The 115,343-nt window shown below is 60.4% G+C and carries 71 protein-coding genes and 1 pseudogene (2 of these 72 only partly in view); 45 read left to right on the forward strand and 27 right to left on the reverse strand.

Translation table 11 applies throughout. The annotated features are described in order from the left end of the window. A protein-coding gene (locus FYK55_RS07525; RefSeq protein ID WP_161604365.1) for an AraC family transcriptional regulator crosses the window boundary here: on the reverse strand, positions 1–390 show its 5' portion. It extends 543 nt beyond the left edge of the window; 390 of the gene's 933 nt are visible here — the first part of the coding sequence; it begins with the start codon at positions 388–390; its stop codon lies beyond the left edge, outside the window. A 231-nt stretch (positions 391–621) separates the two neighbouring features. Between FYK55_RS07525 and FYK55_RS29430 the strand changes: the two are divergent. Next, positions 622–2,100: pseudogene (locus tag FYK55_RS29430) on the forward strand (arylsulfatase). 148 nt (positions 2,101–2,248) lie between these two features. Then, positions 2,249–4,204 (forward strand): amidohydrolase, encoded by a 1,956-nt coding sequence (locus FYK55_RS07535; protein ID WP_150075756.1) that lies wholly within the window; start codon positions 2,249–2,251, stop codon positions 4,202–4,204. Positions 4,205–4,683: 479 nt separating this feature from the next. Here the strand turns inward: FYK55_RS07535 and FYK55_RS07540 are convergent, their stop codons facing one another. From FYK55_RS07540 to FYK55_RS07560, 5 genes are all read right to left on the reverse strand, one after another. Then, positions 4,684–6,282, reverse strand: a complete 1,599-nt coding sequence (locus FYK55_RS07540; protein WP_150075757.1) for a hypothetical protein — start codon at positions 6,280–6,282, stop codon at positions 4,684–4,686. A gap of 358 nt (positions 6,283–6,640) precedes the next feature. Then, positions 6,641–7,927: a PQQ-binding-like beta-propeller repeat protein gene (locus FYK55_RS07545; RefSeq protein ID WP_150075758.1), complete on the reverse strand. Its 1,287-nt coding sequence runs from the start codon at positions 7,925–7,927 to the stop codon at positions 6,641–6,643. Positions 7,928–8,091: 164 nt separating this feature from the next. Continuing rightward, on the reverse strand, positions 8,092–9,603 hold the full coding sequence (locus tag FYK55_RS07550; RefSeq protein ID WP_201743648.1) for an MFS transporter: 1,512 nt from the start codon (positions 9,601–9,603) through the stop codon (positions 8,092–8,094). A gap of 138 nt (positions 9,604–9,741) precedes the next feature. Further along, positions 9,742–10,503, reverse strand: a complete 762-nt coding sequence (locus FYK55_RS07555; protein ID WP_150075759.1) for a glucose 1-dehydrogenase — start codon at positions 10,501–10,503, stop codon at positions 9,742–9,744. 447 nt (positions 10,504–10,950) lie between these two features. Then, positions 10,951–11,346, reverse strand: a complete 396-nt coding sequence (locus FYK55_RS07560; RefSeq protein WP_150075760.1) for a (R)-mandelonitrile lyase — start codon at positions 11,344–11,346, stop codon at positions 10,951–10,953. 462 nt (positions 11,347–11,808) lie between these two features. Here FYK55_RS07560 and FYK55_RS07565 point away from each other — a divergent pair, with 462 nt between their 5' ends. Further along, positions 11,809–12,702, forward strand: a complete 894-nt coding sequence (locus FYK55_RS07565; protein ID WP_150075761.1) for an AraC family transcriptional regulator — start codon at positions 11,809–11,811, stop codon at positions 12,700–12,702. A 276-nt stretch (positions 12,703–12,978) separates the two neighbouring features. Further along, entirely contained in the window at positions 12,979–13,680 is a 702-nt protein-coding gene (locus tag FYK55_RS07570) for a hypothetical protein (RefSeq protein WP_235908495.1), read from the forward strand. 194 nt (positions 13,681–13,874) lie between these two features. On the opposite strand, the gene FYK55_RS07575 is transcribed toward FYK55_RS07570, so the two are convergent. Continuing rightward, the gene (locus tag FYK55_RS07575) at positions 13,875–20,594 is read right to left on the reverse strand and encodes a choice-of-anchor Q domain-containing protein (protein WP_161604366.1); all 6,720 of its coding nucleotides are present in this window, start codon (positions 20,592–20,594) and stop codon (positions 13,875–13,877) included. Positions 20,595–21,257: 663 nt separating this feature from the next. On the opposite strand from FYK55_RS07575, the gene FYK55_RS07580 reads away from it, so the two are divergent. Further along, complete coding sequence (locus tag FYK55_RS07580; protein WP_150075764.1) at positions 21,258–24,167, forward strand: protein kinase domain-containing protein; 2,910 nt, start codon at positions 21,258–21,260, stop codon at positions 24,165–24,167. A gap of 30 nt (positions 24,168–24,197) precedes the next feature. Here FYK55_RS07580 and FYK55_RS07585 read toward each other — a convergent pair whose 3' ends face one another. Then, positions 24,198–24,929 (reverse strand): RNA polymerase sigma factor, encoded by a 732-nt coding sequence (locus FYK55_RS07585; RefSeq protein ID WP_150075765.1) that lies wholly within the window; start codon positions 24,927–24,929, stop codon positions 24,198–24,200. A gap of 525 nt (positions 24,930–25,454) precedes the next feature. Here FYK55_RS07585 and FYK55_RS07590 point away from each other — a divergent pair. The 10 genes from FYK55_RS07590 (at position 25,455) to FYK55_RS07630 (ending at position 36,437) form a co-directional block, all read left to right on the forward strand. Then, positions 25,455–26,066: a hypothetical protein gene (locus FYK55_RS07590; protein WP_150075766.1), complete on the forward strand. Its 612-nt coding sequence runs from the start codon at positions 25,455–25,457 to the stop codon at positions 26,064–26,066. Further along, the gene (locus FYK55_RS07595; protein ID WP_150075767.1) at positions 26,056–26,481 is read left to right on the forward strand and encodes a winged helix-turn-helix domain-containing protein; all 426 of its coding nucleotides are present in this window, start codon (positions 26,056–26,058) and stop codon (positions 26,479–26,481) included. Before FYK55_RS07590 ends, FYK55_RS07595 begins: the two co-directional genes overlap by 11 nt. 71 nt (positions 26,482–26,552) lie before the next feature. Continuing rightward, positions 26,553–27,419, forward strand: coding sequence for a 4-hydroxy-3-methylbut-2-enyl diphosphate reductase (gene ispH / locus FYK55_RS07600; protein ID WP_150075768.1), 867 nt, complete (start codon positions 26,553–26,555; stop codon positions 27,417–27,419). Positions 27,420–27,833: 414 nt separating this feature from the next. Further along, positions 27,834–29,345: a B12-binding domain-containing radical SAM protein gene (locus tag FYK55_RS07605; protein WP_150075769.1), complete on the forward strand. Its 1,512-nt coding sequence runs from the start codon at positions 27,834–27,836 to the stop codon at positions 29,343–29,345. A gap of 14 nt (positions 29,346–29,359) precedes the next feature. Further along, positions 29,360–29,521: a hypothetical protein gene (locus FYK55_RS29615; RefSeq protein ID WP_235908496.1), complete on the forward strand. Its 162-nt coding sequence runs from the start codon at positions 29,360–29,362 to the stop codon at positions 29,519–29,521. 57 nt (positions 29,522–29,578) lie between these two features. Further along, complete coding sequence (locus FYK55_RS07610; RefSeq protein ID WP_150075770.1) at positions 29,579–31,111, forward strand: arylsulfatase; 1,533 nt, start codon at positions 29,579–29,581, stop codon at positions 31,109–31,111. Between the two features lie 245 nt (positions 31,112–31,356). Next, on the forward strand, positions 31,357–31,929 hold the full coding sequence (locus FYK55_RS07615) for a hypothetical protein (RefSeq protein ID WP_235908497.1): 573 nt from the start codon (positions 31,357–31,359) through the stop codon (positions 31,927–31,929). Between the two features lie 356 nt (positions 31,930–32,285). Then, positions 32,286–32,927 (forward strand): ECF-type sigma factor, encoded by a 642-nt coding sequence (locus tag FYK55_RS07620; RefSeq protein WP_150075876.1) that lies wholly within the window; start codon positions 32,286–32,288, stop codon positions 32,925–32,927. Continuing rightward, complete coding sequence (locus FYK55_RS07625; protein ID WP_235908498.1) at positions 32,878–34,683, forward strand: serine/threonine-protein kinase; 1,806 nt, start codon at positions 32,878–32,880, stop codon at positions 34,681–34,683. Before FYK55_RS07620 ends, FYK55_RS07625 begins: the two co-directional genes overlap by 50 nt. Before the next feature lie 83 nt (positions 34,684–34,766). Continuing rightward, positions 34,767–36,437 carry an acyltransferase family protein gene (locus FYK55_RS07630; RefSeq protein WP_150075771.1) on the forward strand — a complete coding sequence of 557 codons (1,671 nt, stop codon included), beginning with the start codon at positions 34,767–34,769 and terminating at the stop codon, positions 36,435–36,437. Between the two features lie 113 nt (positions 36,438–36,550). Here FYK55_RS07630 and FYK55_RS07635 read toward each other — a convergent pair whose 3' ends face one another. Then, positions 36,551–37,981, reverse strand: coding sequence for a sulfatase family protein (locus FYK55_RS07635; RefSeq protein ID WP_150075772.1), 1,431 nt, complete (start codon positions 37,979–37,981; stop codon positions 36,551–36,553). A gap of 388 nt (positions 37,982–38,369) precedes the next feature. On the opposite strand from FYK55_RS07635, the gene FYK55_RS07640 reads away from it, so the two are divergent. Then, positions 38,370–41,549: a cadherin domain-containing protein gene (locus tag FYK55_RS07640; protein WP_150075773.1), complete on the forward strand. Its 3,180-nt coding sequence runs from the start codon at positions 38,370–38,372 to the stop codon at positions 41,547–41,549. 144 nt (positions 41,550–41,693) lie between these two features. Here FYK55_RS07640 and FYK55_RS07645 read toward each other — a convergent pair whose 3' ends face one another. From FYK55_RS07645 to FYK55_RS07655, 3 genes are all read right to left on the reverse strand, one after another. Further along, positions 41,694–42,572 carry a thiazole synthase gene (locus FYK55_RS07645; RefSeq protein WP_315854041.1) on the reverse strand — a complete coding sequence of 293 codons (879 nt, stop codon included), beginning with the start codon at positions 42,570–42,572 and terminating at the stop codon, positions 41,694–41,696. 270 nt (positions 42,573–42,842) lie between these two features. Further along, positions 42,843–43,046 carry a sulfur carrier protein ThiS gene (thiS, locus tag FYK55_RS07650; RefSeq protein ID WP_150075774.1) on the reverse strand — a complete coding sequence of 68 codons (204 nt, stop codon included), beginning with the start codon at positions 43,044–43,046 and terminating at the stop codon, positions 42,843–42,845. A gap of 47 nt (positions 43,047–43,093) precedes the next feature. Continuing rightward, complete coding sequence (locus FYK55_RS07655; protein WP_150075775.1) at positions 43,094–44,098, reverse strand: sugar phosphate isomerase/epimerase family protein; 1,005 nt, start codon at positions 44,096–44,098, stop codon at positions 43,094–43,096. 407 nt (positions 44,099–44,505) lie between these two features. Here FYK55_RS07655 and FYK55_RS07660 point away from each other — a divergent pair, with 407 nt between their 5' ends. From FYK55_RS07660 to FYK55_RS07690, 8 genes are all read left to right on the forward strand, one after another. Beyond that, positions 44,506–45,714, forward strand: coding sequence for a type IV pilus twitching motility protein PilT (locus tag FYK55_RS07660; RefSeq protein WP_150075776.1), 1,209 nt, complete (start codon positions 44,506–44,508; stop codon positions 45,712–45,714). A gap of 317 nt (positions 45,715–46,031) precedes the next feature. Beyond that, positions 46,032–47,384: an ATPase, T2SS/T4P/T4SS family gene (locus tag FYK55_RS07665; protein WP_150075777.1), complete on the forward strand. Its 1,353-nt coding sequence runs from the start codon at positions 46,032–46,034 to the stop codon at positions 47,382–47,384. 91 nt (positions 47,385–47,475) lie between these two features. Then, positions 47,476–50,547 (forward strand): CRTAC1 family protein, encoded by a 3,072-nt coding sequence (locus FYK55_RS07670; RefSeq protein ID WP_161604367.1) that lies wholly within the window; start codon positions 47,476–47,478, stop codon positions 50,545–50,547. A 268-nt stretch (positions 50,548–50,815) separates the two neighbouring features. Continuing rightward, positions 50,816–50,986 carry a hypothetical protein gene (locus FYK55_RS29435; protein ID WP_201743649.1) on the forward strand — a complete coding sequence of 57 codons (171 nt, stop codon included), beginning with the start codon at positions 50,816–50,818 and terminating at the stop codon, positions 50,984–50,986. 48 nt (positions 50,987–51,034) lie between these two features. Continuing rightward, complete coding sequence (locus tag FYK55_RS07675) at positions 51,035–52,201, forward strand: DUF1559 domain-containing protein (RefSeq protein ID WP_150075779.1); 1,167 nt, start codon at positions 51,035–51,037, stop codon at positions 52,199–52,201. A 211-nt stretch (positions 52,202–52,412) separates the two neighbouring features. Next, positions 52,413–53,213, forward strand: coding sequence for an MYXO-CTERM sorting domain-containing protein (locus FYK55_RS07680; protein WP_150075780.1), 801 nt, complete (start codon positions 52,413–52,415; stop codon positions 53,211–53,213). A gap of 281 nt (positions 53,214–53,494) precedes the next feature. Further along, positions 53,495–56,431 (forward strand): DUF1553 domain-containing protein, encoded by a 2,937-nt coding sequence (locus tag FYK55_RS07685; protein WP_161604368.1) that lies wholly within the window; start codon positions 53,495–53,497, stop codon positions 56,429–56,431. A 5-nt stretch (positions 56,432–56,436) separates the two neighbouring features. Beyond that, entirely contained in the window at positions 56,437–57,906 is a 1,470-nt protein-coding gene (locus FYK55_RS07690) for a DUF1501 domain-containing protein (protein WP_150075782.1), read from the forward strand. A gap of 82 nt (positions 57,907–57,988) precedes the next feature. Here the strand turns inward: FYK55_RS07690 and FYK55_RS07695 are convergent, their stop codons facing one another. Both FYK55_RS07695 and FYK55_RS07700 read right to left on the reverse strand, forming a co-directional pair. After that, a complete protein-coding gene (locus tag FYK55_RS07695; protein WP_150075783.1) occupies positions 57,989–58,711 on the reverse strand; it encodes a YggS family pyridoxal phosphate-dependent enzyme in 723 nt (240 codons plus the stop codon). Then, the gene (locus FYK55_RS07700) at positions 58,692–60,545 is read right to left on the reverse strand and encodes a hypothetical protein (RefSeq protein WP_150075784.1); all 1,854 of its coding nucleotides are present in this window, start codon (positions 60,543–60,545) and stop codon (positions 58,692–58,694) included. The genes FYK55_RS07695 and FYK55_RS07700 overlap by 20 nt, the downstream gene beginning before the upstream one ends. 315 nt (positions 60,546–60,860) lie before the next feature. On the opposite strand from FYK55_RS07700, the gene FYK55_RS07705 reads away from it, so the two are divergent. Beyond that, complete coding sequence (locus FYK55_RS07705) at positions 60,861–62,033, forward strand: YdjY domain-containing protein (RefSeq protein WP_150075785.1); 1,173 nt, start codon at positions 60,861–60,863, stop codon at positions 62,031–62,033. Between the two features lie 519 nt (positions 62,034–62,552). Further along, the gene (locus FYK55_RS07710; protein WP_150075786.1) at positions 62,553–64,112 is read left to right on the forward strand and encodes an HD-GYP domain-containing protein; all 1,560 of its coding nucleotides are present in this window, start codon (positions 62,553–62,555) and stop codon (positions 64,110–64,112) included. A 36-nt stretch (positions 64,113–64,148) separates the two neighbouring features. On the opposite strand, the gene FYK55_RS07715 is transcribed toward FYK55_RS07710, so the two are convergent. Then, positions 64,149–64,952: a hypothetical protein gene (locus tag FYK55_RS07715; protein ID WP_150075787.1), complete on the reverse strand. Its 804-nt coding sequence runs from the start codon at positions 64,950–64,952 to the stop codon at positions 64,149–64,151. A gap of 156 nt (positions 64,953–65,108) precedes the next feature. Beyond that, a complete protein-coding gene (locus tag FYK55_RS07720) occupies positions 65,109–65,810 on the reverse strand; it encodes a PTS sugar transporter subunit IIA (RefSeq protein ID WP_150075788.1) in 702 nt (233 codons plus the stop codon). 561 nt (positions 65,811–66,371) lie between these two features. Here FYK55_RS07720 and FYK55_RS07725 point away from each other — a divergent pair. Next, positions 66,372–67,802 (forward strand): hypothetical protein, encoded by a 1,431-nt coding sequence (locus FYK55_RS07725; protein ID WP_235908499.1) that lies wholly within the window; start codon positions 66,372–66,374, stop codon positions 67,800–67,802. A 53-nt stretch (positions 67,803–67,855) separates the two neighbouring features. Here FYK55_RS07725 and FYK55_RS07730 read toward each other — a convergent pair whose 3' ends face one another. Both FYK55_RS07730 and FYK55_RS07735 read right to left on the reverse strand, forming a co-directional pair. After that, on the reverse strand, positions 67,856–69,436 hold the full coding sequence (locus tag FYK55_RS07730; protein WP_150075789.1) for an aldehyde dehydrogenase (NADP(+)): 1,581 nt from the start codon (positions 69,434–69,436) through the stop codon (positions 67,856–67,858). A gap of 94 nt (positions 69,437–69,530) precedes the next feature. Beyond that, positions 69,531–70,391, reverse strand: coding sequence for a fumarylacetoacetate hydrolase family protein (locus FYK55_RS07735; protein WP_150075790.1), 861 nt, complete (start codon positions 70,389–70,391; stop codon positions 69,531–69,533). 47 nt (positions 70,392–70,438) lie between these two features. On the opposite strand from FYK55_RS07735, the gene FYK55_RS07740 reads away from it, so the two are divergent. After that, positions 70,439–74,296, forward strand: a complete 3,858-nt coding sequence (locus tag FYK55_RS07740) for a CRTAC1 family protein (RefSeq protein WP_150075791.1) — start codon at positions 70,439–70,441, stop codon at positions 74,294–74,296. Between the two features lie 190 nt (positions 74,297–74,486). Then, positions 74,487–74,735 (forward strand): hypothetical protein, encoded by a 249-nt coding sequence (locus tag FYK55_RS07745; protein WP_150075792.1) that lies wholly within the window; start codon positions 74,487–74,489, stop codon positions 74,733–74,735. Between the two features lie 72 nt (positions 74,736–74,807). Here FYK55_RS07745 and FYK55_RS07750 read toward each other — a convergent pair whose 3' ends face one another. Continuing rightward, positions 74,808–76,259 (reverse strand): undecaprenyl-phosphate glucose phosphotransferase, encoded by a 1,452-nt coding sequence (locus FYK55_RS07750; RefSeq protein ID WP_150075793.1) that lies wholly within the window; start codon positions 76,257–76,259, stop codon positions 74,808–74,810. A gap of 56 nt (positions 76,260–76,315) precedes the next feature. Beyond that, on the reverse strand, positions 76,316–77,245 hold the full coding sequence (gene nadC / locus FYK55_RS07755; RefSeq protein WP_150075794.1) for a carboxylating nicotinate-nucleotide diphosphorylase: 930 nt from the start codon (positions 77,243–77,245) through the stop codon (positions 76,316–76,318). 340 nt (positions 77,246–77,585) lie between these two features. Between nadC and FYK55_RS07760 the strand changes: the two genes are divergently transcribed. Together FYK55_RS07760 and FYK55_RS07765 are read left to right on the forward strand one after the other, a co-directional pair. Next, positions 77,586–78,005, forward strand: a complete 420-nt coding sequence (locus FYK55_RS07760; RefSeq protein WP_150075795.1) for a ComEA family DNA-binding protein — start codon at positions 77,586–77,588, stop codon at positions 78,003–78,005. Between the two features lie 370 nt (positions 78,006–78,375). Continuing rightward, positions 78,376–78,942 (forward strand): hypothetical protein, encoded by a 567-nt coding sequence (locus FYK55_RS07765; protein WP_150075796.1) that lies wholly within the window; start codon positions 78,376–78,378, stop codon positions 78,940–78,942. A gap of 16 nt (positions 78,943–78,958) precedes the next feature. On the opposite strand, the gene FYK55_RS07770 is transcribed toward FYK55_RS07765, so the two are convergent. Further along, on the reverse strand, positions 78,959–79,651 hold the full coding sequence (locus FYK55_RS07770; protein WP_150075797.1) for an NAD-dependent deacylase: 693 nt from the start codon (positions 79,649–79,651) through the stop codon (positions 78,959–78,961). Positions 79,652–79,753: 102 nt separating this feature from the next. Continuing rightward, the gene (locus FYK55_RS07775; RefSeq protein WP_235908500.1) at positions 79,754–80,986 is read right to left on the reverse strand and encodes a XylR family transcriptional regulator; all 1,233 of its coding nucleotides are present in this window, start codon (positions 80,984–80,986) and stop codon (positions 79,754–79,756) included. A gap of 509 nt (positions 80,987–81,495) precedes the next feature. Here FYK55_RS07775 and FYK55_RS07780 point away from each other — a divergent pair. Genes FYK55_RS07780 through FYK55_RS07790 form a run of 3 tightly spaced genes read left to right on the forward strand, consistent with a single transcriptional unit; the run spans position 81,496 to position 87,099 of the window. Next, complete coding sequence (locus FYK55_RS07780; protein ID WP_150075799.1) at positions 81,496–82,344, forward strand: TetR/AcrR family transcriptional regulator; 849 nt, start codon at positions 81,496–81,498, stop codon at positions 82,342–82,344. Continuing rightward, positions 82,337–83,869: an efflux RND transporter periplasmic adaptor subunit gene (locus tag FYK55_RS07785; RefSeq protein WP_150075800.1), complete on the forward strand. Its 1,533-nt coding sequence runs from the start codon at positions 82,337–82,339 to the stop codon at positions 83,867–83,869. Before FYK55_RS07780 ends, FYK55_RS07785 begins: the two co-directional genes overlap by 8 nt. Then, positions 83,866–87,099 (forward strand): efflux RND transporter permease subunit, encoded by a 3,234-nt coding sequence (locus FYK55_RS07790; RefSeq protein WP_235908502.1) that lies wholly within the window; start codon positions 83,866–83,868, stop codon positions 87,097–87,099. Before FYK55_RS07785 ends, FYK55_RS07790 begins: the two co-directional genes overlap by 4 nt. A 54-nt stretch (positions 87,100–87,153) precedes the next feature. Here FYK55_RS07790 and FYK55_RS07795 read toward each other — a convergent pair whose 3' ends face one another. Both FYK55_RS07795 and FYK55_RS07800 read right to left on the reverse strand, forming a co-directional pair. Beyond that, the gene (locus FYK55_RS07795; protein ID WP_150075801.1) at positions 87,154–88,290 is read right to left on the reverse strand and encodes an anti-sigma factor family protein; all 1,137 of its coding nucleotides are present in this window, start codon (positions 88,288–88,290) and stop codon (positions 87,154–87,156) included. Positions 88,291–88,497: 207 nt separating this feature from the next. Then, positions 88,498–89,163, reverse strand: a complete 666-nt coding sequence (locus FYK55_RS07800; protein ID WP_150075802.1) for an RNA polymerase sigma factor — start codon at positions 89,161–89,163, stop codon at positions 88,498–88,500. 271 nt (positions 89,164–89,434) lie between these two features. Between FYK55_RS07800 and FYK55_RS07805 the strand changes: the two genes are divergently transcribed. Both FYK55_RS07805 and FYK55_RS07810 read left to right on the forward strand, forming a co-directional pair. After that, positions 89,435–91,111, forward strand: coding sequence for a permease (locus FYK55_RS07805; RefSeq protein ID WP_150075803.1), 1,677 nt, complete (start codon positions 89,435–89,437; stop codon positions 91,109–91,111). Between the two features lie 5 nt (positions 91,112–91,116). Next, on the forward strand, positions 91,117–91,509 hold the full coding sequence (locus FYK55_RS07810) for a hypothetical protein (RefSeq protein ID WP_235908503.1): 393 nt from the start codon (positions 91,117–91,119) through the stop codon (positions 91,507–91,509). Between the two features lie 111 nt (positions 91,510–91,620). Here FYK55_RS07810 and FYK55_RS07815 read toward each other — a convergent pair whose 3' ends face one another. Beyond that, the gene (locus tag FYK55_RS07815) at positions 91,621–93,198 is read right to left on the reverse strand and encodes an RNA polymerase sigma factor RpoD/SigA (protein ID WP_235908515.1); all 1,578 of its coding nucleotides are present in this window, start codon (positions 93,196–93,198) and stop codon (positions 91,621–91,623) included. Between the two features lie 589 nt (positions 93,199–93,787). Between FYK55_RS07815 and FYK55_RS07820 the strand changes: the two genes are divergently transcribed. Beyond that, positions 93,788–96,925 (forward strand): [protein-PII] uridylyltransferase family protein, encoded by a 3,138-nt coding sequence (locus tag FYK55_RS07820; RefSeq protein WP_150075805.1) that lies wholly within the window; start codon positions 93,788–93,790, stop codon positions 96,923–96,925. A 157-nt stretch (positions 96,926–97,082) separates the two neighbouring features. After that, a complete protein-coding gene (gene araD, locus FYK55_RS07825) occupies positions 97,083–98,816 on the forward strand; it encodes an L-arabinonate dehydratase (RefSeq protein WP_150075806.1) in 1,734 nt (577 codons plus the stop codon). Positions 98,817–98,843: 27 nt separating this feature from the next. On the opposite strand, the gene FYK55_RS07830 is transcribed toward araD, so the two are convergent. Continuing rightward, positions 98,844–99,410, reverse strand: a complete 567-nt coding sequence (locus FYK55_RS07830; RefSeq protein ID WP_150075807.1) for a rhomboid family intramembrane serine protease — start codon at positions 99,408–99,410, stop codon at positions 98,844–98,846. Positions 99,411–99,632: 222 nt separating this feature from the next. Between FYK55_RS07830 and FYK55_RS07835 the strand changes: the two genes are divergently transcribed. From FYK55_RS07835 to FYK55_RS07855, 5 genes are all read left to right on the forward strand, one after another. Continuing rightward, a complete protein-coding gene (locus tag FYK55_RS07835; protein WP_150075808.1) occupies positions 99,633–100,607 on the forward strand; it encodes an MDR/zinc-dependent alcohol dehydrogenase-like family protein in 975 nt (324 codons plus the stop codon). Between the two features lie 137 nt (positions 100,608–100,744). After that, positions 100,745–102,463 carry an arylsulfatase gene (locus tag FYK55_RS07840; protein WP_235908504.1) on the forward strand — a complete coding sequence of 573 codons (1,719 nt, stop codon included), beginning with the start codon at positions 100,745–100,747 and terminating at the stop codon, positions 102,461–102,463. 246 nt (positions 102,464–102,709) lie between these two features. Next, positions 102,710–106,186 (forward strand): amidohydrolase family protein, encoded by a 3,477-nt coding sequence (locus tag FYK55_RS07845; protein WP_150075810.1) that lies wholly within the window; start codon positions 102,710–102,712, stop codon positions 106,184–106,186. A 362-nt stretch (positions 106,187–106,548) separates the two neighbouring features. After that, on the forward strand, positions 106,549–110,364 hold the full coding sequence (gene amt, locus FYK55_RS07850) for an ammonium transporter (RefSeq protein ID WP_161604369.1): 3,816 nt from the start codon (positions 106,549–106,551) through the stop codon (positions 110,362–110,364). A gap of 54 nt (positions 110,365–110,418) precedes the next feature. Continuing rightward, complete coding sequence (locus FYK55_RS07855; protein WP_150075812.1) at positions 110,419–111,675, forward strand: HD domain-containing phosphohydrolase; 1,257 nt, start codon at positions 110,419–110,421, stop codon at positions 111,673–111,675. Between the two features lie 150 nt (positions 111,676–111,825). On the opposite strand, the gene FYK55_RS07860 is transcribed toward FYK55_RS07855, so the two are convergent. Next, positions 111,826–114,057: an FdhF/YdeP family oxidoreductase gene (locus tag FYK55_RS07860; RefSeq protein ID WP_150075813.1), complete on the reverse strand. Its 2,232-nt coding sequence runs from the start codon at positions 114,055–114,057 to the stop codon at positions 111,826–111,828. 275 nt (positions 114,058–114,332) lie between these two features. Here FYK55_RS07860 and FYK55_RS07865 point away from each other — a divergent pair, with 275 nt between their 5' ends. Together FYK55_RS07865 and glmS are read left to right on the forward strand one after the other, a co-directional pair. Continuing rightward, positions 114,333–114,989, forward strand: a complete 657-nt coding sequence (locus tag FYK55_RS07865) for a hypothetical protein (RefSeq protein ID WP_150075814.1) — start codon at positions 114,333–114,335, stop codon at positions 114,987–114,989. A gap of 335 nt (positions 114,990–115,324) precedes the next feature. After that, a protein-coding gene (glmS, locus tag FYK55_RS07875; RefSeq protein ID WP_150075816.1) for a glutamine--fructose-6-phosphate transaminase (isomerizing) crosses the window boundary here: on the forward strand, positions 115,325–115,343 show its beginning. It continues 1,838 nt past the right edge of the window; only the first 19 of its 1,857 coding nucleotides appear in the window; its start codon is at positions 115,325–115,327; its stop codon lies off the right edge, out of view.

The raw sequence follows: 115,343 nt of genomic DNA on the forward strand, positions 1-115,343 counted from the left end.
CGTGATTCCCTCGCCGATGCTGAGGGTGTCCTTACCAAGATTCCCTGTAGGAACGAATAGCGTTAGCCAATCGTTCCAACCATCGGCGGAGATGCAGAATTCCGCCCCTGCCGACGCCACCATCATGGATCCTTCGTTTAGTCGCGAGCCGTTCACTCCGTTGGTCGACCAGTGATTTAGCGGAACGAATAAGGCATAGCCGCCGGGCAGTATTTCACCCTCCGTCACCATGCCGCCACCAGACGTCCCCCACTGCAAATGCATCCGGCCAAGGCTCATTTGACCAACTGCCCATCTTGGCCGGTCTCGGCGGTGGAGCGTCATGCGTACAGCGGCGTGTTGAATCGCGTCTTCGTACGCATCGAAGTCGGCAAAAACCTGGTACTTCATACCCGACATCTCGCACTTTTGGCAGAAAGTGGATAGCAGTCTACAGAATACTCCACTGTAATTGTGACATCAAATTCCTCCCTCTCAACGCAAGACAGCAAGGTGCCGAGGTAAGCCACAATGAAGATCAGCACAATGAAAACCGCCGGTCTTTTGATAGCCGTCGTTTTCTCCACCACAAGCTACGCCCAACAGAGCGTCTTCGACGATACCGTCGTCGAGAAGGAGAACATGGAACCGGCGATTCCGCGGCCCGAGCAGGAAAAGATCGCAGCCGCCAAGTTGAAGCAATTAGAAGCGGAACAGGGCAAAAAGCCCAACATCCTCATTTTCTTGGTCGATGACATGGGTTGGGGTGATCCAGGCGTCTACGGAGGCGGCACCGCCATCGGTGCCCCCACCCCGAACATCAACAAGCTAGCCTACGAAGGGCTGCGGCTAACCTCGATGTACTCACAGCCGACCTGCACTTCCTCACGTGCTGCTCTATGCACCGGCAGGCTCCCCGTTCGCAGCGGATTGGTGCGTCCCATTCTGACCGGAGACAAGGTGACCCAGAATCCTTGGGAGATTGAGGTGTCCCAAGGCAAGCTGCTATCGCAAGCTGGCTACAAGACCGCCCTGATTGGCAAATGGCACGTCGGCGAGGCCGAAGGCATGCTGCCGCATGAGGTCGGCTTCGATTACTTCTACGGCCTGCCCTCGGTGCAGTCGGACTACACGCAGTTCCTGGTCGAGCGGCAGTAGGCGGACATGCTCACGAATCCCGATCTGCGCAACAAAGCGATGACACTGCGTCCCGAAGGACTGATCAAGGGGACCAAGGGTGGCAAGCGTGAGGTCGCCTACCCCATCGAATCCATCGAGGAACTGTCCATGATCGACCAGGTCCTGCGGGACGAGTCGGTGAAGTTCCTCAGCGAGACCATTGATTCGGGAGAACCCTTCTACCTGATCCACTCCTTCTCCAAGATCCACAACGACAATTACCCGGCTCCCAAATACAAGGGGAAAAGCCCAGCCGCGATGCCGGTCCGCGATGCGATGATCGAGGTCGATGACATCACCGGGGAACTGATGGCACTGCTGAAAGAGAAAGGTGTGCTGGAAAACACCCTGGTCATCTTCACCTCCGACAACGGCGCCAATGAGGACACTTGGCCGGACAGCGGCTACCACCCCTGGCGCGGTGGCAAGGGAACGACGTGGGAAGGCGGCGTCCGAGTCCCGGGCGTCGTCTACTGGAAGGGCATGATCGAACCCGGCCAGATCAACAACGGCCTGATGGATCTCACGGACATTTACATGACCTCGCTGCGACTGGGCGGCGTCATGGACAAGTTGCCGGACAACCTCTACTTCGACGGCATCGACCAAACCGCTTTCTTACTCGCGGAGAATGGCAAGTCGCGTCGCCAGGTGGTTTACATGTGGAACCGCACCGACTTCTGCGCTCTGCGCTGGCTTGATTACAAGATTCACTTCAAGGTTTTCAATACCGTCATTCCTCGCCGCAACATCGACGCCTCGGTGCTTCAGGATATCGGAACTGCCCCCTGGGTTTTCAACCTCAACATGGACCCCAAGGAGATGGCCAGCACCGGCCATCAGTACTTCGAATGGGGTGTGCCTCAAGCAACCAAGTTCATGAAAGCCCACATCGGCACCATGAAGAAGTATCCTAATACCGACATCGGTCTGGGAATCTGAAATCTCGGGTCTTCACCCTCCCAAGAACAAGAATGAACTCACGCCGGCGTTGCATTCAAGGGCATGCGAGCACGTCGGCTGAGTTTGAGTTACCACCTGGCCTGCGGTCTTGGCAGACAATTGAAATCTAATTCCGAGAGATAAAAAAATGGCACTCAGCGTGAATCCCAATCCCTTCTCCGGCAGGTTCGCACTGTCTGTAGTCCTTGCGCTGGTGTCCTGCAGTTCCACTTTGACTTCCGATGCGACGGCTCAGACCGCCGACGCGATCTATCACAACGGTTCCATCATCACAATCGACGACTCCGCGCCGGAAGCGGACGCGGTTGCGATCCTGGATGGGAAGATCATCGCCGTGGGCGCGAAGAACGACGTGCTCAAAACGAAAGGGGATGCGACAAAACTTGTCGACTTGAAAGGCCGCACGATGCTTCCCGGTTTCGTCGATGCCCATGGTCACGTGATGGGCGGCGGGCTGCAGGCGCTTTCCGCCAACTTACTCGCGCCGCCAGACGGTGAGGTTAAAAACATCGCGTCTTTGCAACAGACGCTCAAGGACTGGATGGCAGAGAACAAGGAAGCCGTTGAAAAGATTCAGCTCGTGGTTGGGTTTGGGTACGACAATGCTCAACTCGCCGAACTACGCCATCCCGTTCGCGACGATCTGGATGCCGTCTCCACCGAAGTGCCCATTTGCTTGGTTCATCAATCGGGACACATCATTTCGGTCAACTCCAAAGCCTTGGAAGTCGGCAGCATTTCTGCTGAAACTCCTAATCCCGCTGGCGGGGTTATCCAACGTGGTGAGGATGGCAAAGAGCCGAACGGAGTGCTTGAAGAAACAGCCGCTTTCCCCTTGCTGGTCAAACTGCTCGGACGCGCTGGACGGGAAGGGTCCGCACAATTTGCCAAGGCGGGTGCCGAATTGTGGGCACGTTTTGGCTACACGACGGCTCAAGATGGCCGAACCATGCCGGGAGCTCTAGCGACGATGAAATCTGTCGCCGAAGCAGGCGAGTTCAAGATTGACGTGGTCAGTTACCCTGACGTCCTGGTCGATCGTGAGTTGATCAAGCGGGAAGTCAGCCCAGAATACAAGAGCCGCTTTCGGGTCGCCGGTGCCAAATTGACGATCGACGGTTCGCCACAAGGTTTTACCGCTTGGCGTGATCGACCCTACTACAAGCCGGTTGGCAACTATCCGCCAGGCTACTCGGGCTACGCCGCCGCGACGCCCCAGCAAGTTGGAGACGCCATTGCTTGGGCCTATGCGAACAATATCCAGATTCTGACTCATGCCAACGGCGAAGCGGCTTCGGATGAATTGCTCGCATACATCGAAGCGGCGCAGAAGGAGTATGGCGGTGACGACCGACGTTCTGTCCTCATTCATGGACAGTTCCTTCGTGAGGATCAAGTCGACTCACTGAACCGGCTTGACATCATGCCCTCGCTGTTCCCCATGCACACCTTTTACTGGGGCGATTGGCATCGCGAACATACCGTTGGCCCGCAGCTGGCCGACAACATTTCTCCCACCGGCTGGTGCGTCCGCCGGGGGATGAAATTCTCCTCGCATCACGATGCGCCCGTGGCCTTTCCCGATTCGATGCGAGTGCTCGACGCAACGGTGACGCGGCGGTCACGCTCCGGCGACATCCTCGGGCCGGAACAACGGGTTGACGTGATGACGGCGCTCAAGGCGATGACCATTTGGCCTGCGTGGCAGCATTTTGAAGAGGAGACCAAAGGCTCGATCGAAGTCGGAAAGCTGGCAGACTTCGTGATTCTCGACAAGAACCCACTGGAAGTGGATCCAGAAACGCTGGATCAAATCAAGGTCACTGAGACGATCAAAGAGGGCGTGACTGTCTTCGCGTTGGAAGCACAGCAATATGCGAAGGCTGCGGGAGCACGCGAAGGAACCAGCGTCGCGCTGACGAACCTGTTGCTGGGTATCAGCAAGTCGAATTCAGAGCCTGCTGGCAACCGAATCGCCGGCCTGCAGGGCAGTGGAGCGGTCGCCTTCCCTCCGTGCTCGACCTGCGTGTGCGGAGCATTGAGTCAACTCGCCGATTTCGCGGCGGCGAGCCGTGGACGATGATCGAATCAGGAGCTCCCGCGATGTTTGTGCATCGCGGTTGAATGGGTTGCGGCGTTCTGCGGCGACTCCTTCTCCGCTTCTTGCTTTGCCTTTTCTGGACGTCGATCAGGACTGCGGCTCAAGCGTCGGCAACGCCGTCGGGCAATTCAACGTCATTGTCTTCGTCCAAATCCTGTCGATCCAAGCCGAGCCTCCTTGCCCTAAAAAGCAACCCTCGAAAACGCGGGTCAAACGTATCCAATCCAGCATTGGAATAAAGGCTATCCCAATGCTCTCCGTCTGCTCGGCCCGCAACAGGTTTCACTTTCCAGCGGCTTTCCGCCGTCTGGCGACGGCGGCTACGAGGTCTGTGAGTGGCTTCCCGCCGTCTGGCGACGGCGGCTACTTGGGGATGCAGCTACGCTCGCCAGAGCGTGGCTCTCCGCTGTCGGGTGACGGTAACGTCACGGTTTGTCATTTCGGTTCTTGGGTGTGACCCGTCAGGGATGCGCGTGGAACAGGTACATTGCCCCGTAAGTCCAGTTGCGGTCGGGCATGTCTGCATAGTTTTGACGATCCATCATCAGGGCGATGTAGGGTGCCGGATAGCCGCTGGGAAGTGGGATGATGTTGGGCCAGATCCGTGTCCCCGTGTTTTCATTCCACGGCGGCAAACGCATCTTCAATTCGCCAACGGGCTCCAGGTCAGGATAGGTGCGGATGTAGACCTTGCGATCGGCGCTGCCGAAAAAGACATAACGCGACGCGCCGATCGTTTGAATCAAGGTCCCCGTGCTGTCCATCTCCACCGGACCCGCCAACCGTTCGTAGCCATCATCCCAACGGTCCGATTCCCACATGCCGGCTCGATACTTTCCCGCCCGTTCGGACAACAGCAGTCGCCATTTCTTTGCATCCGCATCGTAGACTCCGTGGGGGTCTTCGTGCTGTCCCGCCAGACCGATCGGTCGAGCCTGCATGACGGAAAACCCGCGGCGTGGATCTCGATCACTCCAAACGGCGAGAATCGCTTTTTCCTCTTTCTGCGAAGTCGCCCCAAAGGCACTGAATCCGGTCGTCCAGCCACGCCATTGCCCCGAGGGCTCGTCGAAAAACAGGTGGGAGGCGAGTTCGTTTCGCCACAAACCGTCGCCCATGTCAAACACGATGATGCCTTCGAATCGCAGATCAAAGACGGAAGGGTTCATCGAGAACACGCCCTGCAACGGGTGTGGCAAGGCTCGTCCCCTGACAGTCATCGTCAACCAAACCCGCCCCTGATCTAGCAAGGGAGCCCCGTCGCGCGTCGTGATCGCACGAATGTCGGCCTGCCCGCAGCCCGGCGTTAAGGCCGACGTCACCTCGTCGATCTCGGCAGCGGCGTTCGCCTGCAGATCACTGAACAATCCGAACTCAAAGCGACGCACAAGCTCCTTGCGGCGCAATTCGAGGTGCTCGTTGAAATCGGGGTAACCCACCAGATGGGACGTTCCTTGCGATTCGATGTAAAGGTTCGCGCCAACGGCCAACATCTGCACGCGCAGCCGTACCGCTCCACTGGTTTCCGCATCGCTGGGCCATGCGAATTCCTGGCGGCTTACTTCCTTGCCGTCTTTCACGACCACCCAGCGGACCGCCTGGTACTTCCCATGGTCGACAATGATGCAGGCCGAGAGGTGATTGTCCTGCCGCGTGTCATCAAATCGCAATCCGATCTGACCGCTCCCTTCGAATCGGCGCAGGCTGACTTCGTAAGTCGCAAAGGGATTGAAACCGCCGACCCAGCGCGTCGAGGTGGCGCCTTCCGAAGTGGCAAGTTTCAGTCTGCCGTCGCCGAGCACAAACGACGTTTCGCCTTGCTGCTCGGCGATCGCGGGATGCATCAGATCAAAACCGACGATCTTGTCTGGATCCAATAAAGCGAGCGGAATCTGCTCCGAACGATCAAAGATCATTCGGCGTGTCGCTTGGCGACGGAATTCCAGCGACTGTGGATCGACCTCAGGCGTCTGAGCCAGTCCGTCTGCAATTAGAAGGCACAGAAGAACGAAGTACACCAACGAAGGCCGGGACGAACCGACCATTTTGAGAACGGACATTTGAAGCAACGAACGGAACAAGGGTGGAGGCACAACCGGAACAGCACTCGCGTCGATCCCACAGAACGATTGCAAGTGTGATTCCGGTCGCGAGGTCGTGCAGATTCTACTGCACTCTGTTAGCAACGAGGCAATCAGCCCCTCGCTGGCGTGCGACCTTCCTTGACTACAGTCGGGAAGCGACGTCAGCCCCCTGCCGTCGGCGCAAGCCGACGGAAACGGCTGCCCAAAACAACACAAGCCGCGAAGCGGCGACAGCAACACCGCCTTGGCGAAAAGAGCGGCAATCCTCCCTCGCTGCGTTTGCCCCGGAAAACCACGCGCCCCCCCACGGTTCACCAGCGCTGCGACCAGAAGATCAATCTTTCTTGACGTCGTAGCAGAACAACGTCTCCTGATCGCGGATGTAAAGCTTTCCGTTGGCGATGACCGGGTGCGTCCAGGCGGGTTTCTGACTGCGATCTGGCTGTTCGAAACGGCCGCGTTCAAGGTACCGATCCCCGTTCGGCTCGATCAGGATCATCGTTCCGTCTTCGACGCGGAGGTAGAGTCGTCCGTCCGCCATCATCAGGGATCCTTTGGGAGCGTCGCGTTCGGCCCACTGCCTTTCGCCCGATGCGAAATCCAGGCAGACCAAAAAGCCGCCGAAATTGCCGCCGGCGGCCCCGTACAGATAACCGTCCGTCAGGATCATGCCACCATGGTGGTTCTTCATGATCGGGTTGAAGTAGATCTCTTCGGCGGTCACCCCTCCGGATGCATCGGCGCTCAGCCGAACGGCGCCGCCGCCGGCATCATACGCCGACGCGGCGAAGACCACGCCATCGTGATAGATCGGCGTCGAACAGGGAATTCGGTGCGTGTTGGCGGGCTTGTCATACCGCCAAAGCAGTTTCCCATCCTTGGCAGCCACACCGACAAGCGTTGTCGAGGTGAACTGCACGTACTGACGGATCCCTTCAAATTCGACCACGATGGCCGAGGAGTAGCCGGCTGCCGAATCGTTGCCGTAGCGTGGATTGAACTCCGCGGCCGGAACGTGGCACTTCCAGATCGGTTTTGCGGTGTCCTTGTTGAGCGCGACGATCGTGTCCTCGGGGCCTCCCGGAACGCAGAGGATCTGGTCTCCGTCAACAAGCGGCGATTCGCTGTAACCCCACTTCGGCATGATCCCGCCCAGGTCGTCGACATAGTTCGTCCGCCACACCTCCTCGCCCGAGGTGGTGAAGCAACAGAAGTCCCCGTATTGACCGAGGATGTAGATTCGATCGCCGTGGACCGCCGGAGTGGCACGGGGACCAGCGGGTTGGAAGATGAACCCTGGACTCCCGCCTGCACCGATCTTTGCCTTCCAGATTTGCTCGCCGCTTTCTTCGTTCAGCGCAAACAACCACGCGGATCCGTCAACGTCACCGGTGGTGTAGATCCGACCCTCGCTGACGGCGATACCGCCCATCCCCGCCCCGATTTCATTGACCCGCCAAGCGAGCGACGGTCCTCCCTCCGGCCACTGCTGAAGCAGACCCGTTTCGTCGGAGATCGCATTTCGATTGGGACCTCCCCAACGTGGCCAATCTTCGGCGCCGGCCGGGGTGGCTGATTGAATCACGATGAACGCGCATGCTGCGACGAGAATCGAGCGCATGGGACTCTCCTGAAAGACGAATCGAGAAGCAAGGATTTGAAAGGCGGTGGAAAAGACAGAACATCGAATCGAGCCCCGCGCGGCGGGCATGTCGCGCACGATCCGGCGGGCACCGAGAATCTTTGCAGACAAGCAGCAAACCAATTTAAGTGAAACCATTGAATCTATCGCAAACGCATGCTGGCAAACATTGTCAGCGTGAGCAATCCTCCCGCGATTGCAAAACTTGCCCGGACGCCATCCTGATATCCCATCGCTGCCACCAGGGCTCCGAACGCTGCCACGGCAATCGCGCCACCGACCTGACGACTCGTGTTCAAAACACCGCTCGCGGTGCCCGAGCGATCGCTTGGGACCGAGTTCAGGAGCGTGGAGGTGGCCGACGGCATTGCCATACCGGCGCCAAAGCCGACCGGGACCATCATCGCAATCAACATCGCAACGGAAGCTGTATCGGCGAACATGCCCAGAGCGAACAGACCGCTGGCCATCGCCGCCTGGCCTGCGACGATTGGCACACGATTCCCAAACCGTTCCGCAACCCGGGCGGCCACAATCGGCATCACAATGGAAAAGGCCGTCACCGGCACAAAAGTGATCCCGGTTTCGAACGGCGTCAGGCCTCGCTGCTGCTGCAAGAACAAGCTGACCAAAAAGACCATGCCGTAGAACCCCGCCATGAAAGTGAATCCGATCACAACCGGAATCGCCGCGGCGGATGACCGAAACATGCCCAAGGGAATCATCGGATTGATCGCGTAGGCCTGGATCAAAAGGAATGCGACCGTCGAAGCGCAAGCGACGGCCAGACACACGATCACTTGAGGACTAGCAACCCCCAGTTCGCCCGCCTCAATCAACCCGAACGTCAAGGACGTCAGCGCGAGGAGCGCAGCGATCTGCCCGGACCAGTCGAACGAATTCGCCATGCGTTGCGACTTCGGCACGGCGCTTAGCAGCCACAGCGCAAACACGCCGACGGGAAGGTTGATCCAGAAGATGAATCGCCAGCTGATCGTCGTGAGCGCTCCGCCGACCAGCGGTCCCGCCGCCGATGCGACGGCCCCACCGACCGCCCAAAGCCCGATCGCGCGAGATTTCTTGACCGGGTCGGGATAAGCTTCGCCGATCAGCGCCAGGGACGCCGGGGTCATCAGAGCGGCACCGGCACCTTGGACGAAACGAGCGGACACCAGCATCCCTAGCGTTCCGGCCCAGCCACAGGCGGCTGAGCTGATCGTGAAAACGACCAGACCAATCCCGAACGCGGTCCGAGCACCGATCCGATCCGAAAGTGTTCCCCCCAATAACAACAACGCAGCGAACGGAAGCGTGTAACCGTCCATGATCCACTGCAGTCCAACCAAGTCTCCGTCCAACGTGTCGCCGATCGCGGGCAACGCGACGCTCACGACAAGTGCGTCAAGCGTGATGATGAAGAACCCGACCAACGCGGCCAGAAGTGAGCGTGAGGGAGACACCGAAGGGCCGCGAAGAACGTCGTCGTCCTCTGTCGGATTGCGCATGAAGAGGACTGGCGCATCGAACGACTCGTTCGGTTCCGACTCGCACGCGTCACTTTCCGTGAACTCATTGACGACGGCAGCCGGCCGGACGGTCGATCCCCGTTGTGAGTGTGCCGTTGGCTCGCGTTGGACCGGAAAGAGATGACTCATCGACAAGGAAGTTTGGATGGGTGGAGTAGCAGCCGTGAGGCGACGACGCTGCCGGAATGCGGAAAACTCAGCTCAACCAACGCTTGACTGGGTGATTGAAAGTTGACGAGATTCTCGCCCAGAAACGTTGTCTCCCAGCTAGCCGACGGTCATCCCGCCGTCGATGGTCAGTGCGTGTCCCACCACGTAACTCGCTCCCGGGCTGCACAGCCAGAGGACCGCGGAGGCAATTTCCTCGGGCTTCCCGGCGCGTCCGATGGGCACGCTTTCGGCGAAGTTGGCATAGGCGTCTTCATCGCCACTGACCACATCCCGTGCGATTTGCGTGTCGATCAAGCCTGGGTTGATCGCGTTCACGCGGATCCCTTTCCGGATGGATTCCAGCGCGGCCGTGCGAGTTAGACCGACCACACCATGTTTCGATGCGATGTACGGCGCGATGCCGGGGTTCCCTGTCAAAGCACCGACAGACGCATTGTTGACAATGGCACCTTCCCCCTGCTTCTCCATCTGCCGGAGTTGGAATTTCATGCAACTCCACACGCCCCGCAAGTTAATTCCAATCACGCGATCCCATTCATCGCGGGACGACTCCGTGATCGGAACGACCTTTGCCATCACGCCGGCATTGTTGAAGGCCGCATCCAGCCGGCCAAATTCGGAAACCGTGCGATCAACCATGGCTGCAATCTGATCGTCGTCGCTCACGTCGCACGCCACGGCCAACGCTTGCTTGCCGCTGGATCTCAGCTTTTCAGCCTCGGCGTTGACGGCATCTTCGCGGAAATCTGCCAAAACGACGGCGGCGCCCGCGTCGGCGAACGCGCGAACGGTTGCCAGCCCCATTCCCGAAGCGGCGCCGGTAACCAGTGCGACCTTGTTCTCAAATGCGGGGTTCATGCAAATCTCTCACTCTTTCGGGTGTGCCGGAAACTGAAATGGGCTCCTGTCTCTGGACCGTTTCGATCTCAGTGTTCCTGCGATAGACGTTTGAAGGTAGGGCATGCTGTGCATGCCGGCGCAGGTTCCCCGTCGGGCAAGGGTAGCAACACCATTGGACTCATAAGAAAACAACCTGCACCCGACCGCTTGGAGGTCGTGCAGCTTTTAATCACCCTCCCTCCGGGAGGGTCGCGGAGGAGCTCGCGACGACGCGGGGAGGGTTGTCCGGCCCGATTGATTTCAGTGGGTTCAAGAACACACCCTCCCCAAAGGCTCGTGCCTCGCCTTTGACCCTCCCGGAGGGAGGGTGAATTTCAGAAAAGCACGCTTTTCCCTGGCTCGGAAAGCTGCACGACCTTGCGGTAGGGTGAAGCGAATAACGCATGACGTCGATCGGCAGAACCGCTACGCTCCGTACTGCTCGTCGGTGACGTGTTCCATCCACTCGACGACCTTTCCGTCTTGAGCTTCCTGGATGGCGATGTGGGTCATTGCGGTCGTCGGCGACGCACCATGCCAATGCTTTTCGCCTGGTGGAAACCAGACGACGTCGCCCGGACGGATCTCCTGGATTTCCCCACCCCAAACCTGAACGCGACCGACTCCCGATGTGACGATCAGTGTTTGACCCAGCGGGTGCGTGTGCCATGCCGTCCGCGCCCCAGGCTCGAACGTCACGCTGGCTCCCGCGGCGCGGGCCGGGTCATGCGGATCGAACAACGGATCGATGCGCGTCTGGCCGGTGAACCAGTCCGCTGGGCCTGAAACCGAAGCTTGGGATCCGTTCTTTCTGATTTCCATGGTTCTCTCCGTTACTTTCGTGTGGGGTTCGTGAGCGTCCACGTGGCAATTCAATGTCAGCGTGAACGCAACAGCAGCGCCCGTCGCCTGCATGAACGGTCTGCGGCCGACGCGAACCTCTTCCAGCCGCGGAAGAATCGCTCGCGGTGGTCCGGGGAACGGTGCGAGTGGGTGCGGCGTTCTCTCCGGGTTCATCGGTGCTGCCTGTGAAGCGAGTTCTTGTTTTGGATGTCTCCCATCGTACGAGACAAGGACAACCACCCGGTAGAACGATCCTCCCGGCTCATTGCCTGATCCTCCACCGCCTTGAATTCCGCAACTTCCTGCCGATCCGGAAGATTGCCCGATCCTACGCAACGTCACAGGGCCAGGGTCGCCCGACACCTGGCCGCTCGATACACTGAAACGACGCCGACGCGGATCAACCTCCGCGGAACTGGCGATTTTTTTGGAGGAAGACGCGTGAATAAGCAAGCACTGCAACAACTTGTCAGCGGCATCCGGCGGCACGCCACCCTGGATGCTTCGGTTGGCACTCCGATTCACGAACTCCACCTGTCGTGCTTCGCAGCGCCCACGGAACTGACTTCCCTGGTGTACGAACCCTGCCTGTGCATCATCGCCCAAGGTTCCAAGGAAGTGCTGCTCGCCGAACAGTCGTTTCGACTTGATCCCGCGCAATTCCTGCTCGTCTCCGTTGACCTGCCGGTTGACGCCCGCGTGCAATCCGCGACGCCCAGCAAACCGTACCTGGGACTAAGAATCTCCCTGGATCCAAAGGTTGTCGGTGAACTGCTAGCCGACGGTGCAAATGTTTCATCAACGGCGGGCTCGGAGCGAGGACTTGCCGTCACCCCCACCGACCCGCAATTGCTCGATGCGGTGCTGCGGCTTGTTAACCTGTTGGACGCCCCGGCCGACATCAAACCGCTGGCTCCGTTGGTCCTTCGCGAAATCACGCACCGAGTGCTGACCGGTCCGCAAGGCTTGCGGCTTCGTCAAATCGCATTGGCTGGTGCACCGGCGTATCGCATCGCCAGTGCGATCCGCTGGTTGAAGGACCACTTCGCCGATCCTTTGAAGATCGAATCCCTCGCGGCGCAAGTGGGGCTGAGCACGTCTTCGTTCCACCAGCACTTCAAGAACGTGACCGCCATGACGCCGCTGCAGTACCAGAAGCGGATGCGGCTGCAGGAGGCCCGCAGTTTGATGATCGGAGAGAAACTGGACGCGGCCGAAGCGGGGTTTCGGGTCGGCTACGAAAGCCCCTCGCAATTCAGCCGAGAATACCGCCGCATGTTCGGCGCGCCGCCTCGGCAGGACGTCGAAGCGGTGTTGTCGTCAGCGACGTCCTAAAGCATCGGATCCGGCCCCCGAGTCCAGCGTCTGGCAGCGGTGGCTACGACGTGTTTTCGCTCTCCGTCGCCACGCTCGCCAGAGCGTGGAGAATGACGAATGCTCGCCACGACCCAATCGAAGCTAACGTGCTCCCCAGATTCACAGTCCACCGTCTGGCGACGGCGGCTACCTTGACCAAGATCGTGCGACCGCCCCGATTCGTTTCCGAGACGCGCGGCCCAGAGAATGTCCCCAACGCCGAAGACTGACGAACGATTGGGCATCGCCCATTTGATGCTACTGACCGCAGGCATTGGTGTCTCATTCGTTGTTGCTAGGGCCATCGAGCACCTGAGATTCAAGGCCGATGCCTACTATTACGACCTTGATGCGGTGCCCGCCGCGGATGGTTTTGGAATGCTGGTCGCGGCGATCTACGGACTTTGCCTCACGCTGCTGGTACTGGCCATCCACTCCGGAGATCTGTGGTCCAGCCCGGGAAAAACTCTGGCGTTGCTGTTTGCCACGATGTGCCTATTCAACTGGGGTCTGGAATTGATCGCGGCATTGGTGGTGAACGGTCGACTGCAGACGCCCATTGATCCGGGAGCCGTTGACCGACGCGGTTACATCCTGGGCATCTGGTATCGCAATTTCGCGGCGGAGGTCGGATACGTCGCCAGCATCCCGGTCCTGCTGTGGGTGATTCGCAAGTCGAAAAGACAAGGATTCACATGGCGTTTGGCCTGGTTGGGCTTCCTGTTGTTTGCTTTTCTGATCGTCGGTTACGTCCACTTCGGAGTTCGCGACTACGTCCATCCGCCGCTAAGCCATTGGTACTTCGAGCTCGCCATCGGAATCCCGATTGTGCTGCTGATCGTTGCCACGGCCAATGCGTTCATTCGACGACGTCCGGTTGATTGGTGGACGGCCCTGACCGTGACGCCGATCGCTTTTGTCTGGTGCCTGGGAATGGCAATGAAGCTTCTGGCATGACCACGCTTTGATGAATGGTCTTTTGTTCACGCCATGACATCTTGTGCACGCCGATCGACTGGTTCGAAGAACGGCATGATCGTCAATGTGTCTCTGTTGCAGGGATCGGGGCACTGATGGAAACACACACGGCCCGCCGTTGGCTTCGACAGGCACGCGTGCTCTTCACAGTGCGGAAGACGATCGAACGCGGATTATTCAAACATCGAAAGCAGCTCGTCGGCATCCGCATCGTTGGCTATCAGCGATCCTTCCAATGCCACATCGACGGCGCGCTCTCGACGATCACGGTCGACATCCGATGCGGAGCCGACAAGTTCCGCAATCGAGTCCTCCGCTCTCGAATCTCCGAATGATTCCAGAGCCATTGCGCGATCGAACGCTTCCAAATGCCCCGGTTCAGATTGCCCGGTCGGTCGGGTTGCCGCTGCGGGTCCCTCCGCTCGTGGAAGAATCGTCGTTGCGTTGCGATCCTGTTCTCCTTCGGCCGCCATTTCGACGGACTGCCTGCCGAGTTGATTGACGACAAACAGCGCGTCGGACGCCGAAATGATCCCGTCGCGATTTACATCTAAGAAGCTCTCCCGACTGGCGGATTCACCTTCACCTCTTCGTGACAGGGCGTTGATGACTTTCAATGCATCGGACGGCGTGGTGACTCCGTTGCCGTCCGTGTCTGTTGCCGACAGAATGTTGGTCGGCGTCGCGGAGGTGATCGATTTCGAACCGCGGTTGGATCGGATCACGAACAACCGATCCATGGTTTGGGGTTCGAAAATAATCGCGTACATCCCACCGGCTTCCACGTCCGCCGAGGTTGTACCGACATCCATGTTGTTGATCTGCTGAAGATCCCCGTTCAAAATGCGAATGGTTTCGCGAAGATCAACGGAGCCGACCGTCTGGACGGTGATCGTCGCATCAACTGCCGCTTGGAAAAGAATCGCGGTCGGTAAGTTGTTACCGGGAATCAGTTGGGGACCAATCAGACGGCTGGGAATCAGAATCTGTGTGTCATCGTCATTTGTCAAATCGTCATCGTTGATCATGCCGGTCAACATGCCGCTGACGATGGTCGCATTGCCCGACGGATTGGACAACGTGATTTCGAATGACTCATCCGCTTCGGTGGAGGTATCGCCACTCACCTGGATCGTCACCTCTTTTGACGATTCCTGATCTGCGAAAGTGATTGTTCCGCTCGGCAAGACGCCGCCGAAATCTTGCGTATCAACTGGGTCGTCGCCGATCCCCTGCACGGTGTAGTCCACCGTTAGCACACCGTCGACATTGCCGGTTCGTGTGACCAGGAAGGTGAACGGCGTGGTCCCGGAATCGCCTTCGCTGACCGAAGTCATCTCCGCCGATATCGACAGCATCGCGGCAGCCTGATTGTCCCCCAACAGGTCGGATTCGAAGGCTCCGATATCCGGGCCGTTACCTTGCGGTCGGACGACGCCGCGCTGGTCGGTTGTCAAGCCGGCCAACACGCCGCTGGACAGGGCAGGACTCCCGTCCAGCAGGGCGATCGTCGGCGTCGGACCTCCATTGTCACTCAGCTCGGCAATTTGAGCTTGCACGTCGACAAGGTCAGAACCCAGGGCTGTGAAACTGGAACCAGCGGAGTCACCGACCAGGTTGGCGCCCTGGCTGATGATGCTGCCCGCAAGGTCCGGCGAATCATCCGCTGTATTCTCCGCGACCAATGTGTTGATGGCGGTCACACTAGCGTCCAATGCGACGGAGATTCCGCCACCGGACGCCGCTTCATTTCTCGCGATCGTCACGCTTTTCAGCGACAGCACCCCGCCTTCAGCACCAATCCCACCGCCATTGCCGGAAGCGGAATTGTCGGCAAGCGTCGAATTTGTCACCAGCGTCGTGCCAGCCCCTTCGTCATTGAACAAGCCCGCTCCGGAGGGAGCTTGATTGGCGCTGATCGTCGAAGAACGAACCTCCAAGAGCCCCGAACCACTGTTCCATAGTCCGCCGCCTTCATTGGCAGCGACGTTGGAGTCCACGACGGTTCGGTCCAGCGTCACGGATCCGTTTCCGGAAATATGAAACGCCCCGCCGTTGCCTGGTGCCGCGGTTTGGGATGGCCCGGCGATGTTGGAGGACAGGTTCGAAAGCAGCACCGTGGTCGTCGACTCTGCGGTCGCCTCGATTCCCCCACCAGCACGATTGGCGACGTTTGCTTCCAATGTCGTCCCGACGATCGAGACGGTGCCGCCAAGGTTCAGAAGTCCGCCCCCAGATCCGCTGGATCCGGTCGCCCTGTTCTCGCGAATCGTCGCGTTGACGACAGAAAGCGTTCCTCCGTTATTGAACAGCGCTCCTCCACCGTCATCGGCCTGCGGACCCGCAGCCGTGTTTCCAGTCAATCTGGTTCCGTTGATCGACATCACTCCGGCGCCATTCCACAGTCCGCCTCCTTCACGTGCGGCTTGATTGTCGACGACGCTTCCATTGATCAGTGAAACATTGCCGGCGCCGCTGACATGAAGTGCGCCTCCGTTTCCGGGAGCCGCGGTTCCCTCAGGACCGGCGACGTTTGCCACCAGATCGACGTTGTTCAGGGAGCTCGTTGATCCGTCCAACGCCTCGATACCTCCTCCGGCACGGTTTGCGACGTTTCCAGACAACGTTGATGACGTCAGAGACAAATCACCCGCATTGGCGATGCCACCGCCACTTCCGGAGGCCCCGGTTGCCAAATTATTGGTGATGCTGGTGGCCACAACGGACATCACACCCAGATTGTGAATGCCGCCCCCGCCATCGGTTGCCTCGTTCCCGGTCGCTTCGTTTCCATCGATCAGTGCGTCGGTGATGGTGACCACACCGGTCGTCGAAGCCTCATTGAAAACACCGGCACCGCGGACAGCGGAATTGTCGGTAATTTCGGTGGCCAGCACCGTCAGTGTACCGGCCGGCGAATTCCAAAGCCCACCGCCCTCGATTGCCGCATTGCCGGAAATGCTCCCTCGAATCACGGACACCAATCCATTTCCACTGATATGCAATCCTCCGCCATTTCCTGGGTTCGCGTTCGTTTCCACCGAATTCCCACCGCTGCCGTTTCCGTCAACTCCCAACGTCACGTCCGTCAGAACTGTTGAACTCTCCGCGGTGACTTCGATTCCGCCGCCCGCCCGGTTCGCTGTGTTGCCGCCAATGACCGTCGAGGTCACGGTCATGTTGCCGCCAAAGTTGAACAGACCGCCACCGGAACCGCTCGTTCCATTGGCAACATTTCCAACGACGGCGGAATCGTGAATCGTGAGCACGCCTTCATTGTTGAACACGCCGCCTCCACCGCTGTCAGCCGCATCTCCCGTGGCGACGTTGTCGGAAATCGTTGTGCCGATCACCGACATGGTTCCGGTTGCAGAATTCCACAGTCCGCCGCCTTCGACCGCAGAGTTGTTTTGCACCACTCCTCCCGAGATGGCCACATCGGAGTCAAAAGTGACGTGCAAGCCGCCTCCGTTGCCCGGGTTGGCACCACTGCCGGCGACGGAATTCCCATCCGCTACCGTCTCTCCGCCAAGAGTCACGTTGTCAAGCGTGAGACTCACCGCCCCGACTTCGATCCCGCCACCGGCTCGATTGGCTTGGTTGCCGCTGATCACGGAATCCTCAATCGTCACGTTGCCTGTGCGGGCCAGGATTGCGCCGCCGCTTCCGGAGAGCCCTAAGGCGGAGTTTCCGATAAAGTTGCTTGCGCTGATGTGAAGGTCTCCATCGGTGCTAAGAATGGCGGCACCACCGTCGCCCATCATTGCGCCCGATGCCTGATTGCCGACGAAGGAACTGCCGGCGATCGTCACCGTCCCCGCTGCCACATTCATCACACCTGCACCGCCACCACGGGGACCATCAGCGACGTTGTTTTCGAACGTCGCGTCCTGAACGATCAACACGCCACCGTTGTTAAACAGTGCTCCGCCGCCGTTATCTTCAGCGGTTCCACTGGCGGTGTTCGTTGAAAAAGAAACGCCGGTCACTTCCATGGTGCCGCCGCCGTTCCACAAGCCGCCGCCCTCTGAAGCAGCCAAGTTCCCGCTGACCGAACCACCGGTCACCGTCGCGTTCCCGGCACCACTGATATGCAGACCGCCTCCATTTCCCGGCGCGGCGGATCCGGATGGCCCGGCGACGTTGTCCTGAACCATGACCTCGTTGAGGATTGTTTCGCTGCCGTCGGTGGCTTCGACACCGCCACCAGCTCGATTGGCAACGTTCCCCCGGACCGTCGTCGATGTGATCGCGAGCGATCCGCCCAAGTTCAGGACTCCGCCACCAGACCCGCTGGCTCCGTCGGCGACATTCTCTAGAATCGAACTGTTGCCGACGACGAGTTCACCACCGTCATTGAAGATTCCGCCGCCACCCTGATCGGCATCGCTGCCAGAGGCAACGTTACCCGAGATGACCGAATCCACGACGACCATCTTTCCGGCACCACTGTTCCACAGGCCACCGCCTTCGGCGTTTGCCGCATTGGATGCGACGGTGGCATCAATGAAGGTCGCACTCCACGGCCCGGAAGTATGAAAAGCACCTCCGTTGATTCCGGTGCTGTTGTCCTCCAGTGCCGTCGATAGGAAAGTTGCCGTCCCCGCGTTCTCCACGCCACCGCCGGCTCGAGCAGCCGAGTTCGCGGAGATCGATCCGCCACTGACGGCCAGAACGCCGCCGTCGTTATTCAAAATCCCTCCGCCGTTGCCCAGTCCAACCGTGGCGGTATTTTCAGTGATTTCGGTGTTCGAGAGGGTCAGCGTCCCGCCAAAGTTTGCGATGCCGCCGCCCCCTTCCCCCGGCTCATCTCCACCGCTGGCATTCGCGGTGATCGTGCTGTCGGCGATTGAAAGTGTTCCGGTTTCGTTGACGACGCCGCCGCCATTTCCTTCGGCGCTGTTGTTTGAAATGGTGGCCCCCGTAACGGTGACACGTCCCCCGGCTGGCGACAGCAAACCCGCCGCCGCCGGTCCCGTGACTCGGTAGCCATCGGGCGTCCCGTCAGCGTCGACATCGATATCAGTGTTGACCCCGTGCAAGACGACTTCGCGCAGGGCGAGTGGAAGCAGGTTGTTGTATTGACGCGCCTGGTCGGGATCGCTCAGGTCGAATGAATACGTCATGTCAAAATCGATCACGCCGCCCGGTGCCGTGGGGAAGCTGTCGATATCGAACTCCGCGAGCGGAGACTGACCTTCCGGTGGAGCGGAAGTCTGCGGATCCGAGAGGTTCAGCAGCACGTTGCCGTACGCAGCCAAGCCTTCGCCCACCGTGATAAAGCCATCCCCATTGACGTCCTCGCTGGCCGTCGGGACTTTCGATGCAACCGCTTCACCGCCCGAGCCGAAGAACGGTCCGGCAATCTTGCCGCTGTCATCAAAATCCGATGCAAAACGCCCATGGATGTGTTGGATGTGTGGTTGGTCCGGGACCAAGCCGGTCGCATCAATGCTGACGGAGATCGTCGGATTCATCGGCGAGGACTGATCCAAGATCACCGAGGCGGTCCCCGACACGCCAGAACCGTTCAGCGGCACCAACGTTGTCGTGAAGACCCTGGACGTCACGTCAGTTCCGCCGTTATTGAAAATGCCTCCGCCGGTTGGCGCTGAATTGCTGTCGATCAAGGTGCCATCAATCTCAAGCGTCCCGGTACTGGAATTCCAAAGTCCGCCGCCTTCGGATCCGGCGCGGTTGCCGGCGACCGAGCCACCGTTGAACGCGACGACGCCGTCGCCACCGATGTGCAGACCGCCGCCGTTTCCGGGGTTGGGATTCTCGGCAACCGAGTTGCCCTCTGTGTCGTCGTTTTCCCCATCGCGGTCGCTACCTAACGTGACGTTTGTCAGCGTCGTGTTGCTTCCGGCGGTGACCTCAATACCACCGCCGGCTCGATTGGCGGTATTGCCGCTTATGGTCGTCGAGCTGATCGCAAGCGAGCCACCCAGATTCAGGATACCTCCGCCCGATCCGCTCAATCCGTCAGCGACATTCCCGATCACCAAACTGTTCTCGATCTCGATCGTGCCGCCATTGTTAAACACACCACCGCCACCATCGTCGGCGGCAGCGCCGCTGGCGGTGTTGTGACTGATCGTCGTTCCGTCGATGACCATCGTCCCGCCACCGTTCCACAGCCCACCACCTTCGCGCGCCGCCGAGTTGCCGCTGACGGTACCGCCGAAAATATTGACCGTGGCATTTCCGGTCACGTGCAAGCCGCCGCCATTACCCGGCGAAGCGGTTGCGGCCGGCGCGACACCCGCGTTGTTGCCATCCAACGCGACGTTTGTCAAAGTGACCAGCTGGTCCGATGCATCCTCAATTCCACCGCCGGCACGGTTCGCGCGATTATTCGTAATCGATGAATCTGACGCCGCGAAGACACCAGCATTCAGCACTGCCCCGCCGCTTCCAGCCACCCCGGCGGCCGCGTTTCCGTCCAGCGTGACCCGATCCAGCGTCAAATCTCCGGAATTGTAGACCGCACCACCATCGCCGACGGAGCTCGGCGATGCACCGCCGGTGTCCGATGCGATGCCACCGGTAATTGTGATCCCGGACAGTTCGACGTCCGCACCCGACATGATGTCGAAAGCTCGGTCACCCAGAGCCGAGGCGTCAATGACCGACGTGCCGTCGCCCGCGATCGAGACGATGTTGCCTTCGGCAATGTCAAGGTCGCCGGTGGCCGCTGCGTTTTCGTCCGAGCCGGACAGCGTCAGCGTGAGCGTCCCCGCAGGCAGTGTGATCGAATCGGCTTCTCCATTAGCATTGGATTCAATGATTGCTTCACGCAGACTGGTGACGCCATCGGAAGCATCGATCGTATCGAGCAGTGTATTGACGGTAATTGCTGCTAACAGGTTCCGCCTCTCAAGCCCCTCCACCGATGGTCGACGCAGCGCAGAACGTCGCGTTCGACTTCTCTTAATTTCTCGCCTCTTGGCACGGGTAGTCGCCGGAATCATCTTAAAGGGCATGTCACATTCTGGTTTGTGGGAAGGACAACCGATGCCACCGCCGTTTCGACCCGATGGATCGAATGGAGACTGAGCGAAAATGAACGCATCGGCGGTGTTGCGATTGGGGATCCTTTCACCTACGGGTGACAAGAATCGCTGTGACAGGGTTGTTTCCAAAATCCCGCAAAAAGGCTCCAGCACGCAGCTCAGGCTTCGCAACGCCCGACCGCGGGGCCGTCTGCGTGTTCATTAGCTGGCTCAATCCCACCGACGACGCTGGCCCCAATTCACGCCATCAAAAGCGTCGCAATCGCCCTGAAGGAACGGCGCAAGATTTGCCCCACCACCCCTGCTTTTGAAATCGCGTTTGAAATCAGCTTGGTCGTCTGGATCCGGTCAAAGTGACTCGCCGTGACGGTTTTGCGCAGCTGACCTAGGGTTCAACTAGAATCGGGACGCCTCGCTGAATCCAACACGCGAGCTCTTACGATTGCCGATCGCTTACGATTGCAGAGTGCGGTTTTCAATCGCTGTTGCAGCACGTCTACCGCCCCTGTCGTTGGCCAGCGCGTTGGAGAGCCGTCGAAATTGAATTCAGAACACTCGGTTGACGACCGCGACGCGGACGGCCAGCCGCCCGATGATTCCTGCGACTTGATCGCAGCTCCAAGTTGGTACGGCGAAGAGATACACCCATCATCGATTGGTCGATTTCGAGACTGCCTGGATGATGGCTGGTCAGAACATCTGATTGGCAACCGGCTGGGTCAATTTGAATTGGCTGAAAAGATCGGCGAAGGGGCAATGGGCGTCGTCTTTCGAGGAACGGGTCCGTCGCGTACCGAAGTCGCGGTCAAGGTGCTCCGCCCTGAATTGGCGAGTCGACCGAATGTTGTTGAACGATTCCGAAAGGAAGCAAAGCTACTCGCGAAACTCGATAGCCCGGCGATCACGCGAATCGTGGAAATCGGCGAGGATCGGGGGCTTCGGTACATCGTGATGGAGCTCGTCCGGGGAATTTCCCTGCGAGAGCACATTCGGCGACACGGACCATTGGACGAGCGGATTGCCCTACAAATCGTTCGGGAAATCGCAGCCAACCTTGATGTGTTGCATCAAAGCGAGATCATCCATCGTGATATCAAGCCATCAAACATTCTGATTGATGCGGATTCGATTCAAAACCTCGATGCGACGGCTGATGCAAGATGGACCGGGCAGTTTCCTGAGGGTGCGATCAAGATCTCCGATTTCGGATTGGCTCGGTTTGTGACTCAGTCCGAATCGATGGACGTGACCCGAGCGGACGCAGTGATCGGAACCCTGCAGTACATGGCCCCCGAGCAACTGTTGCGAGATTCTGAGATTTCAACCGCCGCAGACGTCTACTCGGTCGGAGCGACGCTTTTCGAAATGCTTTCCGGCCGGCCCCCGATGGAAAACGGCAGCCTGTTCAACCTCGCCGACCAGCATCTGAATTCAAGGCCGCCGCGGTTGACAGCGATGTCGGTTCCCGTCAGTGAACCTGTGTCCGATCTTGTTGCCAGAGCCTTGGAGAAAAGCCCGGCACATCGATTCCCCGATGCCGCAGCTTTTCTGGCTGAAGTCGATGCCATCATCAATGGCCAACCCACGCGGCTCGATTCGTACCAGGGACCTCAGAAGACACAGCGCGGCAAGACCATTGTTTATGAAATAGCATGCGAACTGGAAGCATCGCCACAGGCGCTTTGGCCGCATGTCTCCAATACGGAGCGGATCAATCGCGCCATCGACCTTCCGCCGGTCGAATACACCATCGAAGATCAGCGAAACTCGGCGATCCGTAAGATTGGAACGGTTCGGATCTTGAACGTTGGTTTCCAATGGTTGGAGTACCCTTTCGAATGGGTCGAAACGAAGCGATTTTCGATCCTTCGGCAGTTCATCCGGGGACCGCTCAAGTGGATGACCAGCACCGTTGAACTTCATCCGAACGGCGGTGGAACGAGGCTTGTCCACCGAATCGAAGTGCTGCCCTCAGGCGTGTTCGGTCGTTTGCTGGCGAACTATCAAATTGGCCTGCAGTCAGCGAGAAAGTTCAAAAAAGTTTACCATCGCATCGATGCTATCCTGAGCAAAGGTCGCGCGTCGACTTCGCCGAACCGGACGGAAGGGCAAGGTGCCGGCCAGGACCCGTTTGAGTCGAGTCGCACGCTCTCGAGCAAGAAGACAGGGCAAGTCGATTCGATCATCGGTCGCCTCGCCGATCGCAATCTGGATCGGTCGGTGTTGATGGAACTGTCCAGACTGATTCGACATGCACCGCCGCAGGTAGTCGGACGAATCCGGCCGATCGAACTTGCTCGCCGGCTGGGGTTTCCGCGACATGCGGTGATCGAAGCCTGTTTGCACGCAACGGATGCGGGCTTGCTGCAGCACCAATGGGACATCTATTGCCCCTCCTGCAAAGTCCCAACGACGCACGTGCGCGAATTGAGCGAAGTTGCAGATCACGGGCGATGTCAAGTCTGTGACCTTGAATTTCGAAACGATCTCGCTCACCAAGTCGAGATCGTCTTTACCGCTCACCCTAAGATCCGGTCCTCAGACACTCGCGTGTACTGCATCGGCGGACCTTGGCATTTGCCCAATGTGGTCGCGCAGTGTTTGCTCGATCCGAAGTCGACGCGACAGTTGTTGCTGCCACTCGCAGAAGGCAAATACCGGATCCGCAGCCCCCAGCTATCCATTTCTGTTTCCTTGGTCGTCGACCGGCAAGCACGTCAAGAGATGACGGAAATCGAATTCAGTGAATCATCCCAGATCGCCGAACTCCCGCCGTTGCGTGATCAATTCCAGTCAATGACGATCAAGAATGACTTTCACCGAGATGTCCTCGTCCGAATTGAACGCGCCGATTACCAAACCGACATTCTTTCGGCAACCGATGTCGCATCGTTTTCAACCTTCCGGCGGCTGTTCCCCAATGAATTGCCGCCGGTGGACCATCCGATATCGATTCCCGAGGTGACATTCCTGGTCAGTTCCCACACCGATCATGAGCAGGGCGACACCACGCAGGAGCAGCAGTACACGAAGTTGCGAGAACGATTGCAAGTTGTCCAAAGTTTGGTGGCGTCATTCAACGGATGTTGTGTCAAGTCCGTCGCGGAAACGACGATTTCGGCATTCCATGATCCTGGCGATGCATTGAATGCTGCGAAGCAATTAGCACGCAGATCCGAAACGTGCTTTCGGTCCCGGTGCGCACTGCATTCCGGCCCAGCCGTGATGATGACCGTGACCGATCGCATTGAGTATTTCGGCAAGACATTTGTCGATTCGATCGAGCTTGCTCAGCTTGCCAACGAAGGTGAAATCTTGATGTCGCAAGAGACTTATGATCGTTGGATCGCAAAGCAGCACCCCGACGTCCCTCTGCCGGCCACAGACCGACGTGTGGTTCCGCTAAATCGCAGCGGTCGGCAACAGAAGATCGTTGTGTTGCGCGGTTGAGCTTGCAGATCTTTCGGCCGACGCCCCTCGTCAAGAGCTTAGGTATTTTTTTAAGCCGAGCTCACGGAGTTCCCGATCAACCTCCTCGGCGGAATCCGACAGCAGCGACTTTTCGACCTCCGTTCGCATCAACTCGCCGAAACGATCTCTCGCCCGTTTCAGCGTTTGCCGCAGCCAGGCCGCGGTAACTTCTCGATTCAGTCGTTCTCCCGTCAATGTTGCGAGTTGACTGGAATCGAGACGGGGGTGCTGCGCGCGAAGCTTGAGAACGAGTGAATAACAGCTTCCGTTGTTTGCATCCGCCGCATCCATCGCCAACCAGGTGCGGCTCAACACCTCACGGCGCCACTCTTGATCGAACGTGTCATCGATTGGGGGTGAATACGATGGCTCCCGCCCCTGAAGCAACTCGACCGCACACGTTCGGGGCCGCGTTTGTTGCCGACGAAAGTGGTCGTTGACAAGATTCGTTAGCGACCGTTTGAGGTAGTCACGGAATCGCCCGCGGTCGGGGCTGGCCCTTCGAAAATCCCCTCGAACGAATTTGAAAGCGAACTCTTGGGCAAGGTCGTCGGCGATATCAGGGTCGCGACAGACCGCCAACAGATAGCGATAGGCAGGCCCCGCGTAGCGCAGCAGCAAATCTCGATGACCCTTGGATGGTCCCCCGACATCGTCGGAGACGGATTCAAAGATCGCTGACCAATGCGTTTGAATCTGGCTCAGCCGGCTCGCTTCGACTTCGGGAGGATCGGGCTTCATCGTTCCGGAATGACACGTTGTGAATGCGGACTTGCCGAGAGGTCACCGCCCAGGCTATCTGAGCGACATCGTAATTCGTCACCAGCGCCGCTACTTCATTTCGACGGTCGACCATCCATTTGAATCGAAAGGTCGTCGGCCTGCGGGTCCTGTTCTGATTCCCGCCCACCGTCGTCTCTCCGGTTCTCCCCGACGCCGTACAGCAGGTAGCCTCCGTTGTGGGGACGATAGATCGGCGGTTGCCCGGAGTAGACACCTTGCGGAAGCTGCGCGGAGTACTTGGGGACGAGTTCGCCGAGTCGTTTCGGGTAAACACCATGTTCCGCATGGAAGGCGGCGAGCGTTCACGCGGCCTCCACGTTCAAGAATCGCTGCCTGGCACGAGGGGGCCTCTCGGATGTTGGGCGGGGCGTGTTGTCCGGAGCCCGTCGAATCCGCCGGCAAAAAACCTTGACATTCGAACGGCACCTTCGTACTTTGTATCGCAAAGTCAGTCGCCCGAGTTTTCACTCATCCGGGACACCCGTGGAACTTCGCGAAGCACTTCAGCAGATCTCCGACATTCGGCAGCAGATGGCACGCAGCGAAGTGTTCCGCGGCTATCGCTCGCTGACGGTCGGATTCTCCGGAGTGCTGGGGTTGCTGGCTGCCGGTCTGCAGCCCCTGTGGGTGCCGTCGCCGGCGAGCGACTTGGAGCGTTATCTGGCTCTTTGGTCAATCGTTGCTTGCCTCAGCGTTTTGATTGCGGGGACGGAGTTGTATCTGAGAGCAAAAGACAACGAATCGGCGCTTGCACGCGGGATGACACGGCTGGCGGTGGAGCAGTTCTTGCCCTGCCTGGTCGTTGGAGCCTTGCTGACGGTTTGCATCTATCGCAATGCACCCAGCGTCGCGTGGATGTTACCCGGGCTCTGGTCTCTGGTTTTCGGATTGGGAATCTTCGCCTCTTGGCGATTGTTACCACCGCCGGTCGTTTGGGCGGGTCTGTACTACGTCGCCTGCGGCTGCGGTTGCTTGAGATGGGGGCAGGGGGAGTACGCCTTTTCACCTTGGCAGATGGCCTTGGCTTTCGGCGGAGGACAATTGCTGTGCGCGGCAATCCTGTACTGGACGTTGGAGCGAAAACATGCCTCGTAGAACGAAGCGAAACGAACCCTCCGGCGATTCACCGTCATCGGGGCGTGCTGGTCGATTTTCCTATCAGGGGCTGGAGCGGGTGATGCATGAAAAAGCACGCCTGGGGATCCTGGCTTCTTTGGCGGCCAATGTCGACGGCGTGTTGTTCAACGACTTGAAGCAACTGTGCTCGCTGACCGATGGCAACCTCAGCAGGCACCTGGGCGTGCTGAGCGAAGCGGGCCTGGTTGAGATCTGGAAGGGCAGTAGCGGGTCGCGGCCGCAGACGATGTATCGCTTGACCGATACCGGCCGCGAACGATTTGCCGAATACATCGACGTCTTGGAAAAGGTCGTCGCTGATGCGCGGCTGCAATCGCAAACCGACGCCGAATTGGATCGTTCGGGGCTGCCGGGCCGATGGTCACCTGGCTGACCCCTTCCCTTTTTTTGCACCTTCACTTTGCGTTACAAAGCTTATCGGCCTAATAAGACAGGATCCTCTGCATGAAAATTATTCGAGCCTCCGACCTGGGGATGTGCTTCGGTGTTCGCGACGCGTTGCAGATGACCCGGCAGATCCCCGATCCGACGCAGGTGACGATTCATGGCGAACTGGTCCACAACCCACGCGTGATCCATCAACTGAGCCGGGCCGGTTTCCAACAAGCAGCCGAGAATGATCGAAGCGCGATGGCTTCGACGCCCCAGGTGCTGATCACGGCGCATGGCATCAGTGATGCGGAAAGGAAGCGGCTGCGAGCCGCCGGAAAGCAATTGATCGACACGACGTGTCCGCTGGTTCGGCGAGTCCACGAGGCGGCGGTGCAACTGGCCGCTGAAGGACGGCATGTGTTGCTGATTGGAAAACCCGGGCACATCGAAGTGCTGGGCATCATCGAAGATTTAGAATCCTACGACGTCATTGCCAGTCCGCAGGATGTCCGAGCCTACGAAAGTGAAACGCTGGGGGTGATCTGTCAAACGACCATGCCGATGCAAGCCGTCGATGAAATCAGGGCGTGCATTTCGCGGCGAAACCCCCACGCGGACATTCGTTTCATCGACACGGTCTGCCATCCCACCAAGCGTCGACAGCAAGCGATGTCGGAACTGATCCGTCAAGTCGATGCGGTAGTGGTCGTGGGTGGCCGCAATTCCAACAACACTCGACGTCTGGCAGAACTCTGCCAACAACACGGCGTCCCCGCCGTGCACGTCACGTGCGCCGATGAAATCGACCCAACTTGGTTCGGCGACGCTGAAACGGTTGGCCTGACCGCCGGCACGTCGACGTTGGACGAGACGATCAACGAGGTCCACGAGCGACTGGAAGCGATCGCAGCCAGCAAAGTACCGACAGATGCTGGCTGAGCACGCTCATCAGCCTGTAGCTGCAGTATCAATCGATCCATGTCTTGCGTCACAGATTCACCCTCCCGCTTGGAGATCGTACAGCTTTCCGAGTGCGGAAAAGACGTGCTTATCTTAAATTCACCCTCCCTCCGGGAGGGTCAAAGGTGAGGCACGAGCCTTTGGGGAGGGTGTCCTAGAGAACGAGTTGAAAATCAAGGACGCCGGACGTGCCCTCCCCGCGTCGTCGCAGGCTCCTCCGCGACCCTCCCGCAAGCGGGAGGGTGAAGTGACTTGTGCTGCCGTCGCCCAACGACGGCAAGGTGTCACCTCCCACGCTCTGGCGAGCGTGGTTACCTCAAAATGTCGCTGTCCAGCGAGTCAACCGTCATCACGGATACGAACAACCCTCCAAATCAGATCAGCAGGTGAAGCATGGGCAAGTACTGGATCCCGCGGGAGATGCGAATCGCGCCCGACCTGGACTCGGCGAGAACCGTCGGTCCGGTCCGAAAACAACACGCTCTGCTGATCAATCCGTTCTATCCCAAAGATCCGCATGCGAGTTTCGGCAAGCATGTGTTGACGCCGTCCCTGGCCCTGACCAGCATCGCGGGCAGCACGCCGGACCACTGGGACGTGGAGTACTGGGACGAGAACCTGCTGCAGGGCCCGCCGCCGTGTGATCCGGTTCCCGCCGTGGTTGGGATCTCCGTCCACCTGACGTTTGCGAATCGAGCTTACGAGCTTGCACGTTGGTACCGTGATCGCGGATCGATCGTCGTCTTGGGCGGCTTGCATGCGATTTCGTGCCCCGACGAGGTCGCGGCGCATGCCGACGTGCTGGCAATCGGAGACGGAGTTCAGTTGTGGGGACAGATTCTGCGTGACATCGATGCGGACAATCTAAAGGACGTGTACCGGGCCGGCTTCAAGCGACCCTACCGCGAAGACCCTCCGCCGCGACGTGACCTCCTGAAACGGAACGGATTCCTAACCACGACCAGCTTGATCGCCACCCGCGGTTGCCACAATCGATGTGGATTCTGCTATCTGTCCACGAAAGGGCTGCACATGCCGTACTCAATGCGGGACGTCCAGCAGATCGCCGACGAGTTCCGACGCGACGGCCAACCGTATGCGGTGTTCACCGACAATAATCTGGGGTCCAACCCCGAGTACCTGCGTCGACTGTGTCGCGCCCTCCGACCGCTCGAGAAAATCTGGAGCGCCGCGGTCAGCATCGACGTGACCGATGATCCGTCGCTGGTTCGCGAGATGGCTTTGGCCGGGTGCACCGGAGTGTTCATCGGTTTCGAGTCGTTACAGAATGAAAACATCACGGATGCGAAGAAAAAGAGTCCTCGAACCGAGGACTACGCACGCCGCGTCGAACTGCTTCATCGCAACGGGATCCAAGTCAACGGAAGTTTCGTGTTGGGATTCGACCACGACCGGGAAGACGTGTTCGAAACCACCGTTCGATGGGTGGAGGAGAACCGCCTGGAGTGCGCGACGTTTCACATCATGACGCCGTATCCTGGGACTCCGCTGTTTCGGCAGATGGATTCCGAAGCGCGGTTGTTGCACACCGATTGGAGCAAATACGACACCGCGAACGTCGTTTTTCGCCCCAAACACTTGACACCGGAACAGCTGTCCGAAGGTTACGAGTGGTGTTACCGGCGTCTCTTCTCCGCGGCGTCGATCTGGCGTCGACGGCCGCGAGACTGGCGGGCTGTTCCGGCCTACCTGGCGATGTCGTACTTGTACAAGCGTTCCAATCGTTTCTGGCATCTGCTGATCAAGTACCAGCTGACCGCCCGAGCCTGGCGACCGCTAGTCGAATTGACAAGAAGAAGACACCTTCGATTCCGCCGCCGCCTGGCCAAGCAGAATGTGGAGGATGTGGGACGCAGCAGCAGCGTCGTCTCCGCCGGCGTGTAGATTCCCTCGATCCATTGACCCGCCAAGAAAATGAAGCGACGGTGCGGCTGCCGGTCGGCACCGGACCGGGACGGTTGCCGATGGAGGAGATGGAAATTTCATGGAATTTCAACCGTCGGAATGCGACCTGGCCGTCAACGCAACTTTATATTGCAGGCTGCCGCGCGACCGGGTGAAGTCGCCAACTGTTTCTGAGAGACGATCAGCTTCTCAACAATCCTCGGAGTCGATTCATGTTTAGCATCCACCGATTTGTCATCGTCACCCTGGCCCTCTTGGGGTCCGCGAGCGTTTACGCTCAGGAAAAACCGAACATCCTCTTCATCATGGGAGACGACGTCGGGTACTGGAACATCAGCGCGTACAACCAAGGCTTGATGGGTTACAGCACCCCAAACATCGACCGTCTCGCCAAAGAGGGCGGCCAATTCACGTCCTACTATGCGCAACAGAGTTGCACCGCCGGTCGCTCGGCGTTCATCACCGGGCAGATGCCATTTCGAACGGGCCTGTCCAAAGTCGGGCTGCCCGGCGCGGACTTGGGATTGCAGGAGGAAGATCCCACCATCGCCGAGCTGCTCAAGCCGCACGGTTACATGACCGGCCAGTTCGGCAAAAACCACCTTGGTGACAAGGACGAATTCCTGCCGACCAATCACGGCTTCGACGAGTTCTACGGCAACCTGTACCACCTCAATGCAGAGGAGGAACCCGAGAACCCCGACTATCCGAAAGACCCTGAATTCAGAAAAAAGTACGGCCCCCGCGGCGTGATCCACAGCTTCGCCGACGGCAAGATCGAAGACACCGGACCGTTGACCAAGAAGCGGATGGAAACCATCGATGAAGAAGTCCTGGGTGTCGCGAAAGACTTCCTGGATCGGGCGACCAAGGCGGACAAGCCGTTCTTCTGCTGGTTCAATACCACGCGAATGCACAACTTCACTCACGTGAAAGAAGAGAACTCGGGAAAGACCGGGTTGGGATTCTACGCCGACGGAATGGTCGAGCACGACGCGGTGATCGGCAAGCTGCTGGACCACGTCGATGAACTCGGCATCGCCGAGAACACCATCGTGGTTTACACGACCGACAACGGACCGATGGTTTGTCTGTTCCCCGATGCGGGCTCCACTCCGTTTCGTGGCGAGAAGAACACCAACTGGGACGGCGGCTGGCGCGTTCCCGCTCTGATCCGCTGGCCCGGCACCGTCAAACCCGGCAGCAAGTTCGACGATCTGGTCTCCGGCGAGGACTGGATGCCGACGCTGCTTGCCGCCGCCGGCGAGTCGGACATCAAGGAAAAACTTCTCGACGGGCACAAAGCCGGTGACAAGACCTACAAGGTTCACCTGGACGGCTTCGACCAGACCGACTATCTGTCCGGCAAGAGCGAGAAGAGCAACCGCCCGGGATTCTTTTACTTCAGCGATGACGGCGATCTGCTGGCTGTCCGGGGCAAGCGGATCAAGGCGCACTTCATGATCCAGGAAGCGACCGGCATCGACGTTTGGCGTCATCCCTTCACGACGCTCCGGGCGCCGATCTTCTTCGATCTCAAAATCGATCCAGGTGAACGGGGCGACGAAGGCATGAATTACAACGACTGGTGGTACCGCCGCGCTTACGTGTTGGTTCCGATCCAGGAACAAGTGGCAAAAGTGATCGAAACCTTCAAGGAATTTCCGCCGCGTCAAAAGCCGGCCAGCTTTACCGTCGGTGAGGCGCTCGAAGCCCTGAGCTCGCCGATGGCTCCCGGGAAGTAATTCCGCGCAGCGGAGTTGGCGGGTTGGACTTTGCTCCGGCCCGCCGTGGCACTCCGTTTCACCACCACCGTCTGGCGACGGTGGCTACAAGCTAATCCAGCCCTACGTGGCCACGCTCGCCAGAGCGTGGTCGATCTGAGCGCTCCACCGTCGGGCGACGGTGGCTACAACCTAATCCAGCCCTCCGTAGCCCACGCTCGCCAGAGCGTGGGAAGCGCGGGACAACCCGTTCATGGCGTTCACCGATGAAACGGACGCATCTTCCGCGGCTGTGCCCTGAATCGTATCGCGGTCAGGTGTACATTCACTGGACGATGTCCATCGACGATCGACGCACCGGATGGCTTGTTCCGGCGTTCAAGGACAGATTCCGCGAACTGTTGACGCACGCCGCATTTCGGTACGCTTTCGTGTGTCCGGTTTACTGCCTGATGCCGGACCACATGCACCTGGTCTGGGCGGGAGTGAGTGCTCGAAGCGACCAATTGAAAGCATGCCGATACTTCCGCAAGCACGTCAATACGGTGCTCCGACGCCATGGCTACCGTTTCCAGCATCAAGCGCACGATCGGGTTCTCCGAGAGGACGAACGCGAAGAATCGGCATTCATCACCCTTGTCGAATACGTCGCCCGCAATCCCGAAAGGAAGGGCTTGGTGCCGCCTGATTGTTTTTCCGAGTACCGATACACCGGCTGCCTCATCCCCGGCCATCCCGAACTGGAGTTTGGTCAACCCGACTATTGGCTTCGATTTTGGCGTGCCTATTCGTTTCTGCAAAACAACGGACTGTTCGATCCGTTTGAGGAGTCGGTGTAACAACCCGCCACCGTCTGGCGACGGTGGCGACGACTGTGCATTGGCGATCATAGCCACTTTCGTCAGAGCGTGATCAATCGGACCGCTCCACCGTCTGGCGACGGTGGCTACAACCTAACGCTGCCCTCCGCCACTCCAGCGTCTGGCGACGTTGGCTATAACCAAACACGGCACTCCGTCGCCACGCTCGCCAGAGCGTGGTCGATCTGAGCGCTCCACCGTCTGGCGACGGTGGCTACAACCTAATGCTGCCCTCCGCCGCTCCACCGTCTGGCGACGGTGGCTACAATGTGGCGTCCTACGCATTCCGCTCGCACATTGGGCTGCGCCAGAAAGTCGAGACCAAACTTCCCCCGATGTCGGAAACCAACAACGTCAGCCACTGGCTTGATCGGGTCAAGCAAGGCGATTCGGTCGCTGCAAATCACATCTGGCAGCACTATTTCGACCGCTTGGTGCGGTCGGTTCGGCGGCGGCTGCAGGGTCAAAACCACGCGGTGTCGGACGAAGAAGACATCGTCCTGAGCGTTTTCGACAGTTTCTACGCTGCGGCGGAAAAAGGCCGATTCCCGGATCTATCGGATCGGGATGACCTGTGGCGACTGTTGCTGCGGATGTCCGCCAGAAAGGTGATCGACAAACACCGGCGTGATCGGCGGCAGCGCCGCGGTGGTGAGGTAAAAATCCATTCGCTCGGCGGTGACCACGAAACGATTATCGAAGCCATCGGGGACGAACCGTCGCCTGAGATGGTGCTGATGATGCAGGAATCGGTCGAAAATATTTTTTCTCATTTGGGTGTCGGGCAGCTACAGGATTTGGCGGTTGCCAAGTTGGAGGGGCACACCAACGCGGAACTTGCCCTGCGTTTTAGTTGCTCGGAGCGGACGATCGAGCGTCGTCTGCACCTGATTCGAGAAAAATGTCAGCAAGAATTATTCGCAGATAATGAATGTTCGCCAGAAAAGACTTCCGATCGCGGCTCTGGAACGGATTGATGATCGGTGCGCCGAATTCGAACGACAATGGCAGACCGGCACGCCGCCGAGCATCGAATCCGTCGTGTCGGCGGAAAAGCTCTCCGGGGACACCGCCGAGGTTGAACGCGAAGTCCTGCTGGCCGAACTCGTGGTGCTGGAGATCGACTATCGACGACGGCGCGGCGAGCTCCCAACGAAACAGGAATACCTCGATCGATTCCCCGGCCATGCCGAGGCGCTCAACGATGCGCTCAACGAAGGCGAGAAGCCGGCAGGAGCGTTTGTGCCGCCGACCGTCGGTCGATTGTCCGAATTGTTTCCGTCTCTGGAGATCATCGGACTATTGGGTGCCGGCGGGATGGGGGCTGTCTACAAGGCGCGGCAGAAAGGCCTGGACCGCTTTGTCGCCCTGAAGGTTCTGCCGGAAGAATTCGATCACGATGTGAAGTTTGCCCTGAGGTTCACTCGCGAAGCTCGCACGTTGGCGAAGCTCAGTCACCCCAACATCGTTTCGGTTTTCGAATTTGGGAAGGTCCAGGACACGTTTTACTTCCTGATGGAGTTCGTCGACGGCCCCACGCTTCGCGACGTTGTCCACGGCGGGGAACTGTCACCCGAACAAGCCCTTGCAATCGTTCCGCATCTCTGCGACGCGTTGCAATTCGCCCACGACAAGGGCGTCATCCACCGCGACATCAAGCCGGAGAACATTCTGATCTCCAAAGACGGCACCGTGAAGATTGCCGACTTCGGCCTGGCGCGGATTCTTGGGAACGAATTGCAGCAAACCGCGCTCACCGGAACGCACCAGGTCATGGGGACGCCTCGCTACATGGCGCCCGAACAGTTCGAGGGAACTCGCAGCGTTGACCATCGCGCCGACATCTACTCCCTGGGCGTCGTGTTCTATGAAATGTTGACCGGCGAGCTTCCGATCGGACGATTCGCCGCACCGTCACGAAAGGTCGCAATCGATGTGCGCCTTGACGAGGTGGTCCTCCGCACGCTCGAGAAAGAACCCGAGCGTCGCTACCAGCAGGCAAGCCAAGTCAAATCGGACGTGCAGTCCATCGCATCGACGGAGCCCCCGGCGCTCGCCCCCACCCTGGCTCTCGGCGAGGTCGACCGGAATGCCGCCGACACCGCGGCGGAGTCATCGTCGCCATCCTCCGACGCCAGTCTGCAGCACCAGGAGTTGGCCGCAAGGTTGTTGCTGACGCGGCGCGAATTGATGGAACGCGTCCGGAGGTCCCTGCGGCCATTGCTGCGGGGACAACTGGTTCAGATCCTCATTGGTTGCCTGATCGTCATCCTGGGGGCTCAATGTTGGGCCCGAAACACCCAAGTCCCGCACCGGCTGGTCTGCGGAATCATCCTGCACGTGTACGGCATCCTGGTGATCGCGGCTGGCGCAGCCGTTTGCACGCGGATCAATCGAATCGATTACACCGCACCGGTCGATCAGATCCGCAGCCGGCTGGACGCCGTTCGTAACGTCTACCTTCAAGTTGGCGCGGCGATCGGATTCCCGTGGTGGCTGATGTGGATCCCGGTTGCCGTGGCGATCGGCTTTGACGTCGTCCTGCTGCCGAATTCCCTGATTCCTTCGGTCGTTGTCGGGGTGATCGGAATGACGGCGTCGTACTGGCTGTACCGTCGCGTCCAGCAACCCGGAACACCGTCGGCGGAAAGCTGGCGAAAGCGGTTTGCCGGAGAGAGCCTCGCAAACGCGTACCAGATCCTGGCGGAGATCGAGCGAGCTCAAATTCGGTGAGGGATAAGCCGCCCGGCTCTTTGGACACAAGTGGGAGTTCAACCATTAGCACTTCAATCGAAACGCTCATCGACGCGGAACCGTTGGGCGACGCACGAGAGCCTGCCCTCGCGGGCAACGGCGACGCGACCTTGCCGGCCATCGACCGGCGACATGACCTGGACGCTTTGCGTGCGATCGCGATGTTGCTGGGGATCGTGCTTCACGCCGCATTATCCTTTGCACCGATACCGTGGACCGTGAAGGACAACCAACAGAGTGGCTTTTACTACGTGCTCTTCGCGAGCATCCACGGGTTTCGCATGCCGCTGTTCTTCATGCTGAGCGGTTTTTTTACGGCGATGTTGTGGCGAAAACGCGGGCTCGGCGGCCTCGTCAAGCAGCGACTCAAGAGGATCGCCCTGCCGCTGTTTCTTGGTTGCTTGACCATCGTACCGGCGATGTGGGCGGTGATTTTTTTTTTCAGCCGACCTTCTCCCGCGCAATCAGCGAACCCGAACGTCTGGGCGGCGGTCGTTGACGGCCAAACGGATCAAGTTCGCGCCGCGATCGAATCGTCGGAAATTGGCGTCAACGCCGTCAACCAGGACGGGGCGTCGCTGTTGACGGTGGCGGTCTTTCTGGGGCAGACAGACATGGTCGAAATGCTGTTGGACATGGGAGCCGATGTTCATCAGCGAAACCGAGATGGGGGAACTGCCTTGCACAGCGCCGCGTTTGTCGGACGCGGCGAAGAGGCCGCCATGCTGTTGCGTGCCGGAGCGGTGACCGATGCGGTGGATGCCAACGGCCAAACCGCCAGGGATCTGTTGAACATCGATTTTGGTACCACAAACGCCATCGCGACATCGTTTGGGCTTTCGCTTGACGAACGGGCTGTGAAAGTCGGACGAGCCGACATCGCGAAGCAAATGGGCGTGACGGCCCCATCAGCACAGGATCACAACGCTTCAAAGAATCCAACCTGGGAAGCGATCAAGCCGCTGTTGTTCCAGTTCCCCGTCTTCATGCATCTGTGGTTTCTGTGTTGGCTGATCGCGGCGTTTGCGATCTACGCGGTCTTTGCCAAATGGCTGAGGATCGACAAGCTACCGAAGTGGCTCGTCTGCTCGCCGGCCAACCTGCTGTGGCTGATTCCACTGACGATGCTACCCCAATCGTTGATGACCCCAAGCACCTTCGGCCCGGATTCGTCCATCGGACTGCTGCCCATCCCGAACGTGCTTGCGTACTACGCCGTGTTCTTTTTCTTCGGCGTGTTGTACTGGGACATGGACGACACCCATGGCCGACTCGGACGCGGGTGGATGATCCATTTGTCAATCGCGATCATCGTCGTCTTCCCGATCGGTTTGGACCTGGTGTCCGGGGCGTTGGGAGTCGTGCCGAAGCTGCGTGACCCCACGCTGAACCGCCTGGCGGCAGGCTTCCTCCAAGCCCTGTACGCATGGCTGATGACCTTCGGATTGATCGGCGCGTGTCGCCGATTGATGCCTGAGGAGAACCGCACCCTGCGCTATATCTCCGACTCGTCGTATTGGCTGTATTTGGCTCACCTCCCGCTGGTCCTGCTGGCTCAATGGTTCGTGCGTGATTCCACGGCCCCGGCCTTTGTGAAGTTCGTGGGAATCACGGTGGTGGTTTCTGCGCTCCTCCTGCTGACTTACGAATATGGCGTTCGCTACACCATCATCGGCCGCATCCTCAATGGTTCTCGACAGAGGAGTCCGTCACGAATCGCAACGAACGCTTGAAATGAGACACGCGAGTTGTCGATGGTTACCTCCCGCATGTTGTGGTCCGTTCGCAGGTCCGAAACGGCACGTCCGACCAACGGTCACGGTAGGCTCGAGGCAGATCGCTGATCTCAATCCCTTGCCGGCGACGACAGTGCGTAGCCGTTCTTGCGGGCCCAGGGACGTTTGGCGGGCTGTCTAGTCTCGGCCGACATTTCGGTGGCCCGCCCCCGATCGCCTTGTTGCTTCATCCAAGCCTCCAGGGCGACGGTCAATCGCTGTTGCGTGTCCGCCGTCCGAGTCTGATCCGCCAGGTTGTTCAAGCACCACGGATCCTCCGACACCTGAAACAACTCCGTGGCCGGTCGCTGTTGGTATCCAGAAACTCGCTGCCTGGCAAAAGGCGTCTCCGTCCGTTTCCACGATGCGAAAACGTCGCTGCGGAATGTCACCATGTTTTCAAACCGATTCTCTGGATGAAGGTTGCGAATCAGCAACCAATCCCCATCGGTCACGCTGCGAATACCGTACGCTTCGCTGCCATGGTAGATACCACGCGTCGTGTTGACGCTGAACACATACTCGTGGAGCGAGTCCGCCTCTCCGCGGAGGACCGGAGCGAACGATGTTCCGTCCAGGTCAAGCGAACTGGGGTCGCCGCCAGCGAGCTGCACGAAGGTCGGGACCACATCGACGTAACTGATCAATGCATCGGAGACGCGCCCCGGGGCAATGGTGCCGGGCCAGCGGGCGATCGCGGCGGCATGAATTCCCATTTCGTAACAGGTCCATTTGCCATAGGGCAGTTGAGAACCCTGTTCACTGAGCCAGAGAGTCAACGTGTTGTCCGCTTGGCCCAGATCATTGAGTATCTTCACCACCTCGCCGACCTGCCGGTCCATGTACGTGATTTCGGCGTAGTACTTTGAAAGTGCCTGACGTGATTCTGGCGTGTCGACCAGGTACGGCGGGACGGTCAGCTGATCGGGAGGATAGGCCGAGGCGTCCCCGCGGTTCCAGGGTGCATGCGGCTGATTGGATGCCACGACCAGGCACCACGGATGATCGCCCCGATCACCGAGGAACTGCCGGGCAAGATCCAACGGCAAGTCCGCCCCGTCGGGCGACCGGCCGCCATCGTGATGCTGGCCGCCCAGCATTTCAAATGGAAACGCCGACGCGGGTGCTTCGTGACGCTTCCCCACGATCGCGGTCTGATATCCAAGCGATCGCAAGTAGTGCGGCAACGATCGGACGTGGTCATACACCCGACTGTGATTGGGGTGCGCCCCATTTCGAACCGGGTACAACCCCGTGTACAGGCTTTGACGCAGCGGGCTGCAGGTAGGTGCAGAGTTGTAGCACCGCGTGAATCGACAGCCGTCGGCGGCCAACGCATCCAGGTGGGGCGTCTTCACGTCCGGATGACCGAAGCAACCCAGATCGGTGTACGTCATGTCGTCGGCCACGAACAGCAGCAGGTTCGGCGGTGCTGCACCGCCGGTGACACTCAGGACCAGGGCCGCGAACAAGCCACAACTGGCTGCAATTGTTTTCTTCATGGAATCACGACCGCCGGTCGGGTTGGCGGACAGGAGGATCGAAACCGGGCAATTCACCCTCCGGCAAGGAGGCCATGCCGCGAACGTACCGGAGCGTGCCCCACTCGGCGACCCACGATGCGACCCGATCAGCGACCCAAATTTCTGCTTCGGAGTCGTTTTTACAAGGGAAACGGGGTCCATGGCACTTCTGTTTCCTGGGCACGCTACTCCGTTTTCTGGGCACGCCGACCCCCGTTTTTGGGCGAGAGGGTCCGTTTCCTGGGCACGCCCCGAGAGCCCAAAGCGTGTGTACACTAGTAAAACTTATTCGGCCGCGACTCCTCCCTTCGCGCGCCTGGGCACTTCTCTGAATTCTATTTGGCGAACGATCGCCTGAGGTCCGAGAATGAAACGATCTCATTCCCCACTGCGACGTCTGACTTTTGATGCCTTGGAGAGCCGCCGGTTGTTGGCCGCTCAGATCAGTGAATTACTGGTCGACCCGCTGTTTGGCGACAAAGACGAAGTTCAAATGGTCGAGCTTCGCGGGGCTCCCCAGCAAACCCTCTCTCAAGGTACCTACCTGGTCATCGCCAGCGAGCGGACCACGGACTTTGGCAAAATCCACGGAATCTTTGATCTGAGCGGGTTGTCGTTCGGATCCAACGGATACCTGGTTCTTTTGGAGCAGAACAGCCCGCACCAGGTAGACGGTGCTGCCAACGTCTTGGTTTCCACCGAACCGGGATTCGGCGGTTTGCCCGGAGACATCTATTCCGATTCGCACAGTTTAAGTGACCGCATCGACTTCATCATCGGAGCCAACGGCTACTTCCTGGTCGAGTCGTCGACGCCGCCGGTGTTGGGGGAAAGCATTGATGCAACCGCCGATGGGGTGATCGATCCGGTTCAATCGGGCGTCTGGAACGTGCTGGATTCGATTTCCCTGCACCCCTTCGTCGGACGTGGCGAGCGGGCGCTAGGCGATGTGGTGTTTGCCGAAATCGGTTCCACCGATCCGAACATCCAGACGCGGGACGGCGTCTCCCTGGTAGCGACCGAAGGCTTTGGTTACGCCGCGCGGGTCGGCGAGTCCACTGGCAGCACGCCGGCCGACTGGATTGCCAGCACGGTGGTCGACGAAAGTGAACCCACCGACACCGAACCCCGTTGGGCGGTCGCCGACAACTTGTTTGGCGTTCCCAGTCAATACGCGTTCTCCGGACGTGACCTGGATCACGTCGGAGGCCCCAACTTCGTTGGCGGTGTCCGCGGAATTGTCACCAACCGCGACAGTGGACAACCGATCGAAGGGGCAACGCTGTTCGCCGATACCAACCAGAACGGGTTGCGTGACAACCTGACCTTTGTCGTTGAACCCGATGCGGCCGTCCCGGAAGTGATTCCGGTCGACAACTTCGGAAACGAGACCGAAGACTACCCGCTGATCAACGCCTACCCCGGTGTGACGATCACCAACTACTCGCTGGACTCCTTTCCCTCGTCGGCGGTCACTTCCGAACGGGAAGCAGATTTCCCCAACAAGCTGGTGAACCGGATCTTTGCGACCGGGGGCATCGCCTGGTTCAGCAATAGTGGCGTGCTGCGATTCGATTTCTACGATCCCGTCAACGCGGTCACCATCGAAGCGATCGGAAGTGACAACAGCCTCTCGCCGGTGTACGGCCGCATCGAAGCCTACAACGCGGCCGGCGAACTGTTGGCCACGGACCTGAGTTCGCGATTGATCGACAGCCAGCGAGAAATGATCGGCGTGTCGACCGGACAAGACAACATCGCGTACGTGTATGCCTATTCCGACGAGGACGAAGGCGATGGAGGACCCTTTGGGCGGTTCGATCACCTAACGTATTCACAATACGAACTGGCGGCTCAAACCGACTCCGACGGCTATTACGAACTGACCAACCTGTTCCCGGGCACGTACGAAATCCAACCGCTGGGAACGTCGCTGCGTGGTCCAGCATTCACCCACCAGGTGACCCGCTACGAGCACGCGGTGGCCGATTTTGAACTCGGCCCCAACCGGGCTCCCGAGATCCAGGCGGCCACCTTCGCGTTGCCGGAAAACTCCACCGCCCAAACCGTGGTCGGCCAAATCACCGCCACCGACCCGGACGGTGATCCGATCTCATTCTCGTTCCAGGAACCCAATTCGGACTTCTTGATCGACGCCTCGACCGGTGAGATCACGGTCGCGGAGAACGCGTCACTGAACTTCGAATCCTCGGCAACGCGAACACCGACCGTGGTGGTTGCCGACGGCGACGGATTGAGCGTTTCTCGGCAAATCACGATCACGCTGTCCGACGTCAATGACGCCCCCGTTTTGGACTCGGCGACGATCAACGTGGCGGAGAACTCAAACGGACAACTGCACCAGTTGCAGGTTTCCGATGACGACGCTTCCCAGGGTCACACGTTTCTGCTGGTCGGTGGAACCGCCGAAAGCCTGGTGGAGATTACCGACAGTGGACAGGTCATGCTGCGTGACGGCGCCGAACTGGATTTTGAATCCGGATCGGAGTACACCCTGGTCGTCCGCGTGACCGACGACGGACAGCCCGCGTTGTTCGACGAACAAACGATCACATTGGCGATCAGCGACGTCAACGAACCTCCCGTTCTGGTGTCCAACGCCTTCACGATTGATGAGAACGCGGTCGGATCGTTGGGACAGATTGCGGTCGAAGATCCGGATGCGAACCAATTCCTTTCGTTCACACCGATCGGTGGAACCGGCGTGGACCTGATCGACGTGACCGCCACGGGCGAGCTGATGCTGAAGGACGGCCAGATTCTGGACTTCGAATCGACGCCCGAACTAACGCTGCTGGTGCGGATCGCCGACAACGGCCTGCCCAGCGAAAGCGTCGAAGAAACCATCACGGTGACGCTTGTCGACGTCAACGAACCCCCGGCCGTGCTGGCGGAGATCGATCCGCAATCGGCGACGACCGGGTCGATGTTCCAGTTTGGCCTGCCGCCTTCCTTTGCGGAGGATCCCGAAGGATCGGCTTGGACGGTGCAAGCCACCATTGCCGGTGAAACGCTTCCCAATTGGCTGCAGTTCGACCCGTCGTCAATGACCATGGAAGGCATCCCGACCTCCTTTGACTTCGGAACCATCGAAGTCACGCTGCGGGTCTATGAGACCGGCGCTCCGGAAATCGCCTCGGAAGTGACGTTCCCGCTGACGGTCGACTTGAGCAACACGCCGCTCTACAACGCGACCACGCCGCAAGATGTCAACGGCGACCGGCTGATTTCACCGATCGACGCCTTGCGAGTGATCAACTACATCGCCCGCACCGCCAACGCCTCGGTGGACAGTTCGGTCCGTCTGGAAGCGTTCTATGACGTGACGGGCGATAATCTGGTCAGCCCGATCGATGCGTTGCGCGTGATCAACGAATTGGCGCGGCGTGCGGCCGAACAGGGCGGGTCGGAAGGTGAGTCGACGGCCGCGAACGTGACGTCCGATTTCCTGAGCGGGCCAGGATCCGCTTTCGAATCCGACGATCACGATGACGCGTTGTTGCGATTCCTGGACGAAGCGGTCTGATTCAGGGCTCCGTCACGCACAGCGTGACCTACAGGTGCTGATCCAGGGCTCCGTCACGCACAGCGTGACCTACAGGTGCTACGTCACGCACCGCGTGACGGGCCGAGCTTGCGTTGCGGCTTTGAGGAGTCTGCAGCGGGACGGTCAAGATGAGGCTTGACTGCCGTAGGGACGCGTGCTGATGACCCCTTCGCTGGGGCTGGAGGCGGTTCCGTACAGACGCTTGGGGATCCGTCCGGCCAGGAACGCGTTCCGGCCCGCGATGGCCGCGTGCCGCATCGCCGTCGCCATTCGTACCGGATCACGGGCGTGGGCGATGGCCGTGTTGAGCAAGACGGCGTCGCCACCGAGCTCGAACGCCTGACTGACGTCGCTCGCTGTCCCCACGCCGGCGTCAATGATCACGGGGTAGTCCGGATCGTCTTCCTTCAAATACTCCAAAATGATCCGCAGATTGTTCGGGTTCAGCAGCCCTTGGCCGCTGCCGATCGGGCTTCCGGCCGGCATCACGCTGGCGGCCCCCGCCTGTTTCAAACGCTGGGCGGTCACCGGACAGTCGCTGGTGTAGCAGAGCACCTGAAAGCCTTCGGCGGTCAACTCGCGACAAGCGGTCACGGTTTCGGCGGGGTCGGGTAACAGGGTCTTGCTGTCGCCAAGCACCTCCAACTTGACCCAGTCGGATCCCGGATTGCCCAGGGTGCGAAGGATTTCGCGGCCCAGCTTGGCCGCCCGGATCGCGTCGGCGGCGGTGTAGCAACCGGCTGTATTGGGCAGCAACGTGTAACGGTCCAGGTCGATGAAGTCCAAAATGTTCTGGCCGCCGCGCTCATACAACTTTTCCCGGCGGACGGCAACGGTCACGCAGTCCGCACCGGAGGCTTGCAGCGAATCCCGCATCTGCTCCATCGTGTCGTAACGCCCGGTGCCGACGATCAGTCGGCTGCCCAGGGTGTGGTGTCCGACACGCAGAGCCGGTTGGTCGACGTCGGTGGCGGTGGGATCTTGATCCGATGCGATGGACACGATGATTCCGGGGTTGATGAAAAAGGACGTCGAGACGGAAGACGTGGCAACGGCGTCGCGGAGTGCGCGACAAGTGGTTCTCGCCGTACCTTGAGTTCTCGCCGCAACTTCAAACGGCGGACGACCGACCAGCGGACAACCAACCGCCTGGCGTCGAACACGGCGGACAGTGTTCGTCGGAAAGTGCGCGTCGGACGCAGCCGAAGGGGCCATCGCCGATCACCGGCTGACCGGTATGGACCGCAAGCCCCGCTTGCCGACGACGGACGCTCAACCGCCCCCGACCAGCGTCACGACTTCCACTTCATCACCGGCGTGGACCGTCACGGCGGAATAGTCTTCGCGGGGCACCACATCCGAATTCAGCTCCACGGCCAAATAATTCGGCGGCACCTCCACGGTGTCAAGCAACCGCTCGACGGACATTTCGCCTTCGATCTCGACGGCCTTGCCGTTGACGGTGATGGTAATCATCGATTCTGCAGTGCCTTTCAGTCCAGTGCCTCTCAGTCCAGTGCCACTCAGTCGTTGGCGTCATCGAACGCGGCGTCGAAGGCACGGGTGCTGGGGGAGAAATCCAGCTTCTTGGTGAACGCACACGCTTCGGCGGCACCGAATTCCCGATCCATCCCGCTGTCTTCCCATTCGATCGACAGCGGCCCGTTGTAACCGAGATCGTTCAGGGCGCGAATGATTTCTTCAAAATTCACACCCCCGCGACCCGGACTGCGGAAATCCCAGCCTCGACGCGGGTCCCCGAAATTCAGGTGGCTGCAATTGATCCCACTCATTCCGTCCAAAGTGACCAAGGCGTCTTTGATGTGGACGTGATAAATGCGGTCATGGAATCGTCGCAGAAATTTGACCGGATCGACGCCCTGCCAGATCAGGTGACTGGGATCAAAGTTGAAACCGAACTCGGGGCGATGGTCCAAGGCTTCCAGCGCCCGTTCGGCGGTGTAGATGTCGAAGGCGATTTCGGTCGGGTGCACTTCCAGGGCGAATCGAACGCCGCACTCTCCAAACACATCCAGGATCGGGTTGAACCGCTCGGCCAACAGGTCGAACCCGGCATCGATCATGCTGGGCGGCACGGGGGGGAAAGAGTACAGCAGGTGCCAAATGCTGCTGCCGGTGAAGCCGTTGACGACTTCGACGCCGAATTTCTGGGCCGCTTTGGCCGTGTTCTTCAGCTCCTCGGCGGCCCGCTGGTTGACGCCGTCCGGGTCGCCATCGCCCCAGACGTAGTCAGGCAGAATCGCCTGGTGACGCTCGTCGATGTGATCCAGCACGGCCTGACCGGCCAGGTGAGCGCTGATGGCATGGCACTGCAGCCCGGCCTGATCGAGGGCTTCCCGCTTGTTGTCGCAGTAGTCGTCCTCGGCCAACGCCTTGTCGACCTCAAAGTGGTCCCCCCAGCATGCCAGTTCGATGCCGTCGTATCCAAAACCCTTCGTTTTTTGCACCATTTCGGTAAACGGCAGGTCGGCCCACTGGCCGGTGAACAAGGTGACGGGGCGCGCCATGGAGAGCTCCAGGAAAAAAGAGTTCGGGGGGAAGGGGAATCAGTCGGGGATCCCGGCGGCACCTATTTTGCGCAGCGGCCGGTCAACGCTGCAACAACCCCCAATCGACCGGAAATCCAAAGAGCGGCGTGATCATCGCGATTCAGCGCGTGCGCCGGCGATCGCGTGGACACCGCGTGGCGACACCGCCGGCACCGCCGCTCATTCGGCCCCGGCATCGATCCGTGTCCGGCCGCCGGTGAGGACCGCGGGGGACAATTCAATGCAAATGCCGGAAAAACTCTGTTCGGCACGGGCGTTTGCGACGACCGAGTCCATTGAGAGATGCCGCCTTTGACATAGAATGAACGGACGCCACGCGGTATTCTGCAGTCGCTTCCTCTTCCCCTTTTTGCTCTGGCTTTCCCATGGCCCACAACAACGGCAAATCGGCTCCGGCCGCCCCTCGCGTCCCCGCTTCCACCACCGCGGACGCGGTCAAGACGCGGCTGCGTGAAAGTTTGCTGAAACAGAAGGAGGAGCTGGAGGTCGACAAGATCTTTCGCGCCCTGGTCAAACTGGAGGGCAGCGACTTGCACTTGAAGGTCGGTCAGCCGCCGATGGTCCGGATCGGTGGAGAACTGAAACCGCTCAATCGCGGCCCCATCGACTCCGAAGAAATGGTCGACCTGCTGCTGCCGATGATGGACGAGCGGAACCTGCTGATCTTCGAAGAGGAGGGCGGTGCCGACTTCGCCTACCTGTGCGAGGTCGACGGGGTGCGTTGGCGATTCCGAGTCAACATGCTCAAGTCGCTCGGCAACATCGGTCTGGTTGCCCGGCGGATCAACAACTTCATCCCTGATTTCCGAGGGTTGTTCCTGCCGGATTCGATCGAGCAGTTGTGCCACTTCGACCAGGGCATGATCCTGCTGGCGGGGGTGACCGGTAGTGGGAAGAGTACGACGATCGGATCGATGCTGAACTACGTCAACACGATCTACCGCAAGCACATTCTGACCCTGGAGGATCCGATCGAGTTCATCTTCACGGAGGACAAGTGTCTGATCAACCAGCGTGAAGTCGGCCAGGACGTCAAGAATTTCGGCATCGGCATGAAGCACGCCGTGCGGGAAGACCCGGACATCATCCTGGTGGGCGAGCTCCGGGACGAAGAGACCTTCATGACCGCGATCCACGCGGCGGAAACCGGTCACTTGGTGTTCGGGACAATTCACGCGGCCAGTGCCTCGACGACCATCGGCCGGATTTTGGACCTGTTCCCCGAAGAGATGCACAATGCGATTCGCAGTGCCATCGCCTTCAACATGAAGGGCATCATCGCCCAAAAGCTGCTCAAGAGCATCAAGCCGGGCGTCAGCCGTGTCCCCACCTGCGAAGTGATGACATTCACGCCCATGGTGCGAAAGCTGGTCCTGGAAGGTCACGACAACAAGCTTCCGGACGCCATCCGGATTGGAGCCGAGGACGGGATGCAGGACTTCACGATGAGCCTGAAACAATTGATCGATGACGAATTGATCGACCGTCCCACCGCCTTCGCCGTGGCTCCGAACAAGGACGCCCTGAAGATGGCACTCAAGGGAATCGACGTCAAAGCACCCGGAATCCTATGACGAAGGCCGCGCCGCTTGCCCCGCTCGGCAACGCCTGGTGCCGCGCCGAGACCTTGCTCCGGCGATCGCTTCCCGCGTCCCTTGCGGCAAGGGCTTGGGCCGCGGACCGCTGCCTTGGCCCGGGGAATCTGGGCCCGGGAGAACTGGAACTGTGCCGGCGAACGGGCTCCGCCGCCCGGCGTGCCCTGCCTGCCGCTCGGCCCCGATCGGATTGCCAGCAGGATTGCCACCAGGATTGACAGAACGCCCGGATTTGCACCACGCTTCGATTTCTCCGATTCATCCACCAGTCCACCTCACCGCTTTCGCCCCACGCAATGGCCGAACAAACTCCTCCTCAGCTCTGGCAAACCGCCACCCCGGTTGATTTCGCCCCCAAGGTTGCCGACCGAACGCAAGCTCAGGCGTTGTTGATCAGCACCCGGCAAGGAGCCGGGTACGAAGTGGCCGGTGGCCAATTGGCTCACGCCCTGCAATCGCGAGCCACCCACGTGCTGATGGATTTCACCGCGTCCGGCTGCGCGATGCGTTATCAGGTCGACGGCCAGTGGGAACAGCTCCCGCCGCTGGACCGCGAAACGGGCGACGCGATGTTGGTGGCGCTGAAACAACTGTGCCTGCTGAATCCCGCCGACCGCCGGAGTTCGCAAGCCGGCTCGGTGATGATCAAGCAGGGCAAAGAGAAGGTCGAGGTTCACCTGCAGTCGCAAGGCGTCCCGACCGGTGAGCGGGTGCTGCTGCGATTGGAATCGGAGAAGATCCCGTTCGACACCCTCGGCGACCTGGGCATGCGCGACAAGATGGTGCAAACGTACAAGCACCACCTGAACAACGAAGGCGATTTGGTGTTGCTGACCGCACCCAAGGGCGAAGGGCTGACAACCACCTGGAACATCTCCATCAATGCGGCCGACCGATTGGTAAAGGACTTTCAATCGTTTGAGAACGAGGCCCAGCCGGAACCGGAAATCATCAACATCAATCCAAACTTTTTCGGCGGCAGCACTGGGTTGACTCAATCCGAAGCGGTCCGCAAATCGATCCTTCGCGAACCCGATGTGTTCCTGTTCCCCGAACTGCCCGAGCCCGAGCCGTTCAAGATGACGCTGGACCAGGTCGACAAGCTGGACAAAAAAGTGATCACGCGACTGGTTGCCGGGGGCGCCGTCGAAGGCATCGCGCGACTGATCGCCAAGTATCCCGATCTGCGGAGCTCGATTGCCGAAAAAGTTTCCTGTGTCATCGGCCAACGGCTGGTCCGTCGGCTGTGTGACAACTGCAAAATCGGATTCGAGCCGCCGCCCCAACTGCTCAAACAACTGGGGATCCCCGCGGGTCGCGTGCCGATGTTGTATCAGCCGTTCATTCCCCCGCCGCCCGAGCAACAGGTGGATGAGAACGGACGGCCGGCTCCGATCACGCCCTGCCACAGCTGCCAGGGCCGCGGCTACCTGGGTCGCATCGCCATCTTCGAACTGCTTACCCCGGGCGACAAGTTGCGTGACGCGCTGACCAAGACGCAAGACCTGGGCAAGCTGCAGGCGATTGCCAAGTCCGAAGGCTTCCACAGCGTTCAGACGGAAGCCGTGTTGACGGTCGCGCGCGGGCTGACCAGCCTGGATGAACTCAAACGGGCCTTCGCGAAACGTCAACCCCAGCCACAACGCTGAACCGGCGTCAACGCTAACGGCATCCCGGCCATCCGCCAGGTGCTTCCGCGGCCGGTGGCTCGAGGTCCGATCCGGTCAGGGTTCAATGAGCGTGATTCCATCAACTGCCTACCGATCACCCGAGCGATCCGCGGACCAGGATTGGCGACGCTTTCTGTTGGCGTCCGTTCTCGGGCTCCTCTGCCTGAGCGGCTGCGGAGATTCAAACGACGATCCCGCCGCCGCACCGAACGCGAGTCCTCAAGCGTTGCCCGACAATCGGTCTCCCGACGAAGTGGCGCCGGTGGACCTGACAACGGTCGAGGCCTTGGCTCGATCGGGCAATTTCGTTCAAGCCGACCAGGCGGTCCGGTCGCTGATGATCCGACAACCGGATGACCCGGCCGTGTGGGAATTGGCCGGTGACATCGCGGTGGCCAAGCAGGACACCAACGCCGCCATCGACCGCTACCAGACGGCGGCGGATCAATCGCGGTCACCGGCGCTGAAACTACTGGACAAGCTCGGCCGCCAGTGGATGAATGCGGGCCGTCCGTTCGAATCGGTCCGGCTGCTGGAACGGATCGTCACAACCTATCCGGATGACTTGGCCACGCGGCGCGACCTGGCCGGTTTGCTTTCCGCTCTGGCACTCCAGCGGCGGGCCGCCGAGCAGCTTCGCTACCTGGTCCAACATGGCCAGGCCGGCGTTGATGAACTGGTGGTCTTGACCGATCTGTCGCGGCCCCAAACGGATCCGGAGATCTGCAATTACGCCCTCAAACATGCGCCGCAGGATCCCCGGCCGTTGTACTCTCTGGCCCGCAAAGCGGCGTACGAAGACAAGTGGACGGACGCCCTGGACGGCTTGCGAAAGGTGTGGGAGTTCGATCCGAAGTTCGTGGAAGCGTCCGCGTTCTATGGCCGTGCCTTGGTTCAATTGCACGGCCCGAACCAAGAGCACGACGAAGCATTGCAAACGTGGTTGCAATCACTGCCGCCCACGATCGAACAACATCCGCAGTACTGGGTCGCGGCCGGACTGTGGGCGGAAAAACAGACGCAGCCGTCCATGGCCGCCAGCGCCTTCGCCCGAGCCGTGGCATTGGATGAAAACGACGGGGAAGCCCTCAATCACCTGGCCATCAATCTGGCGCAGATCGGCTTCGGAGAAGCCTCGCAGTCGGTCGCCAAGCGGGCCGCCCTGGTGGCCCAGTTGCGAGCCGCCGTGGACTCCTTTTTCTTCTGGCGCAACCGGTCACAGCGGGCCGCCGTCGAAGTCGCCAAGGCGATGAGCGCGCTGGGACGGCCGTGGGAAGCCGCTTCCTGGGCGCGGTTGGCCGTCGCGATGCCCGAGGATCCCGACCTGTCGGCACGAGACGTGTTCGACCAGATTCGGTCACGGATGGACGGTCGCACGCCCTGGCAGGAACCCGCCGAACTGGTCAGCGACAAAGTCCCGTTGAGCGACTTGCCCGACCTGGTGTGGAACACGGATGGTGAAGCAGCCACGTCGGAAGCTGTGGGACAAGAGTCGCAGATTCGATTCATGGACCAGGCAGCCGAACGCGGCCTGCGTCACGTGTGCGCGATCGCGCCGCCGGCCGACGGCGAAGCGGGGCTGTGGATATATCAATCCGGTGCGGGTGGTGCCGGCGTGATTGACATGGACCTGGATGGTTGGCCGGACTTCTATCTCTCCGCATGCGACGGCACTCCCCAACAGACGAACTCTTCCACCAACCGACTGTTCCGCAACCTTGACGGCCGATTCCGGGATTGCACCGACGATTCGGGGACCAGCGACCTCGGATTCACGCAGGGGATCGCCGTCGGCGACATCAACAGTGACGGGTTTCCGGATTTGTACGTGGCGAACTTCGGACGCAACCAGCTGCTGCAAAACAACGGCGACGGAACCTTCACCGACGTCACCAATCCCCAGGACCCAGACGCGGGCCGCTGGACCACGTCGGTGGCCATCGCGGACATCGACGGTGACGCCCTGGCGGACCTGTTCGACGCCAACTATGTCGGTGGCGACGACGTGTTGACGCGTCAATGCTTCGGCGACGAACTCGACGTCCACCGATCTTGCGGACCGCTGGTATTCCCCGCGGAACCAGATCAAGTCCATCAGGGACAACCCGATGGCGGGTTTGTCGATCGAACGGATCGCTGGTTGGGCGCCGACGGCAGTTCCGCGGGACGTGGACTGGGATTGGTGGTTGGCGACCTGGCACCCCAACCGGGCATGGAAGTCTACGTGGCCAATGACATGTCAGCCAATCACTTTTGGGCACCGACGGCGGAGCGGCGCTCGGCATCGGAAGGGCGAGACTTTCAGCTGGTCGAACAGGGTGCCGCCCGGGGTCTGGCATTCAATGAACGGTCGCTCGCCCAGGCCTCGATGGGAATCGCCGCCAACGACGCCGACGGCGATGGCGACCTGGATTTTCTGGTCACGCATTTCACCGACGAGTACAACACGCTGTACGTTCAAATCGCTCCGGGACTGTGGGCCGACCGGACCACGGGGTTCGCATTGGCTCGCCCCACCGAACCGATGCTGGCCTACGGGACCCAGTGGCTGGATGCCGACGGCGACGGAAATCTGGAGTTGTTGGTGGCCAACGGAAACGTCGATGACTTTTCTCACAACGGTCACGCCTACCGGATGCCGATGCAAATGTTTGCACGTCGCGGCGACGGACGATTCGTCCCATTGAAAGCGGACGGCCTGGGGGACTACTTTGTTTCCCAACGGCTCGGCCGGGCGCTGGTGACGGTGGATGCGGATTGCGACGGTCGGACCGATGCCCTGGTCACGCATTTGTTTGATCCCGTGTCGCTGCTGATCAACCAAACACCTCCGGCACCGGATCACGTTCGAACCACTTTCCAAGTGGTGGGAACGCGCTCACATCGCGATGCGATCGGCACCACCGTCGAACTGACCCGCGGCGGCCAGACGGTTACCCGCCAACTGACCGCGGGAGACGGGTACCAATGTTCTCAACAGCGTCGATTGATCTTCGACCTGTTGGCGACCGATGGGCCTGCATCGGTGACGGTGACTTGGCCTGACGGCAGCCGCGAGCGGTTGGCAGGCGTGAAGGCCGGTGGCGACTACCTGGTGATTCAGGGGGAATCAGAACCGCACCGGTGGGTGTTGCGGCGGTAACGCTAATTTTCACCGTTTTTTCACTTTCTTTCGTTTTCGGCGGTTGAACGAATATTAGGCGCGTCATAATTTCTAGTTAGCGATCGGTTTCGACAGCCAGCCGTCGCTGTGGCGCATTCATTTACTTTTCTTTTCCAGCTGTCGGCTGCTTGCTTTGCCTTTTTTTGGCACAGCCGCATCGGAGGCTTGGGCGGTGTTCTGCCCGAGTTCCTGAGTCGCGCCTCGTTCTTTCTTAAGTTGTTCTTTGTATTGACCCCGGAGTTGTCTGATGCGCAATTTGCTGCTTTCGTTCTCATTGATTGTTTGTTTCGCAGCCATCGTCGGTTGTGGGCCTAGCGACGACGTGACGGTTTCTCCGGTGGACGACAGTGTTGTTCACACGGAGGAAGAGATGAAGGAGTTGGAAGCACAAAACGCTGCGGACATGCAAAGCCGATAAGCCGTGCAAAGAACCCTTTCTTCTTCTCTTTTTCGGAGCACATTCGTCATGATTTCCAAGCGACGGACCAGACGCGACGGCTTCACGCTCGTCGAACTTCTGGTCGTGATTGCCATCATCGGCATTCTGGTCGGTTTGTTGCTTCCGGCCGTCCAGGCGGCTCGCGAGGCGGCTCGCCGCATGAGTTGCAGCAACAATTTCAAACAGATCGGGTTGGCGATTCACAATTACCACTCGACGTACAAACAGATGCCGATGCAAAGTGGTGGCACGTATGAAAACGTGGGCAACCGCCACCTGCTCAGCTACATGGTTGGTCTGACCCCGTTCGTTGAACAACAGGGCCTGTGGGAGCAGATCAGCAATCCCCGCGCGGTCAACCACAACGGCACGCCGCGTACCCCGCCGTTCCCTTCCATGGGACCGGTACCGTGGGATCGCAACTACACGCCTTGGTTGACCCAGCTGGGCACCTATCGCTGTCCCAGCGATCCGGAAACGCCGCCCGCCAATTACGAAGCGTTCACCAACTACGCTGCCTGCATTGGTGACGGCATCGCCAGCAACAACCACTCCTGCGTGAACCAGGATGGCACCGAAATGGGCTGGTGCACGCCGCGTAAGGGCTCGTTCAACCGCGGTTTCTTTCAGACGCGGGTGACCACCAAGTTCCGCGACATCCTGGACGGATTGAGCAACACCATCGCCTGTGGCGAAATCTGCGTCGACAACAACTTCAAAGAAGTCAAAGCCACCGTGGTCAACCGCGGTAGCGATGCGTCTTTCTTCATCACCCCGGTGGACTGCAAAGACACGATCGACCCGGAACGCCCCCAGTTCCACCTTCCCGGCACCAACACCAATAACTACAGCGTGTCGCAAGGGAAAGGGATGCGATGGTGTGACGGTCGACCGATGCTGAGCAGCATCACGACCATCATGCCGCCCAACGGCGTCAGTTGTGCCTGGTCCGGCGACGGTTCCGATGGGATGTTCACTGTCGGCAGTCGGCACCCCGGTGGAGCACACGTGCTGATGGGCGATGGTGCCGTCCGGTTCATCACGGAGTCCATCGAAGCGGGCGACAATACCGCCAATTCGCCGAACTGGCCGGTTGGCAGTAGCACCACACCTCCGGGAGCGAAAAGCCCCTATGGCTTGTGGGGTGCATTGGGAACCCGGGCCTGCAAGGAAACCCAGGGCCTGACCGATTAGGGCGGGTCTGAGAACTCAGGCAATGTCCCGATCGGCAAGTTCTTGCAGAACTTTCATGCGAAGCCAGTCGTCACTCATGACGGCTGGCTTTTTTTGTGCAAATCTGCGACGGCAGAAAACAAACACGGGGGGTAAGGTTTGCGGCGCCCCCACTGATTAGTTAGCGTCCGTACACTGTTCCATTTTAGAGTACTGTCGCTTGAGGATCACCATGAGTTTGATGCGTGTGCTTCACTTATTTGCCTTCGCTGCCTGTGTGGGCCTGCCGGCCAACGCAGGGAATATCGTCTACGACGCCGATGTGACACCCGATGTCATCTTCGGAGCCGGCAACGCCAACGGAGCTTGGACAATCAATCAGATGGGAGGCGTTGAGTTGGGTCTTCGCGCCAAGCTTCGATTCGACGCGACCAACCAACCTCAAAACATCTTTAACAGTAACGGCGCCGGAACCTACACCTTCCTCAGTGGCCAACCGACCGGTGGCGGATTCGGATTTGCCTCCGGTTCGCCCAGCACGGCGGTCTGGAACTTTGAATGGTCCATCAATTCGGACGTCGCGGGGACCAGCGGGGTGAATCTGGACGACTTGATCTATGAGTTGGCGATCGACTTCGACCCCACTTCGGGAACCGACTTCCTGAAGTTTGACCCGATCAACCAGCCCGACCAGGACCACGCCATCGGCAACAACTCGACGGCGAACGGTGGCGGCGAGAGCAATCCGATCAATTACGCGAGCCTGATCGCCAACAACAACGTTGCGCAGAACTCCTGGAACATGGAGTTCTTTGACAGTGCGGCGTTTCCCTTCAACGCCAACCAAAACGGTCAGTACACGATTCGGCTGACCGCTTTCGACGTCCAAAATCAGACCCAGATCCAGACCGAGATTCAGGTCAACGCCGTTCCGGAGCCGACTTCGATGGGCACTTTCGCAGCTCTGGCATTGGTTGGCGTCGGCGGCTTGGGACGTCGTCGTCGTCCCCGCATCGATTCACGCGTGAGCTGATACATTCTCCCGATCCGCGCTGGCGTTTTTTCCCGTTCCGGCGGGAAATCGCTGCAACCTGGGAGAAGGGCGACTCGGATTTGCCCGGCACAGCGACGTCGAGCTAGACTGGGGATCAGGAGAGGCGTTATCAAATGTCGCCTCTCCGCCCCACCGATCTCGCCCCTTCAGCTGTTTTCCCACCGCCGGGCATGTTGGACTCTGCACCTAAATCAATTGCAGCACCTCTCCGTGCCTTCTCGTGTCGTGCAGCCCGTCACCGCGTTGCCCCGATGCGGTTGGTGCCTTCTCGCGTGTCGCTCGTTGTCACGATCTTGTGGATCGGTTGCAGCCTTGCCGCCGCAGAGGAAACGTCGGCAACGGCCAGCGGTGCGGACGAACAACCCTTGGTAGCGTTCTTCGAAACGCGAATTCGTCCAGCGTTGATCGAACATTGCTTGGACTGTCATTCGGAACAGAGCGAAGCGAGCGGCGGCTTGGTGTTGGACACCCGCGCCGGTTGGGAAACCGGTGGTGACCTGGGACCAGCGATTGTGCCAGGCAACCCCGACGAGAGTCTGCTGATCCGAGCGATCGAATACGGGGACCCGGACTTGCAGATGCCCCCGGAGGGCAAGCTTGACGAAGGCACCCTTGCGGCCTTCCGGCGTTGGATCCGTCAGGGTGCGGTGGATCCGCGGCAAGTTTCTCCGAATCCGAAGGCGGATCGACATCCGGCGGGCTTGCCCGTCGCGAAGGCGCAGGACCACTGGGCCTATCGTCCGCTTGATCGAAATGAAACGGCGTTCGCATCTGGTATCAAGGAGGCCTCCGGACCAAAAGATGCGGATTCGCCTCCGCGGCCGGCATCGGTCATTGACCAGTTGATCGAATCGCGTTTGCAGGCGGAAAGGCTGAACGCAGCACCGCCGGCGGATCGCCGCGCCCTCATTCGCCGGCTAACGTTCGATCTGCATGGGTTGCCACCGACGCCGCAGCAGGTGGAATCGTTCTTGCAGGACCAATCGCCGGACGCCTACGAGCGACTGGTCGATCGATTGCTGGCGTCACCCAGCTTTGGCGAACACTTTGCTCGCCATTGGATGGACGTCGTGCGCTATGCCGAATCGATCACGCTTCGGGGATTCGTGCTGCCCCAGGCATGGCGATATCGCGACTACCTGGTCCAGGCGTTCGCGTCCGATCGGCCTTTCGATCAAATGATTCGAGATCAGATTGCCGGCGACCTGATGCCGGTCGATGACCTTCACGAGCGACAGCAACGCGCGATCGCGACCGGTTTCTGGGCCTTCGGGAATTCGAATCTGGAAGACCAGGACAAGACCAATCTGGACTTCGATCATGTGGATGAACAGTTGGAAACGTTGGGCCGAGCCTTCTTGGCACAGACGATCGGCTGTGCCCGATGCCATGACCACAAGTTCGACCCGATACCCACGAAGGACTATTACGCGTTGGCCGGTATCCTGCGTTCGACAACGGCAATGACGCACGCGAACGTCTCCAAATGGATCGAACGCCCTGTGCCATTGAACGCGGAAGACGAACGTGCCTATCGCGAGTTGCAAAGCCAATTCGACCGAGTCCAATCCGAACTGAAAGCAATGGAAGCGAACCCCTCCGGATCGGGCTCGAAAGCCAAACGCATCAAAGTGGCATCCCTGGCGGGAATCGTTGTCGACGACGATGACGCAAGATTTGTGGGCGACTGGAAATCCTCCCAAAGCGTGTCGGGATATGTCGGCAATGGGTACCACCACGACCAGCAGGAAGGCGCCGGGACGAAAACGGCGACGTTTGAACCAGATCGGATCCCCACTGGGCGGTATCGCGTTCGAATGGCGTACACCCCCAACGCGAATCGGTCCTCCAAGGTGCGTGTCCAGGTTTTCAGCGCGAATGAATCGACCACAGTCGTCGTCAATCAACGCCAACGTCCTTCGGAAGACTCCGTTTGGGTGTCGTTGGGCGTGTTTCCGTTCGAGGAAACCGGGCAAGCTTTCGTGATGGTTTCCAACGAAGACGCGGACGGCTACGTGGTGGTCGACGCAATCCAGTTTCTTCCGGTCGGCGAAGCATTCGATCCGGCGGAGGCATCGCCGGAAGGTGATCAGAGGGCGGAAAAGGAACCAACTGCCGTGGCCGATCGCCGTGAAAAACTGACCCGAAAGCTGCGGCAACTGCGTGCCCAATTGGACGCCCGCCCACAATACCTGACGATTCTGGAGAGTGAGCCCCAGCGGGAGATCGCCATTCGAATTCGCGGCAACGTTCATCAAAGCGGAGAAAGGGTTCCGCGAGGCTTTCTGTCGGCGATCGCACCGGCGGAGCACTACGCTGCCAAAATCGACCCGCACTCCAGCGGCCGCGTTGCCATGGCCAATTGGATCGCAGATCCCAGGAACCCGCTGACGGCACGCGTTTACGCCAACCGCGTTTGGTCGTGGCTGATGGGCGACGGGATCGTGACAACCGAAAACAACTTCGGCACAACCGGCCGCCCTCCATCTCACCCGGCGTTGTTGGACTGGCTCTCTGGCGAATTGATCCGTCATGACTGGTCCACCAAACACTTGGTGAAAGTCATCGTGACCAGTCGGGCCTACCGAAGAGCGCTGACCGATGATCCCGATCGCATGGCCGTCGATCCTGACAACCGCTTGTTCGCCTCCGGACCACTCAAGCGGCTTCCGGCGGAAGCCATCCGGGATGCGATGCTGCAGATCAGTGGTGAACTGGATCGCAGCTTCGGCGGATCGATGATTCAGCCCGGAACCAAATCGGACTACGGCTACCGTCACAGCTCCCGCCGTCGCAGTCTTTACGCTCCGGTTTTCCGCAACTCACTGCCGCCCTTGTTTCGCGTTTTTGACTTTGCCGACGCCAGCGTGTCCGTCGGCCAACGGCCTCGCAGCACGGTGGCGCCACAGTCACTGGCCATGATGAATCACCCCTGGGTCATTGCTCGATCCCGAGCAACGGCCGAACGCCTGGGAAGATCCTCCGGCACGGAGGACCCAACGTTGCTGATCCGGCAATTGTATCAGCAATGTTTCGCGCGGCCGCCCGATGACTCCGAACTGCAGTTGTGTCTCCAGTTCTTGCGGCTAGATGGTCCCCAAGGATCCATTGGCGATCCCGCCGAAATCTCAACGGATCGCTGGGCCTTGCTGGTGCAATCGTTGTTCGCCTCGGTCGATTTTCGCTACCTGGACTAAACCCAATGGATTCAGACAACACCCCTCAAACCGCCATCGCCCGGCTCGCCCGACGCACGATGCTACAGCAAACGGCCTGCGGATTTGGATCGTTGGCTGCCAGTGCTTTGGCCGCTCAAGAGCTGGTCACCGAACGAACCTCCGCCGGTCCTCCAGCCGGCGGCCCCTCCCGCAAACAGGGCCCCACCAGAACGCCCCGGGCCAAGCGAATCATTTTCTTGTTCATGCAGGGCGGAGTCAGCCAGGTCGATTCATTCGACTACAAGCCTCAATTGCAGCAATACGACGGCAAGACGATGCCCTTTGACGACGCGCGCACGCTTGCCAAGACGGGGCGTCGCGCGGTCGAACAACGATTGATGAATTCGCCCTGGCAATTCAAACCTTACGGAGAATCGGGCCGGCACGTTTCGGAACTGTTCCCGCACACGGCCAAGCACGTGGATGACCTGTGTTTTCTACACGGGATGCATACCGACGGTGTGGCTCACGGACCGGCAACGCTGTTTCTACACTGTGGTTCGACGAATTTTGTGCGTCCCTCCCTCGGCTCTTGGGTCTATTACGGGCTGGGAACCGAGAACAACGATCTTCCCGGATTTGTTTCCATCTCACCGTCGATCGGCAACGGCGGACCGCGCAATTACGGCGCCGCATTCCTGCCGGCTCGCTATCAAGGGACGGCGATCGGCACCGCCGGGGAAGAATCCTTGGCCATCGACCATTTGAACCGGCCCGGAATCACGGACGCTTCCCAGCGATCGCAAATGGAACTGATCGAGCAACTCAACCGCCGTCAGATCCAGCGTCGAGGATTCAGCAACGGTGAGTTCGACGCGGTGCTGGAATCCTACGAACTCGCGTGGCGGATGCAGCAGGTTGCCCCCGACGTCTTGGACCTCTCCAGCGAGTCGGCCCATACGCTGTCGGAGTACGGGATCGACCAGCCCTCCACTCGAGAGTTTGGCAAAAAGTGTTTGCTGGCCAGGCGTCTCTGTGAATCCGGCGTGCGTTTCGTCCAAGTCAATTATGGTGACAACTCAGCCAACCCGGCCTGGGACCAGCACTCCAATTTGCCCAAACATGCGACGCACGCGCGAGCGGTGGATCAACCGATCGCGGCACTGCTGGCCGACTTGAAGCGGCGTGGCTTGCTGGACGACACCATTGTGTGGTGGGGCGGAGAGTTCGGCCGCACGCCGTATTCGCAAAGCAATGGCACCGGCCGAGACCACAATCCGGGTGGATTCACCGTTTGGCTGGCCGGCGGTGGCTTTCGGCCGGGCACCGCCTATGGGGCCACCGACGAGTTCGGATTCTCGGCGGTCCAGGGCAAGGTCCACATGCACGATTTGCACGCCACTTTGCTGCACCAATTGGGCCTGGATCACAAGCAACTGACGTTCCGTCATGCCGGTCGCGATTTTCGGCTGACCGACGTCTACGGCCGGGTCGTCGATCCCATCCTCAGTTGAAACCGCGTCCGGAACCCGATTGAGCTCTGCTTCGCAAAAGCGCACCGGTGCGAAGATTGCCAGCCGGCGGAAGCCGTGACCTTCAACGGACGCCCTCGAACAGCGCCGATCCGATTCGCACCATCGTGGCACCCGCCGCAATGGCTTCGCGAAAGTCACCGCTCATCCCCATCGACAGCTCCGGCAGTTGCCGACCAGATTCGGCTTGGATTTGATCGCGGAGCGCCGCAACCGCACGGAATTGATCGGCCGCCTGCTCGGCATCGGTTCCCCAGCCGGCCATGGCCATCAAGCCGACGATGCGGACGGATGCCAGGTCATCCAACTCCAACAAACTTCGCGTCTCGGTGATCGACAACCCGGTCTTGTTTGGATCCTCGCTGATGTTGACTTCCATCAGGACCTCCGAGACTCGGTCCTCGCGTTTTGATTCCCGATCGATCGCGCGGAGCAATCGCTCACTGTCAACGGAATGGATCAACGGCCGATAACGCAGCAGCCGACGGAGCTTGTTGGTCTGCACGTGTCCGATCATGTGCCACGCGATCGGTGGTTTCTGCGGCAATGCGTCGGCTTTCTGCCACAACGCCTGCGGCCGACTTTCCGCCAGGTCGTGACAACCGGCTTGCACCAGCATGGCGGTTTGTTCGACACCGACGTACTTCGAAACCCCGATGATGCGCACCGATCCGGGATCCCTGCCAGATTGCCTTGCCGCGTCGGTCACTTCCCGAACGACATGCTGCCAATTGGAACGGATTCGTTCGAAGGCGAGATTGTCGGACTCAGGATTCGACGTTGACATCGCTGCCCTGCGGTGAGGAGTCGGTGTCGTCGCTGTCTTCAACGGTGATCAGATCTTCGTACGTTTCTTCCTGGACATCGAATCGCGCCGCATAGAAGTCGGCGATCAGATGTTTGCCGAAGAACGTGCGTGGCAACCGGCCGACCATGGATCGATACAGCAGCCACTGCTCCGATCCCGCCTGGAATCGAAAGGCCGCTGCGACCCGGGGTGGCACCAACCGCAATTGCTCCCCGACCGTCAATTGCCGCCAGGTCCGCTTTTTGCCAAACCGCTTGCGAGACAAATCGATCCAGAGCGGAACATACAATCGCCCGGCGCCGCGGCTGGCCACCAGCAAGTGGTTGTCAGCCGTGCCAGACAACGTCGTCGTGCTGTTGGCTCCGCGCCATTCGTTCGAAGACAACGGAATGACCATCGCCCGCGGCCGATCATCGCACAGGAAACATTCCGTCGTCTGCTCCTCGGCTCGGCAGGTCATTCCATCGCCCAGGGGAAGTCGCAAACGATGTTCGATTGACAGATCGGTTGGTCCACTGTCGTTTGTTGACGACCGCCAGGTGACCGCATCGGCGATCATTCCGCAACGATCCTCGCGCAGCAGCATGAATTGCCGCTGCACCACGTACCCGGCCTGCCACGGTTGCTCCAATTCGACGTAGTGGACGTCGTCATCGGTGTATTCGCACGTGGCGGTCCAGTCGCCGGCTGAACGGATCTGGTTGCCGTTGACTCTCAATTCGGTCTCGATGGCACCTTGCATCAATACCGCTTTGCCCGTCGTTACCTCCAACTCCGTTTCATCACCGGCGTAGCGGATGACCGTTCGCCCGCGTCGCACATCCCATTCGGGAAGCATGCAAACCACGCCCGAATCTTCATCATGCAACATCGATTCGGGAAGGTGGACTTGCCACGCCAGGCGCCTCTTCGTCCGACTGCGGCCCAGGGCCGCATCCAATGCGGGGCGAAGCGTTTCTTCGTCTGCCGCGGCCGCCAGCGCGAGCAAACCGTGTTTACCCAAGTCATCACGCAAGTCGTCATGGGAAAGTGGGCTGAACGCCATCGCGCCATCGCGTCGCATCAAGGCAATGGTCCAAGTAGTCCACTCGGTGACCGCAGCCTCGTGGGCAGCCGTCCAGACCGCGTCGCTTCCGCGCCCCGACTTGCCCCGCTTCGTCTTTTTCTTTCCAGGTGTTTGACCGCCGCGAAGCATCTCACGGCAACGGAGCAGGGAAGCCAGCACCAGCCGGATGCTGGAAAGTTGTTGCAAGCCGATCGCAACCGCTGCTTCGGTCTGTTCGCACCAGGAACGCAGTCTGCGGATGCTGTCGTCGTGCAGTCCCCGACAGGACGGGAGTGCCGTTAGCCGCTGCGACAGGGTCAGCCCCAGCTCCGCGACCCCCACCAAGACCATCGGGTCCGCAACCTGTCCGTCGCGCAGTCGATCTCGCAATTCCTGCAACGCCCCCAGCAGGTCCCACCAGGGATGTTCGTCCAGGTGATTCAGCAATGCCGGCATGGCCGCCGCCCACGTCACTGCCGCGGTCGCGACACCGACGTCGTCCAATGTTCCTGAGAGAGACTCTTGAAAACGCTGCAGGGCCCGGGGGACATCGAATCGTCGCCGCTCCTTCGGGGAAAGTTTGGCACCGGAAGCAAGCTTCGCCAGCAGGACCTGGTCCTCCTCCAGCGGTGTGCCGGTCGCGCTGGCCAGCCCCCACAAGTACTCGCTCCCGGAACGCTTCCGGCGGCCGCTTTCGTGGCCCGGCGAATGGGCGGCCTGGTCGGCAAGAATCTGGCTGCGAAGTGTCGTCCACTGAGCCGTCGTCAAAGACGATTCCGTCAATTCCGCCGGCGGCTGAGTGGGTTTTGCCCCCCGCCGATCGGTTCGTTTTCCTTTGCTCCGACGCTTCCCACCCTTTGATTTCCGGTCCGGGGAACGCGTTTTTTTTGAGGGTCGGCTGTGGCGGGGCATAGGAAAAGGGTTCAGGAAAGCGATACAACAGAGGGTTCGAAACCGGTTCGTGCGAGCACAACCCGGCGGGCCGGCAGAATCTGGCCTGGAGGAGACGCTTAACTTACTCGCACTGGTCCTCGTGTGCACCCACGCCAACGCATTCCACCAGCCCCCACCTCTCCCGTGATCATGTCACTCACTCGTCTCGTCTTGCTGTTTTCGCTGAGCTTTTGGCTGCTGGGATCGACTGGCTGCAACCGGTCCCAAACCGATCAAACCGCATCGTCGGTTGCCGAACCCGCCGCGGCGGACAAGACGGCTGGCGATTCGCCCGAGGAAACGTCGCCCGATTCGACACAAGCAACGGCCGCGGCACCGTCCGCGACCGCATCCGAGGGCAGCGATGAAACCAGGCAAAACGAGCCGACGGAGAAACCGCAACCGTCACCGGGCGATTCAACCGCCGGCAACGTCCCTCCGGCAGACAACGCCGCTTCTGACGACACCGGTGACCAGACGCCTGGGTCCAAGCCGCTGCCGATGCAAGATTCCGCCGCAGCGGGCGACTCCGAAATCGCTTCCGCCGGTGAACCGGACGCGGAACCGGAACCGGAGTTGCCCGAAGACCTGGCCCGCCGCGCCTTTGAAGCTCCGCCGGGAGCCAAGTCGCTGACGCCATCCGGTCGGCTGTGGATCGACGCGAAACAGAAACGCGTCTACGTGGACGGCTACGTCACCCTGCGACGGGGGCCGATCGAAATGTTCGCCTGTCCGGTGGGTACCAAGGAGCATGAATCGATTGTTGCGGCACTCGCTCGCTCGCGTGAGGTGCACGCGGCTTTGTTGGCCATCGGCGCAACGCCCGGGACACCCGTCCGCTTTCGCCCAGAGTATTCACCGCCCACCGGCCAGGTGATTCGCGTCTGGGTTGGTTGGTACGACGACCAGGGAGAATTTCAATGCGTCGACGCCCGGCAGTGGATTCAGGACGTCGAGCGTGAAAAAGCGATGGAGGCTCAATGGGTGTTTGCCGGCAGCGGATTCTGGGAAGACCCCGAGGATCACCGGGAGTACTACCGTGCGGACTCGGGCGACATGATCTGCGTTTCCAATTTTTCCAGCGCCATGTTGGACGTGGCGATCTCCAGCAGTGCCGATGCGGACTTGCTTCGGTTTGCCCCGATGGAGGATCAGATCCCGCCGCGCGAAACCCCGGTCCGCCTGATCCTGGTTCCCGTCCCCAATCCCAGCGATGACCCGGATGCCGAGGCGGATCCTGGCCGGATGGAGCGTCCGACGAAGGATATCCTGCCGCGCGCTTCGACGGTGTCTTCGGAGAAACCCGAACAACCCGCATCCTGATCCGTCCGATCCCGGCAGGAGTAAGGGGACCGGGTTTCCCCGTGCGGAGCTTCGTACCGGTACGACCGGCACACTCGTCACGCTTGTCGGCTCCCGGATCAATCGACGACGTCAAAGCGTTCTCCGGCGAAGGGCCGCAACCTAGGTTTTCTCAGCAAGACCTTGCAACGTTTGCTGCCGCCCGCCCCTTGGCGGGCGTCCGACGTGCCCCTTCGCGCCGTCCCTGACGTCCGTTGCGAATCGATTGTCCTTCGTGCCCGCCAAGGAAACCTGGCCGATGCCTGCTGTGCAACCGAGCCTCTGTCACCCCGCCGAGTTCGCACCGCTTCTGTCCGGTCAATCGATCGGAGAGTCGAACCAGCGCGGCGGGATGCACGACCGAAATCGCGTGCCGGCACTCCAGCGACGTTCGTCATCGCGGTCGCTGCATCACTTGCGGGGGCGTCCCCGTTGACCGAGCGTCCTTTTCCATCGAAACCACAACCGGACACAAACGCCTCGACGCCCGAGTCGCTTCACGTGAATCCACCGCGCGATCCCGTTGCGGACCTGTTGGCCCAAGGTATCGGCTACCCCGTCACGCAGTTCGCGGGGGCAAGTGGGTCCGACGATGCGCTGGTCCAACTTGCGTTGGTCGATCCGGATCAAGTCCATACCGAAGCGTCCTCCACCGGTGATGATTTGGTGCGCCAAGCAACCCGCCTGCCCTCCGGAATGGTCGCCGTTTGGTGTGCGCCACTCGAACAGGCCAACCGGGTAGCACGGCACGCTCAATCCATCCTGGATCTGGAAGCGTCGCGACAGGAAGGCCGTGGGCTGCTACGCGAGGTGGAATCCCTGACCGTCCAGGTCATGCAGGATTTCGAAGAACTTGCATTGATCCGGGCGCTCTCATCCAACCTGGAATTGCCGCAGAACGCCGAGGACACGCAAGACTTTGTGCTGGAATCCTTGCTGCCGTTGGCGGCGGGCGTGGGTGCCGTCTCCATCGCCATCCTGTTGCGCGATGAACGCTCCGGAAACCTGATGCAACCGCTATGGACCGGACCGGCGGTCATCAGCGACACGTCGGTACGACAGCTGGTCGACCGTTACACCCACGAAGCCCAGTCCGTACCCGTGGTGCGAAATGACTGCTTCGGGGATCAACCTTGTGGGCGGGAAGGGTTGAATGAATTGGTTCTCGTACCCTGCTCAAGTGAAGGCCGCGTTCACGGCTACATCCTGGCCTGCAACCGAATCAAAGAGGATCTCGGCGACGATCCCTGGGGTCAGCCAGGATTCACGACGATGCACGCTTCGTTGATGGAAACGGCAGCCAATCAACTTGCGTCCCATCTGCAAACCAGTCGTTTGTTGCGGCAGAAGGAAGAACTGTTCACGGATGTCATCCGAGCCTTGGTCAACGCGATCGAAGCCCGCGATCCGTATACCTGTGGCCACAGCGAACGTGTCGCGTGTTTCGCGCGCCTGCTCGCATCCCACCTCGGATTCACCAGCTCCGAATGTGAGCGGTTGTACTTAACCGGCCTGCTGCACGATGTCGGCAAAATCGCGATTCCCGATGTCGTGTTGCGAAAGCCGACCAAGCTAAACGACCAGGAACGCGCCATCATCGAAACGCATACCGATTATGGATGGCGAATCCTGCATGAACTCGATGCGTTGCAACACGTCCTACCCGGCGTCCTGTACCACCACGAACATTGGGACGGCCGCGGCTATCCCGACAAGTTGGCCGGAGAGAACATCCCGATCGATGGTCGGATTCTGGCCGTGTGCGACGCCTTCGACGCGATGACCAGCGACCGCCCGTATCGCAGCGGCATGTCCGTGACGCGCTGCCTACAGATCATGCAGGAGGGCGCCGGAACAATCTGGGACCCCGCGTTGATCGATCTGTTCCTGGAACACCTTGAAGAGATCCTTGAGATTCGGTCCAGCCATCGTCCACGTCGACATCCTGATCGTCCCGCACCGGTCAACGGCCAACCCACCGTTCCCCTGGCGCCGGTTGCGATGCCGTCGATCAGCACGTCGGACGTGCCGACGCTGCCCGGATCAGGAATGGTCATCTGAACCGAGCGTCGCGACACGCCGTTCGCTGCACCGCAGCTAAGCGGCGGATTGCCGCTGTTCCAATGCCAGACTTCGCAGTCGTCCCAGCAGCGGGGAAAAGTCCCCCGGCTTCGCGATCACCTGGTGCACACCCGCGTTCAGTGCCTGTGCCCGTTGCTCCGGCGTCACGCCGCCGACGATCCAGACATGCTCCGCGTCGCCGTGCCCGCTTCCGCGCAAGCGATCCTCCCAGCCACCTCGGCTGGTCGCTGAATCATCCCACCAGACCTGCTGCACGTTGCGAACGGTTCGAATCTGCTCCGGGCGGCAGGACATCGCGGGAACGGTACCACTACCCGCGATCGCCAACAGAGCCGAAGCGTTAGCGCGCCTTGACGCGACAATCAACACGCCGCGGGCGGCGCGTCGCATTCGAGGGATCAATCCGCAACGCACCAGCAGACTCGGCAAAAACGTTTCCCATTCATGCCAGTAGATGCCGGGCGTGCCCAACACTTCGCTGGGATGCGGACGTTGGCCGGCACACAGCGGACCCATCAGCAACGCCGTTTCGGCGCGTGGGTATTTGTGCCGGAGTTGTGTGAAGGGGCGCCGGAGTCGCGCTGAATCGTGTTCCAGGCACAGCACGATCGAATTGACGCCGGCAGCGGGGCGTCGGGCGGCGGCATCCAAATCGGTTCGGTAGGCGAGCTGCGCTGCGTGCGAATCACAGAAGTCGTAGGCCGGCCGAAAACGATTCCCTTTTCGAGGCCCGATCCAAAGCAACGTCCCCAACCCACCGGGCGTGTTGGATCGATCGGACCCGGCGCGAGGTTTCACGGGAGGCATGATTCGGTTCATGTCGCCTGCTCCATCCTTGGCAATCGGGCCTCGACGCCGCCGCCAAAAGCGTCGCTGACATCCGGCCCGGAGGACATCGGTACATCGGTGTGGGATCGCATCCGCGCAATCGGTTCCGCAGGATTGACGGATGGACTCATCCACCTGAGAAACAAATCACGCGGTCAGCAGAACGTCGGCATCATGGAGACAGTTCCAAGCTTCCTTGGCCGTTTTGCACTCGCGCAAGTCGGTCAGGAACGAATCGATCGCGATCAATCGGCTGATGTGGGCCAGAGTACGGAGGTGAGCTGAATCGTCGTAAGAGCAGATCAGAAAAAAAACATCGGTCATGTGACCTGCATCGGAAAACGGGATGGGGGCCGGGCTGACCGCCAATCCGACCACCGTGTCGGCCAGAATCGATGTCTGTGGGCGGCGCGGGTGCATCAAGGCGACGCCGCAATCGAGCGCCGTCGGGTGCATCTGCTCACGACTACTCACCGCCTCGGCCATCGCCCCGGCGTCCCACAGCAGACCCGAACGGGCGACGATCTCGCTCATTGCGCGAATCACCGACCCACGAGTGCGTGCGCGAAGCGGAACCTCGATGGTGTCGACCGTGCACAACTCGTGCAGCGCCCGATCCTGCGTCGGTCCGGTGACCCGATCGACCACCTTCTGGACGCGAGCCAGCTCGGCACTATCGTCCGACGCGCCGATCCGTTCCTCCAACCAGTGGTGAATCTCAGCTTCATTGAACCGCCATTCCCCGGCAACTTTGCGACCTGGCAACCGCCCACGCGACGCCATCTTCTCAACCTGAGAGGGCGTGATGTGCAGGTACTGGGCGATTTGGGCGAGATCAAGTTCTTCCATGGTCAGACAGATCGGGGGGATTCACTGGAAATCCGGTCGAGGAAGGGGGGCCAGCCGGCTGCTTCAACCGCGCGAATCGGTGGCAGGGTGACTGAGAATATTCGGACTGGGTGCAATTGCCGGACCGGAATCACGAGGCGGCGGCCATTTTCCGTCGCGGAGTTCCCGACGGCAAGCCGGATGAAACCGCATTGAGCGGAGCGGGGCCGGATCTTCGAGCACCAGCGACGTTTGCCCGAGCACCCGTTTCGGCCACGAAGATGGCGAGTTTGGCCGATCGAACACAACCCGGTGTGAGTTCCCAAATTGGGAATTCTTTGCAATTTCACTCAAGTTTGACCGTCCCGCGTCCGCGGTCGCTCTTGACCGAGATCCGCACGGATCGTTATTGCCACAACAAGACGAGAGACCATCTTTGCCTTTTTGCTTGGCGGCAAACGCTTGATCCCTGATACCGCGAACGTTCATCGATTCTTTCACGCGCTCGCCGCAGTCCTGGTGACGGCCAGGGGCGCGCGTCCGCGTTGCCGCATGCAGGCTCTCGCTTGTCCGGTGTGTCTGATGATGATCGGGCTCATGGTCGGCGGCGTGGTGCTGCCCGGGCAGCATTCCCTGGCTCAGACCGCCGGCAGCTCGCTTGACGTCCCGCAAACCCGCTTAGCACCGATCGGCTCTCCCGCCACACCGCCGGCAATGCCCCCAACGACAGGCGGATCCAACTTCGCGCTGCCACCATCGGTATCGGGACCTCCAAGCGGATCCCTGTTCGACCCCTACGCCGCCGCGCCGGCATCCGGTTACGTTCCCCCGATCTCGTCCGCTGGCGGCGGCACGGTTTATGGCGGGTACGGTTACGGCGCTGCTCCCGTGACCGGATTCAGTGGTCCCGTGACTCCCGCGCCTCAGGGCGGATTCCTGGCGCCCTCCCCCAGCGTTTCACCGTACAGTTCCGGCGGCTTCTCAACGCCGCCGGCCACCCCGCCGCCGCTGTTTAGCAATGGAGGTTCGTTCCTGGGCGCGACCTCGACAACGCTGCCGCCGGTCGGCTTTTCCAGCCCCAGCACCTACGGCGCACCGGCCGGTTACGGATCTCCGACGTCGCCCTATCCCAGCGCGGCACCATCGACTTTGTATCCCGGCGGTTTTTTTGGACCGACGGGCACCTTCGCTCCTCCGCCGGTTGATCCCTACGGACTGATACAAAAAGGGCGATTCCGCCACACCTTCATCAATGATGACGATTCGGCTGACGCGTTGGAGATCAACGACACGGATATTGCGTTGGCGTTCATGTGCCAACAGTTTCTGTGGTCCACCCAACCGCTGTTCATCGCACCATCGTTTTCGCTGCATCAATGGGACGGACCACAGTCGTCCACCGGCGCCGACCTGCCCGCCAATGCGTACAGCGCATTCCTGGATTTTGGATGGCAATCGGACCCCAACCGGATCTTCGGAGCCGAACTCGGGCTCAGCCTGGGTGTCTTCTCAGAGTTCGATGTGCTCAACAGCGACAGCCTGAGGATCCGCGGCAAGGGGCTGGGCACCTTCCGCCTAACGCCCGCATCGACGTTGAAACTGGGCGTCTACTATTACGACCGTGTGGATACCAAACTGCTTCCCGCCGGCGGCTTGCTGTGGCGACCGAGCCCGCTGACCCGGGCGGACCTGTTCTTCCCCCAACCAAAGTTTTCGCGATTTGTTTCCACCATCGGCGTCAATGACATCTGGTGGTATGTCTCCGGCGATTACGGCGGAGGCTCCTGGACGATCGAACGCGACGGTGGCGGAGACGACCAAGTGGACATCAACGACATTCGCGTCGCACTGGGCTTGGAATGGGGCCCGACGACGCGGATGAGGCTGGGGCAGCGAAGTGCTTTTTTCGAACTCGGTTACGTCTTCAACCGAGAACTCGTCTACCGCTACAACCCGCAGGACAACCTGAGCCTGGACGACACCTGGATGGTGCGTCTGGGGATCGGTTACTGAGTGCGCGGATAACGCGACGCCCCCGCGAACAGGAACGGAATAGAGAAAGGCTCTCAGCCCTTCACGTCGTCCGTCGTCCAAGCGCCATCGATCTGGCGAGGCGTTTCCCCCGTGGGATTCTTGTCGGCCAACAACTTTGGCAAGCGAGCCGGTCGGACATTGTCATAGCTGGTCAATTTGCCAAACCGCAGCAAACAAGCGGGAACCCCGACCGCGGTGAAACCGGGATGGCCCGTCGCCGGATAGGGACCGCCGTGGTTCATGGCGGCACTGACCGCCACGCCGGTTGGCATCTTGTCATTCAACACACGTCCAACCTTCGGGATCAGCTCGAACGCCACCTGTTCGTAGGCGTCATCGTCACTGCCACCGGGGTCCGAATAAACGCAGCCGGTCAAATTGCCTTCCAACGTTTTGATGACTTCGCGCAACTCCGCCAGGTCGTCGGCAACGACCAACAACGAGGCATTCCCGAACGCTTCGGTTTGGAATCCTTCCGGATCGCTGATGAACTGTTTGCCGGTGGCTTTCAACAGCGTATTGGCCATCGCGCAGCGGTCCGCTTCTACTTCGCCGCCACCGGCCAACAGCTCGGCGCCCAAGTCACACAGGGTTTTCACGCTTTGATTCAAACTGCTGGCCACCGCCGGCGACAACAAGGTTCCCGCCGGGGAGGACTGGAATCGGTCTTGAACGGCCTTGATGAAGTCGTCGGTCGCTTGCCCTTTGATCGCGATCACAACGCCGGGATTGGTGCAAAACTGGCCGGTGCCCATGAGAGCGCTGGTCATGAATTCGTCCACGATCTCGGCCCCCCGGCTCTTCAGCGCCCCTGGCAAGATCACCACCGGGTTGACGCTGGAAAGTTCCAAGTAGATCGGTTTGCCGGCGGCGTCCGCGGCGGCCTTCAATTTCAGCCCCGCCGAACGGCTGCCCGTGTAGCCGGTGGCTCCGACGCGCGGGTCGGAGACCAGACGTTCGCCATCGGCATGTCCGGTTCGATAGATCAATTGAACGATCGCATCGGGGACCCCCGTTTCCTGGGCAGCTTGCAAGGCTAGTTGCGCAAATCGCCGCGTCGTTTCGGGGACGGTGCTGTTGGCCTTGCCGATGACCGGATTGCCGGCGGCGATCGCAGCCGCAAAATCACCGCCCGAGACGGAACCAAACGCGAACGGGAAGTTGTTCGGTCCGAACACACAGACGGGGCCCAGGGGTTCATAGCACGACCGGATGCCGGCGGCCGTATCAATCGTCGCCAATGCCCAATCGCCCCGACGACACGATTGCGCCGACAGCCGAATCTGATTGCTGGTTCGCGGCAGTTCCACGTCGGCCAGACGCGGTGACTTTGCCAATCCCGACTCACTGGCAGCTGCTTCGACCAAGGAGTCGCTGGCGGCATCGATTTTGTCCGCGTAGCTTTCCAAGAATTCGGCGATCACCGCCGCCGGCAGCGTGCGCATCTCACGAGCCGCGGCAAAGGCCGCGTCCAGGGCGGCATCGCAATCGGCCCAGGAACTGATCGGAAACTCCGTGGGCAGCTTTTCGTTGGTGTTCGGATTGGTGGCCTGAAACGTGCCGGTCGCATCGGAGGAGCGCCATGCGCCGTTGATCAATACTTTTGCAGTCATCGGTATGAGTCGGTCAGTTGGGGAGAAGCGGTGAACGTGAATGGACGCGATCCGCAGCACGGACGCAGTCTGGACGTCAGAGATTGCCCGGTGGCTAAGCGGACGTCTGGACGATGGGATTGCTCAACGTGCCGATCCCTTCGATCGAGATGTGGACCGTGTCGCCGGGCAGCAAGGTGAAATCGCTGGTGGGCACGATGCCGGTGCCGGTCATCAAGAACGCACCGGCGGGAAACGAGTTGTCCCGAGAGAGCCAGCCGACAAGGTCGGTGAACGACCGCGCCATCTGGTCGCCACAGGTTTCCTGTTGGAAGACCACGTCGCCGTCACGTTCGATTTTCAAATCGACCACCAGCGATTCCGTCGGCGGCAACGGATCGAAAAGCGCAATCCAAGGTCCCAGGCCTGCGCACTGGTCATAACACTTGGCCTGCGGCAGGTACAACGGATTCTCGCCTTCGATGTCTCGCGAACTCATGTCGTTGCCGACGGTCAGACCGACAATTCGCATCTTGGGACACAACACCAGCGTGATCTCGGGTTCGGGCACGTTCCATTTGGCATCGGAGCGGATCCGCAAAGGCTGTCCGTGGCCGGCGACACGGTGCGGTGTGGCCTTGAAAAACAACTCCGGACGCGCTGCCTGGTAGACGCGGTCGTAGCACGATGCTGCCGCCTCCGACTCCTCCATTCGAGCGGTTTGGCTGCGTTTGTAGGTCACCCCCGCCGCCCAGACCTCCTGCTGATCGATCGGCGGCAACCAGCGAACCGAATCGTCCAAAGCGATGGGCGCGTCGGTGGACAACGAACCGGCGGCGGCGGCCGGATCCTCCGCGGCGATCAAATCGGCCAACGTTTCCAAGCCGTTGCCAAGCACCAGAGGGATAATTTCGGTCTGATTGACCAAGCCGATCCGAACCTTGTCGGAAGCGTCTACGAATTTTGCTAATTTCATGGAATGGCTAGTCCGTCGATCCTTTTCGAATATCTCTGTGGTACCGAGTGAACGCGTCAGCCCCCGGCGGCCGATTGGCCGCACGCCCCTCCTGTTGCCGCAACCGACACCTGCACACCTGGTTTTACCCGTTGGTGATCCTGGGCACCGTCCTGCCGCTGGGTTGCCGGGGAAAAAGCGATCCGGAACCGCGCCCCAACGTTACCACGCAGGCCGACGATGGTGAATCGGAGGCTCTGTTGGAGACGCTCAATGCCGCCTTGGCGGCCACCGAAAACCTGGAACCCGAGCGGGCCGAACCGCTGTGGCAGGAACTGCATAAAAAATTGCCGGATTCGGCATCCATCGCGCGCAACCGGGCGATCAATGCGGCCCTCGCGGTCGACGCGTTGACCTCCGCAGCCACGGATTCCGTCCGCTCGGCAGAAGAAAAGCAAGCGGCCAGGGGCCGTCTGCCCGGGGCGATCGAACGAGCCCGGGAAGCAATCGCGGAATACTCGAAGGTTTCCGGCGACAACGTGATCCCGCTGTGGCTGGGAAGTCGCATCGAAGCGCACGAAGCCTCACTGCTGCCGGCTTCGATGACCAAGCCGCTGCGTCGGGAATTGCTCAACAACCTGGTCCGCACGATTGACGGCCCGATGGGCGAGCAGCCGCAATCGGTGATCTTGGGCGGGCCACTGACCGACGTTCTGGAAAACCTGTCGGATCCGATCGACGGATTGCCGAAAGACATCCTGGATCCCGCCGCCGGCGCGGTGCGTCGGCTTTCGGACGCGCACCCTGAAAACCTGTTTCTGGCGCTCCGCGCTTTGCAGCTTTCCATCCAGCAGCAGAACCCTGCGGCGGGCCGCTACGCGGAACGCACGTGGCAGTTGTCCACCGCAGTGGAACCCACGTTGGCAGCATTCACCAAACCGATCGGAGTGACGCCGAAAGAATTGACGGACCGAATCATCGAAGGCGTCGAAGAGAAAGACTGGGGCAAGGTCGAACAAAACCAAGTGCTGTGGTCCAACGTGCTCGGCCCGCTGGAAATTCTGCGGACCGACCGACGCCGCGCCTCGCCGCATCCACTGGACCGACTGAGTTTTGAAGCGCTGCGAAAGTTGAGTGCGACGGTTGCCGCACAAAACCCGATCCAATTCGACCAACAGCCACTGACGTTTGAAGCGGACACCCTGGGTGAAAACGTCCGGCTGACTTTGCCGCTGGACGCCGATCTGGATTTGGATGTCGATCTGGTGAGTGTTTCCGACAGCGATCGTTTGACCCTGTGGCTCAATGACAACGGCCAATGGGCTGAGGCAGGGATCTTGGATTTGCCGGTCGCGCCGACCGGAATCGTGGCCGCCGACTTGTTCATGGTCGACAGCAGCGACCGAAGCCGATTGAAACAGGACTCCCCGGCCTCCACGGGCGACGCGGACCAAGCAATCGCGGCCCGTCACAACACCTTGCCGGGGTTGGTCGTCTACGGTGACTTCGGAATCCGCCTGGTCCAGGTCGATACACGCCCCGACACGCCAGCGGAATCCCGACTGACCTTGATCGAAGACACGACCGGTCTGGAGGAGCTATCCCAGGTCAGCGTTGTCGTCCCCGGTGACCTGGAGGGTGACGGCGACCTGGATCTGATCGTGGCTTCGGCCGGCGCGCCGTTGCGCACGTTGATCAATCGAGGCAACCGCACCTTCTTTGAAGCCCCGGTCACGGCCTCGACCGTGGCGCAGGATGATCCCGTGGTTGATTTGGCGATCGCCGACCTGGATCGCGACTTGGATCTGGACGTCGTGACTTTGCATGGAACCAGTGGCAAGGTGGGCTTGCTGGAAAACCTATTGCATCTGCAATTCCGCATGCGGTACCTGGACGAGGTCCCGGCTTCAGACCCTGAAAAGGTCGGTGCGCCCTTGGCCGTCGCCGTTGAAGATGTGGACGGCAACGTTGCCTGGGATGTGATCGTTGTCAGCGAGAAACAATCGCAAGTTGCTCTGGGGCACTCCGCCGACATTGGCGTGTGGACCGTGGACCGCGTCGAAACCGGCGACGGATTTGCGACGCCGCCCGCACTGGCGGACTTTGACAACGACAGTTTCTTGGAACTTGTTGGGCCCCAAACCTCCGTGCGACTGGGCCCCTGGGGCATCGCGCCAACCCCGGCCAAACTTCCCGTTCCCCTGGGACCATCCGATGCCCACGCGGTGGATCTGAACGCGGACGGCCTGGTCGACCTGGTTTCGTCCGACAGCGGATCGGTGATCTTGGGAAACAACGACTTGAACACGCCGGCGCATCATCTGGCCGTGCGTTTTAAAGGCATCGCCGACAACGCAGCGGCCAGCGGGCGGGTCAATCACTACGCCATCGGTTCCGTTTTGGAAACGCGTTTCGGCCCGCACTATCGCAGCCGGATCATCACCGGCCCCAGCACTCATTTCGGGATCGACGGGGCGGACCAGGTCGACTCGGTGCGAATCATCATGCCCAACGGATTGACCCAGACCATTCGCGACCCGGCGATCGACGCGATTGTCGAAGAAGAACAAACGTTAAAGGGTTCCTGCCCCTACCTGTACACCTGGGATGGGCAGAAGTTTGCTTTCGTCACCGACTGTCTCTGGGCCGCCCCGCTGGGATTGCAAGTCGCCGCGGGCAAGGTGCAACCGGATCGGCCCTGGGAATACCTGAAAATCGATGGCCAACACGTTCGGCCGCGAGACGAGGGTCAATACGAATTCCGATTGACCGAGGAGCTTTGGGAAGTCGCCTACGTGGACCAGGTCGAACTGACGGCCGTCGACCATCCGGACGACGTCGAAGTGTTCACCAATGAAAAGGTCGGCCCTCCCTCCGTGGCGATTCCGACGATCCACGCATTCGGCCCCGAGAATCTTCATGCCATCGTGGCCGCCCGCGACACGCTGGGCAACGAAGTTGGTGAGCTGTTGGCCGAACCGGACGCCCGCTACGTCCAAGGTTTTGATCGCCGAATCCGTCAGGGACTGTGCAAGCCGCACTGGGTCGACCTGGATTTTGGATCACCCGCCACCGATTCGCTCCGCGAGAAAAAGGATGCCGCTGCCTACCTCGTGCTCCGCGGATGGATCCTTCCCACCGATACCTCGCTGAACATCCAGATCGATCAGAACCCGGAATTGCCATCGGTCGAGTTCCCGTCGGTCTGGGTTCCGACCAGCCCCGGTTCTGATCGTTGGCAGCAGGTGATCCCGTTCATGGGATTCCCCGGTGGAAAGACCAAAACGATCGTGGTCGATGTCACGGAACATTTGCTTCGCGATGATCCAAGAATCCGGATTCGGACGAGCGCGCAAATCTACTGGGATTGCGCGCGACTGGCGATTCAAGAGACGTCCCCGGAGGTCCGCCAGCAGGACTGCCCGCTGACCGGTGGCGAGGTCGCGTTCCATGGGTTCTCAGAAAAAGTTACCCACGGCTCCAAAGCCCCGGAGACCTACGAGTATGCCCGCAATGATCCGACACCGAAATGGCCTCCACTAACCGGTGAGATCTCGGGGTTCGGCGATTGCACCGACCGACTCACCGATTGGGACGATTCGATGGTCGTGATCAGCAGCGGTGATGAAATCCGCATGCGGTTCCAGGCTCCTGCCGAACCGCCGCCACCGGGCTGGAAACGAGATTTCATATTGCACTGCGTGGGATGGGACAAAGACGCCGATCTGAACACACTGACCGGCCAGTCCATCGACCCGCTACCGGCGAAGGACATGAGTGCGTATCCTCCGACCTTCGATTCGATCGAAACGTTCCGCGCCATTCGCCGCAAGAATGCGGATTCGCTTCGCCGGCGACAATCCTTTCGCGCATTCTGGTACCGTGCCCAACCATCGGAAACACCCTTCCTTCCGGTCACCGACTGAGAGGGCTCAGATGGACGGTGTCACTTGAAAGCGAAGGGCTTGTCGCTCATTGGCCAATGGCGTCTCGGTCGTCCGTCGGTGACTGGGGCCTCGCTGTCACACGGTGGTGAGCGCCGCGACTTTGGCGTGGCACCGACCACTTGCCCAACGTCCCAAATCCCGCCACGACCTGTTTTCGTCACCCTCGATCATGTCCGCAGATCCGCTCCCCGAAGAACCGCAGTACGACCGTGGTGCACCGAACGCAATCGGCGCAAGTTCAAAATTGCGATCAGCATTGCTGGTGTTTGTGATTGCCGCTTTGCCCCTGATCCTGCTGCTCATTTTCTTGAATGTGCGCAAAGCCAATCAAGAGTCGCTTGAGAAAGATCAGACCACGCCGGCCCAACGCATCGACGCGCCGCCCGAGACCTCAAGCGACCCGGCTGCAATCCGATGATCGTTGAATGCCTGGAATCGAAAACGCCGGACGGGCAGCAGAGCAGGGCGGGGCAGGGCAGGGCTTCGTGATTCAGTAGGCCGCGTCCTGCCGCCACACGACAACCAGCGTCTTCAAGAGGATTTTAAGATCCAGCCACAACGACCAGCGGCGAATGTACTGGTGATCCCATTCGATACGTTGTTGCATCTTCGCGACGGTCTCGGTTTCGCCTCGGCAGCCATTGACCTGGGCAAGCCCCGTGATGCCGGGTTTGACCTTGTGACGCAGCATATAACCTCGAATCTGGTGGCGATACTGTTCGTTGTGTGCCGAAGCGTGGGGACGTGGTCCGACAAGGGACATGCTGCCGTCAATGACGTTGAACAGCTGTGGCAGTTCATCCAGACTGGTCCGTCGCAAAACGGCACCGAGTGGCGTGATCCGCGGATCGCCTTTGCTGGCCTGCTTGATCACGGTGCCATCGTCGCAGGTCCGCATGGAACGGAATTTCCAAACGCCGATTTCTTTCCCGTCCAATCCGTACCGCCGCTGACGAAAGAAGACAGGGCCGCGGCTGGTCAACTTGATCGCCAGGGCGATCGCCAACATCGGAATCGCCGCAACGGTCAGGGCAGCGATCGCGAGCACCATGTCGGAGACTCGTTTCAATGCCCCATCGACCCCAAACAATGGGCTTTCAAACACGCTGACCGCCGGCAATCCGCCCAAGTCCGTCCAACGTGAGTGGAGCAGTTCAAAGACGAAGAAATCCGGCACGATGTAAACCGAAACGGTGGTGTCGCTCAACTGATCCAGCACGAACCGGATCCGATCCTCGGCGCGCATCGGCAGGGTGATCAGCACGGTATCGACCTTGTCGGCACGACAGTCATCAACCAGATTCGCCAGGCACCCCGCCAGCGTCACATCGGTCTCACCGGACGGTTCCACCCGGTCTTTCAAATCGGAAACCGATTGACCGGGACGATCGGCCACCCGATCGTCGTAGAAGCCGATCAGTTGATATCCCAGACCGCAATCGGCGCGAATATTTGCAGCGGTCTGACGCCCCAATCCGTTCAACCCCGCAATGGCCACGCGGCGAATTGCATATCCCTGACGCACCAGCAATTGGTGCGCGACGCGAACGAGCATCCGTGACAGCCCGATCAAAACCGGCGTGGTCAAAACCCAAGCCAACATGACCGATCGAGCAAACAAATCGCCGAACCGCGTCGCAAATCCGATCACCGCCAGGGACATCACGGTGCCGACCCACGTCCAACAGATCGCCAGGATTTCGGAGTCGGCACTCCCCCGACCACCGGATCGCGTCAATCCGGTGACTCTGGAGAGAATCTGAAACAGGATCGCCGCGACCAAACCGAGAATCAGCCCCGCTTCATCGATCCCGCCCCGAGCAACCTGCTTGACGGCGACCAGTGATCCGATGATGGCCAACGCGTCCAGTGCCGGTTGCAACAGATCCAATGCACGACGCTCGTCGGAAACGAGGGCGTTCCTGGCACTGGCTGATTGCATGGGACACACAGGATGGGGGCTGATGAAAGCCGCGGAGGGCTCGGCGACCCCAAATCCTAGGTCGCCGATGTGTCCAACCAATCCAGTCCCAGATCCAACCAAGTTGCTTGATGGGTCAGTGCGCCGCTGCTGATACGTTCCACGCCGGTTGCAGCGATTTCGGCGATCGTAGCGATCGTGACATTCCCCGAAACCTCCAGCTGCACATTCGGATTCAGTTCGGCACGCAACTGAACCGCCTGACGAATCCGATCCAGATCAAAATTGTCCAGCAACACGATGTCGGGCCCGACCGGAAGGACGTTGCGCAACTGTTCCAGCGTGTCCACTTCGATCTCGACAATCCCTGGAGCCGTCATCCGATCCAGTTGTCCGCCCCGCCACTGGATCGCCTTTTCCGCCGCGGTGCCCGACGGCATCGGAACACCGTTGATTCCGCCCAGCTGAAGATGGTTGTCCTTGATCAGAAAACCATCGTACAAGCCGCGACGGTGATTCCGACCGCCTCCGCAAGTGACCGCATACTTTTCCAGCAGACGCCAACCGGGCGTGGTCTTGCGGGTGTCATAGACCGCCGCCTTGGAACCCTCCAACGCGTCGACGTACGTCTTGACCAGTGTTGCCACGCCGCACAGGCGGCACATCACATTCAGGATGGTGCGCTCGCTGGTCAACATATCGCGGACATTTCCCCGCAGCGTGGCGATCGGCTGGCCGGCAACGAGCGGTCCGCCGTCCTGTCCGAGCACCTCCAGTTCCAGGTCCGCATCAAATTCATCGACGATCCATGGCAAAACGGCCAGTCCCGCGCACACCCCGGGCTGACGCGGCACGATCTGGCAGGCCCCTTCGACATCATCTTCGATCAGACAAACGCTGGTCCAATCGATCGCATCGCCCAAATCTTCCGCGATCGCCAAACGAACCAACAGGCGAACGTTGTTTTCCAGAGTCGCATCGGCAGTGACGGTCGCGTAGTCGGACATGAACGGAACACACGGTCAGCGGAAACAAGTGAAACGGACAAGCCGTCTGGGGACGACACAGAGCACCATCCGGCGAAGGAGAACAACGGTTCAATCATAACGCTTTCGGTCGCCAAACGCCTCCGGGTGAATTGTCGGGAGGTGGCCACTTCGTCGTCCCGGCAGTATCCACCCCCTGGCGACGGAGGCTACATTGTGTGGTGACGGCGGTTTCATGGATTCCGTATTGAATTTCCTTCCGCTTTGCAGCGATGTTTTTCAATCAGCCTTCACCCTTGGTGATCTGCGACGATGATTTGTCGTCGCCTGCCGTTGACCTTTCTCACGCCGCATCGTCCCGATGACCGCCCCCGAAGCTCCCTCTTCACCTCGCCTTGTCGGCGATGAATCGCGTCACAAGGAAACGGCCCCGTTGTGGGAAGAATCCGCGGTGGCGCCCGCCCTCTTGCGCGGGTCCGTTCAGACCGCTCTGCGTTGCTTGGTCTTGCTGGCAATCTTGGCCATGGTGACGACCGGGCTGATTCGGCTTCGAACCGTGCCACCCAAAGCAGCCGATCCGCCCGTGTTCCGTTTGGACATCAATCAGGCCGGCGTTCAGGAATGGATGCTGATGCCGGGAATCGGTCCCACGATGGCCAGACGAATCATCGCTGATCGCCAATCGCGGGGCCCGTTCCGATCCGTCGAGGACTTGGCACGGGTGACGGGAATCGGAGACAAGACGATCGCTCAGGTCCGTCCGTACTGCCGGGATCGCTGACGCCCTGGCTCCAAGGGTCCCGCCTTGAAACCGGCTGCCGTTCAGACTCCGCCTAACAACCACAACGCGCCGGCTGGCGGAGCCAGCAGCAGGGCGTTCCCGGGCGGGAGCCCGGGAACGAGCAGTCCCCCCTGGTTCCAAGGCTCCCGCCTTGGAACCGGCTGCGGGTCAGGCTCCGCCTGACAACCACAATGCGCCGGCTGGCGGAGCCAGGATGCAGGGCGTTCCCGGGCGGGAGCCCGGGAACGAGGCGAACGAGGCGAGATGGCGGATCCCCGACAATTGCTCTAGGTCGCAATCCTCGATCTCGCTATGGTCCGCGGATCAACCGACGGATTCTTTCACCCAACACACAGCAGGGTAGGGGCAGATGAGACCATTCAAACAGTTACTGGCTTTGATCTTCATCACGGCAACGTTTTCTCCGGCGGTCTTCGCCGACAAGACCACGATCATCGGCGGCGAAATCACCTTCGCACACGTGGCGATCGATCCGACCGCGCCACCGGACGGCTTCTGCGACGATCCTCCGGGGGCCCTCTACTCCGTCGAGAGCGACGCCTTATTTGGCAGCCTGGAAACCCGTCAGGAAACTCTCGCCTTCAGCGGTGCGGGACAGGCAACCGGATGCGCGTACCTGGTTCCGCTGGACGACGGAACGGCGGCGCGATTCACCGGTTCATTCGTTTGGCACACCGAAGACGGCGATTTGAATGGCACCTTCGAATTGATCGACGGCGTGATTGATGGCGTGACCGGTGTGTTTTCCGCCGTGGTGTTCATCGAGTTCACCGGCGGAACCGAAAGGTTTCAAAAAGCCCGCGGCAGTGCCGTCGCGATCGGTTACGACTTCCCCTTCGGAGGTCTCGGCGGCAACGTCGACGTGGGAGGACTGGCCGCGCAGATCATCGCGGGCGAAATGAAGCTGAAAGAGTGAACGCGAACGACGCAGATCACTTCAGCGATTCCAAAAACTTCGGAACCTCGGTCGATGCCTTTCCGCGAATGGTTTCGTCAAATCGATCGCTTTGCGGCGTATCGCCAAGATTGATTTCGACGCGACGACAGTCCGGGCCGGTACTCTGAACGATACCGGCCGCCGGATAGACCACGGCCGAAGTCCCGATCGCCAGAAACAGATCGGCCCGCCGCGCGAAAGAGTCAATCTCCTCCAGCCCGAACGGCATCTCTCCGAACCAAACCACATGCGGACGGAGCGTCCCGATCAGCTCCGGACGGTGGGGATGCGGCGTTTGACAATCCAAGTCCTCTCGCCAATCGAAGAGGTCGCCGGTCTGCTCGCAGCGGGCCTTGAGCAGTTCACCGTGCATCGCGATCACCTTGCGACTACCGGCGCGCTGGTGCAGGTCATCGATGTTCTGCGTGACCAGCAAGAAGTCGTCATCATGCTGACGTTCGAATTCGGCAAGCGCCACGTGGGCCGGATTGGGTGCAATCGCGGCGTCCAGCAAGGCTCGACGCCGAGCGTTATAGAACTCCTGCACCAACCGCGGATTGCGTCGAAAACCGTCGGGCGTTGCGACGTCTTCGATGGGGTGTCCCTCCCACAAGCCATCGTCGCCGCGAAACGTTGGGATCCCCGATTCGGCCGAGATGCCCGCTCCGGTCAGGACAAGTACTTTCATGTTTTTGGTTCAATAACATTCTTTCGAGTGATCGACCGCGATCCTTCAGCACAAGACGGACAACGCAAACGATCCGGGGCAACCGAAACCAACCGGCGTGGGTTATCCAAACGGCTTGCGTGCTTTGGCGCGGCTGGCGTCTCGATAGCGACCGGGAGTCTGATGAACCTCGCGTTTGAACACCACGCTGAAGTACTCCGAGTGTTTGAAGCCGGTCAGTCGAGCAATTTTGACCAAACTCAACTCGGTGTCGCGTAACAGTTGGCAGGCACGTTTGATTTGCACTCGCCGGATCTCCGCTTGGGGCGATCGTCCCAGGTACTGGCGGAAACGGCGCTCAAGTGAACTTCGAGCGATCGGCACTTCCGCGAGAATGTCCGAAACCGTCAAACCTTCACAGGCGCGAAAGCGGATCATTTGGATCGCTGCGGCGACATCTTCGTCGTCAATGGCCATCACGTCCGTGCTCAGACGTTCGGCGATGCCCAACGGGGCAATCTGGAAGTGTAGCGGCTCCGGGGTGTGACCGTGCATCAGTTGATCAAGCATCACCGCCGCCTGGTAGCCGATCCGCTCGGCCGCCGGGATGATGCTGGATAGGGGCGGATCGCAAAAGTCGCACAGCACGTGATCGTTATCCACCCCCAACACCGCGACTTCATCGGGAACTGAGACCTTGGCGGTTTGGCAAGCCTCCAGGACGTGCTGGCCACGAAAGTCGTTACAAGCGAAAATGCCGACCGGCCGCGGCAGGTTCCGAACCCATTGGACGATCTGGTCCTGTTGATGCTGCCAACCCGATTGACTGGCGGACGCCCATTCGGACTGATGCACATGCACGCTGGATGCATCCTCGATCCCGCGCTCGGCCAGTCCGTTGCGGAACCCCGCCAGCCGCAGGGAGGACCAGTAGTGGTCGCTGAAACCGGCGAAGGCGAAATGTTCCAGTCCCTTGTCGGCCAGATGCGTTGCCGCCAGCCGACCGATCTTGTCGTGATCGTTGATGACTGAGGGCAAGGACTGATCGGCGTGGATGTCGCTCAGGTTGACCGTCGGTATCTCCGTTTCGCGAATGATCCGAAGCATCTCCGGAGTCGTGTTCCGGGTGATGATCCCGTCGCCATCCCAAGATTGGAACCAGGCCGGTGGCCCGGCCATCAGCTCACGCAGATCCAATTGGACCGACCAGGGCTGCTTTTCGATGCGGTAGCGGCTGATACCCTCCAGCACGCTGCGGCCGAACGCCATCGTGGTTTCGACCAGCAGCAACACCTTGGGCCGCGCGGCCAGTCCGGCGTTGGAAGAGCGTTGGCTCGAGGGCATCGTTGCGTCCATTCGGCAAATCGGGTGTGGGGAGTCGTTGCGCGGTCGGGACAAGAAAAGAAAACGGTCGCCCGGGCAGAACCAACGAGCCCGGAATATATCTCAATCTCGACCGACTTTCAAATAGCAACCGGCCAAGAAACATGATACCGGACGGTAAATCCCCGCGAATTCACGCACCACCCACACCAAGCCTGCGAGAACATATCTTCGATGCCTCCGAACAATGATTCCACCAGGCCGAACGGTCGCCGCTGGCGGGCGATCGAACCAAGACTATTCCTGACGCAGCGTCAGAATTGACTTGACGTCAGATTTGACAGGGCGTCAAAATTGACACGGCGTCAAAGGCCAGCCGAGTCAACGTCCGCCCCGGCCCCGGTCTCATTCGCCGCAGCGACCGGTGTCAGACGCGATGCACGAAGGTCCGCTGTGACCGATCGGGAAGGGCGCCACGCCGGCCCCCCCTGCTTTCCTTCACACGCCTGACGAGTCCCTCACGGGGCCAAGACGCCAATCACATGCGGCATCGAAACGGAAACGCCAAATCTCCGACACGCAGCCCCGGCACGACACGCCCCGCGTCCGTCTCGGTTCCGCTGACGCCCAAGCAAGCCGAGATCCGCTCGCGCGAGATCCGGATCCTCCAACAGGCCCGCCCGATGGTCGTCCGCGGCGGCTTGTCCGGGTTGAGCATGGAGGCGATCGCCAAGAAGATGTCTTACGCCAAAGGCACCATCTACAATCACTTTTCTTGCAAGGAGGAGATCTTGCTGGCCTTGGCGATTCAGGCCAACGAAATCCGACTGCGTCTGTTCGAATCCGCGATCGAAGGCCAACAACGGTCGCGCGACAAGATCGCGGCGATCGGTGTCGCGTGCGAAGATTTCTGCCACCGTTTTGACGATCTGTTCGGGATCGACGCGATGGTGCGGCACGTCACGGTCTGGGAAAAGGCCTCCGAACAACGCCGGGAAACGCTCGCGGATTGTGAACAGCGGTGCATGGGACTGGTGGCAAGAATCGGACACGAGGCGGTCGCCACCGGCGATTTGACGCTCCCGCCCAACCGCGCGGTCGAAGACGTGGTGTTCGGACTTTGGTCGTTGACCTATGGAGGATCGATCATCGAGCAGACGAGTCCCGGCTTGGACCAGATCGGAATCCAAGACGCGTTCGCTGCGATCCGCCGCAATTGCCACGCGCTGATGGATGGCTATCACTGGCACCCTCTTTACGATGACCAGCAAGATCGGCGTCTGGTCCGACGGGTGCGGTCGGCATTGAAACGACGCGTGCCTCGTTCGCTCGCCGAAGACGATTTATTCTCGGAGTCTCACCTTCAAGGCCGGGAGCTCAAGCATGGGTGAGATCGAACCGCAACTTCGAACCGATCGCGGCGAAACGCCGGGGAGTTCGATGGCCCGGCACCGACACCATGGACGTGCCGCCGCACCGCCGGCACGCGGCCGCCGCGTTGCGGTTGTCGCGACGGCGTTGCTGCTGGTGGCCGCAGGCGGACTGCTGTATCTGAATCGGAGCCGGCTTGCCGGAGGACAGACCGACCTGGCGGCATCCGCATCGGGCACCGAAGCAAATGGCGAGAGCGGTGAAACCGCAAGCCGGTCGGGGATCGCCGGCACTGCTTCACCGCTGCCCGTGGCGGTCGTCCGCGCCGGCGCCGTGGCCGCTCCCGACCAGTCTCGATCCTACGCCGGCGTTCTGATCCCGCATCGCGAAAGCAAACTGAGCTTTGAACAGGACGGGCGGGTCGTCCGCCTTGCCAAACAGGAAGGCGACTCGGTTCAGCCCGGCGAACTTTTGGCGGAACTGGACCAGCAAAACCTGGACGCCGAACACGATCGTGTCCGCAGCGAATTGGCCGCAGCCGAAGCCGTGCTTGCTGAATTGGTCGCCGGTCCCAGGCAGCAGGCGATCCAGGCAGCCCGGGCACGCGTGGATCAGTTGGCTGCCGAGGTGGAACTGGCCAAGGTCGACGCAAAGCGTCAGAACGAACTGATCCCGTCCGGGGCGACCAGCCGGGCGGCGTTCGATTCGGCGTTGTTCGGGCTGCGCGCGGCCGAACAGCGTCTGCAGGCCGCCGAATCGGCTCTGAACGAACTGCTGGAAGGTACCCGCCAGGAACAATTGGCTGCCCAGCGGGCCCAACGGGATGGGATTCTGGCCGGGTTGCGTGAGATCGAAGCCAGGCGACGCGACTCGCGCATCGAAGCCCCGTTCGCCGGAACCATCCAGGACCGGATGATCGACGAGGGAGTGGTGGTGACCCCATCGACGCCCGTGTTTCATTTGATCAGCCACCGCATCGAAGGGCGTTTTGCGGTACCGCCGGAGGTCGCCAATCGGTTCCGCCCCGGCGACCGTGTGACAGTCGACGTTCGAGGCCGAGAGCGATTTGGGTGGATCGATCGGCTGGCCCCATCGGTCGATCGGGACACCCGAACGCGTAACGTTTTCGTCCGCTTCTCTGAGGAACCGGATGGAGCGGTCGGCCCCCTGGAATCATCGTTCGCGTCCGACGGCTGGGTCGCCGGGGAAATCGCGAAACTGCACACTCCGCCGCAAAACGTTGCCGGTGAGGCCGGGACGTTTTGGTTGCCTAGTTCGGCGTTGCTGCGCGGGGGCCGCGGACTTTGGAACGCCCTGGTGATTGTCGACGCCGATGGCCAGACCCTTTGCGAACGACGATCGCTGGAGATGCTGAAGACCGAAGGCGACTTCGCTTTGGTTCAAGGCATGTTGGATTCCGATGAGTGGGTGATCGCCGACGGAGGCCACCGGGTAACCGCGGGGATGGCGGTGCTGCCAGTGGAACAGAACGGCGCCGTGCTTTCCGACGCCGCCGGATCGGAACGGAAGGAAACGACACGATGATGCGGCAGTCCGCTCAGGAACAATCGTCAACCGGCCGATCCCAATCGACCGACTTCACCACGTTGTTCTATCGCAACCCGCGGTTGCTGTTGCTGGTGGTGGGGATCGTGGTCGTGGGAGGCTTGACGTCATTTGCTGTGCTGCCTCGGATGGAAGATCCGGTCATCGCCAAGCGAACCGGATTGGTCTCCACACGCTTGCCCGGTGCCGATGCGGAACGGGTCGAAATCCTGGTCACCGAACCGCTGGAAGAGCACCTCCAGGAAATGGAGGAACTCAAGAAACTGACCAGTGAAAGCCGCCCGGGAATCAGCACGGTGATCGTCGAACTGCGCGACGACGTGATGGAGACGGATGAAGCCTGGAGCGAAGTCCGGGGCAAGATCAACGACGCGATCGCGGAGTTGCCCGTGGATGCTTCCCGGCCGGCATTCGAAGAAATTGATGCCCGAGCCTACGCGATGATTGTTGCCATCTGCTGGCAGCGTCCCACTCCGCCCAACTGGACGGTGCTGCGGCGATTGGCAAAACAGTTGGAAGACCAAATGCGTGGGATCGATGGCACCGAGGTCATCGATCGGTTCGCCGATCCGGGGGAACAAATCACGGTGGAACTGGATCCGGAACGTGCCGCGGCATTGTCATTGAGCGCGTCGGACGTTGCTCAGGCGATGCGGGGATCGGATGCAAAGAATGCCGCCGGGTTGCTGCATTCGGGTCAAAATGACGTGGTCATCGAATTGGCCAACCAGTTTCAGGAACCCGGCCGAATCGGAGAGACGCTGATCCGTGCGGGCCGCGGGGGAGAAATGATCCGGCTGGACGACGTGGCCACGATCGATCGCGGCGTCCCCGCCCCCTTGCCGCGTCTGGGGACCATCGACGGCAGTCCTGCGGTCAGCCTGGGAATCCTGGTCCGTGCCGACAAGCGTGTGGATCTTTGGCGGCCCGACGCGCAAGCGGTTTTGGAGTCCTTTCGCGAGGTGTTGCCCGCCGGAGTCGGCTTGGACGTTCCTTTGGACCAGAGCCACTATGTGGTCGCGCGGTTGTCCTCGCTGGCCTTGAATCTGGTCATCGGCGCCATCTGCGTGATCCTGGTCGTCCTGCTGCTGATGGGGTGGCGCAGCGCCATCGTCGTTGCGATGTCCTTGCCGCTGTCCATCCTGGGTGTGCTGTTCGGATTGCGCATCCTGGGAGTCCCGATCCACCAGATGTCCGTCAGCGGAATGATCGTGGCGCTGGGATTGTTGATCGACAATGCCATCGTCGCCGTGGACGAAGTCGCCGGAGCGCTGCGTCAGGGACGTTCACCGTTGCAAGCGGTTCGCGACATGGTCCGACACCTGGCAATCCCGTTGCTGGGATCGACGGTCACCACGGCCTTGGCATTCGCACCGATCGCCATGATGCCTGGCAACGCGGGAGAATTTGTCGGCGCCATTGCGATCAGCGTGATCCTGGCGATCACTTCGTCGCTGTTCTTTTCCTTGACGATCATTCCGGTGGTCGCGGCCTGGTTCTTGAAGCCCGATTCCGAAAAGCGGGTCACTGAACTTTCCGACGGCCCGTTCGAGCTGGAAGACTCCCGCGCCGGCTGGCTCGAAAACGGAATTGGCAGCCGTCGCATGGCGTCGACCTTCCGATCAGTGCTCACCTGGTTGCTGGAGAAGCCGTATCGCGGCGTGTTCATCGGATTGACTCTGCCGGTGTTCGGTTTTGCAATCGCCAACCGTCTGCCGGAACAATTCTTTCCGCCCGCCCAACGGGACCAGTTCCACATTCAATTGGAACTGCCGATCGATTCGTCGATCAAAGCCACACGTCAGGCGGCCCGGCGACTGACCGACCTGGTCCGCGATGTCGGCGCGGTGAAAGTCAGCTGGTACTTCGGCGAGAGCGCGCCGATGTTTTACTACAACGTGTTGGACAATCGGCGCGGCGTGCCAAACTTTGCCAACGCGATCGTGCAAATGCCGACCTCGGAGGGGATCGGCGAAATCCTCCGTAACCTGCAACGTCGTGCTGACAGGGTGGTTCCCGGGGCGCGCGTGCTGTGCCGTCAATTGGAACAAGGCCCCCCCTACGAAGCGCCGATTGAACTGCGGTTGTTCGGCCCGGACCTGAATCGTCTGGTCGAACTGGGTGAGCAATTGCGTCTGGCCCTGGCCGCGGCGCCCAACGTGATCCACACACGCTCCTTGTTGGCCGAAACGCTGCCGACCATTCGCTACGACGTGCGGGATGCCGATGCACGGCTGGCCGGACTGGAACCGGCGGATGTCTCCGAACAACTGTACGCAATGCTGGAGGGCGTCTCCGCCGGATCCGTGCTGGAGGACACCGAATTGGTACCGGTGCTGGTCCGGATCGGCGACCAGCGGCGTTCACGATTGGGAGAACTCCAGTCGCTGCAATTGCACAGCGGTTCGCGAAAGATTCCGCTGCAAAGCGTCGCCGATGTCAGCCTGCATCCGGAGATCGCGGTGATTCCACGCATGAATCGTCGTCGCATGAACTTGATCTCCGGATTTGTCACTGCCGGATCGTTGCCGTCATTGTCACTGAAAGCTTTCGAAGAGCGTCTAGCGGCAACCGGCTTTGACCTGCCACCGGGATATCACCTGGAGTATGGCGGCGAGGACTCGCAACGCAACGATGCCGTCGGAAATCTGCTGGCCAATGCGGGCGTGCTGGCGGTTTTGATGGTCGCGGTTCTGGTTCTCTCCTTTCGATCGTTCCGTCTGGCGGGCGTGATCTTCGTCGTGGCGGTTTGCAGCGGCGGCCTGGGCATGATCGCCCTGTGGCTGGGCGGCTATCCGTTCGGCTTCATGGCGATCATCGGAATCATGGGATTGATCGGCGTGGCGATCAACGATTCGATCGTCGTGCTCGCTTCGCTGCAGCAAGCATCCTCGCAGGGCAGCACGACGGTCGGTGATCTGGTGCAGACCGTCATGGACTGCACGCGGCACGTTTTGGCCACGACGCTGACAACCGTCGCGGGCTTCACCCCGCTGATCCTGGACGGCGGTGAGTTCTGGCCGCCGCTGGCCGTTGCGATTGCCGGCGGGGTCACCGGGGCAACGCTGCTGGCATTGTCGTTCGTTCCGGCCGCGTACCGCTGGCTGGTGCTTCCGCGCGAAACCGCGGCGGCGGAAGGATCGAGCACCGCTTCGCTGCGCGAACCCGAAAGACGAAACACCGGCGTCCACTTGGCGACGGACACCTGAAGCCAAGTCGTGACGTCCGCAGGTCAAGAGCGTTGACGATACGCCGTCGCCGCACTAACGCTGCGAAGAGAACATGAAGGGCGGCAACCAACTGGGCGCCAAGCTGGCATCGTCAATGTTGACGCCAGCCTCTCGCACGCCGGCATGATTGATCAGCGGATGATCCGGCATCGAGTCGAAGGCTTCGGCGCGAATGAAACGGACGGCGCCGTCTTCGTACAACACGTTGATCCCCAAGTCCCCGTGCGCGTAACGCGTCGAACCGAAACCATCGCGCGTCGACCAGCCGGAGAGCGGCGCATCGGACATGACGGCAAACGACGCGCGGCCTTCATAGCGGGGCGACGAAAACCCGGTCTCCCCAACCACACCCAGCGAGTACGCGTAGTGGCCGCCGGCCCATTGTTGAACCACGCGCAGCTCGTTGGGGGACAGAGTCTGCAATTGATCCACACGCGGAACGTCGTACAGGGTGATCGAATACTCCGAATCGGGATCCTCCACAACGACATCGGTGGTTGAGTGCCCGCCCGGAGGCAGATCCGGAATGTCCGCGGCGGGACACCAGCGTTGTCCGGCATCGGGCAAGATTCCCGCATCGGAAAGATGCAACGCATAGATGCCCGCGAATGCTTTGGGGCCGCTGGCCGCCACCCCGGGGAAATGCCCGTCCTGATCCCTGACGACGTATTGCATCAAAGCGGTTCCGAATTCCCGCAGTTGATCCTGACAGGCAATCTTGCGTGCTTCGAATCTGCCCGAAGCAACCATCGGCAACAGCAGAGAAAGCAGCACGGCGACCGACAGCAAACTGGTGACCGAATCCATCCAGCCCCACTGTTTGGAGGCGGTATCGGCAAAGGCCGATCCGGTCGCGCCTTCCAAGACCGGGGAAAGCGACTTGCCGCCCGAATACTCCGTGTTGCTTAGCTGCTCCGTGCCGCCTGGCTGCTCCGGAGACTCCGACGCTTGCGGCGGGACGCCATCGGGAATCAACGCCCTCGTGCGCTCAATCAGGTCCTGGCTGGGGGCCTCGACCGGCTCGAAACTTCCTTCAAACGGTGCCAAGCTGCGTTCAATTTCCGCCAACTGAGCTTGACCTTCCGGGTTTTCCCGAAGCCAATCAGCGACTCGCTGCATTTCGTCCGGCTCGAGGGCGCCGAGAAGATATCCGAGCAAATCTTCGTGCATCGATCAAAAATGCGGCGGAGAGGAAAAACGGGAATGAGCCGAACACGTCACTCCCGAGCCTTACGAATCGATTCTCCAGGCGGTTCGGTCGGATACGGTTGAGCTGCCATCCGGATCCAACTCGTGAAAACGATGATCGCGCGGCACCGTGGCAATCGGCGCAGCTGCCCGTCCGCATCCGCCCAGCAGTCCACCGAAGCCTGTCAATCAAACTTCGGGTGCGTTGTGGGACTCCTCCCACATCATACCCAAACGCTGCACGGCTGCGTGCAAACGACTTTTCACCGTCCCAACCGGAATGCCCAGCACGTCGGCAGCTTCGCGGTATTTCAGCCCCTGGTAGTAGACCAGCTGGATCACTTGCTGCATCGGTTCGCCCAGGGTCCGGATGCTGCGTTGCATCCAGGCACCATTCTCTTGCTTCGACGCCGCCGCCAGCGGATCGATGCCGCCGCCGACCAGTTTCTCGGCCCAGCTGGAATTTCTCTGGTCCGAATCGCCCGGGGTCAGATCCAGACTGACCATGCGGTGCCGCTTATTGCGACGCTGCACGTCGATCGCCTGGTTGGTGGCGATTGCGTACAGCCAAGGGCGGAATCGCCTTGTGGTGTCAAATTGGTGACACTTTAGATGCAATTGCAAGAACGTGCCTTGGAAAGCGTCCTCAGCCATCTCGGTGCTACCGATGTAGCGTCGCAAATAACTGTAGATTTCGCGCTGGTACCGTTCCATCAGGTGATCAAACAGCACGCGATCGCCGGATTCACGATATTGCGCCAACAGCGCCTCATCGCTTGTGCCTTCTAGCCGGCGGTCTCGCGTTTGGGAAAGGTCGCGAGCGTCGTTTCGGTCAGTCGCAGTAGAACTGGGCATCACGGATCGATGGGAGAAGATGGCAGAAACGGAGCATGGGAACTCTGGTTACCGCAAAACGCGTCATGCGATTCAACAAACCGCCCTTGCGGGAAGATTTTTTTTCCCGCAGTCAATAGTATCTCGTCGATCCCGGAAATCGTCAAAGCGTTTTTGCGGGTTTCCCGCCGGCGGATCCCGGCGGTCGGCTGGTTGGCCAACAAAATGCCCGATAAAACGCTGTGCGAACCAGTCCCACGCCAGGCGGTGAAATTATTCACGAGGAATCCCCTTGAGCGTTTCGAACGAATCGAACACCCCCTACCAAGGGTACAAGTGGTGCGCTCGCGGTGACGTCAACGCGTTCTTCGGTCTGATGCTGGACAATCTGACCGGATTGTTTTTCCTGGTGATTCTGCTGTCGGGCTTCGGGTTTCCCACGGACTTTGCGATCGCCGCGCTTGTCCCGGGAACGGCATTGGGCGTGTTGGTGGGCGACCTGGCGTTTGTCTGGATCGCGTTCCGGTTGTCGAAGCGCAAGCGGTCGAGCGACGTCACCGCCATGCCGTTGGGGTTGGACACGCCCAGCGTGTTCGGAATCACCCTGTTCATCCTGGGACCGTCGTTTCGCGAAGGGGTGGACGCGCTGGGGCTTTCGCCGACGGACGCAGCGTATCGGACCTGGCACATCGGAATCTGGTGCATCGTTCTGAGCGGCATCTTGAAACTGGCATTGGCTCCGGCCACCAACTGGGTTCGAACCGTCGTCCCGCGGGCCGGTTTGTTGGGATCCCTGGCGGCGATCGCGCTGGTCCTGATCAGTTTCATCCCGCTTTCCGAAATCCTGGGGCATCCGCTGCCGGGGCTGGTTGCGTTGGCAATCGTGTTGACGACGTTGATCGCCCGCGTGGAATTCCCCGGCCGTCTCCCGGGGACGCTGGGGGCCCTGCTCGTGGCCGGGCTGCTGTATTACCTGATGTGCGGGCTAGGAATCGACGGCTACAAATTTCCCACGCTAAGCCCCGTGGAATGGTTCCCCACCCGGTGGCTGGAAAGTTGGCAATTGGCGTGGATCTCCGACGGGTCCGACGCGCTGCACTACCTGCCGATCGCGCTTCCGTTTGCCATCGCCACGGTCGTCGGCGGCATCGACTGCACCGAAAGCGCCGCGGCAGCCGGCGACACGTACGACACTCGAACCGTGATCGCCGTCGAAGCGGTCGCCACGCTTGTTGCGGGGCTCTCCGGGGGCGTCATCCAGACGACACCTTACATCGGGCACCCGGCCTACAAAGCCATGGGTGGCCGCGCCGCGTACACGTTGGGGACGGCATTGCTGATCGGGTCAGCAGGCTTGATCGGCTACTTCACGGTACTGAACGATCTCATCCCCAAGCCGGCGGTGATGCCGATTCTGGTTTTCATCGGCCTGGAGATCACGGCCCAAAGTTTCGCGGCGACGCCCAAGCGTCACTACGCGGCGGTCGCCTTTGCCTGCTTGCCCGCGCTGGCGGTCCTGGCGCTGAATCTGTCGGATCAGATCCTGGGCGACCCGGCACTCGCCAAAGCCGGATTATCGCTGGCGGACCTAAAAGCCAATTTGCAAGAGAACTACGCCACGATCACGATGCTCAGCAGCGGATTCATTTTGACCAGCCTGCTGTGGGCCTGGGGATTGGCGGCCTCGATCGATCATCGCTTGAAAACGGCGGGCGTCGTGTTTTTGGTCTGCGCCGGTTTGACCTTGTTCGGATTGATTCATTCACCGCTCGCCGGCAGCCAACTGTTTGTCCCCGCCGGACCGGCCGGTTGGGGAGACATCGTGCTGGCGGCGGAGAAACGTTCCAAGGTTTTTGAGTTTGCCGGCGGATACGCCCTGATCGGAGTCTTGTTGTTGCTGTGGACACGTCTGATCCCATCACGACCCGCAGGGGACGCCGTGACCGATCGCAGCGACGGGTTAGACTGAGCCGGATGGTTGGCAACAAAGACGCTTCGAGAAACAGCTCCACGCGGAATTCGTCCGGCAAGCCGCCGGAAGATCTCCGACGTTGGCTGACATTGGTGGTGGCGATCGTCTTTCTGGCGATCTCCCTGGGCGCCTGGTGGTTCGGATCGGACGCGTCGGGAAGCTCGAATTTTCTTTCCGCCGCCTCCGGACGCATCGGGATCGTGTTGGCCGCCCTGTGGTTGGCCTGGCCCTCATTGAAACGGCCAGCCAAATGGCTGCCGGCCAGCGCGCCGGTGATTGGCATCATCGCGCTGATCGTCGTCGCCGCGCAGCCGAAATTGATTCTGCCGGCGATCCCCATCGTGGCCGGTCTGGTCACGCTCTCGGCCTTGGTGCGAGCCTTTCGGCGGGCGTGAGTTCGGCGGAGATTCCGGTCGGCGCGAATCCGGCCGGCGAGAGATCTGTGGCCGCCGACGACCGCAACGTCCGAATCCGTTGGACGAACGGTCATTGCCGCGGCGTGGCGATCACAGCGTTTCGGAACCTTCCAGCAGCGTGATATCGACCCCGTCCAAGAAGCTCGCCAGGGAACGTGCCCGGTAGGGTTGCTGAAGTTTGCGGACCGCTTTGCTTTCGATCTGGCGAACGCGTTCGCGGGTCACTTGGAAAATTCGCCCGACCTCTTCCAAGGTGTAGGTGTAACCGTCGGCAAGTCCGTAACGCAGGCGAAGGATCTCGCGTTCGCGATAGTTCAGCGTTTCCATCGCCAAGTCGATTTGCGTCTTCAGGGCCTGCCGGTTGGTCTCCAACAGCGGGTCATCGTCGCGGTGATCTTGAAGGAATTCTCCGAACACGCTGTCTTCGTGATCACCGACCGGTTGATCCAACGACAAGGGCTGACGGCTCATTTTAAGAATCACGCGGGTGTCTTCCAGCGACAGACCGCTTCGCGAACAGACCTCTTCGGCGGTCGGTTCGCGTCCGTTCTCCTGAACCAGGTCGCGGGTGATCTGCCGAATCTTGTTCATCGTATCGATCATGTGCACCGGAACCCGAATCGTTCGGCTTTGATCGGCGATCGCTCGGGTGATCGCCTGGCGGATCCACCAGGTGGCGTAGGTGCTGAATTTGTAGCCGCGGGCATGTTCGAATTTGTCGACCGCCCGCATCAGGCCGGTGTTGCCTTCCTGAATCAGGTCCAGAAACGACAGCCCACGGTTGCGATACTTTTTGGCGATCGACACGACCAGCCGCAGGTTGCCGGCCGACAGGACGCGTTTCGCCGCCTCATAGTCTTCGCGAAGCGTCTCACAAGAGTGGACGCGTCGAGCCAACGTTTTTGGCGCCTCGTAGGTCAGCCGCATCAGGTAGCTCAACTCGCTGCGGAGTTCCTGCCGTGTCGGGGCTCCGGGCAGGCTGGATTTGGGTTGGTTGCGGAGCAGGCCACGGATCTCCGTCATCCGACGGGAGGTCTTGGCCAACTTGTCGAATAGCGGTTGCAGCTTCCCGGTTCGAAGATTCATTTCCTCGACCAGCCGGACGGCCTTGTTGCGGCGGACCACCAGGTTTTTCCAGGCGGCTCTTCGCTGCCGCATCGGCAATCGCTTGTTGATCGCGACAAAGTAATCGTTGCGGTTTTGTTCCAGCAGATGCTCCAAGGTCCGGACGTTGGGCACGATCCGCTGCATGATCGCCTTTTTCTCGACGGCATTGGTCACGCTGACTTCGATGGTGCGGTCCAGCCGCAATTTCTTGTCGCGGACCTGCTGCAGCAGTTTCAGTGCTCCCTGCAACATGAAATCGGTGGCCAGCATGCAGTGCCGGAACCGTTCGCGAGTTTTTTCGATCTGCTTGGCCGCGGAAATCTCCTGATCGCGGGTCAGCAAGGGGATTTGGCCCATCTGCATCAGGTACATCCGCACCGGATCTTCGGTCGGATCGGCTTCGGATTCCAAGTCATCGTTGACCGGACGGCTGTCGGCGGGGGAATCTTCCAGGTGGTCGTCGGCGAATTCTTCGCCCATCACTCGCGACCGGCGGTCGACGGATTCCTCGGCTCCGAAAGCGTCATCTTGCAGGCTGCGTCCGCTGATCCTGTTTCCCATCAACATCTCCTCCGATCCCGGCTTGGCATAGTCGTCTTGGTCCGGGAGTAGGAAAGCAGCGCGGATGCCGCCCCCCGCTGAAGGCAGTGCTCGAATCATAGCAAGTTGTTTATCTTGAAGGGTTTGCGAGAAAACTCCGCCGGTCACCGTGGCGTCTCGTGATGCGAAAAGTCAACAAGCCGGTGTTGCCGAGACTCAACGGAAGTGGCGACAAATCTCAGTCGTCGCGAACAACCGACGTCGCAACCACCGCAGGCGGGATCTGGACGAGCTTCGAACGCGTCGGTCGCTTGGGGAAACAGATCCAAATCGAGATTGCACGCAATTATTCCGGGGGGTGCCAACGAAATGCCCCATTCGTGGACAACCCTACGTCATCAACGAAGCACTTAACGCAAAACCCTGGGGAATTTAGACTGGGGGAGGTGTCGGAGAGTTCCCCGGTTTTGCGCGCGTCGGACCTCGGCAATCCTTTCCTCGCGCGAAGACGTCTCGGCCACTTGCGGAAGGCGGATCGATCCTGCTGCAGTCTGTCGAAACCCACCGGTTCGGCGGCTGTTCCCGTTTCCTTTGAAAGACTGATAATTCCGTGCAGCCGCCGTCTTCTTCGAGTCCTCAGACGCCATCCGCCGACTCCACCACCAGCGACAACGGGTCGTTCGACTGGATCGATCCCCAACGCTTCGATCATTGGCCGACCGCGGAGAATCACCTCCGTTCGATTTGGAACTGCGGCGCCCCCGCGGATCTGCTGGCCATGCTGCGAGACCGCTTGCAGCAACACTTCCACGACATGGACGATCTGGATTCGACCGTGGCGAATTTGGATCGCTTCATCGCGGCCAGTCGCTCGCCGACGTCGCTGTTGGCCCTGTTCGAACGCGACGAGGCCGCATTGCCGGCCTTGTTGCAGGTGTTTGCCACCAGCCAAACGTTGGCCAACCGCTTGATCGCCGATCCGGAAAGCTTTGACCTGATGCGGGCCAGCGACGGCCAACCCGCCGAGCGCAAGTTTCTCGTTGACGAGTTGGTGACCGAATTGGGTCAGCTGGAAAGTCCCAGCAGGGCGGCGCTGGCGATCCGCAAGTTTGTCAGCCGGGAAGTGATCCGGATCGCCTACGGCGAATTCGTCCGCGACCTCAGTCCCGACAGCGTCGGTCGCCAATTGGCGTTCGTCGCCGACGCCGTGCTCGAAGCCGCAATCCAGTTCGTCACGCGGCGGCTGGCAAAACAGGTCGGGATCCCTCGCCGAATCGATGACCGGCCGGTCCAAATGACCGTGATCGGTTTGGGACATCTCGGTGGAAAAGAAATGGGATATGGCAATCCGTTGGAGTTGCTGTTCCTGTACGACGCGATTGAAGAGAAGAACCAGGCGCATCGAGACTTTGTGGACCAATTCGCCCGGGATGTGATCCAGCTGGTAGGATCCGACGACGGAGCCGCCCTGTCGTTCGCCGTCGATACCTCCTTTCGTCCGCTGGGCCACGACGTGCTGATCGGCAGCAGCGACTTGACCGCCAAACGTCTGGAGTCCGAGGGACGGACCTGGCAGCGCGTGGCACTGACCAAGGCACGCGTGGTTGCCGGATCGCCAAGCCTGGGAAAACAATTTCTCTCCCGGCTGCAACCGTGGATCTTTCGCCGGTTCATGAGCCGGCAAGACTTCGCCGATATTCGTTCCCTGCGCCGCAAACTGAAACGACGCTTCGAATCGGAACAGACCGACGGCGACGATGTCAGCGTCGCCCCCGGTGGTCGGGACGACATCGAGCTGATGATCCAGTTCCTGCAGTTATTGCATGGGGGCGACAGCAAGTCTGTCCGCGTCGGCAGCACGACCGAGGCGATCGACGCGCTGGAACGCGAAAAATGCCTGACGCACCAGGAAGCAAGCGTGCTGGCCAAGGGCTACGGCCGGCTGTGCCGACTGCAGCACCAGTTGTCGGTGATGTTCGGCCGCTACACGAGCTGTCTGCCGCATGACGACCTGATGCGCCGTCGCCTGGCGTGGCAATTGGGCGTGAGAAGCCCCAACGGCGTCGGCGGCGATCTGGATCGATTTCAATCGCAGCTGCGGGACACCTTTGCGCTCAATCGGAAAGTGTTGAACCACCTGATGGTCGACGCGCCCCAGGCCGATGATGCGGATCAGCCGGAGGACTTCGCCGTCGAAACCGAATTGGTGCTGGACCCGTCACCCGATCCTGAACTGGTGCGGCAGGTGTTATCGCGGCATTCGCTCAGCGACCCGATGCGAGCGATGGATGACCTGACGTCGCTGGCGACCGAATCGGTACGATTCCTGTCCCAACGTCGGTGTCGTCACTTCTTTGCATCCATCGCCCCCGACCTGCTGTCCGAGATCGCCAAGACGCCGGCCCCCGACCGGACGCTACGGACGATGTCCGAAGTCGCCGATTCGATCGGCGGCAAAGCCAGCTTGTGGGAGTTGCTCGGAACCAACCGCGCGACCATGCAACTGATGATTCGGCTTTGCGCCGCGACGCCGTACCTGAGCGACATCTTGATCGAAATGCCGGGCATGATCGACGAATTGATCGATTCCCTGCTCATGGACCGGCTGCCATCGGCCGAGCGTCTGGACGCCCAATCGATCGACCTGTGTCGACGGGCCGCCGACATCGACATGGTCTTGCACGGATTCAAGAACAGCGCCCATTTGATGATCGGCGTCCGCGACATGCTGGGGAAGGAACCGGTCGAAGCGACACATCGCTCGCTGTCCGACACCGCCGAGGCCTGTGTCCGTCGGGTTGCCGAGTACGAACAGGAACGTTTGGCGGTCCGCTTCGGCGATCCGGTTGATGAACACGGCCAGCCGGCCGAACTGGTCGCGTTGGCCTTGGGAAAGTTCGGCGGACGCGAACCGAATTATCACAGCGACCTGGACGTGGTGTTCCTGTACACCGGCGATGGCCAAACCCAACGACGCGTCGGCGGCCCGCGCAAGACGATCACCAACGCACAGTTCTTCAATCAATTGACCGCCGCGATCGTCAGCCGCATCAACCACTCCAGCGATTACGGTCGCCTGTACGAATTGGACGGTCGGTTGCGCCCCACCGGCGAGGAAGGCGTCCTGGCGGTTTCCCTGGATCAATTCATGCAGCGGTTTCAGCGGGGCTTGGCGCCGCTGTGGCAACGGCTGGCGCTTTGCAAAGCGCGAGTGATCACCGGATCGCGGCATGTCCGACGCCGGGCAAACACCGCCTTGGTGGACACGCTGCGAATGTCCAAATGGCACGGCGCGATGGCCGGTGAAATCCGTGACTTGCGGATGCGAATGCAGGAGACCGCGGGAGACGAAAACCTGAAGCGTGGTCCCGGTGGCACGGTCGACGTGGAACTGATTGCCCAAATGCTGACGCTGAGAAACATTGCGGAATGTCCCGACATTCTGGCCAGTGGCACGATCGAATCGTTGGGAAAGCTGGCTGATGCGGAACGGTTGTCTCACGAGCACGCCGCCAAGCTGATCAACAACTACCGAACACTCCGCGGTGTGGAGGCAAACCTCCGGCTGATGAACACGCCGGCGCGTCACGAATTGCCGGACGACGAAGCGATGATGCGCGACCTGGCGTTTTTGATGCAGGAACCCGATCCGCAAATGATCGAAGCGCTCGTCCGCCAGGCTCGCATGATCAATCGCCACATCTTCAACGAAATCTTTGACTCCCAGACGTCGGATCTGCCGACCTGACCGACGGAAGCACGTCTCCACGCCGAACCCGCCCGAAGCGATTCCCGAGCGCCGAACGGATGGCCGGGAAGCAGCCCCGCGTCGCAACCGGTACGCTGTGCGTCTCGCGGCCCCCTCGCTTGACCCCCATCCACCGTTCCTTCCGGAAAGTTCTTTCGTGACTCCTGACTTCCCCAAAGACCCCGCCCAGCTTCGTTCCGCCCGCTGGTTTGCTCCCGACGACATGCGATCCTTCGGTCACCGCTCGCGGTTGAAGGGGATGGGCTTTGACGACGTGGATTACCAGGACCGGCCGGTGGTCGCGATCCTGAACACGTGGAGCGAAATGAACACCTGCCATTCGCACTTTCGCGATCGGGCGTCCGAGGTCCGCCGCGGAATCCTGCAGGCAGGCGGATTCCCGGTGGAGGTTCCGGTGATGTCGCTGGGCGAGATGATGATGAAGCCCACGACCATGCTGTATCGCAACCTGCTGGCGATGGAGGTCGAGGAAGTTTTGCGCTGCCACCCGATCGACGCGGCGGTGTTGATGGGCGGATGCGACAAGACCGTCCCGGCGATGCTGATGGGGGCGATCAGCGCCGACATCCCATCGATTTTTTTTCCCGCCGGCCCGATGCTGAAGGGACGCTGGAAAAACGAAACGCTGGGCAGCGGTAGCGACGTCTGGAAGTACTGGGATGAACGTGTCGCCGGAAACCTTTGCGACCGCGACTGGAACTGCATCGAAAACTGTATCGCCCGATCGGCCGGCACCTGCATGACCATGGGGACCGCCAGCACGATGGCATGCGTGACCGAAGCGATGGGCATGTCGCTGGGCGGTGCCGCTTGCACTCCAGCGGTTTTTGCCGATCACAGCCGCCTGGCCACCCGCACCGGTCGCCTGGCGGTGGAAATGGCTTGGCGAAACCTGAAACCGTCGGACGTGCTGTCGCCGGCTTCCATTGAGAACGGCGTCAAAACCTCGCTGGCCATCGGCGGCAGCACCAACGCCATCGTGCACCTGATTGCGATCGCGGGTCGGCTGGGAATGGAACTGACCCTGCAACGGTTTGACGAGATTTCGCGTTCGACTCCGGTGCTGGCAGACATCCGCCCCGGCGGTCGCTTCTTGATGGAAGACTTTTACAACGCCGGTGGGCTCCCCGCGCTGCTGTCACGACTGACCGACCTGATCGATACCGACTGCCGCACGGTGTCCGGGATCACGCTGGGCGAACAGATTCGGGACGCCGAAGTGATCGACAACGAAGTCATCCGCACGCGTGAGAATCCGGTGTCGGAGGCTGGAGGGACTTGTCTGTTGACCGGCAATCTGGCCCCCAACGGCTGTGTGATCAAGTCCATTGCGGCCGATCCGAAGTTACTGGTCCACCGTGGACCGGCGGTGGTCTTTGACAATTACCCGGAAATGAAACAACAGCTGCACGCCCCCGAGTTGGATGTCACCGCGGACAGCGTCTTGATCCTTCGCAACGCCGGACCGCTCGGTGCCCCGGGCTTTCCCGAATGGGGCATGTTGCCCATCCCGAAAAAGTTGCTGCAGTCGGGAATCCGCGACATGGTTCGCATCAGTGACGCCAGGATGAGCGGGACCAGCTACGGAACGTGCGTATTGCACATCGCGCCCGAGAGCGCCGCCGGCGGCCCCCTGGCGCATGTCCACACCGGGGACATGATTGAAATCGATGTCCCGAATCGACGGATCCACTGGGACGTCTCCGATGACGAAATCCGAAAGCGACGGGACGCCAAACCGGTCACCAAACCCGTTCCCGAACGTGGCTATGGACGGTTGTATGCCAAGCACGTCACCCAGGCTGACCAGGGTTGCGACTTTGACTTTCTGGTCGGGCGGTCCCCCGGGCAGGAGCCTGGCATTCACTAGCGCCACGCGGCCAACGACGCGTCGACATCAACCGCGATCACCGCGTGAGAACGGCTGGCGTCCCTCACCGGCCAGATACGCCGTGGCCGCCCCGCCAATCAGCCCGCAAAGATGTCCGTCCCAGCTGATCGGGGCCCCCGAGCTGGGCAAAATGCCTGACAGTAACGTTCCGCCGAACAGGATCCCCACCGCAATCGCCACCGCGATGGGGATGGGACTTCGGCGGACCAATCCGCCGACAAGAAAAAAACCGACCAGCCCAAAAACCAATCCGCTGGCCCCGACGTGGTTGGCGTTTCGCCCGAACAACCACAGCAGCGCCGCGCCGACCAGGTACATCACGACCAGCAGCATCCACGGCGATCGGCGACTCGCGACCAGCAATGCCAACAGAATCACCAACGACACGGAGTTGCTGAACAGGTGACTGAAGTCGGCGTGCAGGAACGGCATGAACAGGATGCCGGCCAAGCCATCCCATGTTCGCGGTTGCAACCCATAGTCCGTCAACCGGTACGGGATCGTCGCGTCGACGATGCGCACCAACCACATCGCCAGCAGCAACACGCCGATCCAGTAGAATTCCTTTCGCATCCGACTTTGTGATGGTCCATGCAGTTGCCGCCACGATCTTGCGCGACCTAGCGTGGCTTGGCTGGTTTGGGCTTAGCTGGCAGGGGGTTGGCTAGTATGGGCTTGGCTGGCAAGAGCTTGCCAATTCCGATCGCGGTCGACCTATCCTATCACGCCGTCGGACGGACGGCCGGACCGTTCGCGTGTGATACTCCACCGATTTCTTGCAATCCGACGACAACCATGCACGCCATCACGCTCGATGCGGGAACCCTCCGTTTTCGCGATGATTATCCCCTGCCAACGCCAGGCGAGCAGGAATCACTGGTGCGCGTGATCCAAGCGGGCGTGTGCGAGACAGACCTGCAATTGGCACGTGGCTACATGGGCTTCAGCGGCGTCCCGGGGCATGAGTTCGTGGGCATCGCGGAGACCGGCGGTCACGCTGGTCGGCGAGTCGTCGGGGAGATTAATTGCAGTTGCGGTCAATGCGCCACCTGCCAGGCCGGACGTCCCACCCATTGCCCCCACCGAACCGTCGTTGGGATCGATCGCCACGACGGAGCCTTTGCACAGTGGCTTGCCATTCCGGAATCCAACTTGCACGCGGTTCCCGAATCGGTCAGCGACGACCAGGCGGTCTTCGTCGAACCCCTTGCGGCCGCCTTTCAGATCACCGATCAGGTTGACATCACCAAGTCGGATCGTGTGGCCGTGATCGGCGACGGACGCCTCGGGTTCCTCTCCGCACAGGTTCTGTCACTCCACAGCGAACACGTGACGGTGTTCGGAAAACATCAACACAAACTCGCACGCTTCGCCGACAAGGGCCAATCCGTCGCCACAGTCGCGGCGCCGGACCCGGCAGATCTGCCACACCATGCGTTTGATGTGGTTGTCGATTGCACCGGATCGACGACCGGATTGGGCATGGCGGTACAGCTGGTCCGACCTCGCGGGACGGTGGTGCTGAAAACGACCGTCGCCGGAACGCATGAACTGTCATTGGCGGCGATCGTGATCGACGAAATCAACTTGGTCGGATCGCGTTGCGGCCCGTTTGACAAGGCCATGGATGCCCTGCAGACCGGCGTCATCGATGTCGACGGATTGATCACGAATCGCTTCCGGCTCGATCAGGTGGAGCAAGCGTTCCACTCGGCGACCCAACCGAATTCGTTCAAGGTCGTGTTTGACATCGGCTCCGATCCCCAATAGGCAGCTGGAACCAACCGATTTCCGAGTCCGGAAACGAACGGGGCGGGGCGTCCCCCGCGCCGGCCATGGATTATTCTGACGCATCCGCGTCGGCGACTCCCCCGTTTCTCGACACTTCCCCGTTTCCCGACCAATCGATGACCTGTGATCTTATGAAATTCCGTCTGCTCGCGGCGTTGCTGTTCCTGGCTTCCTCCGCAGCCGCGCTCGCCGCGGATCCTCCCCCGAACATCATTTACATCATGTCCGACGACATGGGGTTTTCGGACATTGGCTGCTATGGCAGCGAGATCAACACGCCGAATCTGGATGCCTTGGCCGCCGACGGCCTTCGCTACACGCAGTTCTACAACACGGCCCGATGCTGCCCCACGCGAGCGAGCCTGATCAGCGGGCTGTACCCGCACCAGGCCGGCGTGGGACACATGATGAACGACCGCGGCTACGACGGTTATCGCGGCGACCTGAACCGGAACTGCGTGACGATTGCCGAAGCGCTCAAATCGGCCGGGTATCGCGCTTACATGTCTGGAAAATGGCACGTCACCAAGGCCACCCAACCGAAGTCCGAAGCCGACAAACACAACTGGCCGCTGCAACGCGGATTCGATCGCTTCTACGGGACCATTCACGGTGCGGGAAGCTTCTACGACCCGAACACGTTGACGCGGGACAACCAGTACATCTCACCCCACGCCGATCCGGAATACGGCCCCGATCAATGGCCCGGTGAAACGTATTACTACACCGACGCGATTTCGGATCACGCCGTCCGTTTCATCAAAGAACACCACGAACAAACTGCCGATGCACCGTTCTTCATGTACGTCGCCTACACGGCGGCGCACTGGCCGATGCACGCCCTGGAAAAAGACATCCAACGCTATGCCGGAAAGTACGATGCGGGATACGACGCCATCCGGCAGGCACGCTACGAGAAACTCATTTCGCTTGGTCTGATTGACGCGGACGCGACCACGCTATTCCCAATTGATCCCGCAGCCAAGGAACGCGAGTTTTGGGAATGGGACAAGCGGAACATGGAAGTGTACGCCGCCATGATCGACAACATGGACCAGGGGATTGGGCGAATCGTTCAATCGCTTCGCGAAACCGGGCAACTGGATTCAACTTTGTTGTGCTTCTTCCAGGACAACGGCGGATGCGCCGAGCAGTATGGGCGCCGTGGCAAAGCGGCTCCACGAAACTCTGAACCAACGATGCCGCCGATGGCCGACAGTGACCTGCAGCCACGCATGGAACCGCAGCAGACGAGGGATGGGTACCCCGTTCGCACGGGCAGAGGAGTCATGGCGGGCCCACCCGACACCTACATCGCTTACGGGAAAGCTTGGGCAACCGTCTCCAACACGCCATTCCGCGAGTACAAACACTTCACACACGAGGGCGGGATCTCAACGCCGCTGATCGTGCATTGGCCTGACCAGGTGAAACGTGCCGGAAAATTGGAGCAGACTCCCGCCCACTTGATCGACCTGATGGCCACTGCGGTGGACGTCTCCGGTGCGGAGTACCCGAAAACCTCTCATGACGGCCAACCGATCAAACCCATGGAAGGCGTCAGCCTGGCTCCAACGTTTTCGGGAAAAGCGATCGATCGCGAGGCTATTTTCTGGGAGCACGAAGGGAATCGAGCGGTTCGCAATGGAGACTACAAGCTGGTGGCCAAAGGGGCGAAGGGCTCGTGGGAGCTGTACAACATTGCCCAAGATCGCAGCGAACAGACCGACTTGGCGGAGGAGCACCCGGAAGTGGTCGAAAAGCTGGCCAAGCAATGGGAAGCCTACGCACGTCGGGCAAACGTTCTGCCGTTGAATCCGAAACGTGGCAAGTGATCCGAGCCCAATGCGTGTCATTGGCAACGCCCCACACCCATTCAAAAGTGCGAGAAGAATTCACCCTCCCGCCGGGAGGGTGAATTCAGAAAAGCACGTTTTTACCGGCTCGGAAAACTGCACGACCTCCGGCAAAGTGATTTCTGGCGGGCTCCGTCTGCTGGACGCGCCACGGGTGTCCCGCCAACATGCAAGCTAGACTTCGTCTCCGTCCTTTCATTGACCGCGATCTCCAACAATTGATTCATGGCCGCCAAAATCTTGATCCGAGTCTTGCTGCTACCCGTCGCATTGCACGCGTGCCTGGTCGCCTGGCCGGACCGTCCAGCCGAAGGCGCCTCGCCAGACGCGACTTCAGAAGCCACCTCGTCGACCGAAGCCGACTCCAACCCGGCCGAAGACAAAGCCGGGCAGAACAAGTCGGACAAGGACTGGGACGTGGACTCGCCGCCCGGCCCCAATCGTCGCCAGCCGATCGATTGTGACACCGGCACTTGGATGAACCTGGACGTGAGCCCCGACGGTCAGTCGATCACGTTTGACCTGCTTGGCGACGTCTACGTGATGCCGATCACGGGGGCCGACGGGACCGAGGCGACCGGTGGTCAATTCCCAAAGAACTTAACCGATTCCGTTGCCTGGGACATGCAGCCCCGGTTCAGTCCTGACGGGAACTGGATCGCCCTGACAAGCGATCGAACGGGTCGCGGCGGAAAGGGCGGCGACAACGTTTGGATCATGGCCCGTGACGGGTCCAAACCGCAGCAGGTCACCAGCGAAACGTTTCGTCTACTTTGCAGCCCGACCTGGTCACCCGACGGACAATACCTTGTCGCGCGGAAGCACTTCACCAGCCGCCGGTCGCTGGGCGCTGGCGAAATGTGGATGTATCACCGGGACGCGATTCACAGCGGTGCCACCGCCGGGGTCCAACTGACCAAGCGCCCCAACGATCAGAAGGACGTCAATGAGCCCGTCTTCTCACCCGACGGACGCTACCTGTATTACAGCCAAGACGTCACGCCGGGAGACACCTTTGAGTACAACAAGGACTCGCACAAAGGGATCTATGCGATCAAGCGTTTGGACCTGCAGGAAGGTTCAACCGAGACGCTGATCCGCGGACCCGGCGGGGCCTGCCGACCGGCTCCCTCGCCGGACGGAAAAACCTTGGCGTTCGTCCGCCGTGTCGGTGCCAAAACCGGGCTGCATCTGTTCGATTTGCAGTCGGGCGCCATCCGATTGGTTTACGACGATCTGGAACGTGACATGCAAGAAGCATGGGCGATTCACGGGGTGTACACGGGATACGACTGGACTCCTGATGGCCAGGGCATTGTCGTCTGGGCCAAGGGAAAGATCCGTCGCATCGATGTCGCCGACGGAACGATGCAAGTCATCCCGTTTCGAATCAAAGAACAGCGGACGGTGCAACCGGCGGTGCGTCACCAGATCCCGGTGGCGAAAGATCGGTTCGACGTCAAGATGCTACGCGACGTCAGCGTGTCGCCAAGCGGCGATCAGGTTGTCTACCAGGCGCTCGGCCATCTTTATTTGCGTGCTCTTCCCGATGGGGAACCGGTGCGGCTGACCGACCAGCAGACTCACTTCGAATTCTCGCCCAGTTTTTCACGCGACGGTCGCTACATCGTTTACACGACCTGGAACGATCAATCGTTGGGGACGATTCGGGTGGCGTCGAGCGATCCCGCCGCAAGCGAGAACTGGATCGTCAGCGAACAGCCCGGGCATTTCCTGAACCCGGTGTTCACGCCCGACGGCAGCCAAATCGTGTACGAGAAACGCGGCGGCGGCCGAATCCGGTCCCCGCTTTGGTCCCGTCAGCAGGGCATCTACGTCGCGCCGACCCGCGGCGGTCCGCCACGCTTGGTCACCGAGGACGGCGTCAACCCACAGTTTGGAAGTTCCGGCGACCGTTTATTTCTGACGCGACGCAATCAGGAAAAAGACGCCGATAATGTCACGCTGTGCTCGGTGGATCTCCAGGGCCATGACGTGCGCACCCACTACCGCAGCGACTGGGCAACGGACTTTCGTGTTTCTCCGGACGGCCAATCGGTCGCCTTGATCGAACGTTATCACGTATTCCTGGCTCCCTTCGTGCAGTCGCCGAGCCCGATCCAAGTCGGCCCGGATGGCAAGGGTGTTCCCACGGCCAAGGTCAGCGACCAGGCCGGTGATTTCATCCATTTTTCCGGCGATGGAAAAACACTGCATTGGAGCTTGGGTCCGGAACTGTTCAGCGTCGACGTGTCCCGGGAAATGACCGCATTGATGCGGGGCGATGAGAGCGATTCCCAAGACGCGGCTGGCGAAAAGTCCGAACCGACGGCGGACTCAACCGACCAGCCACAATCCGTCGCGATTGGTTTTTCCCATCCCCACGCCAAACCGGAAGGATCGGTCGCGTTGATCGGAGGACGGGTGCTGACCATGGGTTCGCAAGGCGTGCTGGAAAATGCCACCGTTTTGATCCGTGGAAACCGGATCGAGGCGGTTGGCCCCGCCGATCAGATTCAAATTCCCGATTCGGCCACGCGGATCGAATTGAAAGGGCAAATCGTGCTGCCCGGATTCATCGACACACACGCCCACGGCGCGCAGGCGACTCACGGAATCACTCCACAGCACAACTGGCTGGACTACGCTCGGCTGGCCTTCGGGGTGACCACGATCCACGACCCCAGCAACGACACCCACAGCATTTTCGCGGCCAGCGAAATGACGAAAGCAGGACTGATCAACGCGCCCCGCACTTTCTCAACCGGAACGATTTTGTACGGAGCGACCGGGGCCGCAAAGGCGGAAATCGACAGCTTGTCCGATGCCGAATTTCATTTGCGTCGGATGAAGGCCGTTGGAGCCTTCACCGTCAAGAGCTACAATCAGCCGCGGCGTGACCAGCGTCAGCAAGTGCTCACCGCGGCGCGGAAGCTGAACATGATGGTCGTCCCCGAAGGCGGATCCACGTTCATGCACAACATGTCCATGATCGTCGACGGGCATACCGGAATCGAACACACGTTACCGGTTCAAACCGCATACGACGACGTCATGGATTTGTGGCGAGACACGGGCGTCGGCTACACACCGACGCTGAACGTTGCCTACGGTGGACTCTCGGGCGAGCAGTACTGGTACCAGATTGATGACCTGTGGTTGCACACCCGGCTGCAAACTTTCATTCCCCCCGACGTGCTCAACCCGCGAGCCCGGCGGCGCGAGAAGTCTCCCCTGGAAGACTACAACCACATCCGGGTTGCCGAAATCGCTCGCCAGGTCGTCGAACAAGGCGGTCTGGTCCAAGCCGGTGGTCACGGACAGTTGCCCGGCATCTGCACGCACTGGGAAATGTGGAGTTTCGTCCAGGGCGGCATGACGCCGATGCAAGCCCTGCAGTGTGGCACGATCAACGGAGCCAAGTACCTCGGCCTGGACGGAGACCTTGGATCACTTGAGGCCGGTAAATTGGCCGACGTGATCGTGTTGCGTTCCGGCGCCGACCCGAGCAAGAACATTCGCGATAGCGAGAAAGTGCAATACGTCATCGCCAACGGCCAAGTGTTCGAGGCGGATCGCATGAATCGCTTCGGCGATGCCGCGCCCCGGCCGCCATTCTTCTGGGATCAGGCAGGCGGCATTTCGTCCACCGTTCCCGCCGATGACGCATTCGGTTGCAGTTGCCATCGCGGCCGCCAGTGACCGTCACGCCGGTTAGACGAACTTTGCCAAATGAGCGGACGATGCGGCCGGTGGACGGCTTGACGCCGCTTCCACCGGATCGGATTCCCGCCAAAAACCTCTTCGTTGATCGCGCGCGTTCTACCGCGTCCTAGATTTCGCGTAACGGGTGGGGCAGGATCGCCGTCGGGATTCGAGAAATTGCCTGCGTGGTAACGCGTCTCCGACGAGATCAACTGCGCGCTCACGGCGCTTTGCCAATCACTTGCGCGCCGACTGGCAGGCAACGGCGGAGCAGTGAAACATCCGATCGATACACCGTTCTGCGGCGTCGTTGACGTCCGGCGCGGTCGTGAATGAGTTGTACACGACGGGTGTTTTCAATGCTTGATAATCCGCTCGACCTGACTTGGGTCCTGGTTGCCTCGGCACTGGTGATGCTGATGCAAGCCGGCTTCTGCTTGTTAGAAAGCGGGCTGGTTCGCAGCAAGAACAGTATCAACGTTGCGATGAAGAACATCGCGGACTTCTGCGTGTCCGCGGCGGCGTTTTGGCTGCTGGGGTTCGGGCTGATGTTTGGCACCAGCCACAGCGGTCTGTACGGGACAGACCACTTTTTCTGCGACTCCGAAGCGACCACCAAGACGTTGGCGTTCCTGGTGTTTCAGTCCGTGTTTTGCAGCACGGCAGCCACGATCGTCTCGGGTGCGGTGGCGGAACGGATGCGGTTCGTGTCCTACCTGACTCTGACCGCTCTGATCGCCGGGCTGCTGTATCCGCTTTTCGGCCATTGGGCTTGGGGCGGCGCTCTGGTTGGAAACCAACCCGGGTACCTCGCGGCGCGGGGATTCATCGACTTTGCCGGTTCGACCGTCGTTCATTCACTCGGCGGCTGGGCCGCCCTGGCAGCGGTCATCGTGTTGGGGCCACGTCTGGGCCGGTTCGGCACCAAGCATCGCCCAATCCACGGGCACTCCCTGCCCATGGCGGCGGTCGGAACACTGGTTTTGTGGTTCGGCTGGTTCGGATTCAATGGCGGCAGCACGCTGGTGGTTAGCGACGCATTGCCGTCCATCTTGCTCAACACAAACTTGGGCGCCGTGTTCGGTGGTCTTGCCGCAATGTGTGTTTCATCGTGCGTCGAGCGGCGTCCGGTCGTCGACCACTCGCTCAACGGAATCATCGCCGGCCTGGTCAGCGTGACCGCTGGCTGCCACCTGTTCTCGCCGGCCGCGTCCGCCCTGTGCGGCGCCGTCGGCGGCGCGGTTTGTACCGCCAGCACCTACGCGATGGTCCGAATGCGGATCGATGATGCGATCGGTGCCGTCCCGGCCCATGCCGCCGCAGGCTCCTGGGGCACCGTCGCGGTGGCACTGTTATCCGCCCCGTCGCAGTGGACCACGGGCCTTTCCAGGTGGCAGCAACTGGGGATTCAAATCGAAGGCATTGCGACCTGTTTCGCCTGGGCCTTTACCGGCAGCGCCCTGGTGTGCTTCGCCCTCGCGCGTTTGGGCCTGCTGCGTGTTTCGAAACGCGCCGAGATCCTGGGCCTGAACATCGCCGAACACCAGGCGACAACAGAATTGTCCGACTTAAACAAAGAAATGAACCTGCACCGACGTTCGGGTGTGTTTCACCGACGTGTTTCTCCCCAGCGGTTCGTGGAATTGGGTGCGATTGCGCGGCAGTACAACCGGGTCCTCCAACGCGTCACCGTGGAGATCACCAAGCACACGAAAACCGCGGACCGCCTGGCGGAGGCCGAGGCGAGATTTCGCAGCATGTTTGAAAACGCCAGGGAAGGGATCTTTCAGCTTTCACCGCAGGGCAGGGTGCTGTTGGTCAATCGGTCGTTCGCCGAGATCACCGGCTACGAATCGCCCCAACAAGTGGCATCCCAGGTCGACGATGCCGCAGTCGATGTGTTCGAGGATCCGCGGGCCTGGCAAACGTTCACACACCTTCTGCAGACGAACGGGAAGGTGGCGGGCTTTGAAGCCGAGTTTCGACGCGCGGACCAGAAACACATTTGGGTCTCGATCAACGCACGTCGTGTCGATTCCGCATCGGATCCCTATTTTGAAGGATCAATCGTTGACATCACCGACCGTCGCAACAATGAGATCCTGCAGGTCGAAAAGCGGCGTCTGGCCAGATTGAACGAACGCCTGTCGATTGAAATCAAAGAACGTCGCGAAGCCGAGCTGAAATCGCGACAGAACGAACAGAAGTTCCGGGCGCTGTTCGAATCCACCCGAGACGCGATTTTGATCCTCCGCAACGACTCAATTGTCGATTGCAATCGTGCGGCCGGTCGGCTGTTCAAGCTCACCAACCGAAGTTCATTCCTGGGGCGCAGTTTGGTCGACCTGTCGCCGCCGAAACAACCTTCCGGGGCAAGTTCGTCCGGTCTGTTGAAGCAGTACGCGGCTCAGGCGATCCGGAAGGGAAGCCAAGCCTTCGATTGGGAATGCCAGAAATCGGATGATGGCACCTTTCCATGCGAAGTCGTCTTGAGCGTCGCCGAGATCGAAGGAGAAACGATGATCCAAGCGACGATCCACGACCTGACCGATCGCCAGCGATACGTCCAAGAACTGACCTTTGCCAAAGACCAGGCGCAGCTGGCAAACCGCAGCAAGAGCGAGTTCTTAGCGAACATCTCCCACGAGATTCGAACGCCGCTGAACGGGATCCTCGGATTCGCCGAAGTCCTTCGCCGTGGTGCCGGGGAGCCCGGTCGGGAGCAGGAGTACCTGGACACGATCCACTCCAGCGGTCAGCACCTGCTGACTCTGATCAACGACATTCTGGATTTGACGAAGATTGAAGCCGGGCGAATGGAGATCGAACAAACGGTCTGTTCTCCACACGCCATCATCTGCGAGGTGATTTCGATTCTGCGCGTGATCGCGTTGGAGAAGGGCCTCTCGCTGGAGAGCGTCTGGGAAACCGAAGTGCCGGAGACGATCACCACCGATCCGGCCCGCTTGCGACAATTGATCATGAACCTGGTTGGCAATGCCATCAAGTTCACCGAGCAGGGCTGCGTCAAAGTCCGCGCTTCGGTCAAACTCTGCGGCGAAGAATCACGGTTCATCATTGAAGTCAGTGATACCGGAATCGGGATCGATCCGTCGAACCTGGAACGGATCTTCTCGCCCTTTGATCAAGCCGACAATTCAATCACTCGTCGTTTCGGGGGAACCGGACTGGGGCTGGCGATCAGTCGAGCCATCGCCCAGGAGCTCGGTGGCGACATCCAGGTCACCAGCGTCCCGGACGTTGGCAGCACGTTCCGAATAGAGGTCGCGGCGGGATCGTTGAAAGGCGTTGCGATGCTCAGCTGCGAGCAGGCCGAGGCGGTCCGTTCCAATTCACTTTCCCGACGACAGAATCTGGGCGAGAGCCGGGCGTCACTGGAAGGTGCCAGCATCCTGGTGTGCGACGACGGAGAGACCAATCGTCAATTGATCGGATTGGTGCTGTCGGAGGACGGCGCGCGTGTCACGTCCTGCAGCCACGGGAAAGAAGCGGTCGAGTTGCTTCGCGACACGCCAACCGAATTTGACTTGGTGCTGATGGACATGCAGATGCCGGTGATGGACGGGTACACTGCCACCGCGATGCTGCGAAAAGAAGGTTGGGACCGGCCCGTGATCGCGCTGACCGCGCATGCGATGCGCGGCGATGAAGAGAAATGCATCAACGCCGGTTGCACGGCTTATCTGCGCAAACCCATCGACATCGATGAACTGTTGGATTCCGTCGCCGCACAGCTATCCACCGTGTCACGGCCGAAGACAACTCGGTCGCCCGGTGAATCGAATTCCGGGCCGGAATCGATTTCCGCAACGGCCAGCCACCTCCCCGCGGACGGAATCCGATCCACGCTGCCAATGGATCGCCCGGAATTCCGCCGAATCGTGACCCGCTTTCATGAAAAGCTATCTGATCGCGTGATCGACATGCGGCAATCGATTCAACAGGGTGACCACGGCGAGTTGGCCGCCCAGGCTCATTGGCTGAAAGGTTCTGGCGGGACGATGGGATTCGGCTGTTTGACAGAATCCGCCGAGCGTCTGGAGTCCTTTGCCAAAGCCGAAGATGGGCGGGGTGCTCTGAAAGCACTTGAAGAAATCGAAGGGCTGCTGCGACGCATGGATGTTCCCGATCCGGACGATGATCTCCCCGCGTGAATGCCGACGTGACTCCCGCTACCGTGCGAAATTCCTTTTGAACCCGACCGTCCAATGCATGCTTCCGCTCCGACGACGCCCACCGGCACGCCCCACGCCGCAGCCCCGCTGAATCTGGGAACTGCCCCAGAGCAACGCCGACGGCCCGCGTCCGCTCAAGCACCTCACGGCGATCACGCCACCGCCCGGCAACTGAATCCGCATCACGTGCGGATTCTGATGATCGACGACGAAGAATTGAACTTGGAAGTCATTCGAGAGTTACTGTGCCTGGAGGGCTACCAAAACTTTCAGCTTTCCACCGACCCGGTGCAAGCGTTGCAGCAATTGGAAGAAGAAGTCTACGACTTGATCCTTCTGGACATTCAGATGCCGGTCATGAACGGGCTGGAAGTGCTCCGCAGCATTCGCTCGAACCCGAGATTGTCCACGCTGCCGATCATCATCCTGACAGCCAACTCGGACGATGACACCAAACTGGCGGCGTTGGACCTGGGAGCCACCGATTTTTTGCGTAAACCGGTCCATCGCGGCGAACTGGCCGCCCGAATCCGCAACGTGCTGACGGTGAAGGCGCACCAGGACTACCTGGAAGACCATTCATCGATGCTCGAGCAGGCCGTCCGTCAGCGAACCCGCCAGTTAGAGGAAACTCGCCTGGAAGTCATTCACTGCTTGGCCCGCGCGGCAGAGTTTCGTGACGACGACACGGGCAATCATGTTCGACGCGTGGGCCGGTACGCGCGTTTGATTGGTCAGCAATTGGGGCTGGAAACCGAGTATCTGGATACGCTGGAGCTTGCCGCCCAGTTGCATGACATTGGCAAGATCGGGATCCCCGATGACATCTTGCTGAAACCCGGACGATTGACTGACGAGCAGTTTGAATTCATGCAGCGGCACAGCGCATTCGGAAAGAAAATCGTCACTCCGATGTCCAGCCACGAGTCCCAACTCGTTCGCGGCCACGTTCAAATCGGCGGAAAGATTCTGGGATCGGTTCAGTCGCCGTTTTTGCAGATGGCCTGCCGGATCGCACTGACGCATCACGAGAAATGGGACGGCAGCGGTTACCCACTGGGATTGGCCGGCACCGACATTCCCTTGGAAGGACGCATCACCGCCGTCGCCGATGTCTTTGACGCGCTCTCCTGCAAACGCCCCTACAAACCGGCGTTTCCGTTGGAAAAATGCTTTTCCATCCTGCGAGACGGACGAGGATCCCATTTCGACCCGGACTGCATCGACGCCTTCTTCGACATCACCGATCGCATCATCGAAACGCAAATCGAATTCGCCGACGAAGCCTGACTGAACAGCTGCAATTTCAATCAAAAACACTGCGACGTGCAGTGCGATGAGCGGCGAAGCGTTCCCCGCCGCTGGATGTGAAAACACCCGCGGCAAGCGCCACGCGGCTCACGCAATGGGCGCAGTCCAGCCGGCGCGAAAACGGCTGCTTCAGTTGGCGATCACTTCGACCACCACGCCCTTGAACGCCGGCGTCTTGCTCTGCGGATCGGCGTGCCGCGCGACCAGCACGTTGGATTCGGGATAATACATCAGTGCGTTGCCGCGACGAATCGACTCAAAACCGCGTGCCAGGATCCCGGGCATCTCTCCGGTTTCACTTCGGACGGTCACCCGTTGATCATGCCGCAATCCCATCGCCTTCAAGTCGTCCGGATGCATCAAGATGACATCCCGACGGTCCTGGTTTCGGTACAGATCCTCTTCCTCATAAACGACCGTGTTGAACTGGCCTTCGCTGCGCACGGTCATCAGCCTTAACTGATGGGTCGCGGTACCTTTCAACTCCGGTAGCCGGTGGCAGTGCAGGGCACCGCGCCGGTCGGGCGTTGCGAATTGGGGATCATGAAATGTCCGGCCGCCGATCTGAAATTCCTGCTTGGTTTGGTCGATGGTGGCAATCTGGTCGTAGCCGGGAACGACCGCGCCGATCCAGCGACGGATCGTTGACGTCTTTGCAAGCTCCTCCCAGTCAACGCCCTCGACGTCGGGAAGCAGTTGTTTTCCGATGGAGGAAATCACCGAGACCTCGCTCCGCGGCCCGGGCAATCGCGCCGGCCCTCCATCGCTCATCCGAACGTAGTTGAACATGGATTCCTGGGTCGTGGGCTCCGGTTCCTCGTCTCGTGCCAGAACCGGCAGGATGATGGTTTCCTGCGCCAGACCATGGACATGCCCGGTGTTCATCGTCGTGCTGATCATCACGTTCATCTCCAGCCGTGACAGGGCATCGGCGGCGTAGACGGAATCGGGGTTGGATCCGTACAGGTTTCCGCCCAGACACACGCCAACCTTCATCTGTCCCGCCGCGGCGGATTCGATGCACGCGAGCGTGTCTTGGCCCGGCGTTTCGGGCAAGTGAATGTTGAACGAATCACGCAGCGCATCAAAGATTTGTTGTTTCAGCTTGGGTGTCACGCCCACCGAACCGATGCCCTGGACGTTGCTGTGACCGCGAATCGGCATCAACCCACACCCCGGGCGGCCGACCATCCCGCGTGCGAAGGCCAGGTTGGCGATCGCCTGCACGTTTTCGACGCCGTGGGCATGGTGCGTGATCCCCATGGTCCAGGAGAACACACAACGTTTGGAGTGGGCGTAGAGCTCCGCGATCTGCTCGATCTCGCTTTTTGCCACGCCCGATTTGGTTTCAATCTCATGCCAGCCCAGCGCATCCAACTGTTCCAACCATTGATCGGTTCCGCTGGTGTGTTGCTGCAGGAAGTCGGCGTCCAAGGCATCCAATTGTTTGGTCGCTTTGGCCAGCCCCCACAACAAAGCGAGGTCGCCACCGATGTGCGGTTGGACGTAGTGGGTGGCGATCTTGGTGCCGACCAGGAGCGAAAGGGGATCGCTGGGAATGCGGAACTTCACCAATCCGGTTTCGCGAACCGGATTGATCACAACCACCTTGCCGCCGGCGCGTCGGACGCGCATCAGGCTGGTCATCAAGCGTGGGTGATTGCTGGCCGGGTTGCCACCGATCAAGAACACCGTGTCCGCCTTTTCCAAGTCCTCCAACACGATGGTCGCCGTGCCGCTACCGACGCTGCTCTGAAGTCCAACCCCGCTCGCTTGATGGCAATAGTAGCTGCAGTTGTTGACGTTGTTGGTGCCATACAGGCGAGCAAGTAGCTGCAACAAGAAACCGGCTTCATTGCTGCTGCGTCCGCTGAAATACCAAAACGTCTGGTCCGGTTCGGTCGCCGACAGCTTGTCGACGATGCTTTCCAAAGCCTGCTTCCACGTGATGACTTCGAAATGATTCTCGCCCTGGCGGATACGGATCGGGTGAATCAGACGGCCCAACGACTCCAATTGCCGCGGCGAGAGACGCTGCAGGTCCGCCAGCGAATTCTCTTTCCAGAACGTCGGCTGGATTCCCGGTTGCATGTCGGCGACCATCGCCTGCAAGCTCTTCTTGCACAGCTCAAAGGAATGCCCCAGTTCGTTCACCATGCCTCCCTTCTGCCCGCCCATGCCGACAGCGCAGGTTTTGCATGCGTTCCGGGTTTTCATGGCGCGAAACAGCTTCCAAATGCCCCCCGCCTCGCGTCCTTTTTTCAACGTGTACGCGATCGCCCGAAATCCGCCGCCGCTTCCAACTTTCACTGTTCCAATCCTCGCCCTGATCGCCGCCGTGGAATGAGAGTCTGCTGCCATCGCCATTGCCGACCGATGGTAACACGCCGGAGCACCGCCAGGAGTTCCAGCCGCGACATCCGCGAGACGAACGACCGAGCATTGAGGGGCCGGTGACTCCACCCAGTCTGTCGTGTTCTCTCCTGGGAGTCGGCGAGACATCGCAATCCGCAAAGCTTACCAAAACGTGTTCAAACAAACGTGTGGCAAATTCCTTCGATTTGCCGTCTTCACCACGCCGAAGCTTTCCCTGGATCCTTCTTTTCCTTTTGTTGTCGCACGACCGCGAGGCCGACATGCCACTTCGCAAGCTCTGGAATTCGATCTGCGGAAGCTCCACCAAACCCTCCGCCGATCCGAAATCCGTTGCCGCGACGAGCGCTCCGTCGACCGCTGAATCTGCGGGCACCGTCTCGGCGGGCACAGTCGCCGCGGAACCGCCCAAGGTCCTGAAACGATCACGCGGTATCACCCTCACGCGTGAAGCAAAGAAAATCTGCCGGCTGATTCCGTCGTCAACGGTCGGCTCTGTGCTGGAAGTTTCGGTGGGTGACGGAAGCCGCGCGGCCGCGATCCTGCAGTCGCTTCGGAAAGCCCAACCCGAGACCACGGTCCGCTACATCGCCGTGGACCTGTTTGAACTGGGCGGGAACCCGCTTAGCCTGCGCGAGTTCCATCGCCAACTGCGCGAGCAGCACGCGCAAGCCCAATTGGTTCCGATGCCCACCCCGGCGGGGCTGCAAAGGGTGGCCCACACGTTCGGCTCCGTCGACTTGATCCTGTGGGGGGCCCAGCGGGCGCCCGGGAATGAGGAGCTACGGGTCCTGGCCCGGCTTTGCAAACCGGAGACGACTTGCCTTTCGATCGGTCCCGACGGTTGGTTGAAGGTCTCTCAGGTGAACCAGCTGGGTGCGTCGCTGCCGCAAGACGAAGCACCGGCTCGCGCGGCGTAGACTTCGGCGCATTGCGGCAGAGGTTCGGATTGCGATCCAACCCAGGCGGCCGTTAGGCTCTATCAGCGCAGCAGGAGGAGGGTGAAACAGGCGGCATCACCGCCATCTGGCGAGGGCATCACCGCCATCTGGCGAGGGCAGCCACGCCAGACCCCGCGGCAAATCGAGCGCCATTGTCCCGCAGGGTTTTTCAGGTTCGCCGACACATCACAATCGGCAAAAAGGGAACGAACCGATAAAATCTTGGGGTCGGCGTCCCCCCAGTCGTGAGCTAGGTTTGTCTGGGCCATCACAGCGTCCTGATTTTCTCTCCACCTTCCCAATGTCGTGACATCATGTGCGGAATCGTCGGTT

The organism is Roseiconus nitratireducens (assembly GCF_008629675.1).
GTDB classification, from domain to species: Bacteria; Planctomycetota; Planctomycetia; order Pirellulales; family Pirellulaceae; genus Stieleria; species Stieleria nitratireducens.

What these genes read in the sequence shown, in the direction of transcription:
- FYK55_RS07535 (WP_150075756.1), top strand. Translation starts at nt 2,249, where the DNA reads ATGGCACTCAGCGTGAATCCCAATCCCTTCTCCGGCAGGTTCGCACTG.
- FYK55_RS07540 (WP_150075757.1), bottom strand. Translation starts at nt 6,282, where the DNA reads ATGTCCGTTCTCAAAATGGTCGGTTCGTCCCGGCCTTCGTTGGTGTAC.
- FYK55_RS07545 (WP_150075758.1), bottom strand. Translation starts at nt 7,927, where the DNA reads ATGCGCTCGATTCTCGTCGCAGCATGCGCGTTCATCGTGATTCAATCA.
- FYK55_RS07550 (WP_201743648.1), bottom strand. Translation starts at nt 9,603, where the DNA reads ATGAGTCATCTCTTTCCGGTCCAACGCGAGCCAACGGCACACTCACAA.
- FYK55_RS07555 (WP_150075759.1), bottom strand. Translation starts at nt 10,503, where the DNA reads ATGAACCCCGCATTTGAGAACAAGGTCGCACTGGTTACCGGCGCCGCT.
- FYK55_RS07560 (WP_150075760.1), bottom strand. Translation starts at nt 11,346, where the DNA reads ATGGAAATCAGAAAGAACGGATCCCAAGCTTCGGTTTCAGGCCCAGCG.
- FYK55_RS07570 (WP_235908495.1), top strand. Translation starts at nt 12,979, where the DNA reads ATGCTACTGACCGCAGGCATTGGTGTCTCATTCGTTGTTGCTAGGGCC.
- FYK55_RS07585 (WP_150075765.1), bottom strand. Translation starts at nt 24,929, where the DNA reads ATGAAGCCCGATCCTCCCGAAGTCGAAGCGAGCCGGCTGAGCCAGATT.
- FYK55_RS07595 (WP_150075767.1), top strand. Translation starts at nt 26,056, where the DNA reads ATGCCTCGTAGAACGAAGCGAAACGAACCCTCCGGCGATTCACCGTCA.
- ispH (WP_150075768.1), top strand. Translation starts at nt 26,553, where the DNA reads ATGAAAATTATTCGAGCCTCCGACCTGGGGATGTGCTTCGGTGTTCGC.
- FYK55_RS07605 (WP_150075769.1), top strand. Translation starts at nt 27,834, where the DNA reads ATGGGCAAGTACTGGATCCCGCGGGAGATGCGAATCGCGCCCGACCTG.
- FYK55_RS07610 (WP_150075770.1), top strand. Translation starts at nt 29,579, where the DNA reads ATGTTTAGCATCCACCGATTTGTCATCGTCACCCTGGCCCTCTTGGGG.
- FYK55_RS07615 (WP_235908497.1), top strand. Translation starts at nt 31,357, where the DNA reads ATGAAACGGACGCATCTTCCGCGGCTGTGCCCTGAATCGTATCGCGGT.
- FYK55_RS07620 (WP_150075876.1), top strand. Translation starts at nt 32,286, where the DNA reads ATGTCGGAAACCAACAACGTCAGCCACTGGCTTGATCGGGTCAAGCAA.
- FYK55_RS07625 (WP_235908498.1), top strand. Translation starts at nt 32,878, where the DNA reads ATGAATGTTCGCCAGAAAAGACTTCCGATCGCGGCTCTGGAACGGATT.
- FYK55_RS07635 (WP_150075772.1), bottom strand. Translation starts at nt 37,981, where the DNA reads ATGAAGAAAACAATTGCAGCCAGTTGTGGCTTGTTCGCGGCCCTGGTC.
- FYK55_RS07640 (WP_150075773.1), top strand. Translation starts at nt 38,370, where the DNA reads ATGAAACGATCTCATTCCCCACTGCGACGTCTGACTTTTGATGCCTTG.
- thiS (WP_150075774.1), bottom strand. Translation starts at nt 43,046, where the DNA reads ATGATTACCATCACCGTCAACGGCAAGGCCGTCGAGATCGAAGGCGAA.
- FYK55_RS07655 (WP_150075775.1), bottom strand. Translation starts at nt 44,098, where the DNA reads ATGGCGCGCCCCGTCACCTTGTTCACCGGCCAGTGGGCCGACCTGCCG.
- FYK55_RS07660 (WP_150075776.1), top strand. Translation starts at nt 44,506, where the DNA reads ATGGCCCACAACAACGGCAAATCGGCTCCGGCCGCCCCTCGCGTCCCC.
- FYK55_RS07665 (WP_150075777.1), top strand. Translation starts at nt 46,032, where the DNA reads ATGGCCGAACAAACTCCTCCTCAGCTCTGGCAAACCGCCACCCCGGTT.
- FYK55_RS29435 (WP_201743649.1), top strand. Translation starts at nt 50,816, where the DNA reads ATGCGCAATTTGCTGCTTTCGTTCTCATTGATTGTTTGTTTCGCAGCC.
- FYK55_RS07675 (WP_150075779.1), top strand. Translation starts at nt 51,035, where the DNA reads ATGATTTCCAAGCGACGGACCAGACGCGACGGCTTCACGCTCGTCGAA.
- FYK55_RS07680 (WP_150075780.1), top strand. Translation starts at nt 52,413, where the DNA reads ATGAGTTTGATGCGTGTGCTTCACTTATTTGCCTTCGCTGCCTGTGTG.
- FYK55_RS07690 (WP_150075782.1), top strand. Translation starts at nt 56,437, where the DNA reads ATGGATTCAGACAACACCCCTCAAACCGCCATCGCCCGGCTCGCCCGA.
- FYK55_RS07695 (WP_150075783.1), bottom strand. Translation starts at nt 58,711, where the DNA reads ATGTCAACGTCGAATCCTGAGTCCGACAATCTCGCCTTCGAACGAATC.
- FYK55_RS07705 (WP_150075785.1), top strand. Translation starts at nt 60,861, where the DNA reads ATGTCACTCACTCGTCTCGTCTTGCTGTTTTCGCTGAGCTTTTGGCTG.
- FYK55_RS07715 (WP_150075787.1), bottom strand. Translation starts at nt 64,952, where the DNA reads ATGAACCGAATCATGCCTCCCGTGAAACCTCGCGCCGGGTCCGATCGA.
- FYK55_RS07720 (WP_150075788.1), bottom strand. Translation starts at nt 65,810, where the DNA reads ATGGAAGAACTTGATCTCGCCCAAATCGCCCAGTACCTGCACATCACG.
- FYK55_RS07725 (WP_235908499.1), top strand. Translation starts at nt 66,372, where the DNA reads ATGATGATCGGGCTCATGGTCGGCGGCGTGGTGCTGCCCGGGCAGCAT.
- FYK55_RS07730 (WP_150075789.1), bottom strand. Translation starts at nt 69,436, where the DNA reads ATGACTGCAAAAGTATTGATCAACGGCGCATGGCGCTCCTCCGATGCG.
- FYK55_RS07735 (WP_150075790.1), bottom strand. Translation starts at nt 70,391, where the DNA reads ATGAAATTAGCAAAATTCGTAGACGCTTCCGACAAGGTTCGGATCGGC.
- FYK55_RS07745 (WP_150075792.1), top strand. Translation starts at nt 74,487, where the DNA reads ATGTCCGCAGATCCGCTCCCCGAAGAACCGCAGTACGACCGTGGTGCA.
- FYK55_RS07750 (WP_150075793.1), bottom strand. Translation starts at nt 76,259, where the DNA reads ATGCAATCAGCCAGTGCCAGGAACGCCCTCGTTTCCGACGAGCGTCGT.
- nadC (WP_150075794.1), bottom strand. Translation starts at nt 77,245, where the DNA reads ATGTCCGACTACGCGACCGTCACTGCCGATGCGACTCTGGAAAACAAC.
- FYK55_RS07760 (WP_150075795.1), top strand. Translation starts at nt 77,586, where the DNA reads ATGACCGCCCCCGAAGCTCCCTCTTCACCTCGCCTTGTCGGCGATGAA.
- FYK55_RS07765 (WP_150075796.1), top strand. Translation starts at nt 78,376, where the DNA reads ATGAGACCATTCAAACAGTTACTGGCTTTGATCTTCATCACGGCAACG.
- FYK55_RS07770 (WP_150075797.1), bottom strand. Translation starts at nt 79,651, where the DNA reads ATGAAAGTACTTGTCCTGACCGGAGCGGGCATCTCGGCCGAATCGGGG.
- FYK55_RS07775 (WP_235908500.1), bottom strand. Translation starts at nt 80,986, where the DNA reads ATGGACGCAACGATGCCCTCGAGCCAACGCTCTTCCAACGCCGGACTG.
- FYK55_RS07780 (WP_150075799.1), top strand. Translation starts at nt 81,496, where the DNA reads ATGCGGCATCGAAACGGAAACGCCAAATCTCCGACACGCAGCCCCGGC.
- FYK55_RS07785 (WP_150075800.1), top strand. Translation starts at nt 82,337, where the DNA reads ATGGGTGAGATCGAACCGCAACTTCGAACCGATCGCGGCGAAACGCCG.
- FYK55_RS07790 (WP_235908502.1), top strand. Translation starts at nt 83,866, where the DNA reads ATGATGCGGCAGTCCGCTCAGGAACAATCGTCAACCGGCCGATCCCAA.
- FYK55_RS07795 (WP_150075801.1), bottom strand. Translation starts at nt 88,290, where the DNA reads ATGCACGAAGATTTGCTCGGATATCTTCTCGGCGCCCTCGAGCCGGAC.
- FYK55_RS07800 (WP_150075802.1), bottom strand. Translation starts at nt 89,163, where the DNA reads ATGCCCAGTTCTACTGCGACTGACCGAAACGACGCTCGCGACCTTTCC.
- FYK55_RS07810 (WP_235908503.1), top strand. Translation starts at nt 91,117, where the DNA reads ATGGTTGGCAACAAAGACGCTTCGAGAAACAGCTCCACGCGGAATTCG.
- FYK55_RS07815 (WP_235908515.1), bottom strand. Translation starts at nt 93,198, where the DNA reads ATGGGAAACAGGATCAGCGGACGCAGCCTGCAAGATGACGCTTTCGGA.
- FYK55_RS07830 (WP_150075807.1), bottom strand. Translation starts at nt 99,410, where the DNA reads ATGCGAAAGGAATTCTACTGGATCGGCGTGTTGCTGCTGGCGATGTGG.
- FYK55_RS07835 (WP_150075808.1), top strand. Translation starts at nt 99,633, where the DNA reads ATGCACGCCATCACGCTCGATGCGGGAACCCTCCGTTTTCGCGATGAT.
- FYK55_RS07840 (WP_235908504.1), top strand. Translation starts at nt 100,745, where the DNA reads ATGACCTGTGATCTTATGAAATTCCGTCTGCTCGCGGCGTTGCTGTTC.
- FYK55_RS07845 (WP_150075810.1), top strand. Translation starts at nt 102,710, where the DNA reads ATGGCCGCCAAAATCTTGATCCGAGTCTTGCTGCTACCCGTCGCATTG.
- amt (WP_161604369.1), top strand. Translation starts at nt 106,549, where the DNA reads ATGCTTGATAATCCGCTCGACCTGACTTGGGTCCTGGTTGCCTCGGCA.
- FYK55_RS07855 (WP_150075812.1), top strand. Translation starts at nt 110,419, where the DNA reads ATGCATGCTTCCGCTCCGACGACGCCCACCGGCACGCCCCACGCCGCA.
- FYK55_RS07860 (WP_150075813.1), bottom strand. Translation starts at nt 114,057, where the DNA reads ATGGCAGCAGACTCTCATTCCACGGCGGCGATCAGGGCGAGGATTGGA.
- FYK55_RS07865 (WP_150075814.1), top strand. Translation starts at nt 114,333, where the DNA reads ATGCCACTTCGCAAGCTCTGGAATTCGATCTGCGGAAGCTCCACCAAA.